This window comes from Paenibacillus sp. Y951 (genome assembly GCF_056786395.1).
This window is the reverse complement of record NZ_JBXCIY010000013.1, coordinates 1-112,038: the sequence shown is the minus strand read 5'-3', so window position 1 is coordinate 112,038 and position 112,038 is coordinate 1. Positions and strand designations below refer to the sequence as shown.

Sequence of the window (112,038 nt, the reverse complement as noted above, 5' to 3'; positions counted from 1 at the left end):
TAATAAGACTTTTTCATCTTTCTTTACCATTACCATGGTATATAATTTATGTTCAATTTTTTCATTCAATTATTATCACAACTTTCAATTAAATTAGGTACGATTTCGCGGCTCTTTCCTATAACACATTATTTGCGTATTTCGTTTATAGTGCCTAGATCTGTTGTTGTGCGTATTTCGTGTTATCAGCTTCATTTAGTCTGTTTACGCACTTTGTTAACTTCGTTCCACCTCCCCTCATTCCATAATTCTCCTTAATAGTACTGCCCCGCTACTTACATGTCCAATGGGCTTTTTATGCTGCGTGCGTTGATGTTTGTTACGTGGGTGTACTTTTGAGTTGTACTTATATGTTCGTGACCTAGTAGTTCTTGAATATAGCGTATGTCTATGCCGCCTTCTAGTAAATGTGTGGCAAATGAATGTCTGAGTGTATGTAGCGTTACGTCTTTATGAATAGTCGTCTTGGCCAACACTTGTTCAAATACTTTCTGTACCGTTCGCTCTGTAATATGACCTTTGCTTTGTTGACCTGGAAAGAGCCAACTTGTTAACTTATAGTTAGCTTTATACTGTATGATCGCTTGCCACGCTGCTTCAGATAATAAAGTATAACGATCCTTTCTACCTTTTCCTTGGCGAATCCGCAGTAATTGTCTATCCAGGTCAAAATCCTCCAGCTTCAAGCGAACGACTTCACTTACTCGTAACCCGGATGAATAGGTAATCATAATGATGGCACGATGTTTTTCATTTTGAATAGTTTTGAAAATGAGTTTGATTTCAGCTAAAGACAATACTTGCGGCAATTTCTTCTCCGTCTTTGGTCTTACATATTGAGTTGTATCAGTTTGCTGTAATACATGCTGTGAGTAGAATTTACATGCACTAATTGCTTGGTTCACGTAGGAGTGTGAGCGATCCTGGTCCAGAAGTAGAAGAGCGTATGCTTCAACAACACCCTTAATTACATCACTTTTCAACTCTCTTGCTCTCATATAATCGATGAATCGTGTAATATGTCCCCGATATACGGAAATCGTCTTTTTACTGTACCCTCGTAGTATTAGCTCTTGTTGAAGGATGTCAAGTTGCAGTTGCACTGCCTCTGCTTGAAGTATTTTGGATATGGGAAATCCAGTGGTCTTGGTAGTATTGGAAACATCAGATGTATGTAACACCTTTGTTGTAGCTGTCTGTGAAGAGAGGTTTGTAGTGTTGTCATGCTGCGTTGATCGTTTCTCATCCTTGTTATCATTTACAAACCATTGCGGATTAAGAAATTGTTCTAGCTCCATCTTCTTTCTTGTAAATGCTCGGCAATGGACTAATAAATAACATTCATCCTGTAAAAGTGTTTCAACAGTGATGTTTTTCTCATGCAATAGCTCGATTAACAGTGTAACAGCTGAAATGGTGTATGGAATTAACCAAACTTTCTGATGATGATCATATCGCCTGCGATTGATTTCTTTTACTTTTTGAATGATCTCCGCATTGTATCGGAATGCTAGAACTAGCCACTCTTCATCTTGCTTAGTTAGATAGATCATCGAACATGCCTCCATTATACCATATTATACAATTACTAGAAACGACAAAAAGGTCCCAAGCATTAGCTCGAGACCCGATTCTTTCGGTCAATCATTTATTATTTGATACTAATATAAATTTTGTTATTATCTTTGTCAAATGTAATCGCAGCTCCTAGATCGCCTACAATATCTCTAATTGGTGCATACGTCATATTATTTTTAGTAATAACGTTTTTACTAGACATTGACAGCGTTGAACTCTTTTTATTTTTTGTGATTGTGATCGTATCTAAAGCCTTATCTATTTCAAGAGTTGCACCTATTGCTTTTACGACGCTTCTAACTGGGAAATAGTTACTGTTATCTTTAATAAGTATATCATTGTCTAGTTTGACTAAAGAATCATTAACATATAATTTAACCGTTGATTTTTCATATTCTGCTTTTTTGACAGTAGTAGTTTTCGATGTGTTTGTGCTGCTACTGCTCTTCTTAGTTGATTTGGAGCTCGTGGAGCTTGAACTGCTGCTTGTAGATTTTGGACCTGAATGATAATGATAGCCCGTACATAATCCTTTGCTTATTGATTTTGCAGAGCAATTATGTCCTCCATTCGCATCTGTTCTACCCGAATGAGCAGCCGTTGTTGGTACAAACAATGCAATAGATAGTAGCATAACGATAAATAATTGAATTGGTTTTTTCATAATGTCCCCCATAAATGTGTATTAGGATGAACTGGCTTGGAATTTAGTTTACTTATGCTATAGCACAACAAAAATCCACGCCTATTAGTCAGAATAAGCTTCTAACATTAGACGTGGATTAGTATTAATGCATAATTACTTTGCTAACTCATTAACCCATACCATCATTTCACCCTCGCCACGATTAGCCCATGTGTAGTAAGGAATGAACGTAAGTGCAATTGGCGTTTCTTCGAATGCTACATCAGCAGCATACAACTGATCTGACCATGCTTGAGCGTTAATACTCACCCCTGCGGCCTCAATCGTATATACACCATCCGCCAGATCATTGTTGAATTTCAAAGTGAGGTCTGCATCGCTCGGTAGCTTCACTTGCTGTAGTAATTTCCCGTTATCTGCTTCCTCGATGCAGTATACAATTGGTCCGCGCTGAAGGGCAACCTTCCCTGCATTTGCTTTCACTTTCGGATGACTCTTCATACGTTTAATACTCATATCAAAGTTAAGTTCTACAATATCTCCAGTTTGCCATTGACGCTTAATCATCGCATAACCATCTTCAGTAATTTCGGCAACTTGAAGCTCTTTCCCATTTACGAGAATTGTTGTTTGTGGCGACCAGTTCGGAATACGAATCGCTAATGTCATCTCTACTTGCGCAGTTGTCGTCAGCTCATATTTCACTACTCCACTCCAAGGTAAGTCAGAAGCTTGCTTCAACGTTACAGTAGAACCATCAATATTCAGTTCTGTAGTCCCACCGATAAATAAGTGCGAATACACGGTGTTGCCTGACACGGAATACATATAATCGCCTAATGATGCTAGCAAACGAGCTAGGTTAGGAGGGCAGCAAGCACAGCCAAACCATTCTTGACGAACTGGCTTTACATGGTTGTAATTTTTATTATGTCCATTGCATTGCTCTGGTTGTACTTCCAAAGGATTAACATAGAAGAAATGCTTACCATCCAATGACATACCTGAAATTACTGTATTATAAAGCGCACGCTCCATCACATCAGCGTATTCGCTTTTTGTCTCAAGCTGTAGCATCCGCTGTGCTGCAAAGATTAAGCCGATGGATGCACATGTTTCGGAATAAACGGTATCATTAGGCAGGTCATAATCTACCGAGAAAGCTTCTCCATGAACCATAGAACCAATTCCGCCAGTGATATACATTTGCTTATGAACGATGTTGTTCCATAGTGTACGACTAGCTTCTATTAAGCTCGCATCTTTCGTTTCTTTCGCAATGTCGATCATACCAGCTAGCATATAGACAACGCGAACGGCGTGCCCCACTGCTACATCCTGTTCACGCACAGGCTTGTGTACTTGGAAATACTCAGGATCAATTTGAATACGACCATTATGCCAAATACTGCTCCAGTCACGCTTTTCAGCTTCTTCTACAAAGAAGTTATTCGTTCCACGCTGATCGATAAAATATTTACTTAATTGAAGATATTGATCTTCGCCGGTAATATGATAGAGCTTAACTAAGGCAAGCTCTATTTCTTGATGTCCATCATAGCCTTGAATTTGACCTTCTCCATCACCGAACACATTTCCAATATCATCAGCCATCCGACATACGATATCAAGTAGTTGACGTTTGCCAGTTGCTTGATAATAAGCAACACCTGCTTCGATCATATGTCCAGCGGTGTATAACTCATGCGCTTCTGTTAAGTTTTTCCATCTCAGTTGAGGTTCCTTAATAATGAAGTAAGTATTAAGATATCCCGTAGCTTGCTGTGCTTTTTCAATAATTGTAATCATATCATCAGCGATCGCTTCAAGCTCGGCATTCGGCTCCTTACATAGTAAATAAGCAACTGCCTCTAGCCATTTCGCGACATCCGTATCCTGGAAGACGAAACCGTAAAATTCTCCTTCTGCTAATCCCGCAGCAATTTTGAAGTTTTGTACAGCATGGCTTGGCTCGGCTCCTTCTACGCGATCATTTATAGCTTCCCATTGATATGGAACAACGACATCTCTAACTAACTGTATGTATTGACTCCAGAATGGATCAACAATATTAACTTGCTTCATTGGAATAAATTGAATAGGTTTTGTCAATTGAATGGGTGCTGTCATAATTACACTCTCCTATTGTATTATTAGTTTCTCACACTCTATACAGCTATTTTATGTGTTACTATGAATATATACGATACAGAATTCCAACTTGATTATTATAAAATTTCACACTGATGGAGTGATTATAATTAATGCTATAAACTATTTATATTTCAATGCTCCGCCCTCGCCCTACTATTTAGAAAGCGGTTTTCAAGTTCACGAAACGGGTGATACTCATCCGAATCGAACGAGTTTAGGATTTTTTGACTTCATTCTTGTTCGAGAAGGCACTTTACATATTGGTGAAGATCACGAGCATTGGCAATTAGAAGCTGGTCAATCGCTTATTTTATTGCCTAATCAATCTCATTATTCTGTGAAACCAGCACAAGGTCATATACTGTTCTACTGGATTCATTTTCAAAGTATAGGTGCATGGACGCAAAGTGATCAGGAGCATATTAAGCTTAATATTGAGAAACATCAGCAATGTTTTTACCCCACTCCATACACAATTCAATTACCGAAACATACGACCTTTCCTTATCCTCAACAAGCGTTTCAATTACTGGAGCAGATGAATGAGGCTAATAAAGAAAGAGAATCGAATGCCTATTGGAAAAAGCAGCATGCTTTCGAGCAGCTACTGAAGATGATGGATATGAGGCAGAATAATGATGATGTGACACCAATCGTTAGATTAGCTGAGCAAGTGGAAAACTTTATTAGAAACCATTATCAGGAATCAATTACAAATGAACGGCTCTCCTACACCTTCAATTATCATTACAACTATATTACGCGAGCAATGAAGCAAATGTATGGCATGACGCCTAATGAATATGTGATGAAAGTTCGTATTGATCAAGCGAAGAGCTTATTACTCAATACACATTGGACGGTTTCCACGATCGCAGAGCATGTTGGGTTTGAAAACATCCCTTATTTCTCGAATTGTTTCTCCAAGCATATCGGAGTATCCCCTTCCCAATTTCGCAATAAATTTTATGAATAAAGAGAGATCTCTCGGATATTTCGTTGAATGATGTGAAATACTGACTGAATTAGCTGTGAAAAGTTAGCTTATGCTTTCGAAGCGACTTTTTGTCGCTTAGAAGCTAGTCTTGAAGGTCGGGTGAGTCCGCAAGTTGGTGAATGGCATACTGGTTCAAGTCATCTCCTGGAGTACAGCACTGAAAACGATTCGTTAATGATAGCGCTGATCATCATGTAGTAGGAACGAAAACGAAAAAACCTACCTTAGTAAGCATACGATTAAGCTACAAGCTGTTTGCAGCTAAGTAGTAGGTCGTAATTGCTTTAAGGTAGGTTTTATTATTGTGATCAATTATAATTAATTTCAACATCTATTAGAGCAGATGATGTAATTGACTGTCTTGATCGTTCGTATAGTAATAACAATTACGCCTGCTCACCGTATGGGAAGATCGTTATAATTGTACCATCTTCGTTATACTTTAGCTCGGTAAATTTCACGCTACGTTTGTGGTTAACGCCACCCGAAAGCGAGCAATCATGATAGAATAGATACCATTTATTTTTGAACTCGACAATAGAATGATGCGTTGTCCAACCAAGAACTGGCTCAAGAATTCTACCTCTGTACTGGAAAGGACCTGTTGGCGACGTGCTCGTTGCATATACAAGATAATGTGTAGAACCAGTTGAGTAGCTCAAATAGTATAGCCCGTTATATTTATGCATCCACGGACCTTCGAAATATCTACGATCCAAATCACTCGCAAGCAGAGGTGCGCCATTCTCGTCGACAATAACAAGCTCTTGAGGATCTGTTTTGAAAGTAAGCATATCATCGGACATCTCAGCTACTACTGGACCAAGTGCTGGACCATTTACATCAGGATCTGCTGCATCTGCAATAAATTCCCCTGACTGCCACTTTTCAAGCTGGCCCCCCCATAGACCACCATAATACATATAAGCACGATCATCTTCATCAACAAATACTGCGGGATCGATGGAATAGCTTCCAGGAATATAGTTTTCTTCAGGCTTAAATGGACCTTCAGGCTTATCACTTGTCGCTACACCAATACGGAAAATTCCATCATGGTCGCGCGCTGGATAATAAAGGTAGTATATATTATTTTTGAAGGCTGCATCTGGAGCCCACATCTGAGCACTTGCCCATGCAACATCACGAATATGAAGTGCTTCACCATGATCAATAACTGGAGCATCGATATCATCCATCGATAGAACATGATAATCCTCCATTTTGTATTGATCACCATTATCGTTATCAGGGCCATCATGATCCAAGTCATGTGATGGATAAATGTAAATTTTATCATTAAATACATGTGCAGAAGGATCTGCTGTGTAAATATGTGTTACAAGAGGTTCATTTTGCTTCGTTAATTTAGTCATTATACGTTCTCTCCCTGTTTAGATTATTTAGTATTCTGTATTAATGTACACGCGTTCATTATTGCCCATATTGGTAGCGTTGTCAATAGTTATTTTTATTACTTGAATAACCAATAGCCAACATATGCAGCTGCTAAGCCTACTGTAACTGAAGCGATCATATAACTAAACGCCTTGATGTACTGCTTTTGTTTCATATACATGACCCATTCATAACTAAATGTTGAGAATGTTGTGAATGCTCCAAGAAAACCAACACCGAGCAATAACCATATCCATTGTGCTAACATCGTTCGTTCATATGCTGAGAAAAGACATCCAAGCACTAATGATCCTAATATATTAACAAGAAAGGTAGCTCTAGGAAAATCATCCGTATTTTTAGTGCCGTAATAATAACTAATATAATATCTAGCGCAAGCACCTAACGCCCCCATCACACCAATCGCTAGAATCATGTAGCTACCTTCCTTCTCCTAAACTTTTCTACTACTATTATGGCTAACATAGCGGCAAAACCTCCGCCGACAACATTTCCCAACATATATAGTAAAGCAGCCCCATATTGTTCTTGCTCCAAATAGCGTAGCATATCAACTGAAAATGTAGAAAACGTAGTAAATGCTCCTAGCAAGCCCGTTCCGAATGTCCAGCGGATTTCTTGATGCCAGCGCATCTTAATTGTTACTACACTATACAATAACGCTAATAAAAAACTCCCAATAATATTGATCCATAGTGTAGCCAGTGGTTGCATCGCTATCCACTGCTCGCTAATGCTATATCTCATTATCGCACCAATAAAGCCACCTACTGCTATATATCGATAGGCCTTCATGTGGTTCATCATCCTTTAAATAACGTTGTAATTTATGATACCAACACTCCAAGCGATCACATGTAAATAGTTAATAATACTTATGACATAAGACATGCTTATCGTACCATATATTAAATGAAGTGAGAACTTTTAAGGAGTGATCTTCATTGTCTCAAGCCAATATCCCCAACATCACACCGGATATTACGGTAACGAAGGAGCAAAGCCTACACCTTTTACTTAGCTCGGTTGCTATGAATGAGCTAGCATTCTCCCATCTTATTAATGCTCAAGCGGAGAAATTACAAGCGTTCGTAGCTTTCGCTAATGAAGCAACCAGTCTCAACACGAATGATTTTATCCAAATGAACAGAGCAGTGTCAACATTTATTGAAGATTTGACCATGGGACAATGGCTTAACTTGAAAAAACTCGATCGTACAATAGCTTTGCTCGATAAAGATGATTTCGACGACGATTATGATGAATAATCTACATTCCATAAGTGAAGGAGTGCATTAAATGTCATTACCTAACATCCCAAATATTGATCCCCAAATAACCCTCTCCACGGAAGACGTTTACAACCTATTAATGGCTTCAATAGCGATGAAAGGTCTTGGACTAAGTCACCTTGTCAACGCCGAGGCTGAGAAAGTACAATTCGCTTTGGGGACGCTTCATGCTGCATATGATCCTGCCTGTTTGGACGATATTTTGAAAATTAACGATTCTGTACGTAAAACTATGAGTAGTGTTATGCAAACAGAGTTAATATTACTTATGCAATTATCCACTACAATAGAAAGCTTTTGCGAAACACCTTCATGCGAAGAAGATTCTGATTCTGATTGTACTGAGTAAAACAATAGAGACGCTCAAACTTTATAATGAAGTTTGAGTGTTTTTGCTGTTTGTTAGATTTCAGATTAGATTCTAGTAAGCTTAGGTGTATGTCGCCATATTGTGTCCTTCTCTCTCTATCTCGCATATTGTATATCATTACGAACAGATTGAGAGGGATTACAATGAGTAAAAACCATTCGAGATGTAAATGTAATAGAGTAAATAGACGCAATCATAACTGTCTTTGCAATAACCGACGCAATGCAGTGAGCGTACGTCGACAGACTAGACGAATTAATTCATGCTGTTAATTACTCCACAATACAAAGAAAGCCTAGTCTTTTTTCAAGACTAGGTTGGATGATGTTACAATCGGTTCCAATATCGCGATTTGACCAATTTGACCTGATATACCGACTGTTTTTAAGTAGTCGGTATAATTCTTATTTCCTCGTAATGTCAATTTATGATTACTCTCGTCTAGAAAGGACTGTTTATTCTTTTCTTCATTAGTCGCTGTATACTTAGCTTCAATCGAAATAGCTAGATCCGCCTCAAGATTTTTGTGCCTTGAATCTTTTTGCGGAGCTGGTTTCAACTTACTAACAATATTGATTATATTCCAAATTCGAGGAGCGTATAGTTTGATAGATTTGTCTGATACACTCCTTGTATTGGAGCGATTTCGTACATAGACATCCTCTATTTCTTCGAGTCGCGGGAATAGTTCGTTAATTTTTTGATACGTTCTCATTTGTAAAAGTATTGCGTCTTCTATATTAACTCGTAAATGTGGAAGTCGATGTTCAATTTGTTTGTCGATTTTCTCGAGAGTCTCAATATTAGCTTTCACTACGGTTGCTAGCCTCCAGATAATCCCTTCCGCTTGCTCAATATATTTAATTTCTTCCTTATTCAGCTCGTTCACCTTGCTCAAATAGCTTTATTGATGAGTCAAGAAGCTTAATATGAATTCTTTGCTTCTCATTGAGTGAATCAATAACCCTTCCCACCGTTTCTTGAAACACTATAATCTCTTGTCTTGTTGGATGAAAAGAAAATTGACGATCCTCAGAAAGAAATACTTGAATATGTTCCGCTTCCGCTTGAAGTAAGTGTGATAACGCCGTTTGATCATATAATAGTAGCTCTAACCATTGTATATATAAGGCTCTTACTCGCTCACCATGATTGATTTCTACTGGAGGCTCATCTGAAGGAATTTGTGAGCGTTGATGGACATCTTCAATCAACGGTTGATCTATATCCTCCATGTCGAACTCTAACTGAATAACTTCATCTATTACATTATCTTGTTTCAATAAATCATCATTATTCATATGTTCATACCACTGCAATACATACACCCCCATTACTTATATATATGTATAGCTTTATTTAGTGGGATATTATTTTACAAGTCATGCCTCATACTTACTATATGAAGAGATTAATGCAATCATGACGAATATCCCTTTCCTTCTTTTTCATTGAATTTATTAAACCTATACATATATTTTCTATCAAATGGAAAGATATATACAGCTGAACAAGTAACTACTTCCAATATTTAAAGGAGCCGACATGAAAAATACGCTATGGTCCAAAGAGAATCGCGATAAAAAAATTCAATTTCAAGAAAAGAAATTGATTACGGTATGTTTCATCGTTGCTGGCATTATGTCACTTGCCTTGTTGCGTAAATGGCTATAGCTTACGCTTTCGAAGTGACTTTTTGTTTACAAAAAGCAGCATAAGAAAGCTAACAAAAAGTTTTAGGAGAGAATAACAATATGAGCTATGATCCAGTAGTATTTAGTAGAATGTTAACGTCATTAACTTTAGCGTTTCATATTATCTTTGCAACAATTGGGGTCGGGGTTCCTTTATTTATAGCACTTGCTGAATGGATCGGCATCCGTAAAAATGATTTTGAATACATACTTATGGCACGACGCTGGGCACGCGGATATATCATAACCGTTGCCGTAGGCGTAGTGACAGGAACTGCTATTGGTCTACAGTTAAGCTTATTATGGCCAAGCTTTATGCAAGTAGCGGGGCAATCCATTGCTCTTCCGCTCTTCATGGAAACGTTCGCCTTCTTCTTCGAAGCGATTTTTCTAGGGATCTATATGTACACCTGGGACCGTTTCAAAAATAAAAGAACACATCTATGGCTGCTTATTCCCGTAGTTATCGGGTCATCAGCATCAGCTATCTTCATTACCATTGTAAATGCATTTATGAATTACCCTGTAGGATTTACATATTTAGATGGGCAAATTGTAGGGATCAATCCTTATAAAGCAATGCTTAGTCCAGCGATGCCATCGAAAGTGGCACATGTGTTATCATCTGCCTATTTAACATCAGCATTAATACTTGCTGCCATTGCTGCCTTCGCTTATTTGAAAGGTCAAAGACATCGCTATCATCGTAAAGCATTAAAACTAACGATGATTTGTGCATTTGTATTTATGCTTTCAACTGCGCTAATTGGCGACATTTCCGGCAAATATCTCGCTGTTTATCAACCAGAAAAGTTAGCTGCTACTGAATGGCATTTTGAAACAACATCACAAGCACCATTAGTGTTCGGCGGGACGCTTGATGAAAACCTCAACATTAAAAATGCGCTGATTATTCCTTACGGCTTAAGCATCCTTGGGTTTAATAATCCTAATGCTGAAGTAATCGGATTGGATCAATTTCCCCAAGAAGATTGGGCTCCGTTATGGATCCATTATATCTTTGATATGAAAATGAGTTATGTTGCACTGCTTACTGCAATAACCACTTTGTTCATCGTTCAATTAGTTCGCAAGAAAGGGAATATATATCGCAAGTGGTTGCTATGGTCTGTCGTTATAGCCGCACCACTTGCTATGTTGACGATAGAGCATGGTTGGATTTTTTCAGAGGTCGGCCGACAACCATGGATTCTTCGTGGATTGATGAGAACTGCTCAAGGTGCAACAAAATCTGATCATGTTGATCTTATGCTGTTGTTGTTCTTTCTACTGTATCTTGTCCTTGGTATTACTTCGACTAAAGTACTTATCAAAATGTTCCGTAACAATAAGGCTGAAGATGAACTTGCCTTATATGAAAAGTAGAGGGTGATAATATGAGCTATGAGGTACTTGGGATCACTGTTCTTTGGACGTTTCTATTCGGATATCTAATAATAGCGTCCATTGATTTTGGAGCGGGATTTTTCGTCTATTACAGTACCATTTCTGGTACAAGACATTTGATCCATAACATTATAGATCGATATCTCTCCCCTGTCTGGGAAGTGACCAATGTTTTCTTTGTGTTTTTCTTTGTTGGGATCGTAGGCTTTTTCCCGGATACCGCCTTTTATCTAGGAACTGCTTTACTTATCCCTGGAAGTATTGCGATCGTGCTAATCGCCATTCGCGGCGCATATTACGCATTCAATCATTATGGAACGACAAAAAAATCTTGGTATACCTTGCTTTACGGTGCAAGTGGGCTCTTGATTCCAGCTGCATTATCTACCGTACTGACTATTTCAGAAGGTGGCTATATGGAGGTTAACGAAACTGGACAAGTTATCTTCCTAGTGAAAAAACTGTTCACAAGCTCTTATTCATGGAGCGTTGTTATTTTGGCAGTAATTAGTGTGTTATATATTTCGGCGATGTTTCTCACTTATTATGCTGATAAAGCCCACGATCTAGCCGCTTATCGAGTAGTACGTAATTATGCTTTAGTTTGGAGCATTCCAACGATATTAAGTAGCTTGTTTGTATTCTTTGCTATCTACAATCATAATCGTGAACATTTCGACAATATGTTAAATATCGCATGGGTCTTTGTTCTATCGTTGATTTGCTTTGTTATTGCTGTTTCTCTTGTATTGAAAAACAAGAAACTTGGCTGGTCATTCATTTTTGTAATGTTGCAATATGGTTTTGCGTTCTATGGATACGGAGCAGCTCATTTGCCATATGTACTCTATCCGTACGTTTCAATCTATGAGAACTTTACGAATGAAAGTATGGCCATAGCATTAGTCGGGGTCTTTATTCTCGGACTCGCATTACTAATACCTTCACTTTATTTATTAATGCGACTATTTCTTTTCAATACTTCCTATGTTAAAGGAGAATGAACGTAATGACGTATCAAGATTTTATTATTTTCGTTTTACCTTTGCTCACTGTAGTAATAGCTGTTGTATTACTATTTATTTGGGGAGCATTCGGCAACACGAATGAAAAGTGACTTCGTACCGTTCAACCTAGAATAATATCTTGATAATTTATGCTATTTCATCACAATGCAATCAATAAAGTAATAGAATACCTCTAATGATGCAGATTAGCAGGTGGTGAATAGCAGTGACCGATGACGATTCCTCAATACCCACTCCCTTTTCCATTTCAAGAGAAGATGCAATTAATAGATTAATTGCATCTATCGCGCTTGAAGAAATAGGATTAAGCCATATATTAAATTCAGAAGCCGAAAAAATTCAGTATGCACTCGGTACAATTCCAGGTCAAACTCCAACACATTCTACAATTAAGGAACTTCTACAAATTAATGAAAGTGTTAGACAAACGATAAAAAGTGTTACAGAAGCCACTAAAGTATATCAAGCAAAATTGGAAACAGCATTATCCATTCCGACAATGTACGGACCAACTGGTCCCACGGGACCGACCGGTCCATCCGGTGATCCGTCAGGAGCTACTGGGAATACCGGAACTACGGGGGCCACTGGAGCTACCGGTATTCAAGGTGATACTGGGTCGACCGGGCCTACCGGTGTCCAAGGAGCAACCGGACCAAACGGCATTACTGGTATCCAAGGATTAACTGGTTCGACCGGTGCAACTGGAGTTCAAGGAGTAACAGGAGCTATCGGGCCTACCGGTATTCAAGGAGCAACTGGGACTACTGGCGTTACTGGAGTTCAAGGAGATACTGGCTCCACAGGAATTACTGGTATCCAAGGTCCGACTGGAGCTACGGGAGCTACTGGAATCCAAGGAAGCACTGGACACACTGGCATTACTGGAGTTCAAGGACAAATTGGGGCGACCGGGATTCAAGGAGAAACCGGGCCCACCGGTAATACTGGCATTCAAGGAGATACTGGACCCACTGGCGTTACTGGTATCCAAGGAGCAACTGGAACTACTGGAGATACTGGTATTCAAGGAGCAACAGGACCGACCGGCGTTACTGGAGTTCAAGGAGATACTGGACCCACGGGCGTTACTGGTATCCAAGGAACTACTGGACCTACAGGTGACACCGGAATTCAAGGAGTAACTGGGACCACCGGTAATACTGGCATTCAAGGATTTACTGGACCCACGGGCGTTACTGGTATCCAAGGAGCAACTGGGCCTATCGGGGATACTGGAATTCAAGGAGATACTGGCTCCACCGGAATTACTGGTATCCAAGGTCCAATTGGACCTACGGGTGATACTGGAGTTCAAGGAGTAACCGGCACTACGGGCATCCAAGGGATTACGGGACCTACGGGCGTTACTGGCATTCAAGGAGAAACCGGCGCTACGGGAATCCAAGGAATCACTGGGCCTATCGGGGATACTGGTGTCCAAGGAGCAACCGGACCCACCGGTAATACTGGCATTCAAGGACCAACCGGGCCTATCGGTGCTACGGGTATCCAAGGGATTACGGGACCTACTGGAGTTACTGGCATTCAAGGAAATACTGGACCTACCGGGGTTACCGGTATTCAAGGAGTAACCGGACCTTCCGGCGCTACGGGTGCTACTGGAACCACTGGCATCCAAGGAATTACTGGAGCTACCGGAGTTACTGGAATTCAAGGCTCAACTGGAGCTACGGGCATTACCGGCATCCAAGGAACTACCGGAACTACGGGCGTTACTGGTATTCAAGGAACAACTGGGGCGACCGGAGCTACTGGCATTCAAGGAGTTACTGGAACTACCGGGGCCACTGGAGTTCAAGGAACAACTGGAGCTACAGGCGTTACTGGTATTCAAGGAGTAACTGGAGCTACCGGGGCTACTGGCATTCAAGGAATTACTGGAGCTACAGGTAGCACTGGCATCCAAGGTATCACTGGAACTACAGGTGTTACTGGTATTCAAGGAATAACCGGAACTACAGGTGTCACTGGTATTCAAGGAATTACTGGACCTACAGGCATTACTGGTATCCAAGGAACGACTGGGCCTACGGGAGTTACGGGCATTCAAGGAATCACTGGATCTACAGGCGTTACTGGTATTCACGGAGTAACTGGAGCTACCGGGGCTACTGGCATTCAAGGAGTTACTGGACCTTCCGGAGTTACGGGCATCCAAGGAATCACTGGAGCTACAGGCGTTACTGGTATCCAAGGAACAACTGGAATGACCGGGGCTACTGGCATCCAAGGTATCACTGGTGCTACAGGCATTACCGGCATCCAAGGAACTACGGGAGTCACTGGTATCCAAGGAATTACTGGACCCACAGGAGTCACTGGTATCCAAGGAGTTACTGGATCTTCCGGAGCTACTGGGATTCAAGGGGTTACTGGAACTACCGGGGCCACTGGAGTTCAAGGAACAACTGGAGCTACGGGCATTACGGGTATTCAAGGAATTACTGGATCTACAGGTATCACTGGACCTACAGGTGTCACTGGTATTCAAGGATTCACTGGTGCTACAGGCGTTACTGGTATTCAAGGAGTTACCGGAGATACGGGTATTACCGGTATTCAAGGAGCTACCGGACCCACGGGTATCCAAGGAATTACTGGAGTTACCGGGGCTACTGGTATTCAAGGATTCACTGGACCTACAGGTATTACTGGTATCCAAGGAACGACTGGGCCTACGGGAGTTACGGGCATTCAAGGAATCATTGGATCTACAGGCGTTACTGGCATTCAAGGTGAAACTGGGCCTTCCGGAGATACTGGTATCCAAGGATCTACTGGACCTACGGGAGCTACTGGAATTCAAGGAGTAACTGGTTCTACTGGGGATTCTGGCATTCAAGGAGTAACCGGACCTTCCGGTGTCACTGGAATCCAAGGAATCACTGGTGCTACTGGCGTTACCGGTATCCAAGGAATTACTGGGCCCACTGGAATTACCGGTATTCAAGGAGTAACTGGACCTACGGGAGTTAATGGAATTCAAGGAATTACTGGGCCTACGGGCGTTACCGGTATTCAAGGAGCAACAGGACCTACCGGCGTTACTGGTGTTCAAGGAGTAACTGGTTCGACTGGTGCAACTGGAGTTCAAGGAGAAACAGGAGCTATTGGCTCTACTGGTATCCAAGGAAACACTGGACCTACTGGGTTTACTGGTGTCACTGGAATCCAAGGTGATACTGGACCTGCTGGGGTTACCGGTATTCAAGGAGCAACAGGACCTACCGGCGTTACTGGTGTTCAAGGAGATACTGGACCCACGGGCGTTACTGGCATTCAAGGAGTAACTGGACCTACGGGAGTTACTGGAGTTCAAGGAGATACTGGCTCCACGGGAATTACCGGAATCCAAGGAGTAACCGGGCCCACCGGTGATACTGGTATCCAAGGAGCCACTGGCACTACTGGTATCCAAGGACCAACAGGATCTACCGGCGTTACCGGTATTCAAGGAATCACTGGGCCTATCGGGGACACCGGAGTCCAAGGAGAAACCGGACCGACCGGTAATACTGGCATTCAAGGAATCACTGGACCTACTGGAGATACTGGAATTAATGGTATCCAAGGTCCGACTGGATCTACGGGAGCTACTGGTATTCAAGGAATAACCGGTTCGACCGGTGCAACTGGAGTTCAAGGAGAAATTGGGGCTACCGGCGTTACCGGTATTCAAGGTCCCACTGGACCTACGGGTAATACTGGAGTTCAAGGAGAAACCGGAGCTATCGGTGCTACGGGTATCCAAGGAATTACTGGACCTACCGGGGGCACTGGCATTCAAGGAATTACTGGACCTGCCGGTACTACTGGTACCCAAGGAGTAACCGGACCTTCCGGTGTCACTGGACCTGCTGGGGTTACCGGTATTCAAGGATCAACAGGACCTACCGGCGTTACTGGAGTTCAAGGAGCAACTGGACCCACGGGTATTACTGGCATTCAAGGAATCACTGGAGATACTGGCGTCCAAGGCGATACTGGACCTACCGGGGTTACCGGTATTCAAGGTGCAACTGGACCTACGGGTGCTACTGGAATCCAAGGAGTAACTGGTTCGACCGGGTCAACTGGAGTTCAAGGAGAACCTGGCTCCACTGGAATTACCGGAATCCAAGGAGAAACCGGGTCTACTGGGGTCACTGGCAGCCAAGGAATCACTGGAGCTACAGGCGTTACTGGTACTCAAGGAGCAACCGGACCCACGGGCGTTACTGGTATTCAAGGAATTACAGGTCCTACGGGCATTACCGGTATTCAAGGAACTACTGGACCTACAGGTATCACTGGTATTCAAGGAGTAACTGGACCTTCAGGCAATACGGGTATTCAAGGAACAACTGGAACTACCGGTGCCACTGGTGTTCAAGGAATCACTGGGCCAACAGGTAGCACTGGTAGCCAAGGAATCACTGGAGCTACAGGCATTACTGGTACTCAAGGAGCAACCGGACCCACGGGAGTTACTGGTATTCAAGGAACAACTGGAGCTACGGGCATTACGGGTATTCAAGGATCTACTGGGCCTACAGGTAGCACTGGTATTCAAGGTGCAACTGGACCTTCGGGAGTTACGGGTATCCAAGGAATCACTGGATCTACAGGCGTTACTGGCATTCAAGGAACAACTGGACCTTCGGGGGCTACTGGAATCCAAGGAGCTACCGGAACTACGGGTGCTACTGGCATTCAAGGAATTACTGGAGCTACCGGAGTTACTGGTATTCAAGGAACTACTGGACCTACGGGCATTACCGGTATTCAAGGAATTACAGGGTCCACCGGTGTCACTGGTATTCAAGGAGCTATCGGAACTACGGGAGCCACTGGTATCCAAGGAACGACTGGGCCTACGGGAGTTACGGGCATTCAAGGAATCACTGGATCTACAGGCGTTACTGGTATTCAAGGAGTAACTGGAGCTACCGGGGCTACTGGCATCCAAGGATCTACTGGACCTACAGGTGACACCGGAATCCAAGGAATCACTGGAACTACTGGTGTTACTGGAGTTCAAGGAAATACTGGAACTACCGGGGTTACTGGCATTCAAGGAGAAACCGGAGCCACCGGCGTTACTGGAGTTCAAGGAGATACTGGCTCCACTGGAATTACTGGTATCCAAGGAGTAACTGGTTCGACGGGTGCGACTGGAGTTCAAGGAGAAATCGGACCAACCGGTATCACTGGTATTCAAGGAAGTACTGGACCTTCGGGGGCTACTGGTATCCAAGGAGCTACCGGAACTACAGGTGTCACTGGTATTCAAGGAATTACTGGGCCTACGGGAGTTACGGGCATTCAAGGAATCACTGGAGCTACAGGCGTTACTGGTATTCAAGGAGTTACTGGACCTTCCGGAGTTACTGGCATCCAAGGAATCACTGGTGCTACAGGCGTTACTGGTATTCAAGGAGTTACCGGAGCTACGGGTATTACCGGTATTCAAGGAGCAACCGGACCCACGGGTATCCAAGGAATTACTGGAACTACAGGGGCTACTGGCATTCAAGGAATTACAGGTCCTACGGGCATTACCGGTATTCAAGGAACTACTGGGCCTACCGGAGTTACTGGTATTCAAGGAGCAACTGGAACTTCGGGAGCCACTGGTATTCAAGGTATCACTGGACCTACAGGTGTCACTGGTATTCAAGGAATTACTGGAGCTACCGGAGTTACTGGTATTCAAGGAACTACTGGGGCGACCGGAGCCACTGGCGTTCAAGGAATTACCGGGCCTACCGGGGCTACTGGCATTCAAGGAGTTACTGGACCTTCCGGAGTTACGGGCATCCAAGGATTCACTGGACCTACAGGCATTACTGGTATTCAAGGAGCTACCGGAACTACGGGTATTACCGGTATTCAAGGAATTACTGGACCTATCGGAGTTACGGGTATTCAAGGAACTACTGGGCCTACCGGGGTCACTGGTATCCAAGGAGCTACCGGAACTACGGGTACTACTGGTATTCAAGGAGTTACTGGGCCTACCGGAGTTACTGGAGTTCAAGGAATTACTGGAGCTACTGGTATCCAAGGAATCACTGGAGCTACAGGTGTTACTGGTATTACCGGACCCACAGGCATTACTGGCATTCAAGGAAGTACTGGGCCTACCGGGGCCACTGGTATCCAAGGTCCAACCGGGCCTACTGGAGCGACTGGACCCAACATTATGAGTACTGGAATCTCCGTCAATCGAGCAGCTACCAATCTTAATGCAGGTGCACAAATTGGGAACTGGCTATCAGCAGACCCCTACTATACTTCCGCTGATTTCAACGCAACAACTGGAGTTTATACTGTTCCAATTACTGGACGTTATCAGATTAGTGTCACGATACCATATAAAACTACTGCTACTATCGGTATTCAATTAGGTGCTGGAAGCGAGCCTGCTATTATACTACGAAGAACTGCGCCAACTGCAACTGATCTCGCACGAAGTCCATTCCCAGTATTAGATGTAAGTATTCTACTCTTATTAACGCTTCGAGTTTTACTCGCCTCAGGTAGTGTTATTATTAATACCGAAGTCAATCTCTCAGCTGGTGATCAACTTGCAGTATTCTACGATAACTCTGGATTAACTATTAATCTCAACTTAGGATCAGGATCCAATGTAGGGCAAATATGGTCTATTCACCGAATCACTTAACAAATAAACAAAGGTAGAACATGAGGTATTATCCTCCGTTCTACCTTTGTTTATTTCGCTTGCATCCATAGTAGTGAAGCTGCCATCGGTATAATAACAATAATGATAATTGCAATAACTAAAAAACTGATCAATGTTAGCTTTTTCTTATCACTCATCTTCTTAGGTGATTTAATATGACAGGTCGGACATATATCCACCGAGCTAGAAATAACTGATCCGCATGATTTACACGTCAATGTTGCTTCCATATATCCTCCACCTTACTCTGAATTATAATGTAAATTCAATTACTCTAATAAAAATTAATATCACGAATTTATTATACACTAATCTACAAATTAATCCGTTCCTGCCACTCTCTTTTTCTGAATTTCGTAGGTGATTCCCCCATAATTCGCTTAAACAATATAGTAAAGTAATTACTGTTCTCATAACCTAACACTTGAGCAATTTCTGAGACCTTCATTTTGGACTGAACAAGCAACTGCTTTGCCTCTCCCATTCTTCGATTCAAAATATAATTTATCGGAGAATCATTGTATTTACTACGAAAAACATGTGACAAATAATAAGAGTTCATATGAAAGGCACTAGCAATATCATTTAATGTAATATGACGTAAATAATTCAAATCTAAATATTCTTTAATTCTAAGTGCCAAAGATTCAGAATCTCTATCTACGTTTTTGGATGATTGCTCTAATTCAGATAATCTCTTAACCCATATCATTAACGCCATTAACAAATATTCCGAAGCTTCTTGAAAGGCATCCCTTTGCTGCTGTGATTCCTCATATAGCAAGGATAATAATGATTCAATTGTAGCTTTACTTCCTTTTGTTTTAATAATTGGTCTGTTCTCGATTGGAATAAGTAATGAACGATTCGGATGCGAAATACCACAGTAATAGGTTTCAAGTGGGTTAGCTGTGGATGAATATTCCTCATGAATAATACCTTGGTTATATACGAGTAGATCGCCCTCTTGAACAGCGTAGCGTTCTCCGCTAATGGTAACAACACCTTCACCTTTCACTACGAAAACAACTTCACTCCAATTCGGATGATGATGGCTTGGGAAACTCCAATTCTTCCTTGCTGTTATCCTTCCAATATACAATAACTTTTCATCCATAATTATTCGCATTCTCTCTATAAATGATTTTCTAATTCATCGTCGCACATCTATTATTATACATAATGTTTACAATAATCACATCATTAAAAAGCAAGATATATCACATTTATAGGAAGGAAACCAAGATGTTGCATTGTAATAAATCTCAGAACATTCTATGATAAGATCTGCTTCGTATAGATAGAAAACAGATTGGATAGGAGTAATCTAGTTATGAGTAACACTGCACCAGCGTCAATTACACATATTAAAGAGAAAGAAAGAATGCCCATTTCATTAATGTGGTTAACAATCGGTGCATTTGCAATAGGGATGACAGAATTTCTCGTCATGGGGTTACTACCGAATGTTGCTAATGATTTGAGTGTCACAATCCCTCAAGCTGGTCAAATTATTACAAGTTATGCGTTAGGCGTCGCATTAGGAGCACCACTATTAACGATCCTTACCCATTCGATCGCTAAGAAAAGATTGTTGGTTTTACTTATGTTTATTTTCATTCTAGGTAATGGTTTGTCGATGATCGCACCTACTTATCCATTACTTATCACCGCTCGAATAATAACAGCATTAGCACACGGTACATTTTTGGGAGCTGGTACTGTAATTGCTACTCATCTTGTTCCTGCTCACAAAAGAGGTAGTGCTGTGGCATTGGTTCTAGCAGGCCTGACGATTGCTAATATTGTAGGTGTTCCATTCGGAACATTTATTGGACAGCAATATGGGTGGAGAGCTTCATTCGGAGTAATAACTATACTTGGCTTCATTGCCCTTTTAGGTATATGGAAGTATATTCCGAAGATTTCTGAAAACAGTCATGTGAGTATTAAGCAAGAAATTAAAGCTGTCATAAAGCCGCAAGTACTATTAATGTTAGTAACTGGAATGTTTGGTTGTGCAAGCATGTTCGCAATGTTTACCTATATTTCGCCGATTTTACAGCAAATAAGTGGCTTCCAGGAACATAGTGTAACATGGATTTTAGTATTGTTTGGTGTATCTGTTACCATTGGTAATCTGATTGGCGGAAAACTTTCTGATTGGAAAACACTACCTTATCTCATCGTTAATTATGCGATTCTTAGTATCGTACTTGCAGTGCTTTCCATTACATTACAAAATCCTATTTTTGCTATTATTACAATATTCATATGGGGTGTAGCAGCATTTAGTATTTTCCCGGGGATTCAATTACGTACGATGACGCTAGCTAGTGAAGCACCAATGTTAGTTGCCACCTCTAATCATTCCTTCTTAAATATGGGGAATGCCTCTGGAGCGTATCTTGGCGGTATCGTCATTACGAATATGGGGCTTAGTGGCTTACCTTGGCTAGCTTCTGGCCTTGCATTCATTGGATTCATTTTAATATTAGTCATTTATATAATGCATAAAAAAACAGCATAACAGTAAAAAAGCCGGTAGAATAAGGGTTGGTATTATCCCCTCTTCTACCGGCTTTCAATTATTCAAAATCTACATGAATAACAACAATTTCAGATTGGCTTCCGAGACGAATCGGTGGTCCCCAAAATCCATATCCTGATGAAACAATTGTATGAAGTTTACCCTTTTGCAAGTAACCATAGTCATTCTCGAACAATCGATTCGTAATGAGATTTCCTGGTGCAATTTGTCCTTTATGGGTATGTCCTGCAACAAGTAAATCGATACCAGCTGCTGCAGCCTCCGCAAATTCATACGGCTGATGATCTAATAAAAATACTGGCTTACTTTGATCTAATCCTGCAACTAGCTCTTTTGTCGCTAATCGATCACTTTCCGTTTTATCTTTTCTGCCCACAATATATATTTCATCATTTAGCAGAAAAACTTCGTCGTATAATAGCTCTATATCAGCTGTCTCAATCGAATCAATTAGCTTGTCCATTTGACCACGATATTTATCATGATTCCCCAGTGATCCAAATACACCGTACTTGCTTTCCAATCCAGCCAATATCGCGAAAATTCCTTTCTCTTCAACAATGTCTAGATCATCGTCAATGATATCTCCAGGAATAAGAATAAGATCTGCATCGAGTTGATTCACTTCTTCCACTAATCGATTAGCATGCTTAATCCCAGATAAATAACCAAAGTGAGTATCGGAAAGCATTACAATCTTCAAGTCTTCAACACCAGATTTTTGTACTGTAATATTATATTCCGTAACTTTAGGAGTATACGCTAGATAACTGCCATACATTAACGTTCCTAATACGATAATTAGTACAAGCGTTGTCGCTGTCACTCTTGTTTTATTACGGTCAATCTTTGTAAATCTCATAATGAGCATAACAATATGAACGACAGGCAATGTAAGTAACAATAATCCAAAAGTAGCTAACCAATAATTACCGATAATACTAAAGACAGCTGAACCATTGCCCAATCTCCCAATAATAAATGAAACTGACAGTACAATAAGTACGATACTATAGCAAGCAATAAACCAACGATTGCCTTTCAAACCAAAACCTCGATATCCACTCCATCCAATATAAAATACTAATAAACTATATATTAGAAGCGCAATAATTAATCCAATAATCAAATCGTTAATCTCCTTTGCTAATCTGTAACTTTGTGATACACTTCACATACACTACATAATACTGAACGATTACTATACGTTCTAACTATTCAATGTGCTTTTCTCTTTATCGAACAGGTAAATACATCATAATTCCATTATATCAGATGAAATCTTTGAGAGGAGTTGCCACATATGACTAATGACGACACAAAGACAATTAAAACAGAAGTCCAACCTCCTATTCCATCATTGATTGTCCTATATGATGGTCAGTGCTCTTTCTGCAATGGCGCTACACAATGGATCATTGCTAGAGATCGAACGGCAAAAGTGTCCTATGCTGCAATTGAAGGCGAACTTGGTCAACGTCTCATTCAGCAATTTCACTTACCTACTAATCTTGACAGCTTTATTTGTATTGACAATAATAAAGCGTACTTATACTCTACAGGTGCCATTCGTGTAGCAAAGTATTTGGACGGTCCGTGGAAGCTAATCCATCTACTGAAGTTCATTCCACCCTTTATTCGCAATCCTTTTTATCATTTTTTTGCCAAGAATCGCTTCCGGTGGTTCGGTAAGCAGCAAGCCTGCTTGCTGCCTACCCCTGAGATACGTCAACGATTTCTAGATTAGGTATAGTAGGAATTTGAACAGATGAAATCGCTTGTTTCTTATCATCATCTTGAATATGTGTATAGATCATCGTAGTTTCGATAGATGTATGCCCCATCAATTCTTTTACGATTCGAATATCAACTTGGTTTCGTAACATTAATGTAGCGAACGAATGGCGGAGCTTATGACATGATAATTTTAGATGTCGCAACTCATTATGATCTTCTTTCATCGCCTGAAACATCGTTGACATTATTTTTTGAATTTGTCTAATCGATAATCGGCGCCCTTTTTGTGATACGAAAAAGGCGTCTTCTTTTTGTCGATAAGGAGTGAGTCGTTGCTCCACCATCTGTTGCATATATGCATTCACTTCAGCTGATAGCGGAATCTCATTCCATTTGCGACCTTTTCCGAGAACAGTAATTGAACTTTTCTCAAGATGATAATGTTCGAGATTAAGACGATGGACTTCCCCTACACGCAAACCTGAATAAGCCATTAACAAAAATATAGCTAGATTACGCGCTCTATATTTCCCGTCAATATAATTCATCGTGTTCTCTAATTGATCTTGCTCCAAATATACTGGCAAAACATTTTTTTCTGTTTTAGATTTTTTTACATCTATTGCTGGATTCCCCTGCATCATCTCAAAATCATTCATCGCTTTGAAAAAACTTCTTAATGCTGCAAGAGTTCGATTACGAGTTGATTCCGACACATGCTCTTTATGTTGTACGAGATAACTTACAACTGTCAGCTTCTTAATTTGTTGCAAGGGAAGCTCCTCAATATATTCTAGAAAAGAAAAAGCTTCGCGCTCATATTCTCTTTTCGTTGTTTCTGTATATCCTGCTTGCTTCATCCACAACTTGAAAGCCATCATATATTCACCATGTTCCATCTCGATCTATGTCTCCCCTCATGTTGTAAGTTACTAGTTGTTTCTATCAATATTTAAGAGTTTTAAGCGATCATTATACCGCATACTTACTCGACTCTCTCTATTAAAGTCGCTCTAAATCAAAAGTGCGCAAAATATGAGTTTTGCGCACTTATTGTAGCATATAATGTCGCCTTTCTCTATCCAAACATTACCAACTCTATTGTTTCATTATCGATTTTCTAGAATAGAGAAAAAAGCCAGATATACTCACAATATTCATGAGTGTGTCTGGCTTAACGCTTTTATACTAAAACAATTGATTAACCTAGCATTAACATTATTTTGTCGGTTTTTCTGCGTACCATGTAAATGCTAGTTGCTCCATTTCGGTCACAAATGCTTTTTTCGCTGGACTATACTCACTCGTATTCTCATATTGTCTTGCTAACTCTTCTTTAAAGTGACTGTATCTAGCAACTTCTTCTGGATGGACACGGAGATAGTCTCGAAATACTAAATGTCTTTCGATATGAGAATTGTCACTTTCATAAAAGTGAATATGATGGGTTCGATTATCTCCGCCTTTTCGAAATAATCTTCTTCCTGGAATACCCCATTCCCCAGCTACATCGTATCCTAGATCATTCATTTTCTCATTCAATGCATCAACTGTCGAAATCTCATTAACAATACACATCATATCAATGACAGGTTTAGCCAACATACCAGAAACAGACGTACTGCCGAAATGTTCAAATTGAGTAATTTGATCTCCGAAAATAACTTTAAGATTATTAACCTCATCTTGAAACAGTTGAGCCCACTTATCGCTAAAGGAAGTAAGACGAACTTGAATGATAACCACCCCTTTGCAAATGAAAATATCAATACTTTTAGTTTATCATTGAATAATGAACCCTGCCGTACTCTTATGAAAATATATGTGTTCCTCATAGCAACGGAGTATGCTAAAAACGTTCCATAGTTAGATCAGCATTTACAGAGAACGCAGCTTTACTACCATCAGCAGCAGAAATAAGTAATGAAGAAGGTCCGGACTTTTCGCTTTCTCCTGCAATGAATATATGTTTAATGGTTGTTCTGCCAGCACCATCGGTTACAATTGTTCCATTATCTTGAACTTCACAACTAAGCTTCTCAGCAAATTGATTAGGACGATAAAAGGTTGGAACAACAAAACCAGCTGTACATTCGAACGTTTCACCTGACACAAATTCAATTTTTTCGAGAATTCCGTCATTACCGATTAAGCTCTTGATCGGATCTGATTTTATTGTGATATTTCGTGATTGTAACTCTTGAAAAGCTTCTTGTGACAGTTTAACTCCATTTGTTAAAACAACAAGATCCTGCGACCAATTATAAACTAATTTAGCCATATGCATCACATGCTCTTCTTTTTCTGCTATTACAATTAAAGGTTTATCGCGTAGTTCCCAGCCATCACAGTATGGGCAACTAAAAAGGCTTTTCCCATAATAATCCCTTATACTTGGAACAGAAAATCCCTCTTGAATCCCTGTGGCTAATATTATTTTTCCTGTAAGTAACTCTAGACCATCCGATGTTTTGACAATAAATCTTTCTTGATCATTATCTTTGATGATCTCAGTAATTGTTGTATTAAATTGTGATATCGATGGATATTTCTCCAGTTCCGTTAACCCTAACTCCTTAAACTCTTGTGGTTTTATCCCATCTCGAGTTAGAAACCCGTGAGACTCCTGCGTGACTCTATTCCTATTCGTTCCGTCATCAAATAAAGCAATCTCTCTTCGCGCTCTTCCTAAGATAAGGCCAGCACTTAATCCAGCTGGACCTGCTCCAACAATGATACAATCGAATACTTTCATACCTCCACACCCTTCACATTACAATTGAAATTAGTATATCATAGACATTATGTATCTATGATATACTTTATGTGGTTATTAGTCAAATTAGTTGTTCTATAACTACTGAAAATATCACTTAAAAAGAAATAGCACCCAATAAAAACATGGGCTGCCTTACTAAGAGCATGATCATTAATCAATTCGAACTTCTAAACTTTTCCTGAAGTCTTCGATTGTTCGATTCATAACAAAAACTCTAGTCTCAATGTTATCAACTTCATATTCTAAATACCAATTATTATCTTTAGCTACTAATGTTAACTCCGGATATGGTTCTACTAGTATGTATTCATTATTTTCTTTTTTAAAATAACTCTTTACAATTACTTTATCTCCCCAATAGCCATTTACAATCAGATTATCAGCTACTAAAGTAACTTCTTCCATAGCTTCTGCTACTCTAATATAGTGAAATTTTAGAAGATTTATAAAGCTGCTAGGATAATCTTCCACTTTTCTCGCATCCCATTCCTTCACATAATTAGTAAATTTCATTGGTGCTATAATCATATTCATCGTTAGCAAGTCTTCTGCCTTATCATATTCTATTAACTGCGATCGGTTGTTTAAAGAGCTTGGATAAAAACTAAGATATCTATAGTTAATATGAGATTCAATCTTTTGAATGTCTGGTTCCATCAGATGAATGCTTATTTGATTTTGAGCATTCGGTATAACTACTATCATCATAATTGGAATAAGTAATACAAATGCCATAATTCTCTCTTCGGATAACCACTTCTCACCCGAAATTATCAAAGCTATAGCCAATAATATAGCACCATATGGATAAATCATAAGATAGCCCAGTAGAAATGGTAATGAAAGTATAAATACAAGCTGACTTAGAATATAGCCTAAAATCCATAATACTAGGCTGCCATAAATTATATTCAAGCTTATTCTTCTATAATCTATCGTATTCACTCCTTTTTCAGGTGCTATTTTGTGGTTATATATATTAAAATAACCTTATTATACCAGTTATATTTAGTGTAACCTATCCTCCACCACGTTGAAAGCATTATAATTGGATAAATCAAAAAAAGCCTATTACTTGGCTCTTCTTGTACTACAATAATATTAAACTTGAATTTCAACCCATGTACCATCAGCCAATTGTGATTTCTAATTTCTCTTGCCCTGTTACGACTCATCAATCCTTGGCACTGTCATTGACAATTTCAGGTTTATTGTTTTTACTAATTATTTCATCAGCACCTCAGTTTACATAACTATTATTACGTTTTACTTCTGTTGTAGTTGTCGCTTCTGAATATCCATTTTTTGAAGTTGCCGTAATAGTCATTGTATCCCCATACCAGATCGAGAGCGAGCACCGTATAAATAAAGGCTATCATTTGGCATACCACTTGCAGCTTCTAATTTATCATAAGTCTTCGTATTAATATGTAAAAGAGGCAGTCCTTAAAGTTGAAAAATCTACTTTAAGAACTGCCTCATATTATTATGAACTACTATTCGACGTCGAATACGCTACGTTAGCATATTCATCGTAATCACAAGTGACTGATTTGAACTTCCACTTTTAATAAAGGTTCAAAAAGCGGACATTCAGAACCGAGAAGATGGAGCGCTACTTGACGAAGGAGGACACTCCAGTGTACGTTATTGGTACACGAGTCCCACACTTCCCAAGTTCGCTTCATATTCGACGTCGAATACGCTACGTTAGCATAGTCCTCGTTATCAAAGTCCGCTTTTTCAACTTCCTCTAAGTGAATTTGCGTTGCAGCCATTCATTGGCAAGCTCCACCCAACTCGATGCAGCACGATTAATTTGAGCTTCATTAGTAGCAGTTGTTCGATCAGCTAAAGATAGACCATGACCACCTTCTTCAAATACATGAAGTTCATATGGAATACGATACTTCACTAATCCCATCGCAAATTGCAATGAATTTGCTGATAGAACAAGATCATCTTCCGATGTATGCCATAAGAAGGTAGGCGGTGTATGTGCTCCTACAAACCTAGCAGGGCTGAAGCTTTCAAGTAATTCATACGATTGCTCTGATGTGCCTAGAACAACAGAGTTCATAAGGCTGAGCATCTCTTTGTATTTCACTGTTTCTTCTTCATTCATTAATTCCATAGAGATTACACTATCAAGTAAAGCATAACAAAGAATTAATGCGTTCGGTTTAATGAACTCCGCAGATACGCCAATATGTTCACTAACATAAGGTTTGTCCCAATGTACACCAATCGTTGCGGCAAGATGCCCACCGGCAGAAAATCCTGCAACTGCAATTTGATCGACATGAACATTCCATTTTGCTGCATTCTCACGAACAACCGCGATAGCTTTAGCAATGTCGTACAGTGGTTGTGGAAATTTCACTAGGACATTCGGGTTTTGTTGGTTAGCAGGTTGAATTGGAGCTGAACCATAATAAGTATTGTAATGTAACACAAATGTTATATATCCTAATGAAGCAAATCTTAGCGCAACAGGCTCTGCTTCGCGATCAGAAGTGTATAGATAAGCACCACCAGGGCAAATAATAATGGCTGGTCTTGATTGACTAGCTTGATCGCTACCTACCTGGTACGGTACATATGCTGTTAGTGTAACATGCTCTTGATCATCCCATAATTGGATAGTTTCAATATGCATACTTATCCCCTTCCAAACTTTTTGTGGCAACTTGATATACTACTTAGTATTCATAAAGTTACTTCGCAAGCACAGTCTAGATTTTTGTGATATCCGAGTAGCAACTATTCATCACCGAAATTAACGTTGTGGTACACTTGTTGAACATCTTCTAGATCTTCAAGCGCATCAATCAATTTTTCAAATTGTACTTGAGCATCTTCTGCAAGATCAACTTCATTAGCTGCAAGCATCATAATCTCAGCAACAGTAAATTCTGTAATTCCTGCAGCTGTAAACGCATCCTGCACCGCTTGGAATTGATCTGGTTCTGCATAGACGATAACGTTATCTTCTTCTGCAATAATATCATTAACATCGACATCAGCTTCGATCAATAACTCCATAACTCCATCTTCTGACTTATCTGCTACACCGATAACTGCTGTAGAATTGAACATATAAGCAACAGAACCACTTACACCCATACTTCCACCATTTTTATTAAATGCTGAACGAACTTCAGGTGCAGTACGATTTACATTATTCGTTAACGCATCAACGATGACCATAGTGCCGTTAGGTCCAAAGCCTTCGTATCGTAGTTCAGAGAACACTTCATCCGAGCTACCTTTTGCTTTATCTAATGCACGATCAATAATTGCTTTTGGTACATTATATGTTTTCGCACGTTCAAGCACGACTTTAAGTGCACGGTTGGCTTCAGGATCTGGCTCGCCTTTTTTCGCTGCTACATAGATTTCAATCCCGAACTTAGCATACACTTTACTAGTGTTTGCATCTTTTGAAGCTTTCTTATCTTTAATGTTATTCCATTTGCGACCCATATTTCTCCCACTTTCTACTTAATATTCTTTACTATTATAACTGATATTGATAGTAAAGTAACAGTCTATCTGCAATGTAAAGTACAAATAATTGAATTATCATTTGTACTTTGTGTCTATTCCTATAAAAAGTCGAGTTTTTCTCAGTTAGCCGTTTTCAATAATTATTTTTGGTTGCTTTATGGTGAGGGGTAATTTATCGCGGTTTTACCTTTTTCTTTACAACGTCATAGTTAACATAACTATATTTACGTTATTTTTTTTCTTGTATTACGCTAATTTTCATAGTATTTAGATCTTTTCAAAATGCTTTGTTAAACCTTAATGTTGATATTTGATAATTACGAACGAATGTTCTGTAATAGAGATAACAATTTGGTTCGGAGATGATTTGTCTATGGATTTAAAGGAGCTAAAAAAGCTTGCTGATACATTAGACGATAGGGGTAAGCAGGAGCTTATCTTCTTTTTGCAATCCCGAATCAAGGGTGTGTCCTCGTTGCCCGTGACCGTCAGAAAATGACTTACTCTGGCGTTCTTGGGCGTGGTCGCATTCGGACAACGAAATTAGATGAGGCCATTGGTGGTCATCTATCGGACTCAAACGTGCTTTGCACAGATTCCTGGCGGGCATTCAGCTCCTATGCGAATGCAAAAGGCTTGGCTTCATTACCGATTCAAGTCCGATGGAAAACAACGTGTCAAAGGCGTGTATCATATCCAAAATGTAAACAGCTATCACAGCCGCTTGAAGAAATGGATGGACCGCTTCAATGGTGTTGCAACCAAATATTTGCAACATTATTTGGCTTGGTTCCGTTATATAGACAGCAAGGAATATGAAATTCCTCATCGAATAAGAAAAATATGTTGGTCAAATCGTGCCTGTTTACTGTAACCGACACGAATACCAAACTTAGAATTTCTGCTTATTGTTGTTAAGCTAACGGTCAGGATTGCGTGATAATCTGAGGTGCAAAATGTAACAGAGTAAAGGGGTTAATGATGAATAGAATTGTAGTCGTTACGGTAGGTAAGACTCATAGTGGTAAGACGACATTCGCTAAACAATTAGAATTGCAGTTGAAAAATGTAATTATTATTGACCAAGACAATCACGCATCGTTCATTAACGCTTACTACAAGTCCTTACGCCCGAAAGAAGGTCCGAATACGCTAAAATATACAGTTACTCAAACAATAGTCGATTATGCGGTGAATCAGACCGATTGTCACCTCGTTCTATGTAATTCTAATCTTGCACGAAAAGGTCGTATGGACTTACTGGACTATTTTCGAAACAATGGGATTATAACCATTCTGGTCTATTTTGATATTCCAGATGATGTACTTTATTTACGGATAACAGAAAGCCAGCGTAGCAAAGACATCTTTCGGAGTGCTTCAACGTTCGAGGATGTTCTTGCTCGACAACAAAAGAGCGAAGCATCGGCTCCAAAAATAAGCGAAGCCGACCACCTCTTTGTAGTCAGCCGTAACGAAGAAGATGTACCGATGGTTATTAAGAAGATTACGGAAATCACAGAACTTATGTAATACCCTCTTTGCTCAAGAAATTGTTTCACTAAATCAGGAACGATAGCTTCATAAACCGCCTTTTCAACAAGGCGGTTTTCTTGTAGTCAAATATCAACATTGGAATTTAACATAGCCTTTCAAAAAAAAGACAATGTCATCAATCGAAGTCATTGTCTTTTTAAGTTGAATGCAGAATATAATTCACTTAGGTAACAGTAATGTTGTTATGTGTTCTTTTACAACACTCAAATATGGGGTTTCAAACACATTACCATTTTTGTCAACGACCAAATACTTCGGAAACTCCTTAATTTCTAGAGCCTTAGCCCACTTAACATTACGTTCTTGGTATTGATCCCAAAATTGAACCTGCCCAATTGCATTTGTAATAGTAGGGTTAGAGTTATGAAATATGTTCAAATCCTTACTTTCACTCTCTGGTAAGCCATTTTCATAAAACAGATGTATAGCAAATTCTCCTTCCCCAGTCGGTATTAGTTCTTTCATAACGTCTTCTTCACTCAAACCACAACCAGAGAGTAATAATATAGCTGCGATAACTGTCAGAGTTAACATCCGTTTTTTCAAAGATTGAATCATGAGCTACCTCCTTTTAATAGTTCTTCAATAAACCTGATTACTTTAATGCTAATATTCTTTCACGAGGAATTAAGACATTTTTCATTCGAAGTGCGGTTTTTTATCGCTTATTAGTTTAATTTAGTAAAATATCAACAATGTAATTTAATACAGCTTATTTATTATGTCCACAAGTTTTCTTGTTCTAGTTTTCTCGATATTGTAGATCGTTCCCGTATCAGGAAGTTTCATCAAAGTGCTTTTACTGGATTGGTCACCTAGCCATAGATAATATTGTTTGTTTCCTAATGTAAATTGATAATCGGGCTGTGGCATGTCTACTTTGCCAGCCTGTTTTTCAGCATATCGTGTGGCGTAGGTGAATTGTTTTACCGCATTCTTATCCTTAATGACTCTTTCTGAATTAGGAAGAACCTCATAAAACATAACCATTTTGTTTAATACTACTTGTGATTCTGTTACTCGTAATAAGAAATAACATACTGCCGAGAGCGCAACCAACGCAGTAATAGACCCTATTAGGATGTATCGTAAGTTTGCTTTCATTACATACCCCTTTCTTTAGGAAATTAGCCTAATATTACTTCATACGTTAATAGGCAATATCTTTTTTACTATTCCTACCAGTTAACCTTCTTATAGTTTACATAACATTATTTCTGTATATTTTTCCTCATTTTCATCCATATAATTTTATTAACGTAATTAAACTGGATAATGTTTCAAATTTATAAAACACAAAAAAAAGCTAGCCAGCGTAGATTGAAGTGCTCCCTGTCAAGTGGACAGTGTAAAAAACAAAAAAAGTTAGATTAGATTCCTCGGCTCGTATTAACAGAGCTGAGGTTCTTTTTGTTATGCAGCTCTTCGGTATTCATTAGGTGACAAGTCATCCAAACACTCTGAATAGCGGTAGTTGTTGTAATAGCGAATATAGTTGCTAACGTCTTTGAGGACGTCTTCATAGGTGTTAAACTTTGTAAGATAATAACTTTCTGATTTGTAAGTACCCCAAAAGCGCTCAATAGGCTGGTTGTCCAAACATCGGCTCACGCGAGACATGCTTTTATAAATTCGTATTTTACTTGGAATCGATTATACTCATGAGACGTATACTGGTAGCCTCTGTCGCTTTGGAGTAGTGGGGTTACACCGGGATTCTTCTTGTAAGCCTTCTTCAACGTATCCATCACGAGTTTATTGTTGTTAGAATGGCTCAATACCCATGAAACAATGGAGTTATCGTATACATCGATAATCGCGCTTAAATAGGCTTTGCGACCATTCCCATACTTCAGTTCGGTGACATCTGTACACCACTTTGAATTAGGAGAATGAGCATCAAAGTTACGGCTCATGATATTTTCAGCGACATGGATCTCAGAGGCTTTTACATAGCTTGGTCGTTTCCTGCGAATCACTGCTTTGAGTCCAAGCGCACGCATGATTCGGTATTAGCGCTTTTTGTTGTACTTCTTTTTGAGTTTTCGGTTTAACTGAGTACGCATTTGACGATAACCAAGTATCCCTTTTCGTTTGTTATAACGAAGCTCCACTTCCTTGGCTAGCGCATGGATTTCAAGTTCCCTAGCAGATGGTTTCCAATGTAACCATTTGTAATAGGCAGATCGAGCAACTCCTGCTAACGCACATAACTTCACAATGGCGTACCCTTTTTCGTTGTTCAGTTCTTGAATCGCTTGATACAAGGTTACTTGTCGAACAAGGGTTAGCGTGTATTTCGTCGCTTGATCTCTGCCAACTTTTTTTCGAAGGCATTCTCCATCTCCAGGTATTCGTTCCGAGCTTCTAATTCCTTGATCCGTAGCTTAAGGCGTTCGTACTCATCTAGTTCTTCTAATGGCTTATTACGACCGCGATTGTCCTTGAGCGCATTCTCGCTGCCTGCTTGGTATTTCCGAACCCATGCATAGACTTGCTGATAAGATACCCCGTACTTTGCGATCGCTTTCTGATAATCCAACCCATTAGCGATGGTATATTGTGCAATTTCAATCCGTTCTTCAAATGTTGTTTTACGTCCTTTATTCATACGAGATAGCCCTCTTCCTTTACGAGTAGGTTTCAATTCTATCTCATGATTATACTTGGAAATCCACTTCCGTAGGACACTCGTACTTGAAATATGATGTTTTTTTGTTGCAGCTACCAAAGAACAATGACCCGACAATACATCATGAACAGCAGCAGACTTTAATTCTTCTGAGTATGTTTTCCATGTATTTGATTCCTTTAACCCATCCAAACCATCTGCTTCATATTTTCTTATCCAATCCTTAACCGTTCCCTTGCGAACTCCAAGCTGTTTTGCCTCATAGTTTGGATTAGATTGATGCGCAAGACACCGCTGTACGGCATGTAATTTTATTTTTAAAGAAATCTGACTTCGTTTAGACATTAGAAAAACTCCCATCATGTAGTAGTAGAAGTTTTGTTTTTTCTACTGTCTACTATGATGGGAGCATATCAGATTCAACTCTCTACGAATAGCTTAGCTTCTTTTCACGTTAGCTAGGTTGATGACCGTACTAATATTGTTGAGAAGATCCCTACAATCATTCTAATTAATTATTATCCTCAAGAAATTGGTAAATTGCCATCATTTCTTGTTTATCCAACTCACGAATACGATTGAAAATTGGAATAGCTGCAACGGCCTCAATATTGGAGCTCTCGGTGACAGCATCACTTACATTGCCAGTTAGCCATGTTTGCACATCTAAGCCTTCAACAATTTCCGTGCGCCCTTCATTATTGATCCCACTTGCATAACAACTAACACATGGTATCGATAATTTATATACACCATCATGCAGCCCATCCTCCGAAATTACTTTCTTCCCGTTACAGAATGGACATGGATGACTTGCTTTAATTTTATTAATTAGGGTAACAATTTTCTTGTAACCAAACGCTTCATACACATACGTTAGTTTTTTATATTTTCCATTGGCGAAATACTTATCAATGATCGTTTCTCTCGTTTCACTGATGTCGGCAAAATCACAAATCGTGATCCGATTATTAATACTGATCGCTTCGATATTACCACTAATACTCCCCCCCTCGATCGCTCCAGGATGAGCTTTTGTTGCTTCACTAAATCCAGATTGATCGAGATGTAGATGGATAACTCCATCTGAACCTTCTTACACAGTCCATGTAATCGTAGTACTTTCTCCGGCACTTAACCAAGTATACGATAATATATGAGGCTCATCCACTACGAGTACCTCGCAATCTACAATACCATTCCACCATTCGGAAGGCTCCGCCCGAAATTGAAACTTATGTCCAACGACTGGCTTAAAATCATTATCCCATATCCTTTCTTGCTTTCCAGAACCCTTCGTAATGAGCTACCCAATCTTGAATTTCTCGGAGTGGAGCGGCATTCAAACGATACCTCGTTTCTCTACCAACCTTTCGAGCGATGACAAGATCAGCCTCTTTAAGAATAGCCAAATGTTTAGAAACAGCTGTACGGCCCATATCAAAATGAATCGTTATCTCATGTAGAGGTAATTCTTCAACCTCTGCCAACATTTGAACTAATTTTCGTCTTGTTGGATCAGCAACAGCTTCATAAACATCCCTCACATGACTTTGATCGTTCAAAATCACCGCTACCTTTTCATTAATATTTCCTATAATGTCACCAATTATCACTTTTCTTGAATTAATAGGACACCATTTATTGTCTCATTTATTATATGACACCAAATAGTGTCATATCAAGTTTGCTTTTGTTTCCATTATCATGGCCGCTAGTCTATACGTCTCCCTTTTTATCCAAATAATAGTTATAGTCCGCATATTTTCTAAGTGAAATCCTTCATTATATAGTTTACATAACATTTATTCTGTTCAAATTAAATTTCATTTTAATTAAATTATTTTTATTACCGTAATTAAACAAGATAATGTTTACAATATATATAAGCAAACTAAAATTAGAAACTTCATATTCACTGAAGTTCCTTATCACCATCACTGTATCCCATCTAATCTGTACCACATATTTCATCGGCTTACTGCAATCTGGACAAGCAACATATTGCCAGTCCTGCACTCAGGAAGCAAAACCACCAACCATATTGATGTCATCCAACCTAAAAATATACTACATTCATAAATGGAATTACGACTTCACATACCTCATCCTGCTCGTCCAATCCCCATAATCCAGTATACAATCCATCACCGAGCCCACTAGAGAACATTGCAATCCTATTTCCGGTTTCTGGAACAGCCCATTCAATGAAATCACCGCCTGCTCGTTGCATATCAGGGAACTGGCTATAGCTTGCTGCAAGAATATCCGCAAAATAATCATCATAATGGTTACTTTCTGGATGTTCAGCGTGCCAGCGACTCAAAAACTCTCGATATTGTATCGCAACACTTGCATCGCAAAAAGCTGCCATTCCAGCATCGACGCCAAGGAAAAACCATGCTCCTGGCTCATTGAGCTGCTCAAGCGTTTTACCTTTAGGCATCACTGTTTCATAACGGACAACGCGCTGCTCCTTCACCATTAGCCTTGCAACGGCAATCCGTTTGCCAGCAATATCCGAATGACAAATCGCTAATTCCACCGGATACGAACCAGCAGGCAATTTCCGATTGAGCGGCTGAGCGTATTTTTCTTGGTACAAATATGCTAGCGGATCAGCGATTGCGAGTTCTCCAGTCGGCATGTCTATCTCGCCCATCACAAACGGTTGTATCGCTCTTAAATTCCAAATCTGCACCTATACGCATCTCATAGATCATCAGTACCGCTGGCTCAATATTAGCCAATCTATTAAAATCGACAATCGACAAATTATCCGAATCATCGACATATTCCTGTGTATCACCTTCGCCATAGGCAATCCAACCATTATCATAAGGATCCAATGGTTTCCCCCTGAACATCCACTTCAAGGCAGCATCCCCATTCAGAAGCGATTTGGTGACAATGCAGTCTCCCGCGCCTTGGATATACATTTTCATCTCATTTGTTGTCATACGTATTCAACTCCTCATTTGCAAAGTAATGGAATCAGTTCCTTCAACGATTGTTTAGACTTTTCCTCTTCCTGTAGAAAATAGAACTCGACATTCATAATAACTGCTCCATGATAAAGTCCACTTGGATACTGGAATGCCAAGCAACCTCCAGATTGGTAGATCGTATTTATTTTCTGTGGAGGTTTTTTTCTTGCTTTCGGACTTTTTTTAGCTTCACTTATTTTTTTAAGGAATAACTCTAGCGTGTTTTGACGTTTCTTAATATCTTGCTCGATTGCTTCGAGGCTTTCCCAAACAGCAATATCTTTCTGTTGATCGATAGCTGTTTTCACTTGTTCATACCGATCAAAATCTAAAGTACAAACCTACCACAAACTTAACGCTAATGGAAAAAGCACATTATATGTATCTTCAGTATCGTTAATGCTCTCCGAAAATTGTTGATCAATATATGTAACGATTTCGGATATTTCCAATCCTTCATTATATTTATCGAAAAAGGATTCATATACATCGAAAGAAGTATCATTTTCTTTAACTCCCGTTCCCCAGACTCCCATATGTATGCCTCCCATTTAACCTATATCCAACTGATGCTTTGCATAAGCCGCTGCCCCTATCATACCCGACCATCCACCAAACTGTGCAGTCACCACACTGAAAGCATTTGATGACAAGTTAAGCGCATGTTGGATCACTTCTTTAAGTTTTAACTTGTAAATTCTCATCCAGAATTGCTGATTTGATATTTGTTCCACCGAGGTCAATACCGATAATGTAGTTTGGTGAATGATTCATGAGATAGCACCCTTTTTTGGTTTGTTGATTTATTCAAGTGTACTACTTATGTTATAATGTATTAAATTCACCCATTTTGACCATATCACTAGTAAGGAGATGATTAACGCTATGGCTGTTAATAAAAAAGAACTCTCGGACTTAATTGATAAGCTAACTGATAAAGATATCCCTCTCGTTGTTGACCTCATTAAGAGACTTATTCATCCTTCTGATTATCATATCCCCTTTGATGACGAACCATTGACAGAAGATGATATTCAGGCAATTAAAGAAGCTCGTGAGGAGTAGCATCACTAGCACTTGATTTTTTATAATCATAATAGACAAAGAATACCTCATACAATAACATTAATATTGATATACAGAAACAAATATTAAAGATATTTCTTTCTCCATAATAAAATGTAAAAATCTATATCATCACTATGAGACGACCTCTGTCAAAAGCATCAAAGTGACCATGGCGTAGCCACTGCGTGAATACTGTGTTATCCGAAGTCTCCGCCCTCCCGATTTACTTACAATATTGTTTTTACCATACAGACAGACCAGTTCTCATGTCATTTTCGTCTGTAAAAAATTCGAGGTTAGTATAACCCTGCTCTTTGGCATTTTGGTAGAATTCACTCAGCTTACCTTTATCTTTGCAGTAAATAGTAATATAGGAGCTATCAACTACCAAGAGAACGAGTTGACACTCACTAGCTAAATACTCCTCATAAGTCTTAACGTCTTCAGTATTTTTTTCTTTAGGAAAGGCTTTGAGGTCTTGAAATATTAAGTAATAATCATTCTCTTCCAATATGTTTTTAAGAGTATTTCCTTCTATTCTATCTATAAGATCTGGAAAAAGGGGTTCTCCCAAAGTGCCATTTTCTATCAGATAGGCCTCTTCACCACCAACACGCCACATAAATTCTTGTATATCCAAAGGTTTCAATATATCTCCTAAGTACCTCCCAGATTCATTAGGTATTTCGAAACAGATTCCTCTTACCATATAATGCTCCTCCTACAAACCGCTTTTAATATATCCAGCAGAGATTGCAGATAAAGTTCTTGTATTCACGAACTTGCGTAGCAAGTTGTCACTAAAGCTGCTGCTTCTGCCCAAAGCATCAAGTGACCAAGGCGCAGACGCAGCATGAATACTGTGTTATGTGAAGTATGAGTCTTCTTAGATTAGCGTTCATAATTCTTTGACTCTATTAAATGTTGATGAACTATTTAAAAAGGTAACTTTCTCGCCTTGAAGTTTAAATGTTTGTTTGAAGTAGTTTTCTAGCCATAGTAACTTTGCTTTAACTCCTGTGTTTTGACAATGACTTATCTTATCACTTACGACATCTTGAATTTTAGTAAAATAATCAAATTCATTAACGTCATACAACTTTTTAAATAGATAATTACAAAAGTCAAAATTCTCAATAGCATTCAAGAAAGTCAGTCCATCAAAGTCTATTGAGTAAACAGTCCCTGACCCACTTGCATACTTGTCATCAACAAGAATTCTAGGATAAATTGCATATTTAGATTCTAGTTCATACGCTCTAACCAATGCAGGACCGAACACTAAATTTGATTGATGAAACAAACTTCCTATAGTTATACCTCCTCTTACCAGGACACCTTGGTATAACAAGCAAAGCTGAAGGAACATTGCATCAAAAATTAATGAAAAATCAGCTTCTGCTGAATCTGTTAGATATGAAATAACTATGTTATCAGAAAACAGCGCCTCTTGCCGGCCAAACTCTTTCTCTCTAGTTGCATCGCTCAAGTTTGCGCTGATATTTCTGATATCGCTCAGTGTCTTGTATACAACATTAAACAATTCTGCGTCCTTTTCTGTGGTTTTTATCATTTCACTAAAGCCTAAGATATCAATAAATGCCACAATTCGATTTTCATATTTTATATTGTTTGTATTCATTTTTCACTTTCCTCTTTTCATTTTACTCATATTTCACATAACGTTCTTGTATTCACGAACTTGCGCAGCAAGTTGTCACTGAATCTGCTACTTCTGCCAATTAGCATCAAAGTGACCAAGGCGAAGCCGCTGAGTGAATATTGTGTTATAAGATGTCCCCGCCTCCTTCGCACTACTATCAATTCATTTTTTATATTTTTTTAATCCTCAACAATTAATTCAATATCTTAATATTAAAAAGTTGAATAATATTTATCTGCTTTTTTATCTTAATAATTCATTAATTATCACTTTCCTAATCCTTGTATGTATTGTACCAATGATAGGGTTCTATCTCTTTTAATGCCTTAAAAATTAACTGCCCTTCAGGATGAGATATTCCTGCCTTAACATTCCATCCCCAATAAAACAATCTTTCTTGACATACACCACAAGGCGTTAATACTTTATATTTTGATTTTCCATCATTTCTTACAACACATATTATATGCGTTGGTTTAACATTTAACTTATGAGTTTCCAATATTGCTCCTGTTTCTATACATAATTCTGTCGACGCATTAATAGTTTCTGGCGCAATACTGGTTAATATTTGACCATCTTCCGTACATAGGGCAGCTGCCCCACCCCAACCTGATGGATACCTCTTAGTGATTAATTCAATTGCTGCATCATACAAGTTAAGTTCAATAGCAGACATAATCCTCACCTTATTCATGTTTAATGGTATTATTAGATTTTTCTGAACTAAAAAATAATTCTTTTTATTCGCGGGGATTTCTTATAACGTTCTTGTATTCACGAACTTGCGCAGCAAGTTGTCACTGAATCTACTACTTCTGCCCAAAGCATCAAGTGACCAAGGCGTAGCCGCAGCGTGAATACTGTGTTATCAGATGGTGCGTTCATCTTAAATTACCTACAAGTTTTCAAGATATTAGTCCTCTGGATCTAGCTAAGATTAATCCTATTCCTAATCTATGATCTTTCCATTCCCCATTTCCTATTTTCTTAAATGCAGTTTCAATATCAATTTCTATTACTTCTAATATTTCATCCGAATCTAACGACTGTGTTGTTGTATTAATAATATTGTTTGTGAAATATAATGTTAATAATATGTTTCCAGTAGGAATTTTAAACGTTCCTAACTCAATCAAATCATTTCCTACTAATCCAGTCTCTTCTTCTAGCTCACGTATAGCACCTAACCTAATTTCTTCATTTTCATTTACTTTCCCACCAGGTAATTCATATGTATACTCTTGATTGTTATCTCTAAATTGTTTTACGATAATTAACTTTCCCTTGTAAATGGTAACGACTTTAACAATGTTTTTTATGTTTAATACAGAATCTGCAAACATTAATTCACTCCTAGTCTATTTAGCACTTTCGGATAACGTTCTTGTATTCACGAACTTGCGCAGCAAGTTGTCACTGAATCTACTACTCTGCCAAAAACATCAAAGTGACCAAGGCGCAGCCGTAGCGTGAATACGGTGTTATCCGATGCATCTGACTTCAACGATTCATCTTTCTTACCAAGTGTTTACTGCTTCTTTTCTAAATTATTCTATGCTTTAGCTTTATCGTTCTTAACTGAATGTTGCCACGCTTGCTTAAAATATCTTTAATGTCCCATTGCCCTTAATTATTTTATTGATTAATCGGCCTTATTCTTTAACTATGGTTTAAATTGCGTTTTGATATGATTTTTCCTTTTTACAACTATTCTAGGAGTTGGATCGCCAACTGGTGCATCTATTGATGATCGTGTGTAAAGTATTTATGAAGGTTTCGGTTGTGGATTCTAAGAGGTGTTGTTCTAACATCTATTCTATCAAATTATTTCGTTTGTGTTTCAGGTATTCAAGTTTATTCGGTTTTAACCATTCCAGATGTGTCAGCTAACGTTCAGGTATTCACGAACTTCCGCAGGAAGTTGTCACTGAATCTGCTACACTGTCAAATGCATCAAAGTGACCAAGGCGGAGCCGCTGATTGAATACGGTATTATGTGATTTCATTGCCTTCTTGAGTGGACTCACTTGGTAACTTTATATTCAAATCCTTATTCTCTTCATCTTCTATCCAAGTAATTGAAAGCGAAGATTGTTCAATGAATTTTTTCATATTCTCTTTGTTCTCAAATATATAGTAGCCCATTACTTCATAGGTATCATTTGGTTTGAGTCTTCCATTGTCATTTCCTTGCTGCATAGAACCACTAATATATGATATTGGAGCTGGGTTATTTAAAACTGCTTGAAAGCCTTCAGCAGTTTTTATACCTCTATTCTCAAGTCTAATCTTAAAGCGTATCATTAGAACATCTGCTGTTGCACCAGGTTCAAATGACCTAATAGTATTCAAATCTGTAATTGTTACATATTGAACAGAGTTCCAAATATCAACACTCTTTGAGACATCCAAAATATCAGTTTGAGTATTTATATTATTTGAATTACAACCAATTAAAAAAACAAAAATTACAAATGAGAATATGATTTTTTTTGAGGTTTTCATGCTTTTCTCCTTTTTCCAATGATTTCATATAACGTTCTTGTATTCACGAACTTCCGTGGAAGTTGTCACTGAATCTACTACTTCTGCCAAAAACATCAAAGTGACCAAGGCGTAGCCGCCGCGTGAGTACTGTGTTATATGAAGTCAGCCTCTTCCCCCGATTGTTCTAACAAACTCTTTATAGATATTTTTTAAATCCCTTACTCACTGACCCACTGTAACCTTCCTTTTCAAAGAATTGGTGAGCTCTTATACGTTGTGAGTTACTTAATAACATTATTCTGTGACAATCAATAGATTTGCAATAACCATCGACATACTCTAAGAGTTTTTGCCCAATATGCTTACTCCTGTGATTCTCATGGACTATTATATTTTCAAGCACTGCATATGGTCTAAGACCGTGCAGTGCCTGAAAACATATATTTAAGGTCACCGTTCCTAAGATTTCCCCTTCTTCATCGTAGACTAACAAAAAATTTGTAGGATCTAATCTGATTTTTTCTATTTGTTCTTCTAAAACATTCATTTTTTTGCTATTTGGAACTAACATTCTATAGAGATTGAATAATTGTTCTTTATCTTTCCCTACTGCTTCTCGGATCAACATACATCTTGCTCCTTTCATTGTTTAGGCTGATTTCATATAACGTTCAGGTATTCACGAACTTGCGCAGCAAGTTGTCACATGAATCAGCCTCTTCTTCCGAAAGCATCAAAGTGACCAAGGCGTAGCCGCAGCGTGAATACGGTGTTATATGATGGGGATGTCTTCAAGAATTACTTTTACAAATCAATCAAGACTTCGTAGCAATCACGATATGATGATAGTTAATGACTTTTAGCCCCTTATCTGCAGAATATTTATTAAATATTATTTCTACGTCTTTTAGGCATTGCTTCCACACAAAGTTTTTTACTGATTCTTTCTGTCCATAACATTTTTTAATTAATATATCTTCTGGAGTTTCTAAGTATTCAACTTCTTCTATTACTTGTATCTTAAAGTCAGTTAATCCATTACTTTTCTTAAACTGATGTTTTGCTTCTATTTGCTCAAAATTATATGGATCCTCGTTCAAAGGACTAAATAAGCCAGGAAAAAAACTTCTTAAACCTCCATCCGTTCCACTATGATATAAACCAATTATGATCCCTCCTGGCTTTAGGATTCGAGATGCTTCATGATACAACCATGGACCTTTTTTAGTGTAAATTAAATCAAAATAATTATCTTCAAATGGTAATTTTTCATCAGCGTTAATTACTAAAAATCTAATGTTAGTAGTTGTATCTTTTTCAAAGGAATTGGCTTTCTTAATAAAGTTTTTCCTATTATCAATGCCAATTACTTCTTTTACTTTTTCAGTCCACTGTATTGTGAATTCCCCATGTCCACAACCAACGTCTAATATTTTGGATTTTTCAGAAACAAATGTACTAATCTTTTTAGCGAAAACTCCTTCTGCGGTTGGTTCTTTAAATATAGATTTCCATGGATATCTATATTCTCCTAAGGATTCATTTAATAATGAATACCATTCAGAACTATGTGGAGTAACCCAATCAGGGTGTGTTGATGGATCCGGGAAAATATTTTTTGCAGCCATAATACACCTCTCAATATAGTTATTACGTCACTTTCATATAACATTATATTTACGAATTAACAATGCTCTTTATATGAACATCATATCAAATATTTGGTGTACTTGTAACAAATTTCTACTAAGAAAACACTATAATACGCTTGAAAACATTTATCATTCAGCATAATTACTACGTTCTCATTTATGTTATCGCAAATCAACTAGTCTTTATTTCGAATTCATTTCCCTCTGTATTCCAATTCTAAATTCACGGAATTTCTAACGATTGGTTATAGATTAGCTTATCTGCTTGTTCCTCGTAATCTTCGAACAATGCGTAAATTACTCTCTTATCTTCCTTACACCTTCTAATGCAGGCAGATAGGAGTTACGCCAAGGGTATCCTCTTGCTGAGCAGATTGAATATTATCACCCGATTGCACCACTCTAATCATCTTTTGTACCATCCAATATCGTGAAATGCACCACCGCATATAAAAAAGCCAGCAATCATCATTCAAACACGGTGATTGGTGGCTTCTTAAAATGGTAAATTATCAATTTCAGGCTTAAGCGGTTGATTATCATCGGAATAATCACACTGTTCTAACATGCAGCATATCGAGTTTTGAAGCTTCAAATGAAAGACTTTAAGGTGAAAATACTGTACAAACTCAACGAACAAAGCATTATTCACCTGATCTAGCTCCTCTCACTCCTCGACCTTTCCTTATGAAAGATCCTTTTTATATTGGAAGGCCATGTAAATTCCACCAGCTAAAAATGCCAGCGTATATTTGTACAAGAAAAAGATGTTCCACATATATTCTCTAGGAAAAACCATGTCACATAGAATAATTGCCCACAGCACACAGTAACTGCTTTTCAAAAAGATTTTATTTGTCCGTTCGTCGTCTTGCCCAATCTTCTTATAAAATACATAGGCAAAAATCGCACTACCCATAAGCAGTAAAAAACCAACTCCAATGAGAATACTCCAATTTCCCGTAGATTGTTCAGCCCAGGACTTTAAAGGGTGAAAAATTGCATTATGGATATCTGAGAAAATCTTAGTTATCATTTTCATCATTTCCTTTCAAATAAGTAAAAATATCGTTTACATCAACATTAAAAAAATCGGCAATTCGAAAAGCTAACAGCAGAGTCGGAACATAATTTCCTTTTTCCATTACGAAAATGGTTTGTTTTGAAACCCCGACTTTCTCTGCTAATTCTTGCTGAGACATTCTGGAAAGTACACGATATTCATAAACCTTATTTGATATCGAATCACCATAATCTTTCTTCATGACAACCACCTCTTGAATAAATTATAAACTGACTCTTTACAAAAGTAAAGTAAACTTATACAAAAACTTATAAAACCTTTACTTTAGCTTAGATTACTTTGATCTAACAAGAGAAGAATTCAGAAAGAACCTAACGAAATTCATGATTCCGTCAGGTTCACATATTGATAAACTAGTTGACGAATATGGAAATTTATAGTTTGCTAGAGATGAGCTGGATGCTATTTATCTGGATGAGTTGTTGAAATTGGGAGGGAATGAAGCATGTCAGTTGGTGTACTTGCACATTTAATGGGAAGCTTACCTTATCGTGAGCTGGCAGTAAAAGTGCGTGAGCATGGTTTTAGTCACGTTCAACTTGCACTTTGGAAAGCGATTTCAGATGTAGATTTTAATGAATATGGTAGGATCAGTCCTGGTCTCGCCATGTCTATCGCCAATGAATTTCAGCGGCAGGATGTACATATCTCAGTATTAGGCTGCTATTTGCACTTCTTTCATCAGGATGAAGAGATCAGAAGAAACAATGTGAATCGCTTTAAGGAACTTATTCGCTATGCTTCTTTATTCGGTGCTCCGATGGTAGCTGCGGAAACGGGTACTAATTCAGTGCCTTACACGAAGCAAGATTGGGCGATTATGAAGAATACGCTGGAAGAGCTAGTAGAAGAAGCCGAGAAATGGGGCGTCTTTGTCGGTTTAGAGGCAGCACATGGTCATTTGATCGGAACTGCGCCCGAGCTAGCTCAAATGCTTGATGAAGTACCTTCTTCTATGATCGGTGTCGTTATTGATCCAGGTAATCTGCTTCATGAAGGTAATCTTGAGCAACAGGATACAGTAATGAATGAAGCATTCTCTCTACTCGGAAATCATATTATTGGAGCACATGCAAAGGATCGTATTCGCTTAGCAGATGGGACCGTGCAAACCGTTCCTGCAGGACATGGCTCTATGAATTATGAGCTATATATGAAGCTACTGAATCAATACAAACCAGAGGCTCACATTATTATGGAAACAGCTACTGAAGAGCAGATGGCGGGCTGCAAAGCATTTATTGATGAAATCCGCGCACGTGTATAGAATAATTAAAGTTAGATGCTAGGCTTATAAAGCGAACTGACAGCTTTCCACTCCAAAAGGGGTGGAAGGTTGTCAGTTCTGTTAAATTTCTAACGATTTATTATATGTACATTATTAAATTCTATATTTTTTCTAGCATAGTTAGCATTATTGCACTGTAGTATGACTTCAACTTTATAGGTATCAGAATGAATGAAACGTATCGTTTGAGCTGCAAGATTAATAGTTAACATATTTGCTTGTTCCTCGTAATCTTCGAACAATGCGTAAATTACTCGCTTATCTTCCTTCGTTAATTTACCGTAAATATTCACTTCCGAAATACCATTAATATCGTGATCACGACTGTTCGGAACCATATATTGATGCATAAATTGTTTGGATTTTTCGTTATTCATTTGCTGAAGAAAAAACTGAAACGGTACACCTTCAAATGCAGATAGATAGGAGTTACGCCAAGGCATCGTCTTACTGAGCAGATTGAAGAACCAACGGAATTTCAAAGGCTCTGGGGGCGTTATAGATACATTACGACTCTTAAGATCCTCGTAAACTTTATCAATATCCTCGACTTCTAATGCGAAGCCAATTAATCCTCGATGTCCTTCATTATATTTTGTCGTCCATTCTTTTAGCCATCCTCCTCCATCCTGTCTTTTTATCGTTACCAACTCAAAGTACTCATCTCCAATCCATATATTCGATACTTTGAATCCCTTTGTGCCCTTTCCCCATTTAGGATTGTACGGCAACCCTATAGAATGAATAGCGTTAATTATTTCTTTAGCCTTTTGTATGGATTGATCTACATTTATTACAAGATGGTCAATCTTCAAGTTATCACCTCTCCATGCACAAAAAAATGCAGCATACCAGGGAGGTATACTGCATTTATAGTTTGATTTAGAATACTTTAGTTGTCCAGTCTTCACAATTCCAAGTTTCTGTAACAACATCACGGTAGAATTCAGGTTCATGCGATATAAGAATTATGCTACCTTTGAACGCTTTTAGCGCACGTTTCAATTCTTCCTTCGCGTCTACATCTAAGTGATTCGTAGGCTCATCGAGTACTAGCACGTTTGACTCATGATTAATAATTTTACATAGTCGAACTTTTGCTTTCTCGCCCCCACTTAATACGAGAATTTTGCTTTCAATATGTTTAGTCGTTAGACCGCATTTGGCAAGCGCAGCACGAACTTCAAATTGAGAATAGTGAGGGAATTCACTCCATACTTCTTCAATACATGTTTTATTGTTGGCATCTTTGGCTTCTTGTTCGAAATAGCCGATTTGCAAAAACTCACCACGTTCAACTTCACCTGATACCGCAGGAATTAATCCTAGAATACTTTTTAGCAATGTTGATTTACCGATACCATTGGCCCCGACTAAAGCTATTTTCTGTCCACGTTCCATACGTAGATCAAGCGGACGAGATAGTGGCTCACCATAACCAATCACTAATTGTCTAGCTTCAAAGATCAACTTACCAGATGTACGTCCTTCTTTGAAGTTAAACTGCGGCTTTGGTTTGTCTTTCGCAAGTTCGATAACATCCATCTTATCTAGCTTCTTCTGACGCGACATCGCCATATTCCGTGTAGCTACACTCGCTTTATTACGAGCAACAAAGTCTTTCAGCTCAGAAATTTCCTGCTGTTGACGTTTGTAAGCTGACTCAAGTTGTTGTGTACGCATCTCATGTACTTCTAGGAAATGATCATGATCGCCTACATAACGCTCCAACTTTTGATTTTCCATATGGTAGATCAAGTTGATGACACTATTCAGAAACGGCAGATCATGAGAAATAAGTATAAATGCATTCTCATATTCCTGAAGATAACGTCTTAACCACTCGATATGCTGTTCATCCAAGTAGTTGGTAGGCTCATCGAGCAACAATACATCAGGCTTTTCGAGTAGTAGCTTTGCTAGTAATACTTTCGTACGTTGCCCACCACTAAGATCATTAACATCTTTGTCTAGACCAACATCTGTTAATCCTAGTCCACGAGCGATTTCATCTACTTTAGCATCGATAAGATAGAAATCCTGATTCGTTAATGTATCTTGAATGTTACCAACTTCTTCAAGCAATTTTTCTAGCTCTTCAGGCGTTACATCGCCCATCTTCATATACATATCGTTCATTTCCTGCTCTATATCGAGCAGATATTGGAATGCACCTTTTAATACATCGCGCATCGTCATACCTTTTGCAAGGACTGCATGTTGATCCAAATAACCAACGCGCATCCGGCGCGACCATTCAACTTTACCATCATCAGGCTGAAGTTTTCCTGTAATGATGTTCATAAATGTAGATTTACCTTCACCATTCGCGCCAATCAGTCCAATATGTTCACCTTTTAACAAACGAAATGAAACATCATTGAAAATTGCACGATCACCGAAACCATGACTTAGACGTTCAACGTTTAATATACTCATTATGCACCCTATCCTTTATTCTTATCTCGATATATTATAAGCGAAATTAGGGGGTAGACTCAACAGTAAAATGAAATTTCCCAAAATCAACACTACAACTCTATCACATTTTTTGTCGATAAGTATATGCAATGCGCCATCCACAAACCGACAAACATTGTTACAAACCTTTGTTAGTATAGAAACTAATCCGGTTAAATAACTTTTGAGGTGACTATACTATGGAATTAAGTTTGATCACGAATGAACATTTTCAAAATGAAACAATCTGCTTCGATGGCTTTGCATTCACGAACTGTATCTTTACCGATTGTGTAATTTTAATTACTTGTATGGATTTCGAATTTAAAAATTGTACCTTCTTTGGTTCGACATTGCACATTGAACCATCGTTGCCGATATTTGAAATCTCTCATCAACTCTCGCAATCTCTCTATGACGATTCAACGCACTGCTATCGTGATGATTATCAATATCCGCAAACGGCATTACCATTGCCGGCACGTTAATTCCATGTACATGAAAAGAGCAGTTACGTTGCAATCTACGATTGCGGAACGTAACTGCTCTTTCTATATACTATATAGAGGAACTATTCAACTTGATGGATTTTGATAAGATTTGTAGCGCCTGCTCGTCCAGTAGGAATACCAGCAGAGATAACTACAAAGTCACCAGATTCAACGATATTTGTACGAACGCTGTTACGAATAGCAGAGTTAATCATATCGTCTGTTGTTGTAACATACTCACCTTGGACTGGTACAACACCACGAACAAGCGTTAGACTTCTTAATGTCTTTTCATTCGGCGTTATCGCAATGATCGGAGCTTGCGGACGGTATTTCGATACCATACGAGCAGTGAAGCCACTTTCAGTAGGCGTAAGAATAGCTTTTGCATTGAGTTGCAATGAGCTGTTTACAACTGCTTGAGAGATAACTTCAGTTATGGAAGTTGATTCCACATTCATTTTCTTCGCATAGCCTTTATTATAATCAATCGTTGACTCTGCACGTTCAGCAATCATCGTCATCATTTTCACAGATTCAAGCGGGTATTTACCTGCTGCTGACTCGCCAGACAACATAATTGCATCTGCGCCTTGTAGCACGGCGTTAGAAACGTCACTTACTTCTGCACGGGTTGGACGAGGATTAACTTGCATGGAATCCAGCATTTGAGTTGCTACGATAACCGGCTTACCAGCTTCATTACATTTTTCAATCATCATCTGTTGGATCATTGGAACATCTTCAGCTGGAATTTCAACACCAAGGTCACCACGAGCAACCATAATACCATCAGAAACTTTGATAATCGCATCAAGATTTTCTACACCTTCTTGATTTTCGATCTTCGAAATAATTTGAATATGTGCTGCATTATTATCTTCAAGAATTTGACGAACTTCTAATACATCTTCAGCTTTACGAACGAATGACATAGCGATCATATCGATGCCTTCTTTAATTCCGAAGTCAATATGAACAATGTCTTTTGCTGTTACGCCTGGTAATGTCGTGCTAATGCCGGGAAGGTTAACACCTTTACGAGGTTTCAATGTTCCGCCGTTCATAACTTCGCAATGCATATTTGAGCCTTCAACATCCTTCACATGCAGCTCAATCAGACCATCATCAATTAGAATAACATCTCCAGGGTTGATAACACTTGTCATATCTGGATAGTTCACACTAACGCGAGAACCATTACCAGCTACTTGCTCAGTAGTTAATGTTAAGATTTCTCCTGCAACTAACTCGTAGCTAGACTCTTCAAGTGTACCGATACGAATTTCAGGACCTTTAATATCCATCATCGTTGCAATGATTTTATTAGCAGCACTAGCTGCTTCGCGTACTAGTTGAATACGTCCGCTATGGTCAGAAAGTTCACCATGTGCCATGTTTAGACGCGCAACGTTCATACCCGCGATCATCATTTCCTTAAGGATTGAAATAGAATTACTTGATGGACCCATTGTACATACGATTTTTGTGTGGCTCATATAAGTCTCCTTCTGATATCTGTTATTTCCAGTGTCAATAAATTTGATTAAGTTAATTTACACTCTTATTGTAGTCCTTTTTCAGCACAGCGTACATGAACTATAGTATAATGGATGGACTATAGTATACCGAGGTGCAATGATGATCACAGAATTGACAATAAAGCATGATCAAGGAATGAATTGGCAGCAACACTTTACACATATATCCAAACAATACCATTTATATATTATGACTTATGGCCGCTGCTCCTTCACCTATGATGATATGACAATCATGGCAGAAAAAGGAGATTTCATCCTTACTCCGCAGCTCGCTACCATTATTGAGGAAACTCCTCACCGAACCATTCATCAGAAATTTAGTTATCAATTTACGGCATTGGACGAGCTTTATCAGATGCTCCCTATGTTGCAAAGTACTTCCATGACTCATTCTACGTCAGGTTTGTTTGATCGTACGATGGAAACATTTCGACCAATATGGAGTGAATATGGTGAAGAGCACACCTATACAAGTTTACGTGCAAGCTCTTTTCTGCTTGACACTTTGGCGCTTTGGCAACGAGAGTTAGACCGCGGGGAGTTGGCACCCGCTTCAATTATTCATATTGATCGAATGAAAGCTTATATTCAAAGTCACTATCGCGAACATATAACGAAAGAACATCTTGGCGACTATATCCGTCGTAGTCCAAATTATGTTGCGAATCTATTCAAGAAAGGTACAGGACAAACGATTAGTGAGTATATTCATTCGATTCGCATGAAAACAGCTATTTATATGCTTTCCCAATCTGTATTAACTATTACAGAAATTTCAGATTATCTTGGATATACAGATGTTAGTTACTTCCAAAGAATTTTCAAACGAACTTATGGTAAACCAGCAAGTAAGTATTTAGATGATCGTCGTAGTAATGGGGGATAAATTAAAAATTGTCATTCAGGAACGACAAATAGACCGCCCATCGCAAGGTTTCGGTCTATTTGTATTCCGTATTATCCTTATAAAGCCAATCGCCCTTAAAAGCGACTATTCCAGAAGGGGAGTCATGTGTCTAGCATGGCTCCTTTATAATTTTCATTTTACCATTGGACATGAAACCTTTCAATCCACGCAACTTTCCAATAATACAACACGTTAAGAAGTTGAGTAGTAATATTTTGGAAGTGAGGCGTTATTTCTATGCGAATGTTATTAGTATTTGTATCAGTTGTCATTCTTATAAGTGGTTGTTCTAATGTGTCTTCAAAAAATCTAGTCGAGACGACACTTCAGGAGCAGTACGGTGATCTCCTTAATGGCGTTGACTATATTTCGATTAGAGGCGGTGATGGAGAACTGTATGAAATTAGGCAACCTGATATTATTAAACAATGGGTACAAGATGTCTCTACCCTACCACTTGCAATTTATAAAGAAACAGATAGCACATCTGGAACGCTTTATAGCGTAATCCTTTACTCCGCCAACGAATTAAATGTACAGTTCTCTACTAACTCTGTGAATGGTTATCAGCTTAAGTCAAACACAGAATTAGCTAATGCCATTAATGATTTACTTGTTTCAACCGAAATACAGTCCATTATCGTAAAATGTACTGAAGTTTGTAATGTTCTCATGGACGAACCATTTCCAGAACTGACATTTGAGGACGTCAACGATATAAAAGTATTTGAAAATGCAATAAGATATGGAATTATCGATACGCGTGAAGCTGAGTATGCCCCTCTGTTTCATATGAATGTGACTTTTAAAGATGCATCGCCAATGGAGTATCAATTAAATATTGCAGAAGATGCGAACATAAAAAACGGCTTACTACTGACTCCAGATGGTGAAGCTTACGTTATTACTGAAAAAATAACAACTGAATTAAAACTACTGATTTATTCCCACTAAATTAAGTTCTCGTAATATTGTAGCTTGCTGATTTCTCAGATTTCAGTAAGCCATTGCACACACTTTCATACTTCTTTGAATTCATTCAGTCATTGCACACACTTTCGCATATTTTTCAAGCTTGTATATTAGTTGGACAATCATTATAGTAGATTACACATTGACGTAGTTACTCTATTTTTTTCGCGGAGGTATACATGAATAGCAAGATTGAAGCACCTAAAATCCCTTTACAATTGCCTGCGCTTACTGGGCAGCTGTACTCCTTGCAATCAAAGGATGAATTCAGTAATGGTACGATTCACGATATTACAATTGACGATCAACATGCTAATAAAGTCTCTTTTGATAAAGTAGTCTTTAATAATATTACGATAATGGAATCCACGCTACAGGAACTTGAGCTTACTGATGTCATTTTCGAAAAATGTGATCTGTCTAACGTTGATTTATCTGGTTCATTTCTTCATCGCGTGCAATTCAATAATTGTAAATTAATCGGAACAGACTTCACGAAAAGCAGATTCCAAAACGTAACTTTCCAAAACTGCGTTGGCGATTACTCTGTTTTCCGCTTTTCAACTTTCAAGCTAGTAGATTTTGATCATTGTTCTTTGAGCAACTCAGACTTTTATAAGGCCACTATACAAAAGTTTTCCTTCTCCACTTGCAACATTGATCAAGCTTTATTATCAGGTACAAAGTTGAATGGAATTGATCTTAGCAATTGTGAATTTGAAGGATTGCATGTAGACATTGAGGATTTGGCAGGATGTATCATCGCTCCACAACAAGCAACTTCGTTTGTCGGTCTATTAGGCTTAATTTTGAAATAGGGAGGAACACCATGTTTGAATATATTGATCAACACTATAAAGAAGTTAATTTTAATCATAAGGATTTGAATGAAGGGGATTTAATTCGCTGTACGTTTGAACGATGTACATTTGTAGATACCTCATTAGAGGAATTAAATACGAGTAATTGCCGTTTTATCGAATGTAGCTTTAATGGTGCTTCGTTAAATAGTTCCATCCATACGGAATCAGCATTTGAGAACTGTATCTTTGACGAAGCCAATCTGTTCGTCTCAAAATTCAATAATTGTAAAATGACAGGATCAAGCTTTATTAAAGCTCGTATGGACGGAATTTCAATAATAAATGGAGATTGGTCCTACACGAATTTAAGACAAGCTCGCTTTGAGAAACAAGATTTGCGAGGTATTCGTTTCCACGAGGCAGATCTTACAGAGGCCAATCTACAAAAAGCCGACTTGCGTAATTGTGATCTGACGAGAACGGTTCTTACCAACGCCAAGCTACAAGGTGCGGATATGCGCGGTGCTGACTTGGACGGCGTTAACTTCATGTCGTTCAATGTTAAAGGTGTACGACTAGACAGAGAACAAGCCGTCCATTTCGCCCATTCTTATGGTGTAAAGATAGATTAATTGACTTGAAGCTATCTGAACTTGGGATATAGCTTACCTTAATGTAAACGGTACCTATAGAGTAGAGATTTGAAAAAGGTCTATTCTATAGGTTATTTTTAATTCCCTCTAAAATAATCATCTACTAATTTTCCATATTTATCTGCAACACTTTTTATTTTTGTGCCCACTTCAATAAACTCCGATGATGTTGGTTCTAGCAGTAGTTTTTCTTTCTCTGTATCCTTCAGTTCAATAATACTTTTACTAATTACCATAATTTCATCATTCATCTCTTTAAATAGCTCGGTTGCTTCTTCTTTGTTTAAAGGACCTCTCTCGAGGGCCAAATCTTTAAATAGTGGGTCATAAGCCAATGTGAGTAAATTGTGTATATTCCAATTAATTTCATGTGGACTTCCCAATTTAAAATTATAACAAGTTCTATTTACATACCATAGAAACTTATCTGAGTCTTGAAAATCATTTGTTATATAGTATTTATTTATCGTTTCTGATAGAAGATATAGTTGATTCCATTCAGCATCCATATTGTCTATTGCTGCTTCTATCAATGAATTATTCTGTTTATTTATCGCAACATAATTTACAGTAAGTATAAACAGGATAATAACCATGACAATACAACCAATCATCCACTTTTTCTCCCCAAACCATTTCATGCAACGGTTCTCCTCCTCAATTAATAGCATTAATGTTAGATCCACTACCTGCCAAAGTTGCTAGACAATATTATTGTTGTTGTTCAACTAAATCATTTAGCTTAACACTCATTTCTTTTGGAAAAGTATAGATGGTATGCGTATCACTAGCTTCCATCAACGCACTCTTTTGCCCTTCTTCTCCTATCCATAAATGATATGCTTCTTTACTCTCATCGGCATAAATAACATCCAAATTAAAATCTGGATTCATCATATTCACTATACCCGCTTCTTTTTCAGCACTGGCAATAATACTTCTGAAAGTTTCAATAGCTTCTACATCGCTAAAGACTGTTGGACTGTCACCTTTGGTTTGATATAGATTTATTTTTGTGATTTCTAATGGCAGGCTATCAATTTCTTTGGATTGTAATACTAAATCAGTTGTTTTTACTTCCGATGTACGATTATCCGCTGTTTGGCAACCTACAGCAATGATAGACATTATCGTAGCACATAAAAAAAGTATAATGGTTTTCCTCATAAATATTAACCTCCAAGTGCGTTTATATTATTATTCAACATAGACGAACAAAACCCACTTAAAGTTTCATTTAACAAAATTATCAAACTTAATTATTGTCTGGACGACAACCTTCTAACAACCAAGCATGCACATGAAGTCTTTTTGCAAAATGAAAAAGAGGTTTACTTTGTGGTACTTCAATCCCAAACGATGCAAACAATGAGTTAATTTCTATGTCGGCTTCAGCAGGCTGTAGCGGCCATCTACAATGATCAATCTCACCACGGTAGACACGTCCCTTCTTATCTACACTGTACAGACAATATCTCTCACTAAGCCAATACTCCAATGTTCCTGACTCACTTAAGTTTACATCATCAATAGGACGATACGATGCTTTGAATTGCCCGCTATTAGCTCTTGAGTCTTTTCTAATACTGTTATAACTCACATGATGATACTCATCTGACTTATATTGAATCGTTGTTCGAAAGTACGGAAGATGAAAGCTAAGCCTCGCTAATTCAACCATAATGGATTGATCTGCATCTAGACTAAAAAAATATACTCCAGGTTTTCCGTCCAATGTGACATACGTTCTTAGATTAATTTGAGGAAATTGCGACAAATAAGGTATTGAAGGGATAAATCGAGGTCTCACTCCACTCATCCAACAAGGTACGATGCTAATCCATGCTTGTCCTTCATATGTATCAAGGGGTAAACAAGCTGGAACAATGGCTTGAAGCTCCTTTACTGGAATTGACCAATGAGAAAATAGTACATCGTTCCACGTTTGATGCATTACCCAAGGTCTCTTTGGTATAGGATATGGGCGGTGCATATCTATTTGTGAGCCACATTCTGCTTGCTTCCTATTCGGCATACTTCATTACCTGCTTTCTAAAGTGTTTAATGTCACTTATCATTATTGTGAAATCCTCTTTTCATTATTGACAACCTTCTCTTCTTCTAGTGGTGTTTCCACCAAGTATTTGCAACATTACGTTACTTTGTTTCGTTATGTAACTAATAGGAATGTTGAAATACAACATCGAATAAGCAGTTTGTACGTTTCTAAATTAGAAAAGGAGAGTGCCTGTAATGAAGGCAATCATTGCACTGTTCATTGCTATAATCATACTTACAGGATGTAACCAATCCAAAGCAATTTATTCTCAACCTTCGCATACTGCGATAAGTATAGGTAATCCAACCGCAAAAGAAGTTCTCGCTCAAAATCCAAATGCAGATATTTTTCAATACAAGGATATTATTTACACGAATGCTAGTGATATTGAATGGGTCGAACAAGCTGAACTAACGATTGGTGAGCATGTCGGAACAATAACTAAACAATTTACAGATGATCTTACTTTCGAACATGAAATGGCGACTAAGCTTCCCGTTGACACAGAAATCTATGAACCAGTGAAAAAAATGGGCCCGGTATTAATTGTTATAGTAAACGACGAGGAAATAAGATATCTTGGCTTAATTGAGGGTTAATTCATTAGTTAAGAAAAACAAGGTAGTGAACTTGAACATATCTTCAAGAACACTACCTCGTTATTAGATGTATTAGCAGCCTACTTTACTGGGATTTCAATTTCGTAATTGTATGTTTTCATATAGTGCATACCTTCAATTCGTATATATTGGGGTTCATCCACAGTATCAAATAGTAATGTACGCTCCTTCATTATTGTACCATCTGCCTGCTTTATCATCTCCTGCCTAACAGTTGTAGTTAATGGAACTATCCCGTCTTTTGTTTCAATAGATACACCATCAAGCATTACATCCTCAGCTGTTGCAATTGTTACTTCTACTCTTTCTGAACTCGTAGTATTGTTTTTCACCCAAAATTCTTTATCTTCAATCATGAATGGCTCATCTACAATAGCTTCTAGCGAAAATTTTGCTTCTAGCTTCTCATAACCTACAAACTCATTGATAACTAATTGCAATGACTCAAGTTCTTTCGGCAGCACATCGTATTTGATTTCAAATGTGGTCCCTTTATAAGAAGTTGTTCTTCCACTACCTATAATAGGAATCGCTTTTTCATTGGCGATTAATTCAATACCATCTAACGCTGAACTCACTCTATCAAAATTTTCGACATTCATCGTCCCTTTGATCAAAGTCATCGTTGGTGTCGCAGTAATCGACTTAAAAGTAATTGATCCTTTGTCTACCTTAAAACGTTCATTAATCTTTTGCTTAATTTCAGTTTGCATTGCTTTATCTGGATAATAGTCAAATGTAATGCTATCTTCACTCATCCCATTAGTAGTCGCATTTTCCCAATAGGAAAGCGTTAATTGCTTAGAAAAGGGACTTACGGGATCGAAAGTCATCATCCCTTTTATTTCTGTTTGATCGTCATTGAGGATCGAAGTTCCTGAATTGAAATTAGAATCGGTTAGAAAACCGTTAATATGAGGTCTGCTAAATACGTCGATGGTATCATCTAGCCCACTATGATTAGATAATGTGTAATACATAATGAACTGATTGGCATCCGACATAATCCCGTCTATGACAAGTTCTGTGCCGTCTAGAAGTGTATTTCTTGCGTCTACACTTTGTCCCATTCCCGCTTCATTGAGATCAAGTAAAGTACCGTCAATTAAAGCATCAAATCCAAGTATCTTTTTACCATAGTAAGCAAATGCATTATAGTTGTAACTAACGATAGAAGTCATTATCAACACTGCCGCTGCGACCTTCCATACCTTTGTAAAACGTTTTCTCTTCTTAGTAGCAGTCTTATTATCTAGAGCATTACGTAATCTTAATTCTAGCTCATCAGGTGCTGTTATGGAGTCCATACGATTATGCTCATGGTTCAACAACTTTTCGATATCATTCATTAATATCACCCCTATACTGGTTTCTTAATTTTCTTAATCCTTCAAATATTCTAGATTTAACAGTTCCCAATGAAACATTTGTAATATCTGCTATCGTTTGATTATCAAGATCATGAAAATACTTTAATTGAATGGCTTCTCTTTGATGCTCGTTGATGTGTAATAATAATGCCTGCATGTCCACTTGTTGATCGCTGCTACGATAAGGATCATCTATGTAAGGGTTAGATAGTACATTTTCTTCAACGATGTTCATATCATCCAATAGCAATAACTTATTACGATTTCTCAGTAAGCTTTTACAGCAATTAACCAATATTGTTTTGCTCCAGCTGTAAAATGATGCTTCCTTCTGCAGCTGATGTATCTTTTCATAAAGGATTACAATCATATCCTCCATCGCATCTAGCGCATCATCGTTATTTCCCATATAGCTGAAAGCAAGCCTGTAGTATGTATCTTTCTGGTACATGATTAATTGGAGTAACGCTTCTTTATTGCCTCTCTTGGCTTTCTTCACTAGCTTAATGACATTCATTTCTTCACCTCTCTTGCTTGTAAGAGTGTTTAGTGTGGTTAAAAGTTCATTTCTCAGAAAAATTATTGTTCTATTTTTTTCTGTTCAAATATGTAGTTTTAATTAAAGTAGATGGTTTAATATGGAAGGATCATACTTATTCTTCTGTTTCAAGGGTATTTAATGATGAATATACTAGTTTCCGTTTTGAATGTAATCATTATATTTAAAATAAATAGAAGGTGCAATTCATAAGAATCGCGCCTTCTAAATGGATTAAGAAAGTATATTATTATTGTCCTATTTAGCAGATTTTTCAGGTATGAAACCTAAGTGGATCGAACCCCTGACCTCATCGCTGCCAGTGTGAGATGCTTACAAAGACATTAAACTATCTCTTGGGGAGAGTATTAATATATCTATGATATGCTTCTGAAAAATTATAAGGTGGCAACTTTCTCTTTTTGCTCATCATAATAGCCCAGATTGCATTGCCCTCATCCTTACTAATTAGTTCCCGATGATGAGCTAAACATAGTATATCGTCAGTAGAAATAAGTCCCACGTCATTGGTTGAACAGTACTCATTTACATCGTTTAAGTTGTTACTTGCAACTGTACCACCACGAAACTTAGCCCATGATAGAACAGCAGCCTCACCTTTGCCCATTGGCCTTAGAGTACCACCTGTTGTCAATCTAATGAATTCGGCACTTTCATCCGATCCTATGATAATATCAATTTTATGTATTCTACCGTCTATGATCTCTTGATGTAGCAACTCAGGTACCCACGAGTAATTAGAGAACTTTCGAAGATTATCGAGTTCTTCTTCCACCTGACTTGGAATAAAAACTTGTTCAGCATAAAGTTGATACAGTATATCTAATCTATTAGCCCATAAAAACGAACTAATACAATCAGTATCAAAAAGAAAGGGAGAAACATCAGAGATTACTCTCAAAGTAATTCTCCCTCCTCAATCTCATCTCCGAACAAAATATCTGCAAAACCGCCTTCCAATAATAATTCTTCGTATTTCCCTTCAGATATTAATTCTTTCTCAAGGGCTTCTAGGGCTTTTTCGGCGTATTCAGAGATTATTTTTCTTTCATTAGTAGCTCTATACAAAGTCACATCATAACCACTTCTCAGTGCCCTGTCTATAACCCCAGATCTAAAACGGTCGATTTCCTCGGGAGTTAAAATTTCCATTTGTCTAAGTCTTTTCAACATAGCTTGATGGCTTAGTCCAAAATGCTGCTCCAATTCAATGACATTATTATATGTGAGACAATCTTCATTCCGACCTAATCTGTGTATATGGTGATGAATAGCTTCGTCCGGTGCAAGTAAATAAGCCGCAAACATATCGGCTTTATATTCAGAAGGAGATCGCCTATCGAATTTCCCAACAGAACAAGCACGTCCTTGCAGTTCTAAGTCAAATTTAATATGATAATATTCATGTGCAGCAGTAAAAGTCTGATGACCTTTACTTTTGGCTGAATTAATAAATACTAATTCATTGGACCCCTTACGTAGAAAAAAACCAGAGATATCACTCTCAATAGGTTCGATTATCATATTAATTTTGGATTCATGGTATATTTTCGAGATATCTACAGGGCTGAATATGCTTATCCCAAAATCCTTACGTATTTCAGCAGCTTGTTTCCGGCAAAGAGTCATCCAATTTTCTATTGTCATTATTCAGACCTTCCACTTAGTACTTTATTCATCCAATTAAGGTTATGGAGAAATCCATTTGCCCTTGCCAAAACATCTAAATCAGTATCACTGAGCCCATTTGATCTAAAGGCGAGAGTAACTATGTCTTCGTCTTGTGTTTCATTTAATAAAAAATGATCAACAGGGTAACCATATAAGTTAGATAACTTGTTTAATGTTAGCAGATCAATTTGCCGAGTTCCGTTTTCGTAATAAGAGATTAGTCCCCTCGCTATCCCCAGATATTGAGCCACTTTAGCTTGTGTTAATTCACAGGATTCCCTCGCAGTTTTTAATTTTATTCCTAGCTCTGTGTACAGCGTAGTTGACATAGAACATTCCCCTTTCAAGACTTCTTTGCATCATGATACTCTGATTGTAACACATTTGTTACAAAAATCAATGTGAACAACACCGTAACCATATTTCTAGAAATTAACACCTCAATTATTCATCTGTATTACAATACTAAAAAGAAGATGAGGAGTATCCCCATCTTCAAAACTTCAACCCTTTACGATCTCCAACAAATTCTCATAGTTGTTAACTACATCATACTTCAACTGATCCGAGTTTAGCTTAGCCAAATGCCTCCGTGCACATTCAATCTTCGTCCTCTCGACTTCACGCAGTTCCTTCGAGTCCATTGAACCTTTCATCTCAGCAATAAAGTAAATATGCTTAATATCACCTTCTTTGAACACAATCGCGCCGTCCGGGTTGTAATCGCCGACTGGAGTAGGAATGTAAAAACCACGTGGAAGCTTGGTATAAATGTTAACTTCATTACTAGTATCCAGCTCTTTCGCGACTGTCCGCTCGATCTTAGAATCTGTGACAACATAATCGTAAATTTTCTTTTCAACGGGAATGGCGTTTTACCCGTGTTGTCCCTTAAGCGTATGGATAATGCATGGGTAAAACTTTCGCAAAATTGTCTCATGAGCAACCAAAGAAGTTTATGGAGAAAATTGAATATTTATCAGCATATCCTTACACATCTACGCAGTTTTTAGTCGTTCATATAATGCGGAATGTTCCTAATAAGGATGCAACATTTTCTCCAGCTTCTGTATCTGCCTTGATCGAACTACCTTTTTCTCCAAAAATACTTGTTTCGTGATCATATCCTCTTCACAAGATTCATGTTCTTCCAGCGTTTTTAGCTTTTCATGTGTTCCCATGAATTCAATCCGCTCTTCTTCGGGAACAAGCTCTACTTGACCGCGCTTGGAACGGGTTTTACCATAAGTGATGTAACCCAAATATATTTCCCTTGCCAGCAACCGTTGAACCGTATATTTCACCAGACCTTGTTCTTTCCATTAGTCTTTATGTTGTAAGGTCTAGGTATCTTGTTGTCTGTCTGCCAAATGCAATATGACTAAGGTTGGTTCCGTTCAGGTGGTTTTCCGTTTGTCCAGATGCCTTACTTCATTTAATCGTTTTCTATTCAATTTCGGTAAATTGGAAATGTAGCGATTCTTCTATTAAAATCAAACGGGTTAAGGTATCTGAATCATCATTTCCGATATGCCACGATGGATGCTGGATATGATCATGAACCGATCTACAGACAGGTTAGAGAAACTAACACTCATACCATCATTGCTTTTTATAATCGACGGCGTGAACTTGAGTATATAGGCTTCAAAAAATATGATTTCATATATTCTCGTCTATTTTTTAGTTCAGTGCATTATGAAAATGATTCAGATACGAAAATAAACAAATTTCCTTTTCATTCCTTTCAAAGTACATCTCATATGCTTATATAGCACTAATTTTTAAATCGGATTACCTCATTTATTACCTCGATATAATCCATACTCAACTCTTTTCCAAACGATTCCTGATAAACTTTGGCTCCAATCTGTATCATTGCTTTTTCCAACTCACCTTCTGCACCTTTAAGTGATTTCAAGTCCTCATCAGATAATGGTTGGCTTTTTTGAGCAACATACTTATGATATATAGAAGAATCCATCCTCCAAGCATGAAATTGAGCTGAAAATTGTTTTTTCATTCCGTAAAACATCTGTATACCTGGCACATCAAGATCCCCCGAGTAATAAATAACGCAATTCGGATTTGCAACAAGGCACTTCTCAATAAAAACTCTGGAAGCAGTTCTTGACTGACCAATAGTACACAAGAGAACTGGAAAATCTATTGGAAGTTGCTCTAGCGAAAGTCCATTCACATTAAGAAAGTGAATAACCTCATCTACCAGATGAGAAATAGTAGATGGATTCTCAACAATATATAATGATGAGTATTTTGGGAATTTTTCAATTTCCTCAACCTCACGTAAATTTAATGTACGAGGCGAAGTACCTTTTATTAAATTGGGCACAAAAACATGAGAAATAGAACTAAGATCATCATCCAGAACATCAAAATTCCTATAAATTTGGCGTTCAAACAAATATTCTGGGACGACAGTTATATCATTTTCCCCTACCCCATTGAGCTTTGATCTCTGGATTTCTATGTCATAAAGAGCGTACCATAATAATCTTCCTACAGTCCGTTTTTTATCAAAGGCATGCGAATCCTTCGTAACATGGTCCGCATAGGTAGGCAATCTTATTTTCCCAGTAGAGATACCTCTTTTTTCAAGCATCTCCTCTTTTTTCATAAGTAGATGCCATAAAGCACCTAAGCAAATTAACAAATCCGAATAAGCACTTGATTCTTTATCTTTATCAAAAACGTTGGTTAGAACTCTATAACCTTTCGATTCTGCAGTCTTCAATCTTCGAAACCAATTACACGTCTTTTGATTGAAATCTTCAAGATCAGTTTCAGAAACATTAAATTCATTAATAAAATCTTGCTCAACTTCAACAAAAATCCTTTCCCACGACGATAATTTCAAAGCCTTCTGTTCACGTTTTGTGAGCAATTGCTTGCTGTACAGAACTTCATAGAGTTCAGGAATTGTTAAACTGTATCCCTCATCTAATTCTTCAGAAAAAATCTTCAAGTGCACTTCGACTTCCGCTCCTGGAATGATTATTTTCCTTAACCTATCTCCAAAATAATCTTGTAACCTTTCGGCTTCAATATATGATTGTACTACAAAGAGAGCATTCCCTCTTACGCCGTTTTGACCCTTGTATTTGCTAAACACTGTATTCAACATATTTTCAAGTAAAGGATCTGAATAATATTGCTTGGCTGTTTTGCGAGTCAAGAGTTCCATAGTTCACCTCTAATCAACTAATACTTTACTTTCTCCATCCCATCGGTAGTGGAATAAGGTAACAAACTCTGTATCCTTGGGCCTATATATCTCATAAATCGCCAGACTAGGCACTGTATCGTAACAACCCCATAATACTTGCGATGTCATTATATAATCGAAACCCATATCAGTCAGCAAATGAAACATATCACGCATATTTGCTTCATCTACACCAGCAAATGCTTCATCTAACGAAATTATTTTTGGTGCATCCAAATTCGCCTCATTATATCTTGAATACGTAGCTGCAAATAATGGGATATACATAGCCATAGCTTTCTCACCACCGCTTAGAACATTAAACTTCTTATCAGTTAGTTCCGTATAATTAGTTCTATCCCCTTTAATATGTTCCAATCTAAACTCAAACCATGAACGATAATCCAGCTGTGAATAAATAAAGTTACGTAACACGCCATCTTCTCTTTTGGACTCTTGCTTTGCTTGTAATATTCTCGTCCGAAAATGAGATATGACCTGTTCTATTTGTTCATCATCCATCCGATGTTGATCTAACATTAATAGACTGACCAATTCTTCAGTACCCAACTCGTCTTCATTTTTACGTTCCAAAGGCTGCCACTTTAATGAAAGTTTTAAACCACTTGATGTATTTCTCTGCTTCATTAATTCGGACATTTGATCAACCCATGCTTTGGCGCGGTGAATTCGTTTACGAATCGCTTTGCCTACACTTCCAATAATGATTTCTTCATAAAGTTCCCGATCTTTAGTAGTTAGTAGAATATGCTGCTCTTCCATTTGTTGAGTTAACTCATTCAATAACATGGTTGGAGAAAGCGGATGTAGGCGATCTCTCTTAGAGAGAATCATAATTCTACTAGAGTTTAGCTCTTCATAATCTAGATCAATTGAATACTCCTGCAAACTTGCTTTTGATTTATGATATTCCCTTGTCAACTCATTAACTAACCGCTCTTGAGTAACATTAGTGGATATTGTGACATCTTCTTTTGTAATTTGCTCACAATAAGTCACTATATCTATGACGGAAATCCCTTTCGTAATTGGCTCAATAAATTTTCTAGATAAAGATAACAGACCCAAACGAATTTCCCTTTTCCATTTTTCAAGTGTAATATTGAGTCGGTCTTGGCTTTCATTTAGTTTTTCATGACAATTCTCATGATTTCCTTCTGCTTTACCAAATTGAATATTTTGCTCTTCTTTAAGCCCCTGCAAACGAAAAATTTCTTTCACCAAGATACCTTTTTTCTCTTTACATTCCCTAATTCGTCTGTGAATCTCCTCAATTCCCATATCTTTAACAATTTCCCTGAGCATATTAACTTCCGCTGTCAATTTAACTTTATGAATATGTTTTTCCTCTTGTTCTATCTGATCACCCTCGAGTGCACTGAATAAGCTAGAGTGTTGTTCTTCCTGATGTCCCTTGATTTGTAATGTATTGCGATACTGTACCCAATGTGAGTGCAAATAAGAAATATAACCTTGATAAGAGGAACAAAGTTCTATCGCTTCGCTAAGCTGTGATTCATTTTTCAATTGGGACCAATCAGCTGTTTGGTCCATTAATTTCACCTGTAACGCCCTCCAGCTAGATACCTTCAACTTGTAGCGTCCTTCTACTTTTTGTTCATGTTCCATTAAATGTTCCAGCTTAATTGTTGTTTTCAATACCATTTCCAGCTGATTTTCCAGTTCAACATCGACGGGGAATGAACTTAATTCGAGTTCCATATTTTGTTGATTAACAGATAATACATAAAGTTGCTCATTAATGTTCTCCAGTTGTTCATTGGAATACTGTATTTCTGCTTCCAGCTTAGCCATTTCCAATTGTTTTGTGCGTAAACGATTCGCCACTCCAATATATTCAGACCGTAGTTTTGAATTATTCTTTCCGGATAAAGGTCCAATACTAAAATGTCCTGTATCTGTGATTAACGTTCCAGGTGCTTCAGTGTAGCTTGTAAATGGATCTTTATCATCTTTCCAACCTATAGAATTCAATGCATCATTGATATCTCCTACTGATAAACCGCTTTTTTTTGTGGGAGTTGCATGCAGAACTGAACTGAGTGTCTTACCCATTTCTATATTCGACGCTTGAACTTGAATCCAAACTTCTTCATTACTCTGCTGTTCGAGTATCCCTACCCGTCCCCCGGGCAGAATCCACGCATCCAACAGTCCAGCCTGATCTAAAGTTTCTTCTAATTGTGCTTGCTGACTTTCGGTCAAAGATTCATTAAAATCACATACTACATATAATGGTGCCCCTGTACCCGTGTTTCTCTCATTGCGAGAAAAGTTTCTACTTTCCGTTCTTCTAGGCTCGGGTTCCTTAGCATTCTTCCATTCACCTAGTTCCTTTTCCAGTTTAATCTGCTCATCTTGAATTGAAGCTCTTTTTTGGTTCAAGTCAGCTTTCTTCTGCATATATGATTCTTTTTGCTGTTCATAGACAACAACAACTGGTATCCGTACTGGCTCATACTGGCGATCTTTAATATTGAGTAGAGTTAAAGCTCTCAGGCTTTCTCTAAGTTGCTCTCCTTGCGCAGGTAGATACTGCAATCTCTGATACCAGAAAACTAATTTCTCCCTTATATTTTCTTTAATTGTTTCTAGCTTCTCTTCCTCAGTGTTCTGTTCTTCTTCGATTTGGTGTCTTTGTTGAAGAACTTCTCCGAGCTGTATTTCCATTTCTTCCGCTGCTCTTGCTGCTTCCCTTTCTTCTCTTGCCATTTGTTGAGCGACTATTAGCCTTCTCTTATGATCATCCAGATCTTGAATCCAATTTCTATGCCATTGATCTTCTTCTGGAATACCACGACTCCATATTCCATGATAAACATCATGCTCATTAAATTCGATCACTCGTGCCATGTCTTCTAACTCACCAATCATTTCGTTCTGTTCATTTTCAATTCCACCTAAAGATTCTACTAAACTAAAAATAACTTGCTCCAATTGCTTGAGTTTATCTTGGTTGAAAGTTATTTTCTCTCTAAGTGTCTGAAGTTGCTTATGGATCTCCTTTAATTGTTCTTCTTGTATTTCTAGTTCTCTTTGTTTTCCTACAGCTTCCCCTTGGGTTAGAACTTCAAGTTCTACTTCCGCAACTCCAAGAAGTTGTTCATACTCAATTAATTTCTGAATAACTGCATTTTTCTTCTCTTCTATTTCTTTTAATTGCTTTTCTACTTGTTCTAATTGAATTAAATTTTTATTGAAAGCTTCCGACTTTTGAACTACATCTCTGGAAGCTTGTTGTAATAGTAATTGATTGTAGCGAGTGTAACTTTGTTCAAGAATGGAGAGTTCCCGAACATGTAATTGAAGTTCATCCAATCGATCGGTAATTTGATCCATATCTTCAAGAACATCCGATAAAGAGCTTAGATCTTCTTCCATAAGAGGGGGAAGTGATTTATTTAGGATTTCATAGATCGACGAAGGTTTTAAATCTTTGGATAACTTTGGGCTTCGCAGCTCTAGCAGTAACTTTAATAGATCTTTATAGGATTCCGTTTCTCTGAATCCGAATAATGCCTTGTTCACCATTTCCCGATATGCACTTTGTTCCTGAACAACTTGTCCACCGGAAGCTATTTTTTCTTCTAGTACTTTACGTTGGAGCGGAACTTTTTTCCCTTCTTCTAACCACAGACTTCGATCATACAGATAAAAATCTTCGCCTATTCTTCTATTATCATCGAGTAAAAATCCCCAGAATCCAAGCTGCGGTACCCCACGACGAGCTCTAACTCCAATTCCGATCGTCTTAAATAACTTCTTTAGCGGGTGATAAAATTCAAGCCACAAATAACCAGTTCTATCCGTATGACCCTGATTAGTATCACCTAATAGATAATATTCAAGACGTCTGTCACGCGATCCAAAAGGATCAAGACGTTCTGGTCTCTTGTCCCCATCCAATACAAGTGGAATTAAACTTTGCATGGTGACTGATTTACCCGAACCATTGGTTCCCCGTAAAATTAATCTGCCCTGTTCAAACTCAAATTGTTCCTCGTCGTAATACCAAAAATTCAGAATCCCAGCCCTGTTCATATGCCATCGTTCCACATCAAATCCCCCTAATCAGTCTGCTCTGTTGATCTATATTGAACTTCCCATCTTCCCCCGACTCCATTTAATACAAAAAACATGTGATCTTCCCAATGTCCGAATCCCCATTCAGTTAAATGGTCACATATTTGTTCAGCCAATGTTGCTGAATTCATCTTTTTATGTTCGTTAGTCCACAATTCCCCAAACTGTGATTTTAATTGAATAAGTATTCGTTCAATTTCATTTTTAGTTAAACGTACGAATCCATTTAATTCAATCGTCGTACCTTCAGAATTTGTCCCCATATTTCGAACTTCTCCGCATAAAAGCATTGCTAAATCAGATAACGCGGACTGTGTAGGAAATGTTTCTGATTTGGACATAGTATTGTCCTCAAACAAAAGAATTCCTTCCCTATAGCGACTTCCTTCCCAACCAAACATTGTTTTCAAATTTCTGATCAAAAAAACAGATTCTTCTTGTAGATATGACAGATCCCCCTGCCACTGATGATTAAGTATTATTGGTTCCAACAAAAAACGACGGTATAGATTATGTCTCTTTTTCATTTCGATTTCCTCAGGATCCGTACCATAGAACATAGTTTGTTTTAACTCATCCATATTGGTATAACTCGATAACTCTTCTGGAAAACTTCTTAAGATATAACGTGAATAAAGAGTACATTCATACAACACATCATAATGTTCATAATTCGAAGTCCAGTTCGTTTCTTCACCATCTACCGCCTGAACGATATTCAAACTTTTCAATTTTTTTAACGCTCTGGCCATAGATAAACGATGATAATAATTCCCCCAGTTCACTTCCATCCCTTGTTCAACCATGTATTGCCTGATCTCAATCACTAACTGGGTCAACAAAAACTGTTCGCTTTCTATTTTATTCTCCAAAAACCACAGACTATAGGTAAATAAGGCGTAATCTAATGGTTCTCGAAATTCCTGAAATCCCATCCAAGGGCAAGCTTTGCCCGGAACCTTTTCCAATTTAATAAAATTCCTGTTCATAAAGATGGAATAACCGGCATTATGCATAAACCAATCTTTAATTTCAAAATATTGGTCTTTAATCCAGTAGTAGATCTCAGCATTCTTCTCTTTATCAATCCATGAACGATTCAATAGAGCATTCATGCAGATTTGTTTTCTTTCCTCAAACTCATTACGATCTGAATGATGCATTCGATGTCTTCTAGCACTAGCCTTACCAACTTTTATTTTCGCCATGTGTTTATCCCCCAAAATGAAATAACGCTAATTAAAGCCCATTGAACCAAGTAACTTGTTGAAGCCAAGCTTTACGATTAATAACTATGAAATTGAAACGATAATTCAGCAGCTCTAATTTGCCATCTTCACATTGCAATAGAGCACGTTTCCCGTCAGAAGGATGGTTTAACACGATCTTAATACCTTCTGATGTTAGATAAGAGTTGCTAGAAGATGTATTACAACGACTAATCCAACCTAACAATTGCAGCCTTGTTATCCCCTTTATGGAGTCTAATTCTGAAATAGCTATTTCCCCAACATCAACCATTTGAATCAAAAATTCTAATTCTTGCTTCTGCTTGATCATAAATGATTGCCTGAATTGTTCTTTTAATGCGCTATTGTCAATAGCTACCTCTGTATCCTGCCGCTCATTTCTTCTTCTGCTTCGTGATCGTATTATTCGTGAAATTGCTGACTCTTGCCACATTGAAATTTCTTTGCTGTCCGACTCACGAAAATCTTCACCTTGCAGGTGACGAGCCGGAAATAGGCCAAATACATATGCTGATAATTTATGGGCAGTATCAAGGTCGGAGATTTCATAAAACCATTTCCCTAAATAATCAAGATCTTTCTTCCTACTGATACTAGAACGTTTCTTGTCCTGAATACGTACTGCACTCCGTACTACCTTCACGATGGCATCTTTTGTTGCACGCTCCAGTAAAAGTGAATCACTAATTGAATTTTGATCACCGAGAAACCATCTAGTCAAACTGCCCCATTTATCCTGAAGTTCATCCAAATGCTGGTCCTTGGTTAGTAATTGCTCTAGTTTGGGAACCCGCCATTCATCATCTACTACTGCATTTAAAAATATTTCTTGAACTCCGGGTGTTATCTTATTTAAGTAGCCTTCAATTTTATAGGAACGCCTTTGTAATGCTTGTATGAAATCTTGTAGGTAATGTGTAATCGAGTCCTTATACATTAAAAAAGCATCTGTGGTCATTAAATCTTCAGCCATTCCCGTTTGAAGACTTGCAATGTAATCCACAGATGCTTCGTGTAATGTTTGAAACGAGTTAAATAGTGTCTTCCAGTACTCCAAAGCTTTACCATGCTCATATATACCTGAGTTCTCTCTGATCTTAAACAAGGTATCTGAAATTGTGTCAAAAAGAGTAGGTTCCAATGAACCTCCATACCCTCGAATTGATTCCAAACTCTCTAGCATTCGTTCTATCTCAATAGAGTAAGGTGTGAGAAGGTAACGATACTTTTTACGAAGATATTCTTCTACGGTTACTGCACGTTCCCCATCATGTTGTGCCGATAGATTTCCCCACTCAGCTAATTGAGTAAGATCAATTTGACATTGTTCCAAAGTATAATTTTCATGTAATCCCCAGTCCATCAGCCCTTCAAAAATCTGTTCAGGCTTAAGCCAATAGTTTAATTTTTGATATTGTTGATAGACATAGCACATGATTGCCCGATAACGTGTAACGTTATCGGCGTTCACATACTTTAACTCCGAGATGCCGCGCAACGATTGTAAATTTGGTTTTTTACTCACAATAATCTCCTGCCCTTTCCGAAGAGTAAGTTTGTTCTTGGTTCGTTACTTTTTCGGACTTAGCAGCCTCAGCCATGCAAGTAGTTCTCTTTCGGCCTTGTACTCCTTGTATAAATTACAGTAAATTACCCCGCTTAGGTCTGACGGAATTGTTGACGAGCCTCTTCTACATATAATCGTTCGCTCAGCACCCAAGTTGCCTTTAAATAAGCCATATTCATAAAGAACATTAGATTTAGGGTGTAAGCTAAACTCATTATCAAATAAAACATGGCTATCTTCGCTAAATATAAGAATTGCTGCATCTACCAGTTTACAAATTTTGTGTAAACTCTCATCCATATGTTTCCCAAGAGGAAATACCCCTGGAGAATACCATGGTATTGCACCATGACCTTCTTCTTCAATGAGCATCGCTATCTTTCTTAAATCATCAAGTGCACTTGTCGTGTTCGCACTTCCAAGAAATACTCTCACCATTTTAAAGAGCTCCCTCCAAACGTAATAATTTAATTTTACACGCAACCACATTATTTTTCCATCTCTTGTATTGACTAGTTAATTTTGTATAAGTATAATATGGCTAATTAACTTTTGTAGTAGAGATGTTATTTTACATAACATAATTGAGGTGAAAATGATGGATTTTAAAGAGAATACTAATAAATTCTTAGAACTCTGCGACTCCGAAGAAAGTTTAAGAGAACTCCGTAAAAATACCTGGAATTTTCTAGATCAAGTGGATCAGCATTTAATTAAACAGTACCCCAACAAAGTTAAAGCTAGCCTTTGCCCCCGTTGTCGCAGCAGTAATACTAAAAAAAATGGAAAGAAACAAAACAGATCGCGTTGCTTGGACTGTTTCCGATCTTATACTATCACCCTAGACAAACCCCATATCTTCCACAACAGGCGTTACCCTGAAAAACTACTCAACTTCATATTTCTAATTTACACAACAGATAAAAAGAAACTCGAGATCCAAAAAGAACTTAATTTATCTCGGATAACGTAATATCAATGGAAAAAAGAGATTCTTGCCGTACTCCCTTTTCTGGATTCTAGATTTATGAAAGGACGTTAAAACCCGCTAACTTCTCTTCCTTACCTACATTTTGAGCTCATATACTTGCTCAAATTTATTTTCATCGTTATGACTGTTTTCATCAAGCTTAGAGTAAAAAAAAACCTTTATTCACTTATAATATAAAATTAATGTTTTGTTCTGTTTTTAAACTATTTATCTCTTTAACAATCTTCTGTTTCCTAATATTAATAATAATATATAATAACCCACGAATTTTAACTACTATTCGCAATATAATTAAGCAATCCCCAGCGTAGGTTAATCCCTAATATCCTATTTCCCAAAACTGAAAAAAAACCGCAAGCCATATGTAGGCTTGCGGAACTATCACTTACTTGATTGAATCAATTTGACACAAATTGGCTATGGATTGCTAGTCAAATGATAATCGAATATCATAATTATAACCTCTTCTACATAGGAATACGCTTCAATCCAACTAAACGGCTATGAAAGTTTTCTACTAGATCTATGATCTACCTAGTAACGCTAAATGTTATCTTAGAGTTGAATGATGTAATTACGTATAAAGCAGAACGTTCAATTTTGTACGATACACGTATTCATCTAATTCAAGAGTAAATTATGCTATGTACTAATTTTCACTCTTGATTTAAATCATTAAGAAGGTGCAATTCATGAGAATCACCCCTTCATATTTCCCAACTCAACAACCATCCAATCTCTCTAACAACTGTTGCATTTGCTTAATCCCTTTCGTTTGAGAGGCGATGATCGCCTGAAGAATCGGCTTTAACGGTGGACAGATATTGAATTGAAGCACGTTGTTCGACATGCGTATAGCACCCTCGTGATGCGGAATCATTTCTCTCACAAAATTTGCATTTACTCCATTTGTAATGGTAGCTGTACCCATTTCATAAAACATTGTTTCAGATATTTCCTTAAATGCATTCATATACTGAGCAATTTCATAATTAGTGTTCGTCATTAAGCTACACTGTTGATGTATCGCTTGCATATTCGCGATACTTTTTGTTTGTTCAGCAATAATGTTCAATGCGATACTTTGCAATTCAAGGTTGGTAGTATATTGCAATATATTTTTAGACATTTCAATTGCCGCTGCGTGATGAGGAATCATCTGCCGTATAAAAACATCAGAGATACTATTTGTAATAGGTGCACTTCTCATTTCCCGAATCATGTTATTAAGTATTCTAAAGAAAGAATCTAGATAGGCTTTCGTCACCAAGCTCAGTTCGTTATTATTATTCATCAGGTTAAAACCTCCTTTTTGAATAGCATATTCTAGGTATGTGACTAATGTGCCTCTGAACACGCAAACACAAAAAAAGCATCTGCAAATACGAATGACAGATGCTTGTCTATTACTCACGTTATTGCCGATATCCCTTGTGCATGGATCATTACTCTTCTACCCAAACCGCTTCCGATACCCACATTTACGACAAAGCTCCTCAACAGCCTGTCGTTTAGAAAACCCATCATAAATAGCCGTTGCACGCGAGCCCTTAATAATCTCTTCAAACCCTTGCTCATGCATATTACCCAGCTTCAAGATACCTTCCCCATCAAGGCAACAGGGAATAACAGTCCCGTCAATAAGTACGCCCGCTTGATTGCGTAGCGCATGACAGAAGCCTACACCTTCATCCTCTTCCTCATCGAGCGCTGGCCAGCGGAATTGTGGATCTTGATTCAAATAGACACGATCAGCAATTTTCAAGCCTGAGCCTGTGCCAGGTAAATAGTACTCTTCTATTTTGTAATCTAATTGGAATGCGGTTTCTATCATCTCAAGCAATTCACGATTTCGTTCCTTTTCCACATTCACTTCATTATCCTCTGCCAAGTTCCATAAGCGGAATGAAGTAATCATCTTAGTCGTCGTTCTCGACTCTTCTACAAACGCTAATATATCTGCTAAATACTGTTTCAAATCACGATTGCCGGGATCGCCATCAAAGCTATGTAATGAGAAGTTCATCTGTCGTAGTGCCGGCTTGCCAAGTAGCTTCTCACGATTTTTGTTAATTAGAGTTCCGTTCGTCGTTATATTAACTTTGAATCCTTCTTCATGAGCGATATCTAGTAATATATCAATCTTCGGATGAAGCAGCGGCTCACCCTTTACATGGAAATATATATAATCAGTAAATGGCTTAATTTGCGACAAAGTATGCCGATAGTCTTCAACCGATAAAAAGCCCTTCGCACGCTCGGTTGGCGGACAAAAGTAACATGATAAATTACAAATACTTGTTGTTTCTATATAAAACTTCTTGAATCGCTTCATTATGAACAATCCTCTTTCAATGAAGGGTTAACAAGCGGACAATTTGAGCTACCTCTTCATTTATATATTAGTTACACTCATCATATCATATCTAAGGCACAATATTAACTTCAGTCTGTGCCTATATACTATTGAAAACTCTTCGCATTAACTATAAAAAAGACCGGTCACATGCTCTATTGCTATAGAGTGTGACCAGTCTTTTCATTAGGAATTAATTATTACATATTGATCTTAAATATCAAATTCGTTTTTCGGTTTACGAGGCTTACTCGGTACCTTATTCTGTACAGCTGGAAGATGACGCATACTTCTCATCATAGGACCTTTGCAGATCGGACAAGTTTGATCCTCTTGTGCAAATTCGTCTCTAACCCATGCTTTACATTCCGCATTTTTACACTTTAAAATTTTAGTTGGTTTAAGTTCTGATGTTGTATTCGTAGTTGACACGCTTGAATGAGTCCCTTCACTTACAGTTGATTTTCAACTTGTTAATTTTATGTTTGCTGTTCATTGTTAATGCTATGTTACATCGTTATCAAAGCCCGTTTTTTGAACTACCCAATTAAATGAAGGTTTAAAAAAGCGGGCTTTCAGAATCGAGCAGGTGAAGCGTTACTTGAGCAAGGCGGAAGCGCAAATGTACGTTATTGGTACATGCGAACCGTACTTGCCAAGTTCGCTTCAGATGCGATGTCGAATACGCTTCGTCAGCATCATCATCTTTATCAAAGTCCGTTTTTTGAACTACCTCTTAACCGGAACGACACATACTGGTTTTGTAGAATGCACCTCAACACCAATGCTTTCTAGTAAGCCACTGCTTGTATTGCGTCTCAATGATACAATATTGTTGCCATCGCGGTTAGCTACTAATAAGTATTTACCACTTGGAGTTAGTGCGAAATGTCGTGGATGACCACCCGCTGTAGAAATATGCTGAATCGTCGTTAATGTTCCGTCAACCTCATTGACCTCATATGCAACGATGCTGTCATGACCGCGATTAGAGCCATATACAAATTTACCATCAGCAGAAATAATGACTTCAGCACAATAGCTTTCGCCGTTAAAATCTGCAGGTAATGTAGTAATGGTTTGAATCTCATTCAATTGTCCTGTTTCTGCCTCATACTTAAATGCAGTAACTGTTGAATTTAATTCATTAATCACATAAGCATAAGGAGCCGTTGTATGGAATGCAAGATGTCTTGGACCAGCACCAGCTGCTAGCTTCGTTACATGTAATTTAATAAACTTGCCATTTGCTTGGTCTACTTTATAACAAACGATCGCATCTAAGCCTAGATCCTGTACATATAAATAAAGGCCGTCCGGACTATAGAAGCTAGAATGCGGATGCGGCTGTGGTTGATCCTGACGATCTGGGTCAGCAGTTGTCGCGCTATGTTGGACAACATCCAACACTTTGCCTAGCGAACCATCTTCATTCAATGAGACAAGACCAATCATACCGCCACCATAGCTTGTTACAGTTAAAAACTGATCATTTCGATCACGCTGAACATGACATGTTGTACCAGTATCTGTTGCCTTTTGCTCTACTAAGGATAGTGTACCAGCATCCGTGTCTATCGAAAACTGAGAAATTTCTCCAGACTTCGTGCCATCAGCATTTACAAAAACAGAAGATGCATATAATTGCTTTTTCTCGATGTCCACATTAAGGAAGGTCGGATTGATTAAGCCGATATACTCATCTGTTTTCGTTAATTGCCCTGTCTGCTCATCAAGTGTAAATACCTCTACTCCACTTTCATTGCTTTCAGCATATGAACCAACGTATACATTCACTTTAGACACGAATAATCCCCCTTAAAACTTCTTATAAACTACTTGGAAACACTCAGATTACTTGATTTCACAGTTATCTGGACCGCATAATCCTACTTCATCGTCACCTTGCAATGTAACTAATGTTGGATTAGTTTCCGCCCATGTTTGTTCTAACGCATTTAAAAATACAGTTTGAGGTTGTGCTCCACTAATTGCATATTTGTTGTTAAGTACAAAGAACGGAACGCCACTTACGCCAAGAGTGCTAGCTTGCTGTTCATCTGCTCTAACTTCAGTTGCATAGCGATCAGATGAAAGTACTTGCTCTGCATCCCCTTCAGAAAGTCCAGCTTGTACGGCTAACTTTATTAATTCAGCATGATCAGCAATATCAACATTTTGAGTGAAATAAGCTTCCAATACTGTAGATACATAAGTTGATGCCATACCTTTTTCTTGTGCAAGAAACATTAGGCGATGTACATCAAACGTATTCGCAGTATACATATTATCATATTCAAAGCGCAAGCCTACTTCAGCAGCTTGACTCGCTACACCATGGGTCATTTCCTTCGCTTTTTCTTCAGTCATCCCATACTTTTTCGCTAATGAGCCAACTGTTAACTGTTTAGGATGCTTACCTGGATCAAGCTCAAAGCATTTATAGACCACTTCGACCTTATCTTTATGAGCAAATTGAGCTAAAGCATTCTCGAATTTCGTCTTACCGATATAACAAAACGGACAGACATAATCAGACCAAATTTCCACTTTCATGTCTTGCACCTCCTAAAACTTTTCAGCAACTTTCTAAATCTACTTCTCCATTATGAAAAGTCGCTTCGAAAGCGTTGATGTATTTTCTAAGCTTTCCGAACCAATCCTGTTCCCGAACCGTTACGAACTAAGCTTCAACCATTGTACCGTACTAATTCTGTTGGTACAATATTGACATAACAAACAATAGGGGGTATGAGAAAAGATGAATATACTGAAACAAAAAGATCGTTTTGATCTGGATCGCCGAATACCTCTTATGCCTTGGTATGTTGAGCAATTCATTCAATATAAATTACCTGATCTATCGCCTTCTTCTTTATTAGAATATACCCGTGATTACGAAACCTTCTTCAATTGGATGATCGTGGAACATCTATCACAGGCTACGAAGATGAACGAGATCACTTTACTTGAATTAGAAACGTTGAGAATGGAATCCATTGATGGTTATAAAATGTATCTTTCTACTCGAACAGAAGATCGAAATAGTCGGGCCACCATCCAGCGCAAGTTGTCTTCACTTCGCTCTTTATTTCATTATTTAAGTCAAATTGCCGAGGACGATGATTTCTATCCGCTGCTAAAGCGGAATGTGATGGCTAAAGTTGCCATCAAACGTACACATAAGCCCAAAGATACTGCTGCTAAGCTCGAAGGAAAGCTGCTGCAAGACAATGAAATCGAAGAATTTCTGACCTTTGTTCGTGCAGACTATGGTACCGAAGTGATTCGTAACAAACAAGCGACTTATTCGTATCAGCTCAATAAGATTCGCGATTCATGCATCATTAGTCTTATTCTGCACTCTGGCTTACGTGTTTCTGAGCTTGTTAATTTGAATATAGACGATATTGATCTTAAGAAAAAGCTTTGCTACGTCTTTCGCAAAGGTGATAATGATGAGTCATTCAAAGCACCTGTTTATTTCCGTCATGCAGCCATTGAAGATATGAAAGCTTATCTAGAGCTTCGTGAATCACGCTACAAATCACCAAGAAAAGAGAAAGCATTATTTCTTGCGCTTGCCAACGGTAAACATGAAGGATCCCGCATGACGAAACGAGCAATTCAAGCGATGGTTATTAAGTATGCGACTCATTTTGGCAAACCATACTTGTCCGTCCACAAATTGCGCCACTCTTTCGCAACGGATTATTATTTGCGTAACGATATATACAAAACACAAGAACAACTCGGGCATGCATCACCTGAGACGACGCAAATCTATGCTCATTTAACAGATAAAACAATGGCAGAAGCGATTGATCGCTCAACTCTGGAATAACCTATTAAGAAGGAGTACAATAGATCAAGGAAAAAAGTTTTAGCTAATGCTTTCGAAGTACTGTTTGTTTACAAGATGTTAATGCTAGAAGATACAAAAAGTTAAGCTATTGCTTTCGATGTACTTTTTTTTTACAAGATGTTGATGCTAGAAGACACAAAAAGTTTTAGGAGGAACAAGATGAATACTGAACATACTATCATTATCGGAGCAGGTCCTTGTGGTCTTGCAGCAGGAATAGAGCTTCAACGCGTAGGGATTACACCACTTATTATCGAGAAACGTAATATCGTTCATTCGATCTCACAATACCCTACATATATGACTTTTTTCAGTTCACCTGAATTGTTAGAAATTGGTGATATTCCATTTACGACAGCCAATGATAAGCCTTCTCGTCTCGAGGCGTTAAATTATTATCGTACAGCTGCCCAACGTCATAAGCTGCGTATTCAGCCTTACACTTCGATTACAAAAATTTCGAAGGTTGATCATCATTTTATTCTTGATGCTGTTGATCAATATAATGAACCTTCGCAATATCGAGCTGATAACGTTATTATTTCAACCGGCTATTTTGATCATCCTAATTTGCTCGGTATTGAAGGCGAGGATTTACCTAAAGTTAGCCATTTCTTCCGCGAAGCTCATCCTTATGCTGGTCTACAAGTTGCAATTATCGGCGGTAGTAATTCCTCCATCGATGCAGCACTTGAGCTAGAGCGTGTCGGAGCTCATGTAACCGTCATTTATCGCGGGGCAGAACTATCCAAAAGCGTTAAAGCTTGGGTCCGCCCTGTGTTCGAAGCGAAGTTGAATAAAGGTTCTATTCGCTTGCTACTGCAATCCCAAGTACAATCGATCTCGAATCACCATATTAAAGTGAATACAGCAGAAGGTGTGATCACGCTTGAGAACGACTTTGTACTAGCGCTCACAGGCTTCCATCCCGATCAACCATTTCTTACAACTGCGGGTATTACTATCGAAGAAGAAGGCCATCCAACTTTCAATGAGGAGACGATGGAAAGCAATGTGCCGGGCATCTATCTTGCTGGTGTCGTTGTTTCTCGCAAAGAAGATGCTAATGAGATTTTTATAGAGTCTGGAAGGTTCCACGGCCATAAAATCGCTGCCCACATTACTGGGAAAGTTCAAAGCAGCGGACTTTGATAACCAAATTCATGCTGAGATAGCATACTTTTCTAATTACTAGCGCTCTGTAACACCAATTTTGGCGCTACAGACATACTTTTCTAATTACTACCGCGCTGTAACGCCAATTTTGGCGCTACAGACGTACTTTTCTAATTACTAGCGCTCTGTAACACCAATTTTGGCGCTACAGACATATTTTTCTAATTACTACCGCTCTGTAACGCCAATTTTGGCGCTACAGACATACTTTTCTAATTACTAGCGCTCTGTAACACCAATTTTGGCGTTACAGACATACTTTTCTAACTACTACCGCTCTGTAACGCCAATTTTGGCGCTACAGACATACTTTTCTAATTACTACCGCGCTGTAACGCTAATTTTGGCGCTGCAGACATACTTTTCTAATTACTACCGCTCTGTAACGCCAATTTTGGCGCTACAGACGTACTTTTCTAATTACTACCGCTCTGTAACACCAATTTTGGCGCTACAGACATATTTTTCTAATTACTACCGCTCTGTAACGCCAATTTTGGCGCTACAGACATACTTCTCTAACTACTATGAGTCTGTAACACCAATTTTGGCGTTATGATATTTATGTAGTCCACAGAGCAAAAAGCCGCTTTTTGCTCTGTTTTGCACTAAGCACTTCTAGCGAGCTATCAAAGTAACTTTTGCACTATAATGAAAAAAGACTAAAGCTGAGAGTATTAGATACACCCTCACTTTTAGTCTTTTTCCTTTACTATTTCAGTGATATTACTATTTCATCGATTTTACTTTTTTAGCAATGTTATTATATCAACAATGTTACCGTTCAACAATGTTACTTTTTCATAACAAATTTATCATATAATTTTTGCAGCTTCGTTTCATTCGGTGCTTTATCACCATATCTTGCCTCATTGTACACATCTATTAATTGATCATAGTCAGTCTTATGCTGATCATTTTTAGCATCTGCCTTGGCAGTGTTACTCTGCGCTTGTGGTTGAACTTGCATCTCTTCGATTGTTTGCTTAGCTGTATGACTCGCTTGATAATGGTAACCAGCGGTAATGTTATCCTTAACTACATGAGTGTACAAGCCTCTAGCTTTATCTTCATTAGAAAGAGTTGACCATCGCTTAGCATCCATATGGCTAGTTTTAAGCTTCATCCGCTTCGGTAGTCTCGCTCGCTTTCCAATCGGTTGCAGTACCTCTATCTCATCAATATAACCATCCTCAGACCCAGCACCTAATTTATAAGGATTGAACAGTCTTCCGATTAAGTTCTTAATCACCTTAAATATTTTTTTAGATCCAATTACGATGAGGTATACTGCAGCAATAATAATAACCGCGAAAACTAAGTACTTTAGAATCAACTCAAGATAAGTCCAGAAAAGTGAAGGCTCTCCAGGTGGTAGTGCTTCTCCAGCATCTATTACAGGTGGTGGAGCGTTTTCCTCTACTACTTCAGTTGCTTCATAGCTAGAAAACCAAGCGATTAACCGTCTGATTAGGTTCATAATCCAATCTTCAATCTGCTGCTGAATACCACGCAAAAGTGCAATCGCAAGTAATACAACAGAGATAATCGTAATGAGCACCCGATTGATCCGAACAGACATTCGAGAAGTTCGTGATGATTCATCGACAATTTGCTGATCTCCGAGCATGCGCTCATTGTTAATATACAAACTAATAATGATTGCCAACATCCCACAACTATTGAATATTCCATTATATTGCACAACGTCTGTTAATAATGTTATCTTCAATATTTGCAATACTATGAAAGCTATTATACTAATCATCATATGCACCGTTGTAAAACTCGCACGCCAACTATACAGATAATTTCTTATACCGCTATAAATGAAGAAACCATTAGCAATCAGGCACACTATAGCACTAATTATTGTTTGTTCATTGGACACTGACGAATAGAACAATGCTGTTAGCACACAACTACTAATGAGAACAAAAGCAACTTTAGTATAGTTTTTATACTGTTTCCCTTCCTTCAGAAACAACTGAGGCAGCGTGTATGCAATAATTAGTCCTACTAACCAACCTACAATCGCTATTGGAGGAAAAAGGTAAATACCGATCGTTACATAGAAAGGTGCAAGGAAGATTAGCTCTGTTACTGCTTGTACTATTGTGCGCGTAATCTTTTTCCCGCTCCGAGAACGACTTGAGGCGATAAGTTCTGTCACCTTGCACTCACCTCCTCAAGTACGGTTTCTCTTCTATCGTCTGTTTGCATATCGGCTAATTGCAAACAAAGTGCTGCATTATTGTTGCTTCTCAACACACGTAATTGAGCTTCCAAATCCTCATTCCAATAAGACGAGATTAATAGAAAATCGGTATATGAAACTTTCGAAGCGATAATGGCATCAAGCAGATCTGAAAAACTTTCCGTCCGCTCAAGCTCCAGCGTTGCCATTGCATCAAGCATAGAAAGCCAGTGAGTTTCTCCGCTGTTCGGTGAAATATAGAGACTCTCAAACTGCTCAGCGGTACGCATATTCGTAGCAAATCCCGCTTGCATTCCTTGCTTAATGACTTCCTCCGTAATACCTGCTGCATAGCGAATCCCATCTTCAATCATCGCCGGATTGGATACAACGCGCCACATGCCTTCACGGTCATCAATATTCAATACAACCATTAATTTACGATTCGCTGTGAAATCATATTGATGAACCTGCAAGCTCCCCGCTCTAGCTGTAGCCTTCCAATTAATTTGTTTGAACGTATCGCCCGCTTCATATTGCCGTGTTCCTGCTACAACAAAGGGATCAGGAAGAATGTACCTTTTCACCGATACATCGCCTTGCCAGCTATGATAAGGTATCTTTTCCAAAGGAATAGCTTTCGGCTTCGGATAGACGGTCAGCTTACCATTTAACGGAATCGTTCGATTAACCTTTGCCAATCCAACAAGATCACCGCTAGTAACACTTACTGTATTCAGCTTGTATTTCCCACGCATCACTGGAGTAATACGATGCTTTCTCGTCACTTTTGTAAATCCTCTTAATGTGAAGAAGCTATGATGATTTTGATAGAGACTTCCTGAGCTTACCGCTAGGTTATCTGACTTGCCGAATTTCAATGAAGCTTCAAGTTGTGACTCAATATAAAGCCAAGGTATGAGTAGCCGCTTATTGTTGCTAATCTGTTCGATCATCTCGATCTCTTCGCCTTCAAAACATGCGATTGTATTGAAATGGCGCGTATAATCTACGTGGCGCAGTACAAAGCGTCGATACCAATAATATTGTGCAACTACAATCATTAATGCCGTTAAGAAAAACCATATTAATACCATAACAGGCCTCTATTCTGCAACAAGCTGCGCTTCAGAAGGAACCGGTAATCGCTCTAGTAGTTGATCAATTACTTTCTCAGTACCGTTCACCCCTCGTTGCAACCCGCGCAGCGCGATCCGATGTGCAAGTACAGGCTTAGCCATCGCTTTAATATCATCTGGGGTTACATAATCTCGTCCACGCAATATCGCATGAACTTGAACAGCACGCAGCAGTGCTTGACTTCCACGAGGCGATACACCAATCGTGACATCCTCATGTGTGCGAGTCGCTTCAACAAGCGTTAATAAATACGCAAGTACATCATCAGCAACTCGCACATCTTGATAGCTTGTGCTGGCCTCTAGTAATTGTTCTCTTGAAGCAATCGGTGTGAGCTCTTGGAGCGGATCACTTTTCATAAATCTTTTCAATAATACTAATCCTTCATCCGTAGATGGATAACCCATTTTTATTTTGAAGAGGAAGCGATCAAGCTGTGCTTCTGGCAGTGGGAATGTGCCCTGCTGTTCTATTGGATTTTGCGTAGCGATAACCATAAATGGTCGCTCAAGCTTCATCGTCTCTCCATCAATACTTACTTGGCGTTCTTCCATACACTCTAACAGACTTGATTGCGTTCTTGGCGTTGCACGATTGATCTCATCAGCAAGCAGCAAATGAGTAAACAACGGACCTGGACGAAATTGAAAATCCGATTCCTTCTGATTGAAGAAATGAATGCCACTAAGATCAGATGGCAATAGATCGGGGGTAAATTGAATTCGCTTAAACGCTAACGATAATGAGCTTGCTAATGACTTCGCAAGCATCGTCTTACCTGTGCCAGGTACATCCTCTAGCAATACATGACCTGATGTCACTAGAGCGATAACGAGTAATTCAATAACATCCTCTTTTCCTACAATTACTTTCCCTACATTTTGTTTCACAGCTTCGTTGAGTTGGTATATAACATCTGCGTTCAATACGACGGCCTCCCTAGTATAGGTACTTCAAAAAACGGACTTTGATAACGATGAATATGCTGACGTAGCGTAGTCGACGTCGCATCTGAAGCGAACTTGGCAAGTACGGTTCGCATGTACCAATAACGTACATTTGCGCTTCCGCCTTGCTCAAGTAGCGCTTCACCTGCTCGGTTCTGAATATCCGCTTTTTGAACTTTCATTGAAATAGGTAGTTCAAAAAACGGACTTTGATAACGAACAACATATTCAGAATCAGAATGGATAACTGCGCAACGTTGAACTACGCTGCAGCTCCTGTAATTGATGCCAGTAAATGAGCTTAATTTGGTGCTCCTGCAAATGCTGCTGCCAGTCTGCTTGCTGCATCGCTTCCCATTCTATGACGCGCTTCTGCGGCTCAAGATGGAACATATCAAGCTCTAACGATGGTTTACTAGGATGAATAATTAGTTCAGTAACACCAGGCTCAAGCTGCGTCACGAACTCCTTTAGCGAATCAGTAAAACTATCCGTAGTTTCATCTTGCCCTAGTTCAAACGGCAAGCCAACCAAATAGTCTAATATAATAACACCCTTCTGATCCGCTACACTAGCAAGCATATTGATCGATTCGATATACTGCTGACTGACAACATGCTGCTGTAGTGGATTCACATATCGAGGGAGTCTGAATGGCAGTCCGTAGTAAGCGCATACATCAAATGTTTCAAGCAAGAAGTGTCTACCTGTCTCTAACCCATATAAGCTACCCATATGGCTATCTGCATGAGTTGGTTTTACACCCAAATTAATGGCCATCTCGACTTGACTACTTAATTCTAAGCTCACTTGACTTGGTGAAGCACTTTGTTCGAAATGTTTGCAATTATTATGAAAATACCCTTCATTAGTAACGAGCGACGATACATCACTATGCCTTGTCACTGGACCCCACTTGTAGTTATCCCATTCACTTGTAAATGTGAAATGAACCCCTACATCATATTGAGGGTGAGCCGCACTCCATAGTGCAGCTTCTCGAGCCCAAGCGCATGGCATCATTAATGTTGTAGAACTAATTGAGCCGTTCACAAGCAGTTGCTGTACTGCCGCATTTACCGAATAATTCAAGCCATAATCATCACCATTAATAATTAACAAACGATCTTCCTTACTATATCCTAAGCTTTCTGCCAAACTCATCCCATTCGCCTCACCTTCATACCTATTTTATACGTGAAACGATCTAATATATGTAATTGCAAAATCTGTATTAATAATTATTGCGCCAACGGTAGATTCATCATCTAACCCTTCTTCATAGCGCCCTATGAAATGCATCGCAACATCTACTAATCTAAGTTTCACGAGATGCTCAAGCAGCCTCAATTCATCATCCTGCAGAGGCAATTCTCGGCAAAAAGCATCCTTCACAAGCTGTAGCTTATACGTCAAATTGGTTGCGGCAGGCTTAATAAGTTCCGCTAGCAATACAGCTAGTTCCATTACTCTAGCATCTTCTGTCACAAATTCAAAATCTAATATGGCGACAACTTGATCATCTAAGCTTAATGCATTACTACAGTTAATATCACCATGAATCCATTGCTGAGGTAACGAAGCAAAATCATCTTGCATAGCCTCTAACGCAGCTCTCTCTTCCTTAATTCGTAGCAGATGCGGTTTCACTTCCGTTAAAGTCACCGTTGTTGCGCACAAAGAATCGATGCGCTCATCATGAAGTGGTTCGTAATTCGTTGCCAATTGATAATACGGAGTATATGCTGGCTTGGTTTCCACTTGCAATACTGCCAGCCCTTTACTTAGCTTTGCAGCAGCTGTAGCAAGCCAAGCGATATGCTCTACACGGTCAATCGAAGGTCTGACACCTTCAATATAGTGAAACATCGCAGCTAATTTCCCGTTAGATAATTCCGTGATCGTACTGCCAATTCGATTCAACACTGGAATCGGCGACATGATGTGTAATTCTGGTTCGGATTGTAATTGCTCTAGTATTTCATGCTCGAATTGCAGCTTACTTTTATCCTGATGATTATTATAAATTCGTAAGTTATATTGCTTATTGCCATCTCGAACAATACGCGTTGTATTATTCATACCACTGTGTCCGACTAAGATGGTCGGCTGTTCAAGAAAGCTATAATACGTCAAAGCTTCATTTAACAATTGTGTCTCAAGGCTAGGTGAAGATTGTTCCTGTTGCTCCATAAAGCCCTCCTACAACTTTTCATAGCTTCTCGTGATACTTCCTACGATGAAAAGTAACTTCGAAAGCGTAATCTAAAACTTTTCATAACTTCTAATCACCATTATAACGCCTAACTGACTTTATTGGCAAAATTGGACGAAAATCCGTATTCTTTCGACATCATTTCCTGCTGTTAAGCTATCATTTTAACGTCGAAATATTGAAAGAAAATGTAACTTTATGCGCTTCCCCGGGAAATACCTATGGAAATTACCATCATTTCCGCAACATTTCCCATCACTGCAATGGTAGCTTTCCCTCAAGCTCAAAAGTATCTCTTGTAAATTGGCTATTGTTATTCATTAGCTTTGCGAAACCTACTGAAGCGTAGGTGTAGATCATCCCGACAATGAGTATACATCCAATACTAAGCAATACATAATAGTTCACATAATAGCTTGCTGCTGCAACGATAATTAGTAGAGCAAATATTAATATCCAGCGCACCGAATTTGACCAGTCACCAATTGTCCAAAGTGAATCTAGCTTTACATCTCTAGTGAAGTAGAGCGTAAGTACATATAGACTGCCATAACAGACAACAACGACCAGAGCCATCGTTTCAAGTATCGCATTCACTTGTAGAATACCGAGAAAAATTAATATAATGATCGCAATGATCCCTACTACTGTTACTGCGATATGGGGAATTTGCCGATTGAATGAAACCATACCTAGTTTATTAGAGAATGGCAGCATACGATCTCTCGCCATCGCAAGCATCGTTCTGGAAGCATGGGTTAAGCTGCTTTGACTGTTTTGCCAACAAGCCAGTATAGCAATGATGATTAAAATATCTCCCCAAGCGTTCGATTCAGCTACAAGATAAGTTAACCATAATTCGATGTTAGCGATATTCCCGTTCACACTATAGTTCATCACGAGATTAGACAGAACAAGTAATAGGATAAATCCAATAATATAAGTGTAGCTGCTAGCAAGAAATATCGACCATGGTGTACGAATTCTTGGTTCTAGCGTTTCTTCAGCTCCACTTGAAGCCTCCTCTGTTCCAACAAACCATTTACTCATTAAAGCAATAAGCAAACCAATTTGAGCAAAGGTAGCTGATCCTGCATTCAAATACAACGATGATGCATTATGCTGCGAAATGAATATGTAGATAGCTGAATAACCATTCGCAAACATCGTCATCGTGACACAGCTAATCAATGCTACAATGCCTACTATTTGTAATAATAATCCGACGACTTGGAGCGATCTTATGTACGAGCTTTTCAAACTATTGATCATAACTTGTAATAATACGATCACAATAGCAGTACTATAAAATCCAAACTGTTGCTGAAAAAATGACGTATGCGGCGCTAGCAATATAGCTATAAAATAAGTGCAGCCGTAGCTATACCATATAATAAGACTCACTTGTGCAATTAGTTTAAGATTACCAATGACACTTGCTAGCATTGATCCTGAATGGCGAAATACAACATGATATAATCCACCAGCGGTAGGCTGTGACGATATTAGCTGAGCTAGCATTGCTGATAGTAGTACAAACACAACACCTATAATAGGGAATAAGATCAAGACAAGCTCTAGTCCTCCATTCTTCACTAGCGGTGCGAACAACAACAACGATGTCGCTAGCACTCCTAATGTGTTGAACGATAGACTGAATGAACTAAGTTCACCATATTGTCGTTTCAAAAACTGACCAATACCAAAGCGATGCAAATCATGCTTATCCTGCAGAAGTTGAATCGTTTCTCCATACAACGACGAGCTAATGTAGCTTTGTGCTTTAATACTTTTCTGCACGTACATACATATCCCACAAATAATAACAATGCCGATCGCGAATAAAGCGATCATACTGCCAAGCTGAATCATTACTACACCTCCACTATAACTATGTATATGTGTTTTCTTCATCACCATGTCAATAAATGAGCTTTTCGTATGAAGGTGTAGTTAATAGACCTCATTAGTAATGATCATACAGTAAAAAAGCATCCCTCAATAAAAGCTACACCAGCTACTTGATGTATTTCCTATTGATGAATGCTTGAGTTGTAATAGGGGGGCCTGAGCACAAAACCCAGCAACGTGTACGGTACGAGTACACAAGCGGCCAACGCCCGAAGCTTAAAATGAAGGTCCGCTTTTTGAACTACCAATTCAAATGAAGGTTCAAAAAGCGGGCTTTCAGAACCGAGAAGATGGAGCGATACTTGAGAAAGACGGAAGCGCAAGTGTACATGATTACGTACACGCGAACCGTACTTTCCAAGTTCGCTTCATATTCGATGTCGAGTAACCTACGTCAGCATCATCATCGTTATCAAAGTCCGCTTTTTGAACTACCTATATAAGGTTTTTTTCTCTTTCTGTTAGTCTGCGTCCGTACACGTCAACAACCAACTCCCCACCATTAAGACCAATCACGCGATCAGCGAATCGTTCTGCCCAGTCTCCTTGATGAAGGACAGCAATAACGATAATACCTTGTTCTTTACATAGCGCTTTTAATTCAGCTAATACTAATTCGGCTGCATGTGGATCTAGACCTGCAACGGGTTCATCGGCAACAATAACTTTTGCACCATGCACTAACGCTCTTGCAATCGCAATACGCTGTTGTTCTCCACCGCTGAGATGCTTTGCTTTCATCTTAGCCTTATCAAGCAAACCACGCTTTTCAATCATATCCATTGCGCCCATATAATCATCATTCCGCATCAAGCCTGTCCATCTTCTCCATGCCGGAGTTTGGCCTATTGCACCGATAATTACATTTTTTAACGCCGTCTTATCTGGAAATAAGAAAGGCTTTTCCTCTAAGTACGCAACTTCTTGCTTCAACTTTAACTTTGCCCGAATTCCACCTTCAAATATATTGTTCCCATTAAATATATATTTGCCAGATGTCCAGTTTTGTTGAAGAGCGAGACATTTCAATAATGTAGATTTTCCACTTCCGCTTGCACCTTTAATCGCTATAAAGTCACCCTCATAAGCATCGAAAGTAATGTTTTTCAACAGCTTTGGGCCGCCTGGAATTGATTTAGATAATTTTTGTATTCTTAACATTTTTCGCATCCTTCCCATTTATGCAAACGCTTCTAACTACTAGTTTACGTCAAAAAAACAACTCTTTCCATACGAACAAATGTTTGGTATACTATTATCAGAACACATGTTCTAATAATTCGTTATTAGGAGGCTTGATTAACATGCATTCCAATCGTCAACATTTTCGTTTCGTAGAGAAATTCCCACCTCAGCGAGATCTTACGTTCACCTTTTTTGATGATGGTAGACTAACAATTGAAAATAACGATACGGGTGAGCAAGTTAAGCCTTCAGAATTACGTCGAGAAAGTAAAGACTTCTATGTACAGCGCCGCATTTCCTATATTAAGAACAAATTACTAGAGTGCAAACAACGTCACGCACAATAGTGTCATTTCTCGTAACGCAGCTCCTATTCATTGACTGTATCACTTCGATAGGTTAGATTGAACATAGTAGCATCCATGTAGATAAGGAGTTTTCACACTATGTCGCAACAAATTTTATTTGATCTTGATGATACATTAATCTATTGTAACCGTTATTTCTTTCAATCTATAGAACAATTTGCCCAGCAAGTTGTAAGTTGGTTCAATCATTCTATATTAACCGTTGATGAGGTAAAAGCTAAGCAGGCTACACTTGATACTCTACTTATTGCGGAGAGTGGCTTCAAAAGCGTACATTTCCCGCAATCTTTTATCGATACGTATCATTATTATTGCCAATTACACGGTCGTGCTTCTTCCCCTATTGAGATTGATACACTTTGGAAGCTTGGACTGGACGTTTACGGTCATGAGACAGAAGCCTATCCTCATATGGAGGACACATTGAAACAATTAACGCAGCAAGGACATCAGCTTTCTCTCTATACAGGTGGAGAGCAGAAGATTCAATTGCGCAAAATACAAGATATGTCACTTGATCGTTACTTTGATGATCGTATATATATTCGTCAGAAGAAAAATATTGCTGCATTGGATGAATTGCTAACTGCTAATTCATTCGATCGTGAGCGAACTTGGATGATTGGCAACTCTATTCGCAATGATATTGTTCCTGCATTATCTGCTGGCATCCACGCTATTCATGTCGTTGTTCCCGATGAATGGTGCTACAATATTATAGATGTTAATATCGAGCCTAAAGGTCAATTTCTATCCGTTCAATCATTACAGCAAATCCCACCATTTATTTCACGCTATTAATATTTTATATCTTAAGCGCTAGCACAGTTTGGGCATTCTCCCACTGCGCTAGCTTTTTTTCATTATTCTCTATCTTTAAGAATCGAATATACGTATGTATCGTGTGCTATTCCATTTTGATACATATAATCTCTCAAAATGCCCTCTTTTTGAAATCCAGCTTTGACTAGCAATTTATTGGAGGCTTCGTTATCTACGAAAACGACTGCCCCTATGCGAGTCAGACCGAATTCATCAAATCCATATTGAATCACTTTACATACGGCTTCGAAGATATAGCCCTTTCTCCAGTGCTGAGGATGTATTTCATAGCCTATTTCTGCTCGTCTATGTTTGGGAGACCAAGCATTAAATCCTACAGTCCCAATTATTCCCTGAGTTCCTTTTATTTCAATTCCCCAACGTATTCCTCTTTTATCCTTATAGCTATTTGCAAAAAAATCAACAAAAGCTTCTGCTTGTTCGATATGATCTAATGTATCTTGCCCATAATAGCGAGTTACAGTTTCATTAGAAAAACAAGCGAATATGCCCTCCGCATCATCCTTTGAAATTTCTCTTAGTACCAATCGTTCTGTCTCTAATATAGGAAACATTTCTTGTTCCTCCCTTTCTATATATATTTAATTGTGGCATTCATTCCATCTTTATTGTTTTGCATTGTCTAAATATTTCCTAACAAAGCCGAAATGTTTTTTTGACTATCAGCAAGCCAAATCATTTCCTTTGCGAAGCGAGCAGGCGGTACACTATGCTGATCCATGTTAGCATTAATCCACCATGTGCTTTCCATATACCACAACAACTGTAATGAATATGTTAAATAGCCCTCTACCACATTGCGTTCTTCACTATACCCTTCCATAAACGCCGAAGCTAGGGAGACATCTAAATGATCATCTAAGGCACATGACATAACAGCACGAGCTACATCAAGTTGCGGATAGTCATACTTTAGTCGATCAAAATCTAGAATTGCAGTTAATCCGTTATCATTAAATATAAGATTATCTACCCAGAGGTCACGATGCGCCCATCCTGTTTGAAGTAATTCGAGTACTTCTATATCCATTTCTTCAGTAGCTTTAAATTGAGTTTCTATAACAGCAAGCAACTGAGGTTTACCAACTCCATTAGTCTTTTCCCAAACTGAGTTCCAATGTGCTAAATGCTCCTCACGGCTTGGAGGAATAAATTGCGGACTATTTTTAATGCCCAGTGTCCCGTCATTTAACAATCGATGCATTTTTCCTGTTGCTCGACCTAAATCGTATATTTGATGGACATTGGTTTTACCTGGTGGAACTATTTTCCCCTGACAAAATTCCATCACCATGAAGAGTTCTCCATTATCAGATTCAAGCAAAATTCTTTCATTCTGTGATAATACTTTGGGGCACGCTAGACCTTGGTCATACAATCGAATCTGTTGAGAAATTGCATACAATAGTTCCTCTGGGTTAAATAGTTTATATCTTTGTTTGTTGTATTGTTTAAGTAGAAATTCCCCTGCATCAGTGGTAACTTTCCATTTTAAGTTTAACCAACCTCGTTTTATTGAAGTAGTTTCAATTACATTTAAACCGAATAAACGACGAAATGTTTTTATTAGGTCATCCAAGATCATTTCTTCTGTTAATATTGTCTCCATTTGGTCAACTCCTATATTTATAGTGTGGAAGTCTATTCATTTAAAAGTTATTTCAAAGGAATATCATGGTGTATATTCGATATTATCCTTCAGATATAAAAACTGTGGATCATGCTGCTGCAACCACAGCCTTGCTTCTTTGATATCTGTTTTTCCAGGAATAACTATAGACTGCGGAATCAGATCAATTAAATTGTTGTAGGCTTCACGCTTTTCATACAATCGAGTAAAAACAGAGGTGTGATCATTAAACACGTCAAGCGATTCATCCGTCAATATGTGATAAAAGCTTAGAACTACTCATTTTTTGGTTCGTATTTATTATTCAACTATCGTTCTCCATTTGCCTAACAAGGCTACCGCTTATTTATATCGTTTTCCGTTAGGGAATTAAGTAAAAAATCTTTATCTCACTAACAAGACCTTCTTTTACTTCAAATTGCAGGTACTCAACTTGCTCATTATTTAATACATATGCACAATTATTCGGGTCCGTTCTCCCGTCAAGAGCTATCTCTATATCAGGATAAGAATTCTTAACTTCTTCAATCTTATCTCCTATTTGAATTCCCTTAGATGTTTTGTAGTCCTTTTTGATAACCACCATTTCAATTATCCAAAAATCCTTACCATTTTCTTTAGGGGAAATAAGTTCTATTTGAAGTCCATCATATTTCAATGTTTTAATAAATGACCCTTTGAGCGTATCTGCCTCATTACCCAGTTCTTCAATATTCTGCGAAGTTGGTTCGCCTAATATTTTTTGCAAATCAACTTTGTTATCCCAGTCTTTGAGAGTGATAATTGAATTATTAATAATTAATGAATAATCATTAGTGTCGTTATCTTCAGTTGTTTGTTCCGTATTTTCCTCATTTGTCTCTTTTGGTGTCTCTTCTGGTATATTCTCAATGGTACTGATTACATTTTGATTGAGATTAGGTTCGGATACTGTACATCCTGTAAAAGCAGATGTGAGAATGATAAAAATCAAAGTGTTCAAAATTCTTTTCATCATATTTCCTCCTCGTACTTAATTTATAGTTCTATACGCAATATCTACTTTTTTTGTTGCGATAAACTGCCTGTTAGCGTATTAAGCCCCTTATTTTTTGCTCCAGATATTTTTAAAAAGTTCTGTAACGGTTAAATGTACTATTCCTGTTTCGTTTAATGAGATTTCTTGTTTTTCATAAGATTTAGAAGGGAAAATATAGAAAGAAAAATCATCTCCGTCATTATAGTTTAACCCACTCACACTATATACAGAGCTGGTGTATTTTTTGCTGTTATATTGTGCTGTCATTTTAGCGATCATATTTGTTGTAAATGAATTTCCGTTCACGGTAGCATGATGACCCCCCGAAATTAATGAAGCACCTGTTAAAGAATAACGTCCACTGGATCTAAAACCAATTCTATATCCGCCAGTATTTCTATTTCCTGTATTATCAACCCAGGATACATATATTCTATAGGTACCGTCATTGTACAACTCTTTTCCGATATTACTCTCTAAATTTGACAAGTCTATTGCTATGGTATATTCCCCTTGTACAACATGACCGTTTCTATCAGTAAATTCTTTGGTGTTATTCGCAATATAAGCCATCCCTCCAGTCCATAAACCAATCAAACCAGATAACCAAAGAAAAATTACGACAGCAACTGGTGCCATAATAAATACTATTTTTTTAATTTTCATTAGTTAGACCTCCTTCCTTGAGAATCTATCGCCTTGATGAAATTTCACATGTTCACGGTATTTTTTTCTGAATCTATGGTAATCAAATGGACTTAGTATTATTGAAACAGTAAAAGCAGAACCAATATATACAGTAGTCCACTTGAAATCCACATCACGCAACATAAGCACTGCCATTAAAGTAGCAAATAATGCACCACATAGTCCGAACATTAGAACGAATATAAATTTATATATAACCTTCTTTTCTACATTCGCCCAAAATCTTATATAGAACTTTTCATTTTGTGGATCATACTTCTTATTCAACTAACCCACCTCAATATCATTCAGCTATATAACTCATCTTGTTTATTCAACTGCTCCGATACATATAGTTGAAATATAAGAGCGCAAGCCATTTAATTATTTCACAAATTATCTAACCATTCATCGCAGTAATTAGAAACCAATTAGCTGTGAGAAAAGCTATTGGTGTCATAACAAGCTTTTCCTTTTTACTTTTGGACAAAGCACTTATTAAGGTCTTCACTATTAAGCCACCTTTTATTGTAAGTAATCTGACCGTTAGCGTGGAAAAGGCAGCCAATTTAACAGCTGCCTTTTCCCGATGATTATTGTGGTATAGTACCTCGTTAGATCAATAAATTAGACTGCCTCAAATGTCGGAAATTCATTGAGTATCATAATCCCTTAGCACCTTCCCATTAAAATGTTTTTAAACGTCACCGTTTCCGTTTATTCCTTATCAATACGATGTACAGCAGCAGAAGTGCAACAATGATGACTACTATGATCGCCGGAATAGCATACCCTCGCTGTTGTTTAAATTGCTCCGCCTCCATTGTTAATCCAGGTTTAATAGACTTGATGCCTGAATCCTTCATCGCCGCTTCCCTTGCGTTGTCCCAAGGTCCCGTTCGCCCACACAAATTCATGCGAAGTTTTCCTTCCTGAACGCTTCCAAATACCAAATACTCCGTATCTTTAATAAAAGGATCCCACCCGTTATCATAAATCTCAAGCTGCGAGGTCTCTACACCCTTCCAAGCCTCATCGATCTGGAACACAGTAAGTCCGTCCTTTTTAATCTCGACTGCTTTTCCTTGAAAAACGACGGCGCTATGGTCCATCTCCTCCTTAACGGGAAGTGGAGGAGCACAGGACAAGGCTTCAGCTTGCGGTGCCGCACATAAAATAATTCCAACTAAAATGAGTAGGATTGCTGTAAAAAGTTTTTTCAAATGATCCCTCCGCTCTTTTTCACTAAACCTTCTGACGATCCCAAAGTGCAAGAAGGTCGCTGAGAAATAAGTTATCTCTCATTTCCTGCCCGTTATCTCAAGAAACAGGGCGTTCTGTGATTTCTAACTCATTGACGTATGCAATAGCCATTCAAAGGGGCTCAGAGTGGAGTTGAACGACTGCTGCAATGCTTCATTTGTCTGTTGCTTGGACGATCAACCATTCGTCCACAACCCTAAGCTCTCCCCTGCCTAACCGAAGTTCGTGCGTCTGCTGGTTACTATCGCGAAGCTCGAAAAAGTATTGATCCTCCTGCTCATCGTAGCCCTTCGATACGATCTTTACCGAGTTCAGATCGAGTGATACTTCATACTTCTGAAGCATCCGCTTCACTAGCGCTTTCGTTTCTTCGTTGTCATCGTATATCCCCAAATGAAGCTCCAGACTTTCCATGTCCTTCTGCAGCAGCGCCTGCACGTAACGCTCAACCTGCAAATCCGTAAATGGAGCAGCTGCCCGTTCGCAATCTACTCCATGATGTATTGAACTAAAGTTCAACTTTAGAGAAATAACTTCAAATAGATTTATTAATTCCTTTTCTTAGCCCAATTATTAATAAAACTAATCCAAATATTAAGAAAACCCCTACAAATAAATTATCAAAAATACCAGGCATAGTTGGTTCAGAGGGATACGAACCAGACCCATTAATTTTTACTGGAGCAGTCTCACTAGCCCATTTTAAAACAGCAATAAATCTTTCCACAGTGTACAAAATTCCACTTAATGCAATCAATCCCAGACCAGTTATAAAACTGCTCTTCCACATTTGTTGTTCCCCTCGCATGTAACTAATTATAATACTTATCGATTTACCTTAAGTACCCCTTCCACAATCTTTGATACATAAAATATGAATAACATGACATATGAACCTCCGAGCAAAAATTATGTATCAATAATTCTCCAATCAGCTTATTCCGTAAAAGTCAGTGTGACCACCTGCACTAAGTCCATTCCTTCAAATTCAGAAGGCGAAAAGAAGCTCTCCATAGAATAACTTTTCATACTCGTACCGCTGTCATAAATCATAATTGCAACTGGTATTTCTTTGTCGAGTTCAATCTCTTGAAAATCGGTCAGAAATCCTTTTGTAGATGCTACGATTTTGTAATCGACTTCAAGTTTTCCGGTTTGATAGGAGGCTCGCCCCTTTGTGTTGATGTGCATATCTATTGCATAATCATCTTTAAGTAGCATTGCAAACGTGCCTTCCAATCGGCCATCGGGGGCAGCGTCCTCTCCCAATAAAATCTGTCCACCTCCCACAGTGTTCCATATGCCGTTATCTTCTAAAACATAAACATTTGCTTTAAGGGTTTTTGCGATTTTTGGAGCCTTGAATGATATGATATTCACATCACCTACGAGAGCCAGGGATTGTAGAAGATATGTATCGTTTTCAGATAACTCATAGGGTGCAACACCTTCTTTATTAAGTAGTTTCGCTGTCCCTGTATCATTCGAACAAGAAGAAAATGTAATTATCATAGTAATAGTTAAAACTATTGTAAAAACCTTTTTCATTCCAATTCTCCTCCTAAAGAGAATATAAACAATCGTCATAAAATCTCCCGTTAGTGTGGAAAATCTTTTACAATTTTTTCTTCCATCCACGGTACTTAATGTAATAGTAGGTCGGTAATACTGCACACAAAATTATTAGGACTGCCATAAGAAATTTCATATAGTTCCCCTCCTAAAACACACATCAAATTAGACGTAAGCTTCGATTTAAATTTGCACTATCCAGTTAAGAGGAGCTCCTATATTACAAGCCCCTCCACTATCGTTTTCCGATAGCTTAATTACGGTAGTACTTATCCTTTTCTTTCAACCACTTTATAACGATATTTTTAAATGTTATTGTTGGCAACTCGCAATATGCTCCATTATCAGAATATGGGTCGATAATCTTCCCATTTAATACTTCGTTTATTGAGTCGATTACATTTATTGCTGAGTTGTCAGGGACTTGTTATTTTCAATCATTTCCTCGATGGCACTTATCATTTCCCTATGTTTTTCAGTTACTAATTCGTCAGTCGCATGTGCTGGCATATAAACAAACAACATATTGTTTACTTCGTAAACTTTAAGTCCCCATTTTTCATATTCATAAGCTTGTTTAATTTGATTTTTTCCTTCTTTTAATTCCTCATTATTATCGAATAAGTGAATAAATACCATTCCATCAATTAATTCATATGCCTTGGATCCAACATCGTTTAACTTTGGGTGCTCACCTTCCATTTGTGGCTTTAAGTTTAATTCTTGACGACTAAAAGGCTCAATGATATCTTCTAATGTCAATTCAGTATTTGTATTGAATTCATAGAATTCTACTCTCCCAATTTTATTATCAACTAGTGGTTGTGAAGTACAAGCGACTATTCCTACTAAAATCGAGAATATTAAAGGCATTAAAATAAATAATTTTCTCAATTATATCCCCCTTCACTGATAGTTCTAGAGTGGGCGTATTCTATCCGATTTCTATATAAGTTTAAGATTCGAACTTGTTCCTCGCTTAGCTCTTTAGAATTCCAATACATATGCATCAAATTATATTCAAACAATTCTTTTAGCTTCAAAAACAGCGGTAGTTTCATAAGCATCTCAGAAGAGAGGTCATTCTCCTCTTTATATCCATCGATTAACGCCCTGGTAATGGATCGTTCATAATCTTTTATGTTCTCTCCCCCTGAGAACGAGAACTCCAGTGCAGAATAGATTGGAACGGCTAAATCGTATAAATAATAATGCTTTTCACAGTCTTGAAAATCAATCATCGTTAGTGTAGAGTCACTATCTACAAGGATATTTTCCAACCACAGATCTCCGTGTATTAAACCGTAATTTGAATTATCCTGTGGCAGTTCCTTAATATTGTTTACAACATCGTGTGCAATTTCCCGGATCGGGATTGAATAGATCGTAGTTACATTAGCATCTACACGTGTAATAGTATCTGGAATAAATACAATAGCGAGGGCTAAGCCGATTAAAAATGCGTATATTGCTCCCTTTACCAATTTCTTTTCGATTTCAATAACCCCCACTCATTATATTGGATAAATATTGCATAATATCATATACGTCAACAATATGGATAATGTTGCTAAATCCACAAGAAATCCTTCTATTAAAAACAAATAGCTTTCAACCCTCTTCTAACTGAACAACAAAAAAGATCAACTACCCGCCACAGGAGGGTAGTTGATCTTTTTGCATTTTCCCACTTGAAACTTCTCACATACTAATTCATATCTATCGATAATTCACCAGTATCACGATTGACTAGTACAATTCTACCGTCCACATGCTCGCCGCCGGGAGTATATAGCTTCAAGTCTGGTGTCTTACCAGTCTTAGTCAATGTCTTAAGATCATCAGATGTAATGGAGTGTCCGAACACTTCTCGCCTAATGATGACCGTGCATCCTGAACGATAATGAGAACAACCATAATCTTTACGACCCATAAACAACTGACCACCGCAACCCGCTCTTGGGCAAGGGGTAATCAATTGTAAGCCACTCGTTGCGCTCGCACCATTGTCCGCAGTAGCTATTGTAGCTTTCGCCGCTGACTTTGACTGACTAGCAGCTGTCGTGCTAGCTACAACTGTTGATGCTTTAGTACCAGCTGCTGTTGTTGAAGTTTTAGTACCCGAGGCACCCGCTTCTTTGGCAGTTGATTTCCTAGTACGAGGCTTTACTTCTTTGCCTTCAGCATCCGTTTTGTCTGCATCCGATTTTTTAGTACTCCGCGTTTTTTTGACAGCTACTTCCTGCTTCTCGAATGAAGATTTAGCTACCATCGGCTGCACTCGTACCTTATCAACGATCATCGTTGCAAACTTCTTCACATTATTCATAAATTGCTCATTCGATGCGTTTCCGCGCGCAATATCATTCAATCGTTTCTCCCACATCCCAGTCATTTCAGGGGATGTTAGCAGCTCAACACCTGCGCCACGAATGAGTTCAATCGCGATTTTACCTTTGTTCGCAATCGTTATCCTTTTACCGACCAACGTAATATAACCAACCGTCTTCAAACGTTCGATCGTCGAAGCCCTAGTCGCAGGCGTCCCGAGTCCCGAGTCTTTCATCGCCTCTCGCATCTCATCATCTTCGATCTGCTTTCCTGCACTCTCCATCGCCCTAAGAAGTGTTCCTTCTGTAAATGACTTCGGTGGCTTCGTTGCTTTCTCTCTTGCTGTCGCAGTTTTGCACAATATATCAGCATCAGCATTTAACTCGAATGGCTGATCAAGTTCTGTAACCTCATCTGGATCATCACCATCGGCAGGTGCTTTCTTCCGCTTTGTCACCGCTTCCTGATTATGATCGCTGTAGATCACTTTCCAACCAAGTTCCAACAACTGTTTCATATTACTTTTGAAGAGATGCTGTTCAACCTTCGTCAGAACAGTATGTCCCATATATCTTGCTGGCGGAAAGAACTGTGACAGAAATCTACGTACGACAAGATCATATAGCTTCTGTTCATCTACAGAAAGAGAAGTAGCCTTACGTACCGTTGGCATAATCGCATGGTGATCCTCTACTTTAGCAGGATTACAAATCGATTTATTACCGATATGAACAAGTGACCGATCACTTTGCTGTACCCATTGACTATAGCTTGTACTTTGCAATGCATTAAGCGCCTTATGCATCTCTGGTATATTTTGTTCTGTTACATAGTTAGAATTCGTACGCGGATAAGTAATGACTTTGTGCTTTTCATATAAGCTTTGGGCAATATCTAACGTCTTCTTTGCTGAAAAATTAAGCTTACTATTCGCTTCACGCTGCAACAATGTTAAATCATACAGACGAAGAGGGTACTCTTTCATTTCTTTTGCTTCATAAGACTCGATCATCCCGCGCTTTCCTTTTACATCGGAAACGATCGTGTCAGCTTTTTCTTTCTCCGTAATCCGGTCACCCTGCCACATTCCTTTATAGTTCGTTTCCTCTTGCTGAAATTGAGCTTCGACATCAAAAAATGTTAACGAATCGAATTTCGCTATTTCTGCTTCACGATCATAAATTAATGCTAATACAGGCGTCTGCACTCTACCGACAGACATCAATTCATTATGCTTAGTTGTAAATGCTCTAGTCCCATTCATACCAATCAGCCAATCCGCTTCACTCCGAGCAGATGCGGCTAACGTTAAATTGTAATAATCCGCTTCCGATCGTAACTCTTGAAATCCTTTACGAATCGTTTCAGCTGTTAGATCCGAGATCCATAGTCGTTTAACAGGTTGACTTAAATTTAAATATCTCTGGACTAGCGAAAATATATATTGGCCCTCTCTTCCGGCATCACAAGAATTGACAATCAAATCACACCGTTTAGCCAAATCTGCAATGATTTTAAGTTGATCAATTGTCTTTTTATTGGGAACTAATTTAAAATGATCAGGAATTATTGGTAAATCGTATATGTTCCATTTTTTGTACTTATCACCATAGGCATCTGGTTCTGCTAATCCAATTAAATGCCCTATTGCCCAAGTAATAATATACTGCTCGCCTTCAAAATAAGAACGGTTATTTTTCGCCTTTGGATCTATTGCGGCAGCAATATTCCGTCCCATATCCGGTTTTTCTGCAATAATTAATGTCTTCAACAGATTATAGCTCCTTAATTAATATATATTCAAAGATACGAACGAAAACTGCAAACAAAAAAGGCCCGAGTTACTTCCTCTGGACCATTTAAGTGGTACTTTCTTATTTTCCATTATTATATCATCTGCAGGTTGGCAAGTAAATATCAACTCCTTAAGGTAATCTGCACGGGATTTCGTACAGATTACATTCTGGAGTAGATAATGGAATTAGTATATAGTAGTGGACACAAAAAGGAGGACTGATAAAATAATATTGAAAAGTTGTGTCCAACTATGGGAATAAAGCAAGGAAAATATAGTGATAATTTCAAAGCCATGATCGTTGAACTTCATCGTAAAGGAATAACAGCATCTGAAATTATGAGTGAATATGATCTAAGCAAAACGGCGTTTTATAAATGAGTTAATGAAGGTAAAGAGATTAAAGTAGATAATCAACAAACCTCTGTTGTTGAGGTCAAAAAGTATAGACCGTACAAATCGGATGCTGTGTATCATGGCGGCGAAAAAAACCTGCTGAATAGAAATTTTAAGGCAAGCAAGAGAAACGAAAAATGGGTAAGTGACATTACCTATATCCACGTCCTTAATAAGGGTTGATGCTATTTAGATTCAATTATGGATCTGTCTACAAATAAAATTATTGGCTGGTGTTTCAGCCAAACGATGGATAAAGCTTGTGTGTTATCTGCACTTCATCAAGCTGTGTTCACTCAGAAGCCTGCTTTGGGAGTTATCCTGCATTCAGATCGAGGCAGTTAATTACGAGTCATGAATATCGAGAAGAACTCACGACACTAGGAATACTGCAGTCTTTCTCAGCAAAAAGTTGTCCCTATGATAATGCTCCTATTGAAAGTTTTCATGCCATATTAAAGAAAGAAATACTCTATCGAACCCTATTTACTTTTTTGATGATGCTCGAACAATTTTTTCCTAATATATGGAAGGTTGTTATAATCGTAATCGCATTCATTCTGCTATTGAGTATAAAACGCCGCAGCGGATGGAAGATTTCCTGTCCTCATCCGCCTAATTTAGTCTTTCTTATTGTGTCCAGCCTATTGACAGAAGCCCATTGTCCTCTATACACGTCATCTTTGGCAAGAAAAAGCCGCTCTTATTCCGACACCGAAACTGAGCGGCTACACGGAGTCAATGCTTCGCTTCAACATTTTCAGCGCAGGATGAATCGAGTGTTCGCTCGTATTCGTCCCGATCATCCTCGAAAAAGCTAAGATGCATCAATATTTTGACAGCCTGTATACCGGCCACAATACCAGCCTCAAAAACTTACGAAGATAAAAAGCCATTATTGTCTCTGCGGTCCATGAACTGCGCTTGTTCTGGAGGTATTGATCATTGATAATATAAGTCCGAGTGGAAGTGGGGATCTTCAGACCTAACTCTTCCCACTTCGCCGGATCATTCGAGCCTTCGAGCCTTACAAGCATATTCTCCGACTCACTATTTATTTTAGCCGAAATTTGCTCGTATGCTTGGGTTATTTGCACATGAAATTCGTCGATTGGATTGCGGCTAGCAAGGCTCTCCAAGTGGATGCCTTCGCGAACGTAAGAAACGTATGCCAGATGGTCAGCCCAGAACTCGTCGATATAAAAAAGCCGTACCCGCTGCTCCGAAGGACTCATCGGCTTCTCGCCTTTCAAAATTCCGAGCCGCTCCTCGTATAGAATTCGCCTTTGATCCTCCACCATATCCGAATAACAGTTCAGTTCCTTGCGGATATGGGAGTTTTGGGTCATAGCAACGCACTGAATATGCGAGATTTTGCTGTGAAGCATCGGCTCTTTAAGCGCCTCTTCTTGCCTAAGAGAGCGAACCCATTTATCGATGCCGAACCGAAGCATCAACTCGTCCTCCAAGCTTACGAAAAATACGGAAGCTCCCGGATCACCTTGGCGGCCAGAACGCCCGCGCAACTGGTCGTCGATCCGCACGCTTTCGTTTGCATGTGTACCAATCACATACAACCCTCCTAGCTTGGCGACAGCTTCTGCTTGCGTGGGGTTGCCGCCGCCTAGCCGAATGTCGATACCGCGTCCCGCCATATTCGTAGACACCGTCACTGCACCGACTTCTCCCGCTTTGGCGATGATCTCAGCTTCTTCTGCGTCGTTTTTCGCATTCAGAACATGGCAAGCTACGCTGGCAACGGCCAGCGCCTTCGCCAGCATGTCAGACTCCTCGACGCTTGACGTACCGATGAGAATTGGACGTCCCGTCGCATGGACGGACGAGATTTCGTGTACAAGCGCTTTAAGCTTGGCTTCTTTATGGGTATAAATCCGGTGCGGATGGTCGATCCGTATGTTTGGCCGGTTCGGTGGAATTTGTACGACCTGCAGTTCATAAATCTCTTCAAATTCCATTGCGGAAGCGTACGCGGTAGCCGTCATTCCGCAAATCTTCGAATACAGGCTAATGAAGTGTTGAAGGGTGATCATCCCGAGAATTTTCCCGCCGGCTTTCGGCTGCAGTCCTTCTTTGGCCGCAAGCGCGGCTTGCAGCCCGTCCGGCAAATACCTGTTCTCCGCCACGCGTCCGGTATATTCGTCGATCAGCTCGATTTTCCCGTCCCGGACGATGTAATCCACGTCTTTTTTCAATAACGATTCCACATGCAGCGCACAATTTAATGACGATAACAAATGACTATTATGACTTTCGTACAAATTGTCGCATCCAAGCTGCGATTCCACTTTTGCAGAACCCGCTTCATTCAAGTAAACGTTCCGCTTGGACTCATCAAAGTCGTAATGCTCAATTGGCTCGAGCTGCCGAGCCAATTCTGCGAAACATGTGCCCTCGTTGCTAGAAGAGTCCGACTCACCGGCGATTACTAGCGGTACCCGCGCTTCATCGAGAAGCAGTGAATCCGCTTCGTCGACGATGACGTAGCGGAAAGGACGATGCACGGTATCGGCTTCGTTTAGTGCGATCGTGTCGCGTAAATAATCGAATCCAGCCTCTTTGGCCGTAACATAGGTTATATCCGCGGCATAGGCTTCCCGTTTCTCGGACAGGCCCATGCCCGCTTGAACCGCGTTTATCGTTAACCCGAGGAAACGGTAGATTGGCCCCATCCATTCCGCGTCTCGATTTGCCAAATAATCGTTGAAAGTCAGCACATGAACGCCTTCGCCGGTTAGCCCATTTAGATAAGCAGGCATAACTGCAGAGAGCGTTTTCCCTTCGCCTGTATGCTGTTCGATCAAAATCCCTTCGTGCAAAGCGATGGCAGCCATGATCTGGACATCGTAAGGCTGTAATCCGAGCTTTCTCTTCGCTGCCTCGCAGACTAGCGCATAGGCATCGACAAGCAGCTCGTCCAAAGGTGTACCCGATTTTGCTTCTTTTTGCAACCGGAGTGATTCCGCTTGAAGCTGTCCATCGACCCATGCTTCCAAATTCCGTTTCCTGATGAGCTCCGCTTTGTCCTGATAGTCTTTCAGCTTATTCTGAGTATAGCGGTCTTTTAATTTTTGCATTAACTTGACAGCTAAATTCATCGGATTTTGATTCCTCCTCGGTAGAACTACGCGATTCTATAATGGCTGAAGTATAATCAAATTTCATAAAGATAGCAACATTTGGAATAAACTCAAACTTTTTGCCTCTCATTAACGACACCAGTTGCCGCTAACACTTGCTCTCTTAGCTGCTGACAACCTTCCACTGTAACGCCATATGGCACAAGTGGCATATGGATCGGAATACGTCTTCTCACAGGCGCACTTGCTCTGATCCGAGTAAGTGCAGCGTAGGTGCTTGTGTCCGTTGACTTTGGCTCAGATCGGCTTGGAATTGATGTCGGTAAGCATCGGGCAGTAGAAAATCCTTTAGTTTCAATGCTTGAACTATCAGGTCGAAAAGAATAACATAAAACATTTCGGCTAGTTGGGGGACTTTTCTCTTCACTTTCGTGAATACCATCGATCGAATCTGTTCGCCAATCTTGAAGCTATAGTAGTTCATTGGTCGTGGTACCGAAGGTTTGCGTTATTTTCTTCGGTTTTCGATCCAATGAACCATACATGACACAAGCAACTACCGTTTTTTTGGTGCACATCCAATCCTGCACACCGTCCCTACTCATCCTTTAACCGTCGTTGATACAAAACAACAGAAACAATCGTTAATACAACTGTCCATACCAAAGTAATGACGAGGGGTTTTAATAACTCTCCCGTCGTAAAGCCTATATCACGTAAATCTAGCAAATGCACAAGTTGACTGCTTGGTACATAATCTAGCACTTTGAAGATTGGATAATCCTTCTCTAAAACCGCCCCCCAAGGTGCCCCAGTGAATACGAACGCCACTGGAATTATAGAAAGTGATGCGTTAAGCAACGTCTTGGAGAATAAACCACATATCGTCCCGACTGCTATGTATAGAAAAATTGACAAGATGATTTTTGCCGCAAACGCCCAAATACTAACTGGCTCATAACCCAATATATACGTAGCAATTGCCAGAGTAACAGCAGACATTACAAAGACTAAAGTACTTTTACCGATTAAAACATCCATAGTCGTGGCTGGAGTCAGCATTAGTGATCGTAAAGTGTTACGCTCCTTTTCTTCCGCGATCAAGCCTGCTTGTGCTAAGCACGTTAGTAACACAAACGAAATATTAAGAACAAAACCTACAGCTAATGTCAAAGGCAAGTCTGTATCTCGAAGAAGAAATGCGAAAATAATTGGAAAAAACACAATAATGGAGAACGCATAGTTGCGTGAAAACTCTTTGTAATCCTTCACAAATATCGCTCTAACACGTTTTAATGAGATACTCATAATAACTCACTTCCTGTCATTTTAATAAAGATATCACCTAGACTTGGCTCTTTCGTTTCTAATCGATCAATTAATCCTCGTTTCATCCAATCGGCTATTTGATCAGCCGCTTCCTCACCTATCGGGAGCTCGTATGATTCCCCATTTATTAAATCAACATGCACTACGTTTTCTCGATACTGTTTTTTAATTTCCTTTGGTGAGCCGATTGTTTGAATTTGTCCTTGATACAAAATTGCTACACGGTTACACATTAATTCTGCCTCAGCCATATCATGTGTAGTTAAAAAAATCGTTGTCCCTTTCTCATTTAAGTAGCGTAAGCCTTTATAAATATGTGCTGAGTTTACTGGATCTAAAGCCGAAGTAGGTTCATCTAAAAACAATAATTCTGGCTCGTGGATAATCGCACATGCCAACATAACACGCTGACGCATCCCTTTTGATAAGAGATTGACTTTCTTTTTGCGCTCTCCGCTTAAGTTTACAAACTGCAACACCTTATCGATCGAAGATCTAGGAAGATCATATAATTGGCGATACAACTCTAGATTTTCCTCTATGGTTAATCTCTCATATAGACCACTGTTATCCGTCAAAATGCCAAAGCGCATCTTCTGTGAAGACTGATGCATCATCTCCGCTGGCTGCTTTAATACACTTGCCTGTCCATTTGTCGGTATTAACTGCGCAGTTAAAATCTTTATTAATGTTGTTTTTCCTGAACCACTCGGACCTAGTAAACCAAAAATTTCACCTTTCGAGATTGAAAAAGACACATCTGTTAACGCATCCTTATTTCCAAATTTCTTTTGAATACGTTCTACTTGGATTACATCCATAAACGCCACTCCCTTAAAGTTGATACTTAAACATACACAGATTTAATGCTTCCAACTATCAAAACCCGCCGAAATGTAGCTTGATTGTACCATTAGATGCTTCCTCGCTACATCGAAATGGGGTCTGGAGAGGCGGGCATGATAAGCTGGTTAGCAACTCGAAGTCCTTATACTATGCGACTTTCGCGAGTACTCATACCCGCAGAGGCTCCATGTCAAATCTTTCTATCAGTCTAGAAAACGTAACTTTAGCCACTAAGTATAGCGAAGATCCTTATATGCTTGACAGAGCCACAGTATCTTTTCCTGAATTTAATCGCAAGCTGTAGCTATTCTTCGTCCATGTAATAATCTCTCTTACTTTTTGCAAATTAACTATCTAGGATCAATGATACCAAAAAAAACCAAATTAAACAATTTTTGCTCGAGCTCGGTTAGCGTCAAGTTTCAATCATAATTTCCACCACTCGCATAACAAGGATCGAACCATCAATACTTTCAATAAAATCGATTTCGGGCGGATTAAATAAAATCACTTTGTCATTTTTATAGGTATCTGTCATTAATTCGATCTTCGGTAGAAATAATTCCCCATCATAATACATTGTTGATGTTGCATGCCGTCCTCCTAGTCAGTGTTTCTATAAGTCTCCCGCTCTCTCATAGGGAAAGAAGCGATTTTAACGGCAAACAATTCAATTGTATGCTTCATTCGACCCTAATTCCCTGGAACATATCGTGGATCATTTCAATAATTTGGTCTTTGTACTCGTTAATAAAAAAGTGCCCCCCATCATACTGTTTTATCTGAAAGGCTTTTCCAGCATGTCTTATCCATTCCTTAACATCTTTCAACGTCAAGCTAGAATCCGTGGTGCCGGTCAACGCAGTCATATTACAGCCGACTTTCTGCATCTTGTTAGTGTACTGGTGGGTCTCAACCATTTTATAATCGGATCTAAGGATAGGAAGAAAAAAATGACGGAGTTCATCATTCTCGAATATCAGAGCCGATTGTACATCATAGTCCAAAATGTGTTCTTGAAACTGTTCCAGCGGCTTGTCATGGTAGATGACACGTCGCTCCAGATGGGGAGCCTTGCCCCCGGAAACATACAGATGAAGCGGCTCACGGAACCCCTCCTCCTTAAGCTTGTAATACAATTCAAATGCTAGCAGACTACCCATACTGTGACCGAAAAGGATGTATTCATCGCTCCGGTCCATTACTTTGTCGACTTCCCGATATAGATCGTCGACAGCCTCGTTCAGATTATTGTACAAGGGCTCGTCGCATCGTCTTCCACGACCAGCTGGTTCCAAAGAAATTAATTCTATATCCTGTAGTAGCTTTTTCTTCCACTTACTATAAATCGATGCGGATCCCCCAGCATAAGGAATACAAAAAAGCTTGATTGTGTGCATAGAATATTCACTCCATTAGTAAAAATATAAAATAGACTATCCTTTTGCCACCTGAATTTATCTTGCAAAAGCATGTTCAGTATAGCAAAGGAAGTAATTTTTCATAATGCCTCAAGGCACTTTCTGTTCAGTCCTCCAAGGCATAGCTTAGGGCTTAATGTTTAAGTTATGCCCCACAATGAGTAATGCGCCGCCTGTCCGCAAGTCCTTTGTGAGAAGCAGTTTGGCTATACCTTGTAAAGGATTTGTTTTTCAACGGCCCTACAAGTAAGTGCGCTTCAAGATCAAAGTTCAATAAAAGACCAAGAGGTACGTCTGTCGTAAATGGTGTCCCGGAAAAGAGATTTTATCAAGCGTGATTCAGTTACACTTTCCACCTCTTTCATTCCCAATTTTGGATTCAATAACGACCAATTTTGCTGTAATCCTCAAGCTACCTGAATAGGATCTTATAACATTGAAGTAAAAGACTTTTTGGCGTAATTTAAAAAAGAAGTTGATCAGGATCAAGTCCAAAACGTAAGTCGAGGTTCATTTGGTCTAGACGATTCATATCTTGTGTACTCAATTCAAAATCAAATATTTGTGCATTTTCACGAAGTCGTGATGGTGTTACTGATTTAGGAATGACGACAATGCCGTTCTGAATGTGCCAACGCAACACAATTTGTGCCAATGTTTTTCCGTGCGTTTCGCTCAATTCAGCTAATAAGGGCCAGTTCTTGAGTCTACCCCTCATTATCGGACTGTATGCTTCCATTTGAATGCCTTGTTCATTACACCATTGTCGTAGTTCACCCTGTGACAATAGAGGGTGACATTCCACCTGATTAACAGCTGGAACAATCTCACAAGTAGAAATAAGATTTTCCAGATGATTAATTTGAAAATTACAGACACCTATAGCTCGAACGTAACCTTCCATACATAATTTCTCTAATGCACGCCATGTGTCTATATATTTGTCTTTGCCCGGCCAATGAATAAGATACAAATCGATTATATCCACATTTAATTTTTTACGGCTCGATTCAAATGCCTTTAATGTCGAATCAAATCCATGATCTGCATTCCACACCTTCGTGGTAATAAATATCTCTTTCCTAGGTAAGCCACTTGATTTTATTGCTTTACCAACTCCAACCTCATTTTCATAAATCATCGCCGTATCAATGCTACGATACCCTTCCTCGAGCGCCTTCTGGATAGCATTTTCAACGTCTTCACCTTCATTGATTTGGTAAACACCTAATCCAAGCTGAGGCATTAATACACCATTATTCAAGGTTCTCTTTGCTGTTACTACTGTTTCTTTTTTTGAAATATCCATACTCATTTAGATCCACTCTCCATTGCTATATTCCAGTATCATCTTCAACTACTAGTCCGAATTTTACAGTAGAACTCATAAATACTCTTTTAGTCCCAGAAAGATACTTTAACATAGACATTTAATCGTTCCATGAATTAGGATGAATAAAATGAACGTCCATCATATGTTTAAGTAACTTAACTAAATACTCTTCATTCAAATTCGGATATTGAAATCCAAGTTGTCGTAAGTAATGGACGGTGAATGAGGAGTCGGAAATCACATTTGGTGGATTTGTATTTCCATTGCTACTAGCCAATTGTGTCATCCAGCCACTTAACACCTCATTTCTAGATTCATCGATCAATAATGATTTAAGATACTCGTGAACCTCTTCCAAGCTCAAATAATTAAATTTAAAACCGAGCATTTTAAGAGCTTCATAGATTCTCCCAAAGGATACCTTGCGATGGTTACACAAATGAAAAACATTTCCTAAAGAATCTTTGGATTGCATAATGTCTACAATAATCCCCGAACAAAGATCAACAGGTGTGAACTCTACCATAGATCCTAGTACTTCTGGAAAAATCAATTGAACTTCAATAAACGTCTTTAATTGAAGGTAAAAATTATTTTCTTCAATATTTTTTTGAAAAACTCCATCTGATATCCTACCCGTTAAATTACCTACCCTGTAAATAGAAGCACGTAAACCGTTAGTTTCAAAAATAAGCCTTTCTGCTTCAAACTTACTGCGAATATAGACATTGTCTCCAAAGTTCTGTCCAATAAAAAAATCACTTTCTGAAAATATATATTCTCCTCCACCTTCTACGTGGGTACCTGAAACACTTATTGTAGATATATGATTCAACGGTATTTGATAAACTAGACAAAAGTCGATTGCATGCTGTACTCCAAGCACATTGGTCTTTTCAAACTGCTCATAGTAACCGTAATGTTTGACTATTGCCGCAGCATTCACTACAACATCCACACCCCCCCCTAAAATTTTGTATGTTTCGAATTCAAGCCCAAAATTAGACTTCGAAACATCACCTGGGTATACTTGAATTCTCTTAAGCCAATTAGGAATTTGCTCCGAATGAGAAGCCCCAAAATAGTATCTTAATTTCTCATCCAATCTTTTTTGAGCGTTACACAAGTTATTTCCTCTAACAATACAATGAATGAAAGCTTCCGTTTTTGTTAATACATCATACAGTAGATGAATACCGAGAAATCCACTCGCTCCTAGAATCAGAACATTTGTGTATGAAACTCGCTCCGCGCTAAGTACCTTCGGTATTTGCGGTGTTTTCCGAAGAAGCCGCCACTCGTCACGATATTGAATTTTCTTGGTTTCTTGTATAATTATACCATCAATTTTCCCTGCTAGCTCCTCTATTGTCCTATATGTGTAAAAATCACTAATTGTTAAATCCCAATTTAATGCAAATGTCTTTGTCAACACCTTTAATATGTTGAGCGAGTGGCCACCTAAGGCAAAAAAGGAATCATGGACGCCAATCGAACTTTCCTTCATTCCTAGCACATTCGAGAAAATCTGCACAAGTTTTGCCTCTGTGGCGTTGCGAGGTGCGATATAGCTTTCATGGACCTGTGATATATTCTCCATGCGGGAAAGTGACTTACGATCGATCTTTCCATTTTGCGTTAATGGCAAGCTGTCCATTTGAACAAAATGCGCTGGCACCATATAACTTGGCAAACGCTCGCTCAAGTAGTCCCGCCATTCCTGCAAACTGCCTTTTCCGACGAGGTACGCCACAAGCTGTTTCTCACCCGACCAGTTTTCTTGCACGGTGACTGCTACCTGTCGCAGAGTCGGATGTTGGCTCAGCATCGCTTCTATCTCTCCTGGTTCAATCCGGAATCCTCTAATTTTCACTTGATCATCGATTCGGCTTACATAGATTAGATTGCCGTCCGACAAATACTTCACTGCATCTCCCGTTCGGTACATTTTCGCTCCAGGTTCGTCGCTGAAAGGGTCCGGAAGGAATCTCTCCTCGGTCAGCTCTGGACGATTTAAATAACCACGAGCGACTCCTGCACCGCCAATATACAACTCGCCGGTGACACCAATCGGCACAGGCTGGCGATGTCGATCCAAAATGTACAATCTCGCATTCGCTATCGGTCTTCCGATCGGCGGCAACCCTTCCTGCAAGGGGTTAACTCTTGCCGCTGTGGCAACGACTGTACATTCCGTAGGACCATAGTTGTTGAACAGTACAAAAGGCAATGAAGCTGGCGGCGACTGCCGCAACAAATCCCCCCCTATCATTAAGCAGCGTAACGATGTATGCGTAGGCCAATGCAGATGCATCATCCTTTCGGCCATCGGAGTCGGCATACAACCGATCGTAATTTGCTGCTCAACTATCCAATCGCGCAGCGCTTCTGGATCCGTTCTTACACTTTCCTTGCATAAATACAAGCTAGCGCCACTGCTCAGATAGGGCCATATTTCCGCCACTGCGGCGTCAAAGGCAATGCTTACAATCTGCATGGCACGATCCTGTTTCATGACTTGATAGTATTGCTGATGCCAGAACACCATATTAGTCAGTGTTTGGAGTTCAACTATAACTCCTTTCGGGACTCCTGTAGAACCTGAAGTATAGATCAAATAAGCCATATTTTGTGGCATCGTGACAACTGGCGGGTTCTGATCACTCTCATGCGAAAGCTTCTCCTGATCAGCAGCGCCGTCAAGGCAGATGCACGAGATGTGCTCCGGCACCCAACCGCTGACAGCGATTCGGGTCACCAGAAGCTCAATCCTTGCATCCTCTGTCATATAACGCAGACGCTGCTGCGGATACGACGGATCCAACGGTACATACGCTGCCCCTGCCTTCATGATGCCCATGATCCCGACGATTAGATCAACCGAACGATCCATGCAAATCCCGACTAACGTCTCTGGTGTAACACCTTGGCTGCGCAAGTAGTGCGCCAAGCGATTCGCCTGTCTGTTCAGTTCCCCGTACGTCAATCGCCGCTCACCGTCTGCGACAGCTACTGCTTCCGGTCGAGCAACTGCTTGTTCCTCAAACAGCACGTGGATCGTCTTGTCCTTCGGATACTCCGCCTTCGTATCGTTGAATGTCTCCAGTAGTTGATGCTTCTCTTCTTCCCCGACTAGCTTGATCTCTTCTAGCCGCATGTCTGGCCTTGCCGACACTTGCTCTAGAATCGTCTCCAAATGACTGATTACTCGTTCGATGCTCTCTCGACGATATTCCGAACCATTGAAGCCAATTTTAATGCCAAGCCGATTCATCTGTACATACATCATGACGCTTAACGAATAATTAGTATGCTCGAATCCCTGGAATTCTGTTACCTGAAAATCTTGTTCATCGGATTTCCCGCTCATGCTGTAGACTTCCGGATAGTTCTGGAAAACAAACAAATGGTCGATCAAGTTTTGTTTCAGATCCGATTGCGCTTGAACCTCCGCTAAAGAAACGTAATCGTATTTCTCCGAATCAAGCGCTCGCTGCTGCAAGCGTTTAACCGTCTCGATGAACGTTTCCGCATTTTCGTTCGGACCAAGTCG

Annotated in this window: 117 protein-coding genes and 3 pseudogenes; 28 read left to right on the top strand and 92 right to left on the bottom strand. The window is 38.8% G+C overall.

Going from position 1 to position 112,038, the window contains the following annotated elements:
• Positions 1 to 275 precede the first annotated feature (275 nt).
• The 3 genes from AC1TPB_RS17960 to AC1TPB_RS17950 form a co-directional block, all read right to left on the bottom strand.
• The gene (locus AC1TPB_RS17960; RefSeq protein ID WP_482077769.1) at positions 276 to 1,553 is read right to left on the bottom strand and encodes a tyrosine-type recombinase/integrase; all 1,278 of its coding nucleotides are present in this window, start codon (positions 1,551 to 1,553) and stop codon (positions 276 to 278) included.
• Positions 1,554 to 1,651: 98 nt separating this feature from the next.
• A complete protein-coding gene (locus tag AC1TPB_RS17955) occupies positions 1,652 to 2,242 on the bottom strand; it encodes a stalk domain-containing protein (protein ID WP_482077768.1) in 591 nt (196 codons plus the stop codon).
• A 135-nt stretch (positions 2,243 to 2,377) separates the two neighbouring features.
• Positions 2,378 to 4,354 carry a glycoside hydrolase family 127 protein gene (locus tag AC1TPB_RS17950; protein WP_482077767.1) on the bottom strand — a complete coding sequence of 659 codons (1,977 nt, stop codon included), beginning with the start codon at positions 4,352 to 4,354 and terminating at the stop codon, positions 2,378 to 2,380.
• Between the two features lie 121 nt (positions 4,355 to 4,475).
• Between AC1TPB_RS17950 and AC1TPB_RS17945 the strand changes: the two genes are divergently transcribed.
• Positions 4,476 to 5,354 (top strand): helix-turn-helix transcriptional regulator, encoded by an 879-nt coding sequence (locus AC1TPB_RS17945; RefSeq protein WP_482077766.1) that lies wholly within the window; start codon positions 4,476 to 4,478, stop codon positions 5,352 to 5,354.
• Positions 5,355 to 5,761: 407 nt separating this feature from the next.
• Here AC1TPB_RS17945 and AC1TPB_RS17940 read toward each other — a convergent pair whose 3' ends face one another.
• From AC1TPB_RS17940 to crcB (AC1TPB_RS17930), 3 genes are all read right to left on the bottom strand, one after another.
• Entirely contained in the window at positions 5,762 to 6,751 is a 990-nt protein-coding gene (locus tag AC1TPB_RS17940) for a glycoside hydrolase family 43 protein (protein WP_482077765.1), read from the bottom strand.
• A gap of 98 nt (positions 6,752 to 6,849) precedes the next feature.
• On the bottom strand, positions 6,850 to 7,209 hold the full coding sequence (crcB, locus tag AC1TPB_RS17935) for a fluoride efflux transporter CrcB (RefSeq protein ID WP_482077764.1): 360 nt from the start codon (positions 7,207 to 7,209) through the stop codon (positions 6,850 to 6,852).
• Complete coding sequence (crcB, locus tag AC1TPB_RS17930) at positions 7,206 to 7,589, bottom strand: fluoride efflux transporter CrcB (RefSeq protein ID WP_482077763.1); 384 nt, start codon at positions 7,587 to 7,589, stop codon at positions 7,206 to 7,208. The genes crcB (AC1TPB_RS17935) and crcB (AC1TPB_RS17930) overlap by 4 nt, the downstream gene beginning before the upstream one ends.
• A 149-nt stretch (positions 7,590 to 7,738) precedes the next feature.
• Between crcB (AC1TPB_RS17930) and AC1TPB_RS17925 the strand changes: the two genes are divergently transcribed.
• Together AC1TPB_RS17925 and AC1TPB_RS17920 are read left to right on the top strand one after the other, a co-directional pair.
• Complete coding sequence (locus AC1TPB_RS17925; RefSeq protein WP_482064192.1) at positions 7,739 to 8,062, top strand: alpha-helical endospore appendage domain-containing protein; 324 nt, start codon at positions 7,739 to 7,741, stop codon at positions 8,060 to 8,062.
• 31 nt (positions 8,063 to 8,093) lie between these two features.
• Positions 8,094 to 8,435 (top strand): alpha-helical endospore appendage domain-containing protein, encoded by a 342-nt coding sequence (locus AC1TPB_RS17920; protein WP_482064191.1) that lies wholly within the window; start codon positions 8,094 to 8,096, stop codon positions 8,433 to 8,435.
• Between the two features lie 316 nt (positions 8,436 to 8,751).
• On the opposite strand, the gene AC1TPB_RS17915 is transcribed toward AC1TPB_RS17920, so the two are convergent.
• Entirely contained in the window at positions 8,752 to 9,354 is a 603-nt protein-coding gene (locus AC1TPB_RS17915) for a hypothetical protein (RefSeq protein ID WP_482077762.1), read from the bottom strand.
• Complete coding sequence (locus AC1TPB_RS17910) at positions 9,329 to 9,775, bottom strand: alpha-helical endospore appendage domain-containing protein (RefSeq protein WP_482077761.1); 447 nt, start codon at positions 9,773 to 9,775, stop codon at positions 9,329 to 9,331. The genes AC1TPB_RS17915 and AC1TPB_RS17910 overlap by 26 nt, the downstream gene beginning before the upstream one ends.
• A 226-nt stretch (positions 9,776 to 10,001) precedes the next feature.
• On the opposite strand from AC1TPB_RS17910, the gene AC1TPB_RS17905 reads away from it, so the two are divergent.
• From AC1TPB_RS17905 to AC1TPB_RS17885, 5 genes are all read left to right on the top strand, one after another.
• Positions 10,002 to 10,130 (top strand): hypothetical protein, encoded by a 129-nt coding sequence (locus tag AC1TPB_RS17905; protein WP_482064188.1) that lies wholly within the window; start codon positions 10,002 to 10,004, stop codon positions 10,128 to 10,130.
• 80 nt (positions 10,131 to 10,210) lie between these two features.
• Positions 10,211 to 11,536 (top strand): cytochrome ubiquinol oxidase subunit I, encoded by a 1,326-nt coding sequence (locus tag AC1TPB_RS17900; protein ID WP_482077760.1) that lies wholly within the window; start codon positions 10,211 to 10,213, stop codon positions 11,534 to 11,536.
• An 11-nt stretch (positions 11,537 to 11,547) separates the two neighbouring features.
• Entirely contained in the window at positions 11,548 to 12,561 is a 1,014-nt protein-coding gene (locus AC1TPB_RS17895) for a cytochrome d ubiquinol oxidase subunit II (RefSeq protein ID WP_482077759.1), read from the top strand.
• A 5-nt stretch (positions 12,562 to 12,566) separates the two neighbouring features.
• Positions 12,567 to 12,674 (top strand): cytochrome bd oxidase small subunit CydS family protein, encoded by a 108-nt coding sequence (gene cydS, locus AC1TPB_RS17890; protein WP_482077758.1) that lies wholly within the window; start codon positions 12,567 to 12,569, stop codon positions 12,672 to 12,674.
• Positions 12,675 to 12,790: 116 nt separating this feature from the next.
• The gene (locus AC1TPB_RS17885; RefSeq protein WP_482077757.1) at positions 12,791 to 19,276 is read left to right on the top strand and encodes an alpha-helical endospore appendage domain-containing protein; all 6,486 of its coding nucleotides are present in this window, start codon (positions 12,791 to 12,793) and stop codon (positions 19,274 to 19,276) included.
• Positions 19,277 to 19,326: 50 nt separating this feature from the next.
• On the opposite strand, the gene AC1TPB_RS17880 is transcribed toward AC1TPB_RS17885, so the two are convergent.
• Positions 19,327 to 19,527, bottom strand: coding sequence for a hypothetical protein (locus tag AC1TPB_RS17880; protein WP_482077756.1), 201 nt, complete (start codon positions 19,525 to 19,527; stop codon positions 19,327 to 19,329).
• Between the two features lie 83 nt (positions 19,528 to 19,610).
• Positions 19,611 to 20,414: an AraC family transcriptional regulator gene (locus AC1TPB_RS17875; RefSeq protein WP_482077755.1), complete on the bottom strand. Its 804-nt coding sequence runs from the start codon at positions 20,412 to 20,414 to the stop codon at positions 19,611 to 19,613.
• Between the two features lie 216 nt (positions 20,415 to 20,630).
• On the opposite strand from AC1TPB_RS17875, the gene AC1TPB_RS17870 reads away from it, so the two are divergent.
• Positions 20,631 to 21,827, top strand: coding sequence for an MFS transporter (locus AC1TPB_RS17870; protein WP_482077754.1), 1,197 nt, complete (start codon positions 20,631 to 20,633; stop codon positions 21,825 to 21,827).
• Positions 21,828 to 21,885: 58 nt separating this feature from the next.
• Here the strand turns inward: AC1TPB_RS17870 and AC1TPB_RS17865 are convergent, their stop codons facing one another.
• Positions 21,886 to 22,977, bottom strand: coding sequence for a metallophosphoesterase (locus AC1TPB_RS17865; protein ID WP_482077753.1), 1,092 nt, complete (start codon positions 22,975 to 22,977; stop codon positions 21,886 to 21,888).
• 174 nt (positions 22,978 to 23,151) lie between these two features.
• Between AC1TPB_RS17865 and AC1TPB_RS17860 the strand changes: the two genes are divergently transcribed.
• Positions 23,152 to 23,595 (top strand): thiol-disulfide oxidoreductase DCC family protein, encoded by a 444-nt coding sequence (locus tag AC1TPB_RS17860; protein WP_482077752.1) that lies wholly within the window; start codon positions 23,152 to 23,154, stop codon positions 23,593 to 23,595.
• On the opposite strand, the gene AC1TPB_RS17855 is transcribed toward AC1TPB_RS17860, so the two are convergent.
• The 7 genes from AC1TPB_RS17855 to AC1TPB_RS17825 all read right to left on the bottom strand — a co-directional run bounded on the left by AC1TPB_RS17855 (position 23,561) and on the right by AC1TPB_RS17825 (position 29,850).
• Positions 23,561 to 24,484: a tyrosine-type recombinase/integrase gene (locus AC1TPB_RS17855; protein WP_482077751.1), complete on the bottom strand. Its 924-nt coding sequence runs from the start codon at positions 24,482 to 24,484 to the stop codon at positions 23,561 to 23,563. The two genes, AC1TPB_RS17860 and AC1TPB_RS17855, sit on opposite strands and share 35 nt — an antisense overlap.
• Positions 24,485 to 24,803: 319 nt before the next feature.
• Positions 24,804 to 25,322, bottom strand: a complete 519-nt coding sequence (locus AC1TPB_RS17850) for a GrpB family protein (protein ID WP_482077773.1) — start codon at positions 25,320 to 25,322, stop codon at positions 24,804 to 24,806.
• Between the two features lie 112 nt (positions 25,323 to 25,434).
• Positions 25,435 to 26,340: an NAD(P)/FAD-dependent oxidoreductase gene (locus AC1TPB_RS17845; RefSeq protein ID WP_482077750.1), complete on the bottom strand. Its 906-nt coding sequence runs from the start codon at positions 26,338 to 26,340 to the stop codon at positions 25,435 to 25,437.
• A gap of 174 nt (positions 26,341 to 26,514) precedes the next feature.
• The gene (locus AC1TPB_RS17840; RefSeq protein WP_482077749.1) at positions 26,515 to 27,279 is read right to left on the bottom strand and encodes a hypothetical protein; all 765 of its coding nucleotides are present in this window, start codon (positions 27,277 to 27,279) and stop codon (positions 26,515 to 26,517) included.
• Positions 27,280 to 27,902: 623 nt separating this feature from the next.
• Positions 27,903 to 28,142, bottom strand: coding sequence for a hypothetical protein (locus AC1TPB_RS17835; RefSeq protein WP_482077748.1), 240 nt, complete (start codon positions 28,140 to 28,142; stop codon positions 27,903 to 27,905).
• Complete coding sequence (locus AC1TPB_RS17830) at positions 28,118 to 29,023, bottom strand: alpha/beta hydrolase (RefSeq protein ID WP_482077747.1); 906 nt, start codon at positions 29,021 to 29,023, stop codon at positions 28,118 to 28,120. Before AC1TPB_RS17830 ends, AC1TPB_RS17835 begins: the two co-directional genes overlap by 25 nt.
• 104 nt (positions 29,024 to 29,127) lie before the next feature.
• Complete coding sequence (locus tag AC1TPB_RS17825) at positions 29,128 to 29,850, bottom strand: YebC/PmpR family DNA-binding transcriptional regulator (protein ID WP_482077746.1); 723 nt, start codon at positions 29,848 to 29,850, stop codon at positions 29,128 to 29,130.
• Between the two features lie 483 nt (positions 29,851 to 30,333).
• Here AC1TPB_RS17825 and AC1TPB_RS17820 point away from each other — a divergent pair.
• Positions 30,334 to 30,792: pseudogene (locus tag AC1TPB_RS17820) on the top strand (IS1595 family transposase); the annotation flags it as partial.
• 60 nt (positions 30,793 to 30,852) lie between these two features.
• Positions 30,853 to 31,407, top strand: a complete 555-nt coding sequence (locus tag AC1TPB_RS17815; RefSeq protein ID WP_482077745.1) for an AAA family ATPase — start codon at positions 30,853 to 30,855, stop codon at positions 31,405 to 31,407.
• A gap of 183 nt (positions 31,408 to 31,590) precedes the next feature.
• Here AC1TPB_RS17815 and AC1TPB_RS17810 read toward each other — a convergent pair whose 3' ends face one another.
• From AC1TPB_RS17810 to AC1TPB_RS17750, 13 genes and pseudogenes are all read right to left on the bottom strand, one after another.
• The gene (locus AC1TPB_RS17810) at positions 31,591 to 31,989 is read right to left on the bottom strand and encodes a hypothetical protein (RefSeq protein WP_482077744.1); all 399 of its coding nucleotides are present in this window, start codon (positions 31,987 to 31,989) and stop codon (positions 31,591 to 31,593) included.
• 144 nt (positions 31,990 to 32,133) lie between these two features.
• Positions 32,134 to 32,535, bottom strand: a complete 402-nt coding sequence (locus AC1TPB_RS17805) for a YhfM domain-containing protein (protein WP_482077743.1) — start codon at positions 32,533 to 32,535, stop codon at positions 32,134 to 32,136.
• A gap of 309 nt (positions 32,536 to 32,844) precedes the next feature.
• Complete coding sequence (locus AC1TPB_RS17800; RefSeq protein ID WP_482077742.1) at positions 32,845 to 33,051, bottom strand: IS3 family transposase; 207 nt, start codon at positions 33,049 to 33,051, stop codon at positions 32,845 to 32,847.
• Positions 33,039 to 33,434, bottom strand: coding sequence for a DDE-type integrase/transposase/recombinase (locus tag AC1TPB_RS17795; RefSeq protein WP_482077741.1), 396 nt, complete (start codon positions 33,432 to 33,434; stop codon positions 33,039 to 33,041). Before AC1TPB_RS17795 ends, AC1TPB_RS17800 begins: the two co-directional genes overlap by 13 nt.
• A gap of 9 nt (positions 33,435 to 33,443) precedes the next feature.
• On the bottom strand, positions 33,444 to 33,698 hold the full coding sequence (locus AC1TPB_RS17790; protein ID WP_482077740.1) for a hypothetical protein: 255 nt from the start codon (positions 33,696 to 33,698) through the stop codon (positions 33,444 to 33,446).
• Positions 33,699 to 33,718: 20 nt separating this feature from the next.
• Positions 33,719 to 34,408: a helix-turn-helix domain-containing protein gene (locus tag AC1TPB_RS17785; protein ID WP_482077739.1), complete on the bottom strand. Its 690-nt coding sequence runs from the start codon at positions 34,406 to 34,408 to the stop codon at positions 33,719 to 33,721.
• 166 nt (positions 34,409 to 34,574) lie between these two features.
• Positions 34,575 to 35,129: pseudogene (locus AC1TPB_RS17780) on the bottom strand (hypothetical protein); the annotation flags it as partial.
• Between the two features lie 30 nt (positions 35,130 to 35,159).
• Complete coding sequence (locus tag AC1TPB_RS17775) at positions 35,160 to 35,336, bottom strand: SRPBCC domain-containing protein (RefSeq protein WP_482077772.1); 177 nt, start codon at positions 35,334 to 35,336, stop codon at positions 35,160 to 35,162.
• On the bottom strand, positions 35,326 to 35,556 hold the full coding sequence (locus AC1TPB_RS17770; RefSeq protein ID WP_482077771.1) for an ArsR/SmtB family transcription factor: 231 nt from the start codon (positions 35,554 to 35,556) through the stop codon (positions 35,326 to 35,328). The genes AC1TPB_RS17775 and AC1TPB_RS17770 overlap by 11 nt, the downstream gene beginning before the upstream one ends.
• A 566-nt stretch (positions 35,557 to 36,122) precedes the next feature.
• On the bottom strand, positions 36,123 to 36,725 hold the full coding sequence (locus AC1TPB_RS17765; protein ID WP_482077738.1) for a DUF4241 domain-containing protein: 603 nt from the start codon (positions 36,723 to 36,725) through the stop codon (positions 36,123 to 36,125).
• Positions 36,682 to 37,023 carry an immunity protein Imm33 domain-containing protein gene (locus AC1TPB_RS17760; RefSeq protein WP_482077737.1) on the bottom strand — a complete coding sequence of 114 codons (342 nt, stop codon included), beginning with the start codon at positions 37,021 to 37,023 and terminating at the stop codon, positions 36,682 to 36,684. The genes AC1TPB_RS17765 and AC1TPB_RS17760 overlap by 44 nt, the downstream gene beginning before the upstream one ends.
• A gap of 14 nt (positions 37,024 to 37,037) precedes the next feature.
• On the bottom strand, positions 37,038 to 37,358 hold the full coding sequence (locus tag AC1TPB_RS17755) for a hypothetical protein (RefSeq protein WP_482077736.1): 321 nt from the start codon (positions 37,356 to 37,358) through the stop codon (positions 37,038 to 37,040).
• A gap of 33 nt (positions 37,359 to 37,391) precedes the next feature.
• Entirely contained in the window at positions 37,392 to 37,586 is a 195-nt protein-coding gene (locus AC1TPB_RS17750) for a hypothetical protein (protein WP_482077735.1), read from the bottom strand.
• Positions 37,587 to 37,935: 349 nt separating this feature from the next.
• Here AC1TPB_RS17750 and AC1TPB_RS17745 point away from each other — a divergent pair, with 349 nt between their 5' ends.
• On the top strand, positions 37,936 to 38,115 hold the full coding sequence (locus tag AC1TPB_RS17745; protein ID WP_482077734.1) for a hypothetical protein: 180 nt from the start codon (positions 37,936 to 37,938) through the stop codon (positions 38,113 to 38,115).
• Positions 38,116 to 38,359: 244 nt separating this feature from the next.
• Here the strand turns inward: AC1TPB_RS17745 and AC1TPB_RS17740 are convergent, their stop codons facing one another.
• From AC1TPB_RS17740 to AC1TPB_RS17700, 9 genes are all read right to left on the bottom strand, one after another.
• Positions 38,360 to 38,827, bottom strand: a complete 468-nt coding sequence (locus AC1TPB_RS17740) for a DUF2691 family protein (protein ID WP_482077733.1) — start codon at positions 38,825 to 38,827, stop codon at positions 38,360 to 38,362.
• A 189-nt stretch (positions 38,828 to 39,016) separates the two neighbouring features.
• Positions 39,017 to 39,760, bottom strand: a complete 744-nt coding sequence (locus tag AC1TPB_RS17735) for a hypothetical protein (RefSeq protein WP_482077732.1) — start codon at positions 39,758 to 39,760, stop codon at positions 39,017 to 39,019.
• A gap of 295 nt (positions 39,761 to 40,055) precedes the next feature.
• Entirely contained in the window at positions 40,056 to 40,460 is a 405-nt protein-coding gene (locus AC1TPB_RS17730; protein WP_482077731.1) for a cytidine deaminase, read from the bottom strand.
• A gap of 229 nt (positions 40,461 to 40,689) precedes the next feature.
• The gene (locus AC1TPB_RS17725; RefSeq protein WP_482077730.1) at positions 40,690 to 41,127 is read right to left on the bottom strand and encodes an NUDIX hydrolase; all 438 of its coding nucleotides are present in this window, start codon (positions 41,125 to 41,127) and stop codon (positions 40,690 to 40,692) included.
• Positions 41,128 to 41,776: 649 nt separating this feature from the next.
• On the bottom strand, positions 41,777 to 42,289 hold the full coding sequence (locus tag AC1TPB_RS17720) for a hypothetical protein (protein ID WP_482077729.1): 513 nt from the start codon (positions 42,287 to 42,289) through the stop codon (positions 41,777 to 41,779).
• 178 nt (positions 42,290 to 42,467) lie between these two features.
• Positions 42,468 to 42,899 carry a GNAT family N-acetyltransferase gene (locus AC1TPB_RS17715; protein WP_482077728.1) on the bottom strand — a complete coding sequence of 144 codons (432 nt, stop codon included), beginning with the start codon at positions 42,897 to 42,899 and terminating at the stop codon, positions 42,468 to 42,470.
• A gap of 187 nt (positions 42,900 to 43,086) precedes the next feature.
• Positions 43,087 to 43,899 (bottom strand): class I SAM-dependent methyltransferase, encoded by an 813-nt coding sequence (locus AC1TPB_RS17710; protein WP_482077727.1) that lies wholly within the window; start codon positions 43,897 to 43,899, stop codon positions 43,087 to 43,089.
• A gap of 709 nt (positions 43,900 to 44,608) precedes the next feature.
• Positions 44,609 to 44,959, bottom strand: a complete 351-nt coding sequence (locus AC1TPB_RS17705) for a DUF2178 domain-containing protein (RefSeq protein WP_482077726.1) — start codon at positions 44,957 to 44,959, stop codon at positions 44,609 to 44,611.
• Complete coding sequence (locus AC1TPB_RS17700) at positions 44,949 to 45,188, bottom strand: helix-turn-helix transcriptional regulator (protein ID WP_482077725.1); 240 nt, start codon at positions 45,186 to 45,188, stop codon at positions 44,949 to 44,951. The genes AC1TPB_RS17705 and AC1TPB_RS17700 overlap by 11 nt, the downstream gene beginning before the upstream one ends.
• Before the next feature lie 264 nt (positions 45,189 to 45,452).
• Between AC1TPB_RS17700 and AC1TPB_RS17695 the strand changes: the two genes are divergently transcribed.
• Complete coding sequence (locus AC1TPB_RS17695) at positions 45,453 to 46,274, top strand: sugar phosphate isomerase/epimerase family protein (RefSeq protein ID WP_482077724.1); 822 nt, start codon at positions 45,453 to 45,455, stop codon at positions 46,272 to 46,274.
• An 89-nt stretch (positions 46,275 to 46,363) separates the two neighbouring features.
• On the opposite strand, the gene AC1TPB_RS17690 is transcribed toward AC1TPB_RS17695, so the two are convergent.
• A complete protein-coding gene (locus tag AC1TPB_RS17690; RefSeq protein ID WP_482077723.1) occupies positions 46,364 to 47,110 on the bottom strand; it encodes a VOC family protein in 747 nt (248 codons plus the stop codon).
• 67 nt (positions 47,111 to 47,177) lie between these two features.
• Entirely contained in the window at positions 47,178 to 48,734 is a 1,557-nt protein-coding gene (locus tag AC1TPB_RS17685) for an ABC-F family ATP-binding cassette domain-containing protein (RefSeq protein WP_482064165.1), read from the bottom strand.
• Between the two features lie 221 nt (positions 48,735 to 48,955).
• Between AC1TPB_RS17685 and AC1TPB_RS17680 the strand changes: the two genes are divergently transcribed.
• Entirely contained in the window at positions 48,956 to 49,243 is a 288-nt protein-coding gene (locus tag AC1TPB_RS17680; protein ID WP_482064164.1) for a hypothetical protein, read from the top strand.
• Positions 49,244 to 49,326: 83 nt separating this feature from the next.
• Here AC1TPB_RS17680 and pyk read toward each other — a convergent pair whose 3' ends face one another.
• Positions 49,327 to 50,745, bottom strand: coding sequence for a pyruvate kinase (gene pyk / locus AC1TPB_RS17675; RefSeq protein ID WP_482077722.1), 1,419 nt, complete (start codon positions 50,743 to 50,745; stop codon positions 49,327 to 49,329).
• A gap of 154 nt (positions 50,746 to 50,899) precedes the next feature.
• Between pyk and AC1TPB_RS17670 the strand changes: the two genes are divergently transcribed.
• The 4 genes from AC1TPB_RS17670 (at position 50,900) to AC1TPB_RS17655 (ending at position 54,104) form a co-directional block, all read left to right on the top strand.
• Positions 50,900 to 51,676, top strand: coding sequence for a helix-turn-helix domain-containing protein (locus AC1TPB_RS17670; protein ID WP_482077721.1), 777 nt, complete (start codon positions 50,900 to 50,902; stop codon positions 51,674 to 51,676).
• Between the two features lie 264 nt (positions 51,677 to 51,940).
• Positions 51,941 to 52,651 (top strand): hypothetical protein, encoded by a 711-nt coding sequence (locus AC1TPB_RS17665; protein ID WP_482077720.1) that lies wholly within the window; start codon positions 51,941 to 51,943, stop codon positions 52,649 to 52,651.
• A 197-nt stretch (positions 52,652 to 52,848) separates the two neighbouring features.
• Complete coding sequence (locus AC1TPB_RS17660) at positions 52,849 to 53,487, top strand: pentapeptide repeat-containing protein (RefSeq protein ID WP_482077719.1); 639 nt, start codon at positions 52,849 to 52,851, stop codon at positions 53,485 to 53,487.
• A gap of 11 nt (positions 53,488 to 53,498) precedes the next feature.
• A complete protein-coding gene (locus tag AC1TPB_RS17655) occupies positions 53,499 to 54,104 on the top strand; it encodes a pentapeptide repeat-containing protein (protein WP_482077718.1) in 606 nt (201 codons plus the stop codon).
• A gap of 98 nt (positions 54,105 to 54,202) precedes the next feature.
• Here AC1TPB_RS17655 and AC1TPB_RS17650 read toward each other — a convergent pair whose 3' ends face one another.
• The 3 genes from AC1TPB_RS17650 to AC1TPB_RS17640 all read right to left on the bottom strand — a co-directional run bounded on the left by AC1TPB_RS17650 (position 54,203) and on the right by AC1TPB_RS17640 (position 56,079).
• Complete coding sequence (locus AC1TPB_RS17650) at positions 54,203 to 54,766, bottom strand: hypothetical protein (protein WP_482077717.1); 564 nt, start codon at positions 54,764 to 54,766, stop codon at positions 54,203 to 54,205.
• A gap of 70 nt (positions 54,767 to 54,836) precedes the next feature.
• On the bottom strand, positions 54,837 to 55,292 hold the full coding sequence (locus AC1TPB_RS17645; RefSeq protein WP_482077716.1) for a YhfM domain-containing protein: 456 nt from the start codon (positions 55,290 to 55,292) through the stop codon (positions 54,837 to 54,839).
• A gap of 88 nt (positions 55,293 to 55,380) precedes the next feature.
• Positions 55,381 to 56,079 carry a YqjF family protein gene (locus tag AC1TPB_RS17640; RefSeq protein ID WP_482077715.1) on the bottom strand — a complete coding sequence of 233 codons (699 nt, stop codon included), beginning with the start codon at positions 56,077 to 56,079 and terminating at the stop codon, positions 55,381 to 55,383.
• 299 nt (positions 56,080 to 56,378) lie between these two features.
• On the opposite strand from AC1TPB_RS17640, the gene AC1TPB_RS17635 reads away from it, so the two are divergent.
• Positions 56,379 to 56,783 carry a hypothetical protein gene (locus tag AC1TPB_RS17635; protein ID WP_482077714.1) on the top strand — a complete coding sequence of 135 codons (405 nt, stop codon included), beginning with the start codon at positions 56,379 to 56,381 and terminating at the stop codon, positions 56,781 to 56,783.
• A gap of 80 nt (positions 56,784 to 56,863) precedes the next feature.
• On the opposite strand, the gene AC1TPB_RS17630 is transcribed toward AC1TPB_RS17635, so the two are convergent.
• The 17 genes from AC1TPB_RS17630 to AC1TPB_RS17550 all read right to left on the bottom strand — a co-directional run bounded on the left by AC1TPB_RS17630 (position 56,864) and on the right by AC1TPB_RS17550 (position 76,475).
• Positions 56,864 to 58,153 carry a DUF4179 domain-containing protein gene (locus AC1TPB_RS17630; RefSeq protein WP_482077713.1) on the bottom strand — a complete coding sequence of 430 codons (1,290 nt, stop codon included), beginning with the start codon at positions 58,151 to 58,153 and terminating at the stop codon, positions 56,864 to 56,866.
• A complete protein-coding gene (locus tag AC1TPB_RS17625; RefSeq protein ID WP_482077712.1) occupies positions 58,146 to 58,691 on the bottom strand; it encodes an RNA polymerase sigma factor in 546 nt (181 codons plus the stop codon). Before AC1TPB_RS17625 ends, AC1TPB_RS17630 begins: the two co-directional genes overlap by 8 nt.
• 370 nt (positions 58,692 to 59,061) lie before the next feature.
• The gene (locus tag AC1TPB_RS17620; protein ID WP_482077711.1) at positions 59,062 to 59,634 is read right to left on the bottom strand and encodes a PIN domain-containing protein; all 573 of its coding nucleotides are present in this window, start codon (positions 59,632 to 59,634) and stop codon (positions 59,062 to 59,064) included.
• Entirely contained in the window at positions 59,631 to 60,380 is a 750-nt protein-coding gene (locus AC1TPB_RS17615) for an ImmA/IrrE family metallo-endopeptidase (RefSeq protein ID WP_482077710.1), read from the bottom strand. The genes AC1TPB_RS17620 and AC1TPB_RS17615 overlap by 4 nt, the downstream gene beginning before the upstream one ends.
• Positions 60,380 to 60,733: a helix-turn-helix domain-containing protein gene (locus AC1TPB_RS17610; RefSeq protein WP_482077709.1), complete on the bottom strand. Its 354-nt coding sequence runs from the start codon at positions 60,731 to 60,733 to the stop codon at positions 60,380 to 60,382. The genes AC1TPB_RS17615 and AC1TPB_RS17610 overlap by 1 nt, the downstream gene beginning before the upstream one ends.
• Before the next feature lie 174 nt (positions 60,734 to 60,907).
• Entirely contained in the window at positions 60,908 to 61,255 is a 348-nt protein-coding gene (locus AC1TPB_RS17605; RefSeq protein WP_482077770.1) for a restriction endonuclease, read from the bottom strand.
• A 186-nt stretch (positions 61,256 to 61,441) separates the two neighbouring features.
• Complete coding sequence (locus tag AC1TPB_RS17600; RefSeq protein WP_482077708.1) at positions 61,442 to 61,708, bottom strand: recombinase family protein; 267 nt, start codon at positions 61,706 to 61,708, stop codon at positions 61,442 to 61,444.
• Positions 61,709 to 62,181: 473 nt separating this feature from the next.
• A complete protein-coding gene (locus AC1TPB_RS17595; RefSeq protein WP_482077707.1) occupies positions 62,182 to 63,609 on the bottom strand; it encodes a DUF2399 domain-containing protein in 1,428 nt (475 codons plus the stop codon).
• A gap of 9 nt (positions 63,610 to 63,618) precedes the next feature.
• Positions 63,619 to 67,728, bottom strand: coding sequence for a TIGR02680 family protein (locus tag AC1TPB_RS17590; RefSeq protein WP_482077706.1), 4,110 nt, complete (start codon positions 67,726 to 67,728; stop codon positions 63,619 to 63,621).
• 11 nt (positions 67,729 to 67,739) lie between these two features.
• Positions 67,740 to 68,963: a TIGR02678 family protein gene (locus tag AC1TPB_RS17585; RefSeq protein WP_482077705.1), complete on the bottom strand. Its 1,224-nt coding sequence runs from the start codon at positions 68,961 to 68,963 to the stop codon at positions 67,740 to 67,742.
• A gap of 31 nt (positions 68,964 to 68,994) precedes the next feature.
• Entirely contained in the window at positions 68,995 to 70,530 is a 1,536-nt protein-coding gene (locus AC1TPB_RS17580; RefSeq protein WP_482077704.1) for a TIGR02677 family protein, read from the bottom strand.
• Positions 70,531 to 70,575: 45 nt separating this feature from the next.
• A complete protein-coding gene (locus tag AC1TPB_RS17575) occupies positions 70,576 to 71,010 on the bottom strand; it encodes a TIR domain-containing protein (protein ID WP_482077703.1) in 435 nt (144 codons plus the stop codon).
• A 1,274-nt stretch (positions 71,011 to 72,284) separates the two neighbouring features.
• Entirely contained in the window at positions 72,285 to 72,857 is a 573-nt protein-coding gene (locus tag AC1TPB_RS17570; RefSeq protein ID WP_482077702.1) for a DUF305 domain-containing protein, read from the bottom strand.
• A gap of 159 nt (positions 72,858 to 73,016) precedes the next feature.
• Positions 73,017 to 73,898, bottom strand: a complete 882-nt coding sequence (locus tag AC1TPB_RS17565) for a radical SAM/SPASM domain-containing protein (RefSeq protein ID WP_482077701.1) — start codon at positions 73,896 to 73,898, stop codon at positions 73,017 to 73,019.
• 234 nt (positions 73,899 to 74,132) lie between these two features.
• Positions 74,133 to 74,351, bottom strand: coding sequence for a cold-inducible protein YdjO-related protein (locus tag AC1TPB_RS17560; RefSeq protein ID WP_482077700.1), 219 nt, complete (start codon positions 74,349 to 74,351; stop codon positions 74,133 to 74,135).
• 297 nt (positions 74,352 to 74,648) lie between these two features.
• Positions 74,649 to 75,725, bottom strand: a complete 1,077-nt coding sequence (locus AC1TPB_RS17555) for a lactonase family protein (RefSeq protein ID WP_482077699.1) — start codon at positions 75,723 to 75,725, stop codon at positions 74,649 to 74,651.
• 48 nt (positions 75,726 to 75,773) lie between these two features.
• Positions 75,774 to 76,475 (bottom strand): DsbA family oxidoreductase, encoded by a 702-nt coding sequence (locus AC1TPB_RS17550; RefSeq protein ID WP_482077698.1) that lies wholly within the window; start codon positions 76,473 to 76,475, stop codon positions 75,774 to 75,776.
• 205 nt (positions 76,476 to 76,680) lie between these two features.
• On the opposite strand from AC1TPB_RS17550, the gene xerS reads away from it, so the two are divergent.
• The 3 genes from xerS to AC1TPB_RS17535 all read left to right on the top strand — a co-directional run bounded on the left by xerS (position 76,681) and on the right by AC1TPB_RS17535 (position 79,519).
• Complete coding sequence (gene xerS, locus AC1TPB_RS17545; RefSeq protein ID WP_482077697.1) at positions 76,681 to 77,763, top strand: tyrosine recombinase XerS; 1,083 nt, start codon at positions 76,681 to 76,683, stop codon at positions 77,761 to 77,763.
• A gap of 180 nt (positions 77,764 to 77,943) precedes the next feature.
• A complete protein-coding gene (locus AC1TPB_RS17540; protein WP_482077696.1) occupies positions 77,944 to 78,936 on the top strand; it encodes a YpdA family putative bacillithiol disulfide reductase in 993 nt (330 codons plus the stop codon).
• 265 nt (positions 78,937 to 79,201) lie between these two features.
• Positions 79,202 to 79,519 (top strand): hypothetical protein, encoded by a 318-nt coding sequence (locus AC1TPB_RS17535; RefSeq protein WP_482077695.1) that lies wholly within the window; start codon positions 79,202 to 79,204, stop codon positions 79,517 to 79,519.
• A 234-nt stretch (positions 79,520 to 79,753) separates the two neighbouring features.
• Here the strand turns inward: AC1TPB_RS17535 and AC1TPB_RS17530 are convergent, their stop codons facing one another.
• The 7 genes from AC1TPB_RS17530 to AC1TPB_RS17500 form a co-directional block, all read right to left on the bottom strand.
• Complete coding sequence (locus AC1TPB_RS17530; protein ID WP_482077694.1) at positions 79,754 to 81,133, bottom strand: hypothetical protein; 1,380 nt, start codon at positions 81,131 to 81,133, stop codon at positions 79,754 to 79,756.
• A complete protein-coding gene (locus AC1TPB_RS17525; protein WP_482077693.1) occupies positions 81,130 to 82,254 on the bottom strand; it encodes a DUF58 domain-containing protein in 1,125 nt (374 codons plus the stop codon). The genes AC1TPB_RS17530 and AC1TPB_RS17525 overlap by 4 nt, the downstream gene beginning before the upstream one ends.
• Before the next feature lie 9 nt (positions 82,255 to 82,263).
• On the bottom strand, positions 82,264 to 83,223 hold the full coding sequence (locus AC1TPB_RS17520) for an AAA family ATPase (RefSeq protein WP_482077692.1): 960 nt from the start codon (positions 83,221 to 83,223) through the stop codon (positions 82,264 to 82,266).
• Complete coding sequence (locus tag AC1TPB_RS17515) at positions 83,220 to 83,426, bottom strand: hypothetical protein (RefSeq protein ID WP_482077691.1); 207 nt, start codon at positions 83,424 to 83,426, stop codon at positions 83,220 to 83,222. The genes AC1TPB_RS17520 and AC1TPB_RS17515 overlap by 4 nt, the downstream gene beginning before the upstream one ends.
• A 52-nt stretch (positions 83,427 to 83,478) precedes the next feature.
• Positions 83,479 to 84,408, bottom strand: a complete 930-nt coding sequence (locus tag AC1TPB_RS17510; protein WP_482077690.1) for a polysaccharide deacetylase family protein — start codon at positions 84,406 to 84,408, stop codon at positions 83,479 to 83,481.
• A 27-nt stretch (positions 84,409 to 84,435) separates the two neighbouring features.
• Positions 84,436 to 85,437 carry a phosphotransferase enzyme family protein gene (locus tag AC1TPB_RS17505; protein ID WP_482077689.1) on the bottom strand — a complete coding sequence of 334 codons (1,002 nt, stop codon included), beginning with the start codon at positions 85,435 to 85,437 and terminating at the stop codon, positions 84,436 to 84,438.
• Between the two features lie 277 nt (positions 85,438 to 85,714).
• Positions 85,715 to 87,331, bottom strand: coding sequence for an APC family permease (locus tag AC1TPB_RS17500; protein WP_482077688.1), 1,617 nt, complete (start codon positions 87,329 to 87,331; stop codon positions 85,715 to 85,717).
• 292 nt (positions 87,332 to 87,623) lie between these two features.
• Here AC1TPB_RS17500 and AC1TPB_RS17495 point away from each other — a divergent pair, with 292 nt between their 5' ends.
• Positions 87,624 to 87,758 carry a hypothetical protein gene (locus AC1TPB_RS17495; RefSeq protein WP_482077687.1) on the top strand — a complete coding sequence of 45 codons (135 nt, stop codon included), beginning with the start codon at positions 87,624 to 87,626 and terminating at the stop codon, positions 87,756 to 87,758.
• 47 nt (positions 87,759 to 87,805) lie between these two features.
• Here the strand turns inward: AC1TPB_RS17495 and AC1TPB_RS17490 are convergent, their stop codons facing one another.
• Positions 87,806 to 88,531 carry a phosphonate ABC transporter ATP-binding protein gene (locus AC1TPB_RS17490; protein ID WP_482064140.1) on the bottom strand — a complete coding sequence of 242 codons (726 nt, stop codon included), beginning with the start codon at positions 88,529 to 88,531 and terminating at the stop codon, positions 87,806 to 87,808.
• 143 nt (positions 88,532 to 88,674) lie between these two features.
• Here AC1TPB_RS17490 and AC1TPB_RS17485 point away from each other — a divergent pair, with 143 nt between their 5' ends.
• Both AC1TPB_RS17485 and AC1TPB_RS17480 read left to right on the top strand, forming a co-directional pair.
• On the top strand, positions 88,675 to 88,902 hold the full coding sequence (locus tag AC1TPB_RS17485; RefSeq protein WP_482064139.1) for a hypothetical protein: 228 nt from the start codon (positions 88,675 to 88,677) through the stop codon (positions 88,900 to 88,902).
• A gap of 99 nt (positions 88,903 to 89,001) precedes the next feature.
• Positions 89,002 to 89,724: an HAD family hydrolase gene (locus tag AC1TPB_RS17480; RefSeq protein WP_482077686.1), complete on the top strand. Its 723-nt coding sequence runs from the start codon at positions 89,002 to 89,004 to the stop codon at positions 89,722 to 89,724.
• Between the two features lie 62 nt (positions 89,725 to 89,786).
• Here the strand turns inward: AC1TPB_RS17480 and AC1TPB_RS17475 are convergent, their stop codons facing one another.
• The 13 genes and pseudogenes from AC1TPB_RS17475 to AC1TPB_RS17415 form a co-directional block, all read right to left on the bottom strand.
• Positions 89,787 to 90,320 carry a GNAT family N-acetyltransferase gene (locus AC1TPB_RS17475; RefSeq protein WP_482077685.1) on the bottom strand — a complete coding sequence of 178 codons (534 nt, stop codon included), beginning with the start codon at positions 90,318 to 90,320 and terminating at the stop codon, positions 89,787 to 89,789.
• A 68-nt stretch (positions 90,321 to 90,388) separates the two neighbouring features.
• Positions 90,389 to 91,375, bottom strand: coding sequence for a phosphotransferase (locus tag AC1TPB_RS17470; RefSeq protein WP_482077684.1), 987 nt, complete (start codon positions 91,373 to 91,375; stop codon positions 90,389 to 90,391).
• A 63-nt stretch (positions 91,376 to 91,438) separates the two neighbouring features.
• On the bottom strand, positions 91,439 to 91,630 hold the full coding sequence (locus AC1TPB_RS17465; RefSeq protein WP_482077683.1) for a hypothetical protein: 192 nt from the start codon (positions 91,628 to 91,630) through the stop codon (positions 91,439 to 91,441).
• A 127-nt stretch (positions 91,631 to 91,757) separates the two neighbouring features.
• Entirely contained in the window at positions 91,758 to 92,393 is a 636-nt protein-coding gene (locus tag AC1TPB_RS17460) for a hypothetical protein (protein WP_482077682.1), read from the bottom strand.
• A gap of 87 nt (positions 92,394 to 92,480) precedes the next feature.
• On the bottom strand, positions 92,481 to 93,080 hold the full coding sequence (locus AC1TPB_RS17455; RefSeq protein ID WP_482077681.1) for a hypothetical protein: 600 nt from the start codon (positions 93,078 to 93,080) through the stop codon (positions 92,481 to 92,483).
• Positions 93,081 to 93,083: 3 nt separating this feature from the next.
• A complete protein-coding gene (locus AC1TPB_RS17450; RefSeq protein WP_482077680.1) occupies positions 93,084 to 93,389 on the bottom strand; it encodes a hypothetical protein in 306 nt (101 codons plus the stop codon).
• A gap of 416 nt (positions 93,390 to 93,805) precedes the next feature.
• Positions 93,806 to 94,324 carry a hypothetical protein gene (locus tag AC1TPB_RS17445; protein WP_482077679.1) on the bottom strand — a complete coding sequence of 173 codons (519 nt, stop codon included), beginning with the start codon at positions 94,322 to 94,324 and terminating at the stop codon, positions 93,806 to 93,808.
• A 193-nt stretch (positions 94,325 to 94,517) separates the two neighbouring features.
• Positions 94,518 to 94,883, bottom strand: coding sequence for a hypothetical protein (locus AC1TPB_RS17440; protein WP_482077678.1), 366 nt, complete (start codon positions 94,881 to 94,883; stop codon positions 94,518 to 94,520).
• Between the two features lie 16 nt (positions 94,884 to 94,899).
• Positions 94,900 to 95,154: a hypothetical protein gene (locus AC1TPB_RS17435; RefSeq protein WP_482077677.1), complete on the bottom strand. Its 255-nt coding sequence runs from the start codon at positions 95,152 to 95,154 to the stop codon at positions 94,900 to 94,902.
• 146 nt (positions 95,155 to 95,300) lie between these two features.
• On the bottom strand, positions 95,301 to 95,912 hold the full coding sequence (locus AC1TPB_RS17430) for a hypothetical protein (protein WP_482077676.1): 612 nt from the start codon (positions 95,910 to 95,912) through the stop codon (positions 95,301 to 95,303).
• Between the two features lie 426 nt (positions 95,913 to 96,338).
• On the bottom strand, positions 96,339 to 96,830 hold the full coding sequence (locus tag AC1TPB_RS17425; RefSeq protein ID WP_482077675.1) for a hypothetical protein: 492 nt from the start codon (positions 96,828 to 96,830) through the stop codon (positions 96,339 to 96,341).
• Positions 96,827 to 97,306: pseudogene (locus AC1TPB_RS17420) on the bottom strand (phosphotransferase enzyme family protein); the annotation flags it as partial. The pseudogene AC1TPB_RS17420 and the gene AC1TPB_RS17425, both read right to left, overlap by 4 nt.
• 338 nt (positions 97,307 to 97,644) lie before the next feature.
• Positions 97,645 to 100,038: a DNA topoisomerase 3 gene (locus AC1TPB_RS17415; RefSeq protein WP_482077674.1), complete on the bottom strand. Its 2,394-nt coding sequence runs from the start codon at positions 100,036 to 100,038 to the stop codon at positions 97,645 to 97,647.
• A 276-nt stretch (positions 100,039 to 100,314) separates the two neighbouring features.
• On the opposite strand from AC1TPB_RS17415, the gene AC1TPB_RS17410 reads away from it, so the two are divergent.
• Positions 100,315 to 100,443, top strand: coding sequence for a transposase (locus AC1TPB_RS17410; RefSeq protein ID WP_482077673.1), 129 nt, complete (start codon positions 100,315 to 100,317; stop codon positions 100,441 to 100,443).
• Positions 100,444 to 100,659: 216 nt separating this feature from the next.
• Positions 100,660 to 100,803, top strand: coding sequence for a hypothetical protein (locus AC1TPB_RS17405; RefSeq protein ID WP_482077672.1), 144 nt, complete (start codon positions 100,660 to 100,662; stop codon positions 100,801 to 100,803).
• 482 nt (positions 100,804 to 101,285) lie between these two features.
• Here the strand turns inward: AC1TPB_RS17405 and AC1TPB_RS17400 are convergent, their stop codons facing one another.
• The 8 genes from AC1TPB_RS17400 to AC1TPB_RS17365 form a co-directional block, all read right to left on the bottom strand.
• Positions 101,286 to 103,574 (bottom strand): preprotein translocase subunit SecA, encoded by a 2,289-nt coding sequence (locus tag AC1TPB_RS17400; RefSeq protein ID WP_482077671.1) that lies wholly within the window; start codon positions 103,572 to 103,574, stop codon positions 101,286 to 101,288.
• A 92-nt stretch (positions 103,575 to 103,666) separates the two neighbouring features.
• On the bottom strand, positions 103,667 to 103,792 hold the full coding sequence (locus AC1TPB_RS17395; protein ID WP_482077670.1) for a hypothetical protein: 126 nt from the start codon (positions 103,790 to 103,792) through the stop codon (positions 103,667 to 103,669).
• Positions 103,793 to 104,153: 361 nt separating this feature from the next.
• Positions 104,154 to 104,864, bottom strand: a complete 711-nt coding sequence (locus tag AC1TPB_RS17390) for an ABC transporter permease (protein WP_482077669.1) — start codon at positions 104,862 to 104,864, stop codon at positions 104,154 to 104,156.
• Positions 104,861 to 105,706, bottom strand: coding sequence for an ABC transporter ATP-binding protein (locus tag AC1TPB_RS17385; protein ID WP_482077668.1), 846 nt, complete (start codon positions 105,704 to 105,706; stop codon positions 104,861 to 104,863). Before AC1TPB_RS17385 ends, AC1TPB_RS17390 begins: the two co-directional genes overlap by 4 nt.
• A gap of 440 nt (positions 105,707 to 106,146) precedes the next feature.
• Positions 106,147 to 106,311, bottom strand: a complete 165-nt coding sequence (locus tag AC1TPB_RS17380) for a hypothetical protein (RefSeq protein ID WP_482077667.1) — start codon at positions 106,309 to 106,311, stop codon at positions 106,147 to 106,149.
• Between the two features lie 103 nt (positions 106,312 to 106,414).
• Complete coding sequence (locus AC1TPB_RS17375; RefSeq protein WP_482077666.1) at positions 106,415 to 107,131, bottom strand: thioesterase II family protein; 717 nt, start codon at positions 107,129 to 107,131, stop codon at positions 106,415 to 106,417.
• A 484-nt stretch (positions 107,132 to 107,615) separates the two neighbouring features.
• Positions 107,616 to 108,467 carry an aldo/keto reductase gene (locus tag AC1TPB_RS17370; protein ID WP_482077665.1) on the bottom strand — a complete coding sequence of 284 codons (852 nt, stop codon included), beginning with the start codon at positions 108,465 to 108,467 and terminating at the stop codon, positions 107,616 to 107,618.
• A 115-nt stretch (positions 108,468 to 108,582) separates the two neighbouring features.
• Positions 108,583 to 112,038, bottom strand: a 3,456-nt coding sequence (locus AC1TPB_RS17365) for a non-ribosomal peptide synthetase family protein (RefSeq protein WP_482077664.1), incomplete at its 5' end; no start/stop codon positions are given.

Bases quoted from the DNA above. Each gene is read 5' to 3' on its own strand.
- AC1TPB_RS17960 (WP_482077769.1), bottom strand. From the start codon at position 1,553: ATGATCTATCTAACTAAGCAAGATGAAGAGTGGCTAGTTCTAGCATTC.
- AC1TPB_RS17955 (WP_482077768.1), bottom strand. From the start codon at position 2,242: ATGAAAAAACCAATTCAATTATTTATCGTTATGCTACTATCTATTGCA.
- AC1TPB_RS17950 (WP_482077767.1), bottom strand. From the start codon at position 4,354: ATGACAGCACCCATTCAATTGACAAAACCTATTCAATTTATTCCAATG.
- AC1TPB_RS17940 (WP_482077765.1), bottom strand. From the start codon at position 6,751: ATGACTAAATTAACGAAGCAAAATGAACCTCTTGTAACACATATTTAC.
- crcB (WP_482077764.1), bottom strand. From the start codon at position 7,209: ATGATTCTAGCGATTGGTGTGATGGGGGCGTTAGGTGCTTGCGCTAGA.
- crcB (WP_482077763.1), bottom strand. From the start codon at position 7,589: ATGAAGGCCTATCGATATATAGCAGTAGGTGGCTTTATTGGTGCGATA.
- AC1TPB_RS17920 (WP_482064191.1), top strand. From the start codon at position 8,094: ATGTCATTACCTAACATCCCAAATATTGATCCCCAAATAACCCTCTCC.
- AC1TPB_RS17905 (WP_482064188.1), top strand. From the start codon at position 10,002: ATGAAAAATACGCTATGGTCCAAAGAGAATCGCGATAAAAAAATTCAA.
- AC1TPB_RS17900 (WP_482077760.1), top strand. From the start codon at position 10,211: ATGAGCTATGATCCAGTAGTATTTAGTAGAATGTTAACGTCATTAACT.
- AC1TPB_RS17895 (WP_482077759.1), top strand. From the start codon at position 11,548: ATGAGCTATGAGGTACTTGGGATCACTGTTCTTTGGACGTTTCTATTC.
- cydS (WP_482077758.1), top strand. From the start codon at position 12,567: ATGACGTATCAAGATTTTATTATTTTCGTTTTACCTTTGCTCACTGTA.
- AC1TPB_RS17880 (WP_482077756.1), bottom strand. From the start codon at position 19,527: ATGGAAGCAACATTGACGTGTAAATCATGCGGATCAGTTATTTCTAGC.
- AC1TPB_RS17875 (WP_482077755.1), bottom strand. From the start codon at position 20,414: ATGGATGAAAAGTTATTGTATATTGGAAGGATAACAGCAAGGAAGAAT.
- AC1TPB_RS17870 (WP_482077754.1), top strand. From the start codon at position 20,631: ATGAGTAACACTGCACCAGCGTCAATTACACATATTAAAGAGAAAGAA.
- AC1TPB_RS17860 (WP_482077752.1), top strand. From the start codon at position 23,152: ATGACTAATGACGACACAAAGACAATTAAAACAGAAGTCCAACCTCCT.
- AC1TPB_RS17855 (WP_482077751.1), bottom strand. From the start codon at position 24,484: ATGGAACATGGTGAATATATGATGGCTTTCAAGTTGTGGATGAAGCAA.
- AC1TPB_RS17845 (WP_482077750.1), bottom strand. From the start codon at position 26,340: ATGAAAGTATTCGATTGTATCATTGTTGGAGCAGGTCCAGCTGGATTA.
- AC1TPB_RS17835 (WP_482077748.1), bottom strand. From the start codon at position 28,142: ATGGCTGCAACGCAAATTCACTTAGAGGAAGTTGAAAAAGCGGACTTT.
- AC1TPB_RS17830 (WP_482077747.1), bottom strand. From the start codon at position 29,023: ATGCATATTGAAACTATCCAATTATGGGATGATCAAGAGCATGTTACA.
- AC1TPB_RS17825 (WP_482077746.1), bottom strand. From the start codon at position 29,850: ATGGGTCGCAAATGGAATAACATTAAAGATAAGAAAGCTTCAAAAGAT.
- AC1TPB_RS17815 (WP_482077745.1), top strand. From the start codon at position 30,853: ATGATGAATAGAATTGTAGTCGTTACGGTAGGTAAGACTCATAGTGGT.
- AC1TPB_RS17810 (WP_482077744.1), bottom strand. From the start codon at position 31,989: ATGATTCAATCTTTGAAAAAACGGATGTTAACTCTGACAGTTATCGCA.
- AC1TPB_RS17805 (WP_482077743.1), bottom strand. From the start codon at position 32,535: ATGAAAGCAAACTTACGATACATCCTAATAGGGTCTATTACTGCGTTG.
- AC1TPB_RS17800 (WP_482077742.1), bottom strand. From the start codon at position 33,051: ATGTCTCGCGTGAGCCGATGTTTGGACAACCAGCCTATTGAGCGCTTT.
- AC1TPB_RS17795 (WP_482077741.1), bottom strand. From the start codon at position 33,434: ATGCGTGCGCTTGGACTCAAAGCAGTGATTCGCAGGAAACGACCAAGC.
- AC1TPB_RS17785 (WP_482077739.1), bottom strand. From the start codon at position 34,408: ATGTCTAAACGAAGTCAGATTTCTTTAAAAATAAAATTACATGCCGTA.
- AC1TPB_RS17770 (WP_482077771.1), bottom strand. From the start codon at position 35,556: ATGTTGGCAGAGGTTGAAGAATTACCTCTACATGAGATAACGATTCAT.
- AC1TPB_RS17765 (WP_482077738.1), bottom strand. From the start codon at position 36,725: ATGGGCGAGATAGACATGCCGACTGGAGAACTCGCAATCGCTGATCCG.
- AC1TPB_RS17760 (WP_482077737.1), bottom strand. From the start codon at position 37,023: ATGACAACAAATGAGATGAAAATGTATATCCAAGGCGCGGGAGACTGC.
- AC1TPB_RS17750 (WP_482077735.1), bottom strand. From the start codon at position 37,586: ATGGGAGTCTGGGGAACGGGAGTTAAAGAAAATGATACTTCTTTCGAT.
- AC1TPB_RS17745 (WP_482077734.1), top strand. From the start codon at position 37,936: ATGGCTGTTAATAAAAAAGAACTCTCGGACTTAATTGATAAGCTAACT.
- AC1TPB_RS17740 (WP_482077733.1), bottom strand. From the start codon at position 38,827: ATGGTAAGAGGAATCTGTTTCGAAATACCTAATGAATCTGGGAGGTAC.
- AC1TPB_RS17735 (WP_482077732.1), bottom strand. From the start codon at position 39,760: ATGAATACAAACAATATAAAATATGAAAATCGAATTGTGGCATTTATT.
- AC1TPB_RS17730 (WP_482077731.1), bottom strand. From the start codon at position 40,460: ATGTCTGCTATTGAACTTAACTTGTATGATGCAGCAATTGAATTAATC.
- AC1TPB_RS17725 (WP_482077730.1), bottom strand. From the start codon at position 41,127: ATGTTTGCAGATTCTGTATTAAACATAAAAAACATTGTTAAAGTCGTT.
- AC1TPB_RS17720 (WP_482077729.1), bottom strand. From the start codon at position 42,289: ATGAAAACCTCAAAAAAAATCATATTCTCATTTGTAATTTTTGTTTTT.
- AC1TPB_RS17715 (WP_482077728.1), bottom strand. From the start codon at position 42,899: ATGTTGATCCGAGAAGCAGTAGGGAAAGATAAAGAACAATTATTCAAT.
- AC1TPB_RS17710 (WP_482077727.1), bottom strand. From the start codon at position 43,899: ATGGCTGCAAAAAATATTTTCCCGGATCCATCAACACACCCTGATTGG.
- AC1TPB_RS17705 (WP_482077726.1), bottom strand. From the start codon at position 44,959: ATGATAACTAAGATTTTCTCAGATATCCATAATGCAATTTTTCACCCT.
- AC1TPB_RS17700 (WP_482077725.1), bottom strand. From the start codon at position 45,188: ATGAAGAAAGATTATGGTGATTCGATATCAAATAAGGTTTATGAATAT.
- AC1TPB_RS17695 (WP_482077724.1), top strand. From the start codon at position 45,453: ATGTCAGTTGGTGTACTTGCACATTTAATGGGAAGCTTACCTTATCGT.
- AC1TPB_RS17685 (WP_482064165.1), bottom strand. From the start codon at position 48,734: ATGAGTATATTAAACGTTGAACGTCTAAGTCATGGTTTCGGTGATCGT.
- AC1TPB_RS17680 (WP_482064164.1), top strand. From the start codon at position 48,956: ATGGAATTAAGTTTGATCACGAATGAACATTTTCAAAATGAAACAATC.
- pyk (WP_482077722.1), bottom strand. From the start codon at position 50,745: ATGAGCCACACAAAAATCGTATGTACAATGGGTCCATCAAGTAATTCT.
- AC1TPB_RS17665 (WP_482077720.1), top strand. From the start codon at position 51,941: ATGTTATTAGTATTTGTATCAGTTGTCATTCTTATAAGTGGTTGTTCT.
- AC1TPB_RS17660 (WP_482077719.1), top strand. From the start codon at position 52,849: ATGAATAGCAAGATTGAAGCACCTAAAATCCCTTTACAATTGCCTGCG.
- AC1TPB_RS17655 (WP_482077718.1), top strand. From the start codon at position 53,499: ATGTTTGAATATATTGATCAACACTATAAAGAAGTTAATTTTAATCAT.
- AC1TPB_RS17650 (WP_482077717.1), bottom strand. From the start codon at position 54,766: ATGAAATGGTTTGGGGAGAAAAAGTGGATGATTGGTTGTATTGTCATG.
- AC1TPB_RS17645 (WP_482077716.1), bottom strand. From the start codon at position 55,292: ATGAGGAAAACCATTATACTTTTTTTATGTGCTACGATAATGTCTATC.
- AC1TPB_RS17640 (WP_482077715.1), bottom strand. From the start codon at position 56,079: ATGCATCAAACGTGGAACGATGTACTATTTTCTCATTGGTCAATTCCA.
- AC1TPB_RS17635 (WP_482077714.1), top strand. From the start codon at position 56,379: ATGAAGGCAATCATTGCACTGTTCATTGCTATAATCATACTTACAGGA.
- AC1TPB_RS17630 (WP_482077713.1), bottom strand. From the start codon at position 58,153: ATGAATGATATCGAAAAGTTGTTGAACCATGAGCATAATCGTATGGAC.
- AC1TPB_RS17625 (WP_482077712.1), bottom strand. From the start codon at position 58,691: ATGAATGTCATTAAGCTAGTGAAGAAAGCCAAGAGAGGCAATAAAGAA.
- AC1TPB_RS17615 (WP_482077710.1), bottom strand. From the start codon at position 60,380: ATGACAATAGAAAATTGGATGACTCTTTGCCGGAAACAAGCTGCTGAA.
- AC1TPB_RS17610 (WP_482077709.1), bottom strand. From the start codon at position 60,733: ATGTCAACTACGCTGTACACAGAGCTAGGAATAAAATTAAAAACTGCG.
- AC1TPB_RS17595 (WP_482077707.1), bottom strand. From the start codon at position 63,609: ATGGAACTCTTGACTCGCAAAACAGCCAAGCAATATTATTCAGATCCT.
- AC1TPB_RS17585 (WP_482077705.1), bottom strand. From the start codon at position 68,963: ATGGCGAAAATAAAAGTTGGTAAGGCTAGTGCTAGAAGACATCGAATG.
- AC1TPB_RS17575 (WP_482077703.1), bottom strand. From the start codon at position 71,010: ATGGTGAGAGTATTTCTTGGAAGTGCGAACACGACAAGTGCACTTGAT.
- AC1TPB_RS17570 (WP_482077702.1), bottom strand. From the start codon at position 72,857: ATGAATAATAATAACGAACTGAGCTTGGTGACGAAAGCCTATCTAGAT.
- AC1TPB_RS17565 (WP_482077701.1), bottom strand. From the start codon at position 73,898: ATGAAGCGATTCAAGAAGTTTTATATAGAAACAACAAGTATTTGTAAT.
- AC1TPB_RS17550 (WP_482077698.1), bottom strand. From the start codon at position 76,475: ATGAAAGTGGAAATTTGGTCTGATTATGTCTGTCCGTTTTGTTATATC.
- xerS (WP_482077697.1), top strand. From the start codon at position 76,681: ATGAATATACTGAAACAAAAAGATCGTTTTGATCTGGATCGCCGAATA.
- AC1TPB_RS17540 (WP_482077696.1), top strand. From the start codon at position 77,944: ATGAATACTGAACATACTATCATTATCGGAGCAGGTCCTTGTGGTCTT.
- AC1TPB_RS17525 (WP_482077693.1), bottom strand. From the start codon at position 82,254: ATGGTATTAATATGGTTTTTCTTAACGGCATTAATGATTGTAGTTGCA.
- AC1TPB_RS17515 (WP_482077691.1), bottom strand. From the start codon at position 83,426: ATGAAAGTTCAAAAAGCGGATATTCAGAACCGAGCAGGTGAAGCGCTA.
- AC1TPB_RS17510 (WP_482077690.1), bottom strand. From the start codon at position 84,408: ATGAGTTTGGCAGAAAGCTTAGGATATAGTAAGGAAGATCGTTTGTTA.
- AC1TPB_RS17505 (WP_482077689.1), bottom strand. From the start codon at position 85,437: ATGGAGCAACAGGAACAATCTTCACCTAGCCTTGAGACACAATTGTTA.
- AC1TPB_RS17500 (WP_482077688.1), bottom strand. From the start codon at position 87,331: ATGATTCAGCTTGGCAGTATGATCGCTTTATTCGCGATCGGCATTGTT.
- AC1TPB_RS17495 (WP_482077687.1), top strand. From the start codon at position 87,624: ATGAAGGTTCAAAAAGCGGGCTTTCAGAACCGAGAAGATGGAGCGATA.
- AC1TPB_RS17490 (WP_482064140.1), bottom strand. From the start codon at position 88,531: ATGTTAAGAATACAAAAATTATCTAAATCAATTCCAGGCGGCCCAAAG.
- AC1TPB_RS17485 (WP_482064139.1), top strand. From the start codon at position 88,675: ATGCATTCCAATCGTCAACATTTTCGTTTCGTAGAGAAATTCCCACCT.
- AC1TPB_RS17480 (WP_482077686.1), top strand. From the start codon at position 89,002: ATGTCGCAACAAATTTTATTTGATCTTGATGATACATTAATCTATTGT.
- AC1TPB_RS17475 (WP_482077685.1), bottom strand. From the start codon at position 90,320: ATGTTTCCTATATTAGAGACAGAACGATTGGTACTAAGAGAAATTTCA.
- AC1TPB_RS17470 (WP_482077684.1), bottom strand. From the start codon at position 91,375: ATGGAGACAATATTAACAGAAGAAATGATCTTGGATGACCTAATAAAA.
- AC1TPB_RS17460 (WP_482077682.1), bottom strand. From the start codon at position 92,393: ATGATGAAAAGAATTTTGAACACTTTGATTTTTATCATTCTCACATCT.
- AC1TPB_RS17455 (WP_482077681.1), bottom strand. From the start codon at position 93,080: ATGAAAATTAAAAAAATAGTATTTATTATGGCACCAGTTGCTGTCGTA.
- AC1TPB_RS17435 (WP_482077677.1), bottom strand. From the start codon at position 95,154: ATGTGGAAGAGCAGTTTTATAACTGGTCTGGGATTGATTGCATTAAGT.
- AC1TPB_RS17430 (WP_482077676.1), bottom strand. From the start codon at position 95,912: ATGAAAAAGGTTTTTACAATAGTTTTAACTATTACTATGATAATTACA.
- AC1TPB_RS17410 (WP_482077673.1), top strand. From the start codon at position 100,315: ATGGGAATAAAGCAAGGAAAATATAGTGATAATTTCAAAGCCATGATC.
- AC1TPB_RS17405 (WP_482077672.1), top strand. From the start codon at position 100,660: ATGGATCTGTCTACAAATAAAATTATTGGCTGGTGTTTCAGCCAAACG.
- AC1TPB_RS17400 (WP_482077671.1), bottom strand. From the start codon at position 103,574: ATGAATTTAGCTGTCAAGTTAATGCAAAAATTAAAAGACCGCTATACT.
- AC1TPB_RS17390 (WP_482077669.1), bottom strand. From the start codon at position 104,864: ATGAGTATCTCATTAAAACGTGTTAGAGCGATATTTGTGAAGGATTAC.
- AC1TPB_RS17385 (WP_482077668.1), bottom strand. From the start codon at position 105,706: ATGGATGTAATCCAAGTAGAACGTATTCAAAAGAAATTTGGAAATAAG.
- AC1TPB_RS17380 (WP_482077667.1), bottom strand. From the start codon at position 106,311: ATGTATTATGATGGGGAATTATTTCTACCGAAGATCGAATTAATGACA.
- AC1TPB_RS17375 (WP_482077666.1), bottom strand. From the start codon at position 107,131: ATGCACACAATCAAGCTTTTTTGTATTCCTTATGCTGGGGGATCCGCA.
- AC1TPB_RS17370 (WP_482077665.1), bottom strand. From the start codon at position 108,467: ATGAGTATGGATATTTCAAAAAAAGAAACAGTAGTAACAGCAAAGAGA.